Source organism: Mycobacterium yunnanensis (assembly GCF_025823185.1).
GTDB classification, from domain to species: Bacteria; Actinomycetota; Actinomycetes; order Mycobacteriales; family Mycobacteriaceae; genus Mycobacterium; species Mycobacterium yunnanensis.
The window spans coordinates 1-114,817 of sequence record NZ_JACKVK010000020.1 but is presented as its reverse complement, the minus strand read 5'-3'; the positions used below and the strand labels follow the sequence as shown (position 1 = coordinate 114,817).

At 69.4% G+C, this 114,817-nt stretch carries 102 protein-coding genes and 1 pseudogene (1 of these 103 cut by a window edge); 52 read left to right on the top strand and 51 right to left on the bottom strand.

Annotation, left to right across the window (positions count from 1 at the left end; translation table 11 throughout):
- A protein-coding gene (locus H7K45_RS29470) for a TIGR03564 family F420-dependent LLM class oxidoreductase (RefSeq protein ID WP_263999722.1) crosses the window boundary here: on the bottom strand, nt 1-675 show its 5' portion. It extends 276 nt beyond the left edge of the window; 675 of the gene's 951 nt are visible here — the first part of the coding sequence; it begins with the start codon at nt 673-675; the stop codon falls past the left edge of the window.
- Nucleotides 676-773: 98 nt separating this feature from the next.
- Entirely contained in the window at nt 774-2,087 is a 1,314-nt protein-coding gene (locus H7K45_RS29465) for an acetyl-CoA C-acetyltransferase (protein WP_263999721.1), read from the bottom strand.
- A 151-nt stretch (nt 2,088-2,238) separates the two neighbouring features.
- On the opposite strand from H7K45_RS29465, the gene H7K45_RS29460 reads away from it, so the two are divergent.
- Entirely contained in the window at nt 2,239-3,591 is a 1,353-nt protein-coding gene (locus H7K45_RS29460; protein WP_263999720.1) for a 3-oxoacyl-ACP reductase, read from the top strand.
- Between the two features lies 1 nt (nt 3,592).
- Nucleotides 3,593-4,438, top strand: a complete 846-nt coding sequence (locus H7K45_RS29455; protein ID WP_263999719.1) for a MaoC/PaaZ C-terminal domain-containing protein — start codon at nt 3,593-3,595, stop codon at nt 4,436-4,438.
- Here H7K45_RS29455 and H7K45_RS29450 read toward each other — a convergent pair.
- The 3 genes from H7K45_RS29450 to H7K45_RS29440 all read right to left on the bottom strand — a co-directional run bounded on the left by H7K45_RS29450 (nt 4,435) and on the right by H7K45_RS29440 (nt 8,267).
- Nucleotides 4,435-6,270 carry an ABC transporter ATP-binding protein gene (locus H7K45_RS29450; protein WP_263999718.1) on the bottom strand — a complete coding sequence of 612 codons (1,836 nt, stop codon included), beginning with the start codon at nt 6,268-6,270 and terminating at the stop codon, nt 4,435-4,437. The genes H7K45_RS29455 and H7K45_RS29450 overlap by 4 nt on opposite strands.
- A gap of 127 nt (nt 6,271-6,397) precedes the next feature.
- Complete coding sequence (locus H7K45_RS29445; RefSeq protein ID WP_263999717.1) at nt 6,398-7,018, bottom strand: TetR/AcrR family transcriptional regulator; 621 nt, start codon at nt 7,016-7,018, stop codon at nt 6,398-6,400.
- A 28-nt stretch (nt 7,019-7,046) separates the two neighbouring features.
- Complete coding sequence (locus H7K45_RS29440) at nt 7,047-8,267, bottom strand: glycoside hydrolase family 3 N-terminal domain-containing protein (protein ID WP_263999716.1); 1,221 nt, start codon at nt 8,265-8,267, stop codon at nt 7,047-7,049.
- 35 nt (nt 8,268-8,302) lie between these two features.
- Here H7K45_RS29440 and H7K45_RS29435 point away from each other — a divergent pair, with 35 nt between their 5' ends.
- From H7K45_RS29435 to H7K45_RS29415, 5 genes are read left to right on the top strand one after another with little or no spacing between them, the layout of a single operon-like run.
- A complete protein-coding gene (locus H7K45_RS29435) occupies nt 8,303-9,772 on the top strand; it encodes a protein kinase (RefSeq protein WP_263999715.1) in 1,470 nt (489 codons plus the stop codon).
- 39 nt (nt 9,773-9,811) lie between these two features.
- Complete coding sequence (locus H7K45_RS29430) at nt 9,812-9,985, top strand: DUF2613 domain-containing protein (protein WP_140698126.1); 174 nt, start codon at nt 9,812-9,814, stop codon at nt 9,983-9,985.
- 3 nt (nt 9,986-9,988) lie between these two features.
- Entirely contained in the window at nt 9,989-14,218 is a 4,230-nt protein-coding gene (locus tag H7K45_RS29425; protein WP_263999773.1) for a DUF3367 domain-containing protein, read from the top strand.
- Nucleotides 14,219-15,196: a phosphotriesterase family protein gene (locus tag H7K45_RS29420; protein ID WP_263999714.1), complete on the top strand. Its 978-nt coding sequence runs from the start codon at nt 14,219-14,221 to the stop codon at nt 15,194-15,196.
- A 1-nt stretch (nt 15,197) separates the two neighbouring features.
- Nucleotides 15,198-16,670 carry an AMP-binding protein gene (locus H7K45_RS29415; protein ID WP_263999713.1) on the top strand — a complete coding sequence of 491 codons (1,473 nt, stop codon included), beginning with the start codon at nt 15,198-15,200 and terminating at the stop codon, nt 16,668-16,670.
- 73 nt (nt 16,671-16,743) lie between these two features.
- Here H7K45_RS29415 and H7K45_RS29410 read toward each other — a convergent pair whose 3' ends face one another.
- Nucleotides 16,744-17,853 (bottom strand): acyltransferase family protein, encoded by a 1,110-nt coding sequence (locus tag H7K45_RS29410; protein ID WP_263999772.1) that lies wholly within the window; start codon nt 17,851-17,853, stop codon nt 16,744-16,746.
- 240 nt (nt 17,854-18,093) lie between these two features.
- Here H7K45_RS29410 and pgfA point away from each other — a divergent pair, with 240 nt between their 5' ends.
- From pgfA to H7K45_RS29395, 3 genes are read left to right on the top strand one after another with little or no spacing between them, the layout of a single operon-like run.
- Nucleotides 18,094-19,299: a cell envelope lipid trafficking protein PgfA gene (gene pgfA / locus H7K45_RS29405; protein ID WP_263999712.1), complete on the top strand. Its 1,206-nt coding sequence runs from the start codon at nt 18,094-18,096 to the stop codon at nt 19,297-19,299.
- 17 nt (nt 19,300-19,316) lie between these two features.
- Nucleotides 19,317-20,972 carry an MmpA family trehalose lipid delivery protein gene (locus tag H7K45_RS29400; RefSeq protein ID WP_263999711.1) on the top strand — a complete coding sequence of 552 codons (1,656 nt, stop codon included), beginning with the start codon at nt 19,317-19,319 and terminating at the stop codon, nt 20,970-20,972.
- A 5-nt stretch (nt 20,973-20,977) separates the two neighbouring features.
- Complete coding sequence (locus tag H7K45_RS29395; protein ID WP_263999710.1) at nt 20,978-21,760, top strand: hypothetical protein; 783 nt, start codon at nt 20,978-20,980, stop codon at nt 21,758-21,760.
- On the opposite strand, the gene H7K45_RS29390 is transcribed toward H7K45_RS29395, so the two are convergent.
- A complete protein-coding gene (locus tag H7K45_RS29390; RefSeq protein WP_263999709.1) occupies nt 21,722-22,873 on the bottom strand; it encodes a glycosyltransferase family 4 protein in 1,152 nt (383 codons plus the stop codon). The two genes, H7K45_RS29395 and H7K45_RS29390, sit on opposite strands and share 39 nt — an antisense overlap.
- Before the next feature lie 98 nt (nt 22,874-22,971).
- Between H7K45_RS29390 and H7K45_RS29385 the strand changes: the two genes are divergently transcribed.
- Complete coding sequence (locus H7K45_RS29385) at nt 22,972-23,727, top strand: class I SAM-dependent methyltransferase (RefSeq protein ID WP_263999708.1); 756 nt, start codon at nt 22,972-22,974, stop codon at nt 23,725-23,727.
- Between the two features lie 84 nt (nt 23,728-23,811).
- The gene (locus tag H7K45_RS29380; RefSeq protein ID WP_263999707.1) at nt 23,812-25,281 is read left to right on the top strand and encodes an aldehyde dehydrogenase; all 1,470 of its coding nucleotides are present in this window, start codon (nt 23,812-23,814) and stop codon (nt 25,279-25,281) included.
- 85 nt (nt 25,282-25,366) lie between these two features.
- Here H7K45_RS29380 and H7K45_RS29375 read toward each other — a convergent pair whose 3' ends face one another.
- Entirely contained in the window at nt 25,367-27,202 is a 1,836-nt protein-coding gene (locus H7K45_RS29375; RefSeq protein ID WP_263999706.1) for an acyl-CoA dehydrogenase, read from the bottom strand.
- Between the two features lie 176 nt (nt 27,203-27,378).
- On the opposite strand from H7K45_RS29375, the gene H7K45_RS29370 reads away from it, so the two are divergent.
- Both H7K45_RS29370 and H7K45_RS29365 read left to right on the top strand, forming a co-directional pair.
- Nucleotides 27,379-27,516, top strand: coding sequence for a hypothetical protein (locus H7K45_RS29370; protein ID WP_263999705.1), 138 nt, complete (start codon nt 27,379-27,381; stop codon nt 27,514-27,516).
- Nucleotides 27,516-28,142, top strand: coding sequence for a TetR/AcrR family transcriptional regulator (locus H7K45_RS29365; RefSeq protein ID WP_263999704.1), 627 nt, complete (start codon nt 27,516-27,518; stop codon nt 28,140-28,142). Before H7K45_RS29370 ends, H7K45_RS29365 begins: the two co-directional genes overlap by 1 nt.
- Here the strand turns inward: H7K45_RS29365 and H7K45_RS29360 are convergent.
- Genes H7K45_RS29360 through H7K45_RS29345 form a run of 4 tightly spaced genes read right to left on the bottom strand, consistent with a single transcriptional unit; the run spans nt 28,139 to nt 30,828 of the window.
- Entirely contained in the window at nt 28,139-28,960 is an 822-nt protein-coding gene (locus tag H7K45_RS29360; RefSeq protein ID WP_263999703.1) for a serine hydrolase, read from the bottom strand. The genes H7K45_RS29365 and H7K45_RS29360 overlap by 4 nt on opposite strands.
- 2 nt (nt 28,961-28,962) lie before the next feature.
- Entirely contained in the window at nt 28,963-29,880 is a 918-nt protein-coding gene (locus tag H7K45_RS29355; protein ID WP_263999702.1) for a M56 family metallopeptidase, read from the bottom strand.
- A complete protein-coding gene (locus H7K45_RS29350; RefSeq protein WP_263999701.1) occupies nt 29,877-30,254 on the bottom strand; it encodes a BlaI/MecI/CopY family transcriptional regulator in 378 nt (125 codons plus the stop codon). The genes H7K45_RS29355 and H7K45_RS29350 overlap by 4 nt, the downstream gene beginning before the upstream one ends.
- A gap of 49 nt (nt 30,255-30,303) precedes the next feature.
- Nucleotides 30,304-30,828, bottom strand: coding sequence for a dihydrofolate reductase family protein (locus H7K45_RS29345; RefSeq protein ID WP_263999700.1), 525 nt, complete (start codon nt 30,826-30,828; stop codon nt 30,304-30,306).
- A gap of 71 nt (nt 30,829-30,899) precedes the next feature.
- On the opposite strand from H7K45_RS29345, the gene H7K45_RS29340 reads away from it, so the two are divergent.
- The 6 genes from H7K45_RS29340 (at nt 30,900) to H7K45_RS29315 (ending at nt 37,374) form a co-directional block, all read left to right on the top strand.
- Entirely contained in the window at nt 30,900-32,066 is a 1,167-nt protein-coding gene (locus H7K45_RS29340) for an acyl-CoA dehydrogenase family protein (protein WP_263999699.1), read from the top strand.
- Complete coding sequence (locus H7K45_RS29335; RefSeq protein WP_263999698.1) at nt 32,063-33,070, top strand: acyl-CoA dehydrogenase family protein; 1,008 nt, start codon at nt 32,063-32,065, stop codon at nt 33,068-33,070. The genes H7K45_RS29340 and H7K45_RS29335 overlap by 4 nt, the downstream gene beginning before the upstream one ends.
- Before the next feature lie 41 nt (nt 33,071-33,111).
- Nucleotides 33,112-33,609: a hypothetical protein gene (locus tag H7K45_RS29330; RefSeq protein WP_263999697.1), complete on the top strand. Its 498-nt coding sequence runs from the start codon at nt 33,112-33,114 to the stop codon at nt 33,607-33,609.
- 167 nt (nt 33,610-33,776) lie between these two features.
- Nucleotides 33,777-34,517, top strand: coding sequence for a 1-acyl-sn-glycerol-3-phosphate acyltransferase (locus H7K45_RS29325; protein WP_263999771.1), 741 nt, complete (start codon nt 33,777-33,779; stop codon nt 34,515-34,517).
- Between the two features lie 54 nt (nt 34,518-34,571).
- Nucleotides 34,572-36,167 carry an acyl-CoA ligase FadD12 gene (fadD12, locus tag H7K45_RS29320; protein ID WP_372512687.1) on the top strand — a complete coding sequence of 532 codons (1,596 nt, stop codon included), beginning with the start codon at nt 34,572-34,574 and terminating at the stop codon, nt 36,165-36,167.
- Entirely contained in the window at nt 36,157-37,374 is a 1,218-nt protein-coding gene (locus tag H7K45_RS29315; protein WP_263999695.1) for an alpha/beta hydrolase, read from the top strand. The genes fadD12 and H7K45_RS29315 overlap by 11 nt, the downstream gene beginning before the upstream one ends.
- A 19-nt stretch (nt 37,375-37,393) precedes the next feature.
- Here the strand turns inward: H7K45_RS29315 and H7K45_RS29310 are convergent, their stop codons facing one another.
- Both H7K45_RS29310 and H7K45_RS29305 read right to left on the bottom strand, forming a co-directional pair.
- A complete protein-coding gene (locus tag H7K45_RS29310; protein ID WP_263999694.1) occupies nt 37,394-38,815 on the bottom strand; it encodes a glycoside hydrolase family 183 protein in 1,422 nt (473 codons plus the stop codon).
- Between the two features lie 126 nt (nt 38,816-38,941).
- Nucleotides 38,942-39,388 (bottom strand): Rid family hydrolase, encoded by a 447-nt coding sequence (locus H7K45_RS29305; RefSeq protein WP_263999693.1) that lies wholly within the window; start codon nt 39,386-39,388, stop codon nt 38,942-38,944.
- A gap of 63 nt (nt 39,389-39,451) precedes the next feature.
- Between H7K45_RS29305 and H7K45_RS29300 the strand changes: the two genes are divergently transcribed.
- Complete coding sequence (locus H7K45_RS29300; protein WP_263999692.1) at nt 39,452-39,928, top strand: MarR family winged helix-turn-helix transcriptional regulator; 477 nt, start codon at nt 39,452-39,454, stop codon at nt 39,926-39,928.
- An 8-nt stretch (nt 39,929-39,936) separates the two neighbouring features.
- On the opposite strand, the gene H7K45_RS29295 is transcribed toward H7K45_RS29300, so the two are convergent.
- Nucleotides 39,937-41,352, bottom strand: a complete 1,416-nt coding sequence (locus tag H7K45_RS29295; RefSeq protein WP_263999691.1) for a WS/DGAT/MGAT family O-acyltransferase — start codon at nt 41,350-41,352, stop codon at nt 39,937-39,939.
- A 4-nt stretch (nt 41,353-41,356) separates the two neighbouring features.
- Nucleotides 41,357-42,580 carry an alpha/beta hydrolase gene (locus H7K45_RS29290; protein WP_263999690.1) on the bottom strand — a complete coding sequence of 408 codons (1,224 nt, stop codon included), beginning with the start codon at nt 42,578-42,580 and terminating at the stop codon, nt 41,357-41,359.
- 227 nt (nt 42,581-42,807) lie between these two features.
- On the opposite strand from H7K45_RS29290, the gene H7K45_RS29285 reads away from it, so the two are divergent.
- Nucleotides 42,808-44,124, top strand: a complete 1,317-nt coding sequence (locus H7K45_RS29285) for a septum formation family protein (protein ID WP_263999689.1) — start codon at nt 42,808-42,810, stop codon at nt 44,122-44,124.
- On the opposite strand, the gene H7K45_RS29280 is transcribed toward H7K45_RS29285, so the two are convergent.
- From H7K45_RS29280 to H7K45_RS29255, 6 genes are read right to left on the bottom strand one after another with little or no spacing between them, the layout of a single operon-like run.
- Nucleotides 44,125-44,922, bottom strand: coding sequence for an ABC transporter permease (locus H7K45_RS29280; protein WP_263999688.1), 798 nt, complete (start codon nt 44,920-44,922; stop codon nt 44,125-44,127).
- Nucleotides 44,897-45,811 (bottom strand): 2-aminoethylphosphonate ABC transporter permease subunit, encoded by a 915-nt coding sequence (locus tag H7K45_RS29275; RefSeq protein ID WP_263999687.1) that lies wholly within the window; start codon nt 45,809-45,811, stop codon nt 44,897-44,899. The genes H7K45_RS29280 and H7K45_RS29275 overlap by 26 nt, the downstream gene beginning before the upstream one ends.
- Nucleotides 45,808-46,968 (bottom strand): ABC transporter ATP-binding protein, encoded by a 1,161-nt coding sequence (locus H7K45_RS29270; RefSeq protein WP_263999770.1) that lies wholly within the window; start codon nt 46,966-46,968, stop codon nt 45,808-45,810. The genes H7K45_RS29275 and H7K45_RS29270 overlap by 4 nt, the downstream gene beginning before the upstream one ends.
- A gap of 2 nt (nt 46,969-46,970) precedes the next feature.
- Complete coding sequence (locus tag H7K45_RS29265) at nt 46,971-48,017, bottom strand: 2-aminoethylphosphonate ABC transporter substrate-binding protein (protein ID WP_263999686.1); 1,047 nt, start codon at nt 48,015-48,017, stop codon at nt 46,971-46,973.
- A gap of 3 nt (nt 48,018-48,020) precedes the next feature.
- Nucleotides 48,021-48,704 carry a phosphonatase-like hydrolase gene (locus H7K45_RS29260; protein WP_263999685.1) on the bottom strand — a complete coding sequence of 228 codons (684 nt, stop codon included), beginning with the start codon at nt 48,702-48,704 and terminating at the stop codon, nt 48,021-48,023.
- A gap of 11 nt (nt 48,705-48,715) precedes the next feature.
- Nucleotides 48,716-49,831 carry a TIGR03364 family FAD-dependent oxidoreductase gene (locus H7K45_RS29255; protein ID WP_263999684.1) on the bottom strand — a complete coding sequence of 372 codons (1,116 nt, stop codon included), beginning with the start codon at nt 49,829-49,831 and terminating at the stop codon, nt 48,716-48,718.
- Between the two features lie 98 nt (nt 49,832-49,929).
- On the opposite strand from H7K45_RS29255, the gene H7K45_RS29250 reads away from it, so the two are divergent.
- The 5 genes from H7K45_RS29250 to H7K45_RS29230 all read left to right on the top strand — a co-directional run bounded on the left by H7K45_RS29250 (nt 49,930) and on the right by H7K45_RS29230 (nt 54,549).
- Nucleotides 49,930-50,469, top strand: coding sequence for an HD family phosphohydrolase (locus H7K45_RS29250; RefSeq protein ID WP_372512685.1), 540 nt, complete (start codon nt 49,930-49,932; stop codon nt 50,467-50,469).
- Complete coding sequence (locus tag H7K45_RS29245) at nt 50,466-51,164, top strand: GntR family transcriptional regulator (protein ID WP_263999682.1); 699 nt, start codon at nt 50,466-50,468, stop codon at nt 51,162-51,164. Before H7K45_RS29250 ends, H7K45_RS29245 begins: the two co-directional genes overlap by 4 nt.
- Nucleotides 51,165-51,174: 10 nt before the next feature.
- Nucleotides 51,175-52,074: an alpha/beta hydrolase gene (locus H7K45_RS29240; RefSeq protein ID WP_263999681.1), complete on the top strand. Its 900-nt coding sequence runs from the start codon at nt 51,175-51,177 to the stop codon at nt 52,072-52,074.
- 9 nt (nt 52,075-52,083) lie between these two features.
- Complete coding sequence (locus tag H7K45_RS29235) at nt 52,084-53,049, top strand: LysR family transcriptional regulator (RefSeq protein ID WP_263999680.1); 966 nt, start codon at nt 52,084-52,086, stop codon at nt 53,047-53,049.
- An 87-nt stretch (nt 53,050-53,136) separates the two neighbouring features.
- Nucleotides 53,137-54,549, top strand: coding sequence for an MmgE/PrpD family protein (locus H7K45_RS29230; RefSeq protein WP_263999679.1), 1,413 nt, complete (start codon nt 53,137-53,139; stop codon nt 54,547-54,549).
- Nucleotides 54,550-54,562: 13 nt separating this feature from the next.
- Here H7K45_RS29230 and H7K45_RS29225 read toward each other — a convergent pair whose 3' ends face one another.
- A complete protein-coding gene (locus H7K45_RS29225) occupies nt 54,563-55,408 on the bottom strand; it encodes a helix-turn-helix domain-containing protein (protein WP_263999678.1) in 846 nt (281 codons plus the stop codon).
- 105 nt (nt 55,409-55,513) lie between these two features.
- Between H7K45_RS29225 and H7K45_RS29220 the strand changes: the two genes are divergently transcribed.
- Complete coding sequence (locus H7K45_RS29220; protein WP_263999677.1) at nt 55,514-56,800, top strand: amidohydrolase family protein; 1,287 nt, start codon at nt 55,514-55,516, stop codon at nt 56,798-56,800.
- Here the strand turns inward: H7K45_RS29220 and H7K45_RS29215 are convergent.
- The 3 genes from H7K45_RS29215 to H7K45_RS29205 all read right to left on the bottom strand — a co-directional run bounded on the left by H7K45_RS29215 (nt 56,766) and on the right by H7K45_RS29205 (nt 59,782).
- A complete protein-coding gene (locus tag H7K45_RS29215; RefSeq protein WP_263999676.1) occupies nt 56,766-57,605 on the bottom strand; it encodes an alpha/beta fold hydrolase in 840 nt (279 codons plus the stop codon). The two genes, H7K45_RS29220 and H7K45_RS29215, sit on opposite strands and share 35 nt — an antisense overlap.
- A gap of 30 nt (nt 57,606-57,635) precedes the next feature.
- The gene (locus H7K45_RS29210) at nt 57,636-58,703 is read right to left on the bottom strand and encodes a cupin domain-containing protein (RefSeq protein ID WP_263999675.1); all 1,068 of its coding nucleotides are present in this window, start codon (nt 58,701-58,703) and stop codon (nt 57,636-57,638) included.
- Nucleotides 58,704-58,831: 128 nt separating this feature from the next.
- Nucleotides 58,832-59,782 (bottom strand): hotdog family protein, encoded by a 951-nt coding sequence (locus tag H7K45_RS29205; protein ID WP_276070730.1) that lies wholly within the window; start codon nt 59,780-59,782, stop codon nt 58,832-58,834.
- A gap of 132 nt (nt 59,783-59,914) precedes the next feature.
- On the opposite strand from H7K45_RS29205, the gene H7K45_RS29200 reads away from it, so the two are divergent.
- Together H7K45_RS29200 and H7K45_RS29195 are read left to right on the top strand one after the other, a co-directional pair.
- Nucleotides 59,915-61,063, top strand: coding sequence for an acyl-CoA dehydrogenase family protein (locus H7K45_RS29200; protein WP_263999674.1), 1,149 nt, complete (start codon nt 59,915-59,917; stop codon nt 61,061-61,063).
- A gap of 3 nt (nt 61,064-61,066) precedes the next feature.
- The gene (locus H7K45_RS29195; RefSeq protein ID WP_263999673.1) at nt 61,067-61,804 is read left to right on the top strand and encodes a GntR family transcriptional regulator; all 738 of its coding nucleotides are present in this window, start codon (nt 61,067-61,069) and stop codon (nt 61,802-61,804) included.
- On the opposite strand, the gene fadD4 is transcribed toward H7K45_RS29195, so the two are convergent.
- Nucleotides 61,801-63,354, bottom strand: coding sequence for a fatty-acid--CoA ligase FadD4 (fadD4, locus tag H7K45_RS29190; protein ID WP_263999672.1), 1,554 nt, complete (start codon nt 63,352-63,354; stop codon nt 61,801-61,803). The two genes, H7K45_RS29195 and fadD4, sit on opposite strands and share 4 nt — an antisense overlap.
- Nucleotides 63,355-63,595: 241 nt before the next feature.
- Between fadD4 and H7K45_RS29185 the strand changes: the two genes are divergently transcribed.
- Complete coding sequence (locus H7K45_RS29185) at nt 63,596-64,456, top strand: hypothetical protein (protein ID WP_263999671.1); 861 nt, start codon at nt 63,596-63,598, stop codon at nt 64,454-64,456.
- Nucleotides 64,457-64,469: 13 nt separating this feature from the next.
- Here H7K45_RS29185 and H7K45_RS29180 read toward each other — a convergent pair whose 3' ends face one another.
- The 3 genes from H7K45_RS29180 to H7K45_RS29170 all read right to left on the bottom strand — a co-directional run bounded on the left by H7K45_RS29180 (nt 64,470) and on the right by H7K45_RS29170 (nt 68,599).
- Nucleotides 64,470-66,287 (bottom strand): phosphoenolpyruvate carboxykinase (GTP), encoded by a 1,818-nt coding sequence (locus tag H7K45_RS29180; protein ID WP_263999670.1) that lies wholly within the window; start codon nt 66,285-66,287, stop codon nt 64,470-64,472.
- A gap of 147 nt (nt 66,288-66,434) precedes the next feature.
- On the bottom strand, nt 66,435-67,571 hold the full coding sequence (locus H7K45_RS29175; RefSeq protein ID WP_263999668.1) for a hypothetical protein: 1,137 nt from the start codon (nt 67,569-67,571) through the stop codon (nt 66,435-66,437).
- On the bottom strand, nt 67,568-68,599 hold the full coding sequence (locus tag H7K45_RS29170) for a hypothetical protein (RefSeq protein ID WP_263999667.1): 1,032 nt from the start codon (nt 68,597-68,599) through the stop codon (nt 67,568-67,570). Before H7K45_RS29170 ends, H7K45_RS29175 begins: the two co-directional genes overlap by 4 nt.
- A gap of 113 nt (nt 68,600-68,712) precedes the next feature.
- Here H7K45_RS29170 and trmB point away from each other — a divergent pair, with 113 nt between their 5' ends.
- The 3 genes from trmB (at nt 68,713) to H7K45_RS29155 (ending at nt 73,645) form a co-directional block, all read left to right on the top strand.
- The gene (gene trmB / locus H7K45_RS29165) at nt 68,713-69,501 is read left to right on the top strand and encodes a tRNA (guanosine(46)-N7)-methyltransferase TrmB (RefSeq protein WP_263999666.1); all 789 of its coding nucleotides are present in this window, start codon (nt 68,713-68,715) and stop codon (nt 69,499-69,501) included.
- Between the two features lie 125 nt (nt 69,502-69,626).
- The gene (locus H7K45_RS29160) at nt 69,627-70,277 is read left to right on the top strand and encodes an NYN domain-containing protein (protein WP_263999768.1); all 651 of its coding nucleotides are present in this window, start codon (nt 69,627-69,629) and stop codon (nt 70,275-70,277) included.
- A 62-nt stretch (nt 70,278-70,339) separates the two neighbouring features.
- Nucleotides 70,340-73,645, top strand: a complete 3,306-nt coding sequence (locus tag H7K45_RS29155) for an MMPL family transporter (protein WP_263999665.1) — start codon at nt 70,340-70,342, stop codon at nt 73,643-73,645.
- Here H7K45_RS29155 and H7K45_RS29150 read toward each other — a convergent pair.
- A complete protein-coding gene (locus H7K45_RS29150) occupies nt 73,642-74,829 on the bottom strand; it encodes an AI-2E family transporter (protein WP_276070717.1) in 1,188 nt (395 codons plus the stop codon). The genes H7K45_RS29155 and H7K45_RS29150 overlap by 4 nt on opposite strands.
- 74 nt (nt 74,830-74,903) lie before the next feature.
- Between H7K45_RS29150 and H7K45_RS29145 the strand changes: the two genes are divergently transcribed.
- Genes H7K45_RS29145 through H7K45_RS29135 form a run of 3 tightly spaced genes read left to right on the top strand, consistent with a single transcriptional unit; the run spans nt 74,904 to nt 77,643 of the window.
- Complete coding sequence (locus tag H7K45_RS29145) at nt 74,904-76,016, top strand: lysylphosphatidylglycerol synthase transmembrane domain-containing protein (RefSeq protein ID WP_372512683.1); 1,113 nt, start codon at nt 74,904-74,906, stop codon at nt 76,014-76,016.
- A gap of 9 nt (nt 76,017-76,025) precedes the next feature.
- A complete protein-coding gene (locus H7K45_RS29140) occupies nt 76,026-77,288 on the top strand; it encodes a M23 family metallopeptidase (protein ID WP_263999664.1) in 1,263 nt (420 codons plus the stop codon).
- Nucleotides 77,275-77,643: a DUF3054 domain-containing protein gene (locus tag H7K45_RS29135; protein WP_263999662.1), complete on the top strand. Its 369-nt coding sequence runs from the start codon at nt 77,275-77,277 to the stop codon at nt 77,641-77,643. The genes H7K45_RS29140 and H7K45_RS29135 overlap by 14 nt, the downstream gene beginning before the upstream one ends.
- On the opposite strand, the gene H7K45_RS29130 is transcribed toward H7K45_RS29135, so the two are convergent.
- The 4 genes from H7K45_RS29130 to H7K45_RS29115 form a co-directional block, all read right to left on the bottom strand.
- Nucleotides 77,558-78,991, bottom strand: a complete 1,434-nt coding sequence (locus tag H7K45_RS29130) for a sensor histidine kinase (protein WP_263999660.1) — start codon at nt 78,989-78,991, stop codon at nt 77,558-77,560. The genes H7K45_RS29135 and H7K45_RS29130 overlap by 86 nt on opposite strands.
- 1 nt (nt 78,992) lies before the next feature.
- Nucleotides 78,993-79,661 carry a response regulator transcription factor gene (locus H7K45_RS29125; RefSeq protein ID WP_263999765.1) on the bottom strand — a complete coding sequence of 223 codons (669 nt, stop codon included), beginning with the start codon at nt 79,659-79,661 and terminating at the stop codon, nt 78,993-78,995.
- Between the two features lie 57 nt (nt 79,662-79,718).
- Nucleotides 79,719-80,102 (bottom strand): heme-binding protein, encoded by a 384-nt coding sequence (locus tag H7K45_RS29120; protein WP_263999659.1) that lies wholly within the window; start codon nt 80,100-80,102, stop codon nt 79,719-79,721.
- Nucleotides 80,103-80,294: 192 nt separating this feature from the next.
- Nucleotides 80,295-80,891 carry a hemophore gene (locus tag H7K45_RS29115; protein ID WP_276070716.1) on the bottom strand — a complete coding sequence of 199 codons (597 nt, stop codon included), beginning with the start codon at nt 80,889-80,891 and terminating at the stop codon, nt 80,295-80,297.
- A gap of 176 nt (nt 80,892-81,067) precedes the next feature.
- Between H7K45_RS29115 and H7K45_RS29110 the strand changes: the two genes are divergently transcribed.
- On the top strand, nt 81,068-84,085 hold the full coding sequence (locus H7K45_RS29110) for an MMPL family transporter (RefSeq protein WP_263999657.1): 3,018 nt from the start codon (nt 81,068-81,070) through the stop codon (nt 84,083-84,085).
- Entirely contained in the window at nt 84,082-84,594 is a 513-nt protein-coding gene (locus H7K45_RS29105; RefSeq protein WP_263999656.1) for an XRE family transcriptional regulator, read from the top strand. The genes H7K45_RS29110 and H7K45_RS29105 overlap by 4 nt, the downstream gene beginning before the upstream one ends.
- On the opposite strand, the gene H7K45_RS29100 is transcribed toward H7K45_RS29105, so the two are convergent.
- Together H7K45_RS29100 and H7K45_RS29095 are read right to left on the bottom strand one after the other, a co-directional pair.
- Entirely contained in the window at nt 84,595-85,284 is a 690-nt protein-coding gene (locus H7K45_RS29100) for a hypothetical protein (RefSeq protein WP_263999655.1), read from the bottom strand.
- A complete protein-coding gene (locus H7K45_RS29095) occupies nt 85,281-85,871 on the bottom strand; it encodes a hypothetical protein (protein WP_263999654.1) in 591 nt (196 codons plus the stop codon). Before H7K45_RS29095 ends, H7K45_RS29100 begins: the two co-directional genes overlap by 4 nt.
- A gap of 53 nt (nt 85,872-85,924) precedes the next feature.
- Here H7K45_RS29095 and H7K45_RS29090 point away from each other — a divergent pair, with 53 nt between their 5' ends.
- Nucleotides 85,925-87,916 (top strand): M13 family metallopeptidase, encoded by a 1,992-nt coding sequence (locus H7K45_RS29090; RefSeq protein ID WP_263999653.1) that lies wholly within the window; start codon nt 85,925-85,927, stop codon nt 87,914-87,916.
- A 73-nt stretch (nt 87,917-87,989) separates the two neighbouring features.
- Here the strand turns inward: H7K45_RS29090 and H7K45_RS29085 are convergent, their stop codons facing one another.
- The 4 genes from H7K45_RS29085 to H7K45_RS29070 form a co-directional block, all read right to left on the bottom strand.
- Entirely contained in the window at nt 87,990-89,018 is a 1,029-nt protein-coding gene (locus tag H7K45_RS29085; protein WP_263999652.1) for a L,D-transpeptidase, read from the bottom strand.
- Nucleotides 89,019-89,179: 161 nt separating this feature from the next.
- The gene (locus H7K45_RS29080; protein ID WP_263999651.1) at nt 89,180-89,674 is read right to left on the bottom strand and encodes a hypothetical protein; all 495 of its coding nucleotides are present in this window, start codon (nt 89,672-89,674) and stop codon (nt 89,180-89,182) included.
- A gap of 100 nt (nt 89,675-89,774) precedes the next feature.
- Nucleotides 89,775-90,098 carry a copper-sensing transcriptional repressor RicR gene (gene ricR / locus H7K45_RS29075; RefSeq protein WP_263999650.1) on the bottom strand — a complete coding sequence of 108 codons (324 nt, stop codon included), beginning with the start codon at nt 90,096-90,098 and terminating at the stop codon, nt 89,775-89,777.
- Nucleotides 90,095-90,703 carry a DUF305 domain-containing protein gene (locus H7K45_RS29070; protein WP_263999649.1) on the bottom strand — a complete coding sequence of 203 codons (609 nt, stop codon included), beginning with the start codon at nt 90,701-90,703 and terminating at the stop codon, nt 90,095-90,097. Before H7K45_RS29070 ends, ricR begins: the two co-directional genes overlap by 4 nt.
- 79 nt (nt 90,704-90,782) lie before the next feature.
- Here H7K45_RS29070 and ilvD point away from each other — a divergent pair, with 79 nt between their 5' ends.
- Both ilvD and H7K45_RS29060 read left to right on the top strand, forming a co-directional pair.
- Complete coding sequence (gene ilvD, locus H7K45_RS29065; RefSeq protein ID WP_263999648.1) at nt 90,783-92,498, top strand: dihydroxy-acid dehydratase; 1,716 nt, start codon at nt 90,783-90,785, stop codon at nt 92,496-92,498.
- Nucleotides 92,499-92,630: 132 nt separating this feature from the next.
- Nucleotides 92,631-94,808 (top strand): hypothetical protein, encoded by a 2,178-nt coding sequence (locus H7K45_RS29060; RefSeq protein WP_263999647.1) that lies wholly within the window; start codon nt 92,631-92,633, stop codon nt 94,806-94,808.
- A 12-nt stretch (nt 94,809-94,820) separates the two neighbouring features.
- Here H7K45_RS29060 and H7K45_RS29055 read toward each other — a convergent pair whose 3' ends face one another.
- Nucleotides 94,821-97,571, bottom strand: coding sequence for a helix-turn-helix transcriptional regulator (locus H7K45_RS29055; RefSeq protein WP_263999646.1), 2,751 nt, complete (start codon nt 97,569-97,571; stop codon nt 94,821-94,823).
- A gap of 319 nt (nt 97,572-97,890) precedes the next feature.
- On the opposite strand from H7K45_RS29055, the gene H7K45_RS29050 reads away from it, so the two are divergent.
- On the top strand, nt 97,891-99,687 hold the full coding sequence (locus H7K45_RS29050; protein ID WP_263999645.1) for a hypothetical protein: 1,797 nt from the start codon (nt 97,891-97,893) through the stop codon (nt 99,685-99,687).
- A gap of 43 nt (nt 99,688-99,730) precedes the next feature.
- Here the strand turns inward: H7K45_RS29050 and H7K45_RS29045 are convergent.
- Both H7K45_RS29045 and H7K45_RS29040 read right to left on the bottom strand, forming a co-directional pair.
- Nucleotides 99,731-101,067 (bottom strand): annotated as a pseudogene (locus tag H7K45_RS29045) (HNH endonuclease signature motif containing protein).
- 45 nt (nt 101,068-101,112) lie between these two features.
- Nucleotides 101,113-101,691, bottom strand: coding sequence for a TetR/AcrR family transcriptional regulator (locus tag H7K45_RS29040; protein ID WP_263999644.1), 579 nt, complete (start codon nt 101,689-101,691; stop codon nt 101,113-101,115).
- 87 nt (nt 101,692-101,778) lie between these two features.
- Between H7K45_RS29040 and H7K45_RS29035 the strand changes: the two genes are divergently transcribed.
- Nucleotides 101,779-102,660 (top strand): SDR family oxidoreductase, encoded by an 882-nt coding sequence (locus H7K45_RS29035; RefSeq protein ID WP_263999643.1) that lies wholly within the window; start codon nt 101,779-101,781, stop codon nt 102,658-102,660.
- A gap of 11 nt (nt 102,661-102,671) precedes the next feature.
- Here the strand turns inward: H7K45_RS29035 and H7K45_RS29030 are convergent, their stop codons facing one another.
- A complete protein-coding gene (locus H7K45_RS29030; protein ID WP_263999642.1) occupies nt 102,672-103,277 on the bottom strand; it encodes a TetR/AcrR family transcriptional regulator in 606 nt (201 codons plus the stop codon).
- A gap of 63 nt (nt 103,278-103,340) precedes the next feature.
- On the opposite strand from H7K45_RS29030, the gene H7K45_RS29025 reads away from it, so the two are divergent.
- From H7K45_RS29025 to H7K45_RS29010, 4 genes are read left to right on the top strand one after another with little or no spacing between them, the layout of a single operon-like run.
- On the top strand, nt 103,341-104,465 hold the full coding sequence (locus tag H7K45_RS29025; RefSeq protein WP_263999641.1) for an FAD-dependent monooxygenase: 1,125 nt from the start codon (nt 103,341-103,343) through the stop codon (nt 104,463-104,465).
- Nucleotides 104,466-104,498: 33 nt separating this feature from the next.
- Complete coding sequence (locus H7K45_RS29020) at nt 104,499-104,984, top strand: peroxynitrite isomerase (protein ID WP_263999640.1); 486 nt, start codon at nt 104,499-104,501, stop codon at nt 104,982-104,984.
- The gene (gene lipE, locus H7K45_RS29015; RefSeq protein WP_263999639.1) at nt 104,981-106,225 is read left to right on the top strand and encodes a lipase LipE; all 1,245 of its coding nucleotides are present in this window, start codon (nt 104,981-104,983) and stop codon (nt 106,223-106,225) included. Before H7K45_RS29020 ends, lipE begins: the two co-directional genes overlap by 4 nt.
- A gap of 9 nt (nt 106,226-106,234) precedes the next feature.
- On the top strand, nt 106,235-106,666 hold the full coding sequence (locus H7K45_RS29010) for a type II toxin-antitoxin system Rv0910 family toxin (RefSeq protein ID WP_263999638.1): 432 nt from the start codon (nt 106,235-106,237) through the stop codon (nt 106,664-106,666).
- On the opposite strand, the gene H7K45_RS29005 is transcribed toward H7K45_RS29010, so the two are convergent.
- The gene (locus tag H7K45_RS29005) at nt 106,663-107,094 is read right to left on the bottom strand and encodes a PPOX class F420-dependent oxidoreductase (protein WP_263999637.1); all 432 of its coding nucleotides are present in this window, start codon (nt 107,092-107,094) and stop codon (nt 106,663-106,665) included. The two genes, H7K45_RS29010 and H7K45_RS29005, sit on opposite strands and share 4 nt — an antisense overlap.
- A 50-nt stretch (nt 107,095-107,144) precedes the next feature.
- On the opposite strand from H7K45_RS29005, the gene H7K45_RS29000 reads away from it, so the two are divergent.
- The gene (locus H7K45_RS29000) at nt 107,145-108,695 is read left to right on the top strand and encodes an acyl-CoA carboxylase subunit beta (RefSeq protein ID WP_263999636.1); all 1,551 of its coding nucleotides are present in this window, start codon (nt 107,145-107,147) and stop codon (nt 108,693-108,695) included.
- A 1-nt stretch (nt 108,696) separates the two neighbouring features.
- Here the strand turns inward: H7K45_RS29000 and H7K45_RS28995 are convergent, their stop codons facing one another.
- Both H7K45_RS28995 and H7K45_RS28990 read right to left on the bottom strand, forming a co-directional pair.
- Nucleotides 108,697-109,065, bottom strand: a complete 369-nt coding sequence (locus tag H7K45_RS28995; RefSeq protein WP_263999635.1) for a heme-binding protein — start codon at nt 109,063-109,065, stop codon at nt 108,697-108,699.
- Nucleotides 109,066-109,492: 427 nt separating this feature from the next.
- The gene (locus H7K45_RS28990; protein ID WP_263999634.1) at nt 109,493-110,227 is read right to left on the bottom strand and encodes a LysR family transcriptional regulator; all 735 of its coding nucleotides are present in this window, start codon (nt 110,225-110,227) and stop codon (nt 109,493-109,495) included.
- A gap of 92 nt (nt 110,228-110,319) precedes the next feature.
- Here H7K45_RS28990 and H7K45_RS28985 point away from each other — a divergent pair, with 92 nt between their 5' ends.
- A complete protein-coding gene (locus H7K45_RS28985; protein WP_263999633.1) occupies nt 110,320-110,988 on the top strand; it encodes an O-methyltransferase in 669 nt (222 codons plus the stop codon).
- A gap of 7 nt (nt 110,989-110,995) precedes the next feature.
- Here H7K45_RS28985 and H7K45_RS28980 read toward each other — a convergent pair whose 3' ends face one another.
- The 3 genes from H7K45_RS28980 to H7K45_RS28970 form a co-directional block, all read right to left on the bottom strand.
- The gene (locus H7K45_RS28980; protein WP_263999632.1) at nt 110,996-112,105 is read right to left on the bottom strand and encodes an FAD-dependent oxidoreductase; all 1,110 of its coding nucleotides are present in this window, start codon (nt 112,103-112,105) and stop codon (nt 110,996-110,998) included.
- A complete protein-coding gene (locus H7K45_RS28975; protein ID WP_263999631.1) occupies nt 112,102-112,986 on the bottom strand; it encodes a DUF1295 domain-containing protein in 885 nt (294 codons plus the stop codon). Before H7K45_RS28975 ends, H7K45_RS28980 begins: the two co-directional genes overlap by 4 nt.
- 72 nt (nt 112,987-113,058) lie before the next feature.
- Nucleotides 113,059-113,496 carry a lipocalin-like domain-containing protein gene (locus H7K45_RS28970; protein ID WP_263999630.1) on the bottom strand — a complete coding sequence of 146 codons (438 nt, stop codon included), beginning with the start codon at nt 113,494-113,496 and terminating at the stop codon, nt 113,059-113,061.
- 118 nt (nt 113,497-113,614) lie between these two features.
- On the opposite strand from H7K45_RS28970, the gene H7K45_RS28965 reads away from it, so the two are divergent.
- Nucleotides 113,615-113,968, top strand: a complete 354-nt coding sequence (locus tag H7K45_RS28965; protein WP_263999629.1) for a metallopeptidase family protein — start codon at nt 113,615-113,617, stop codon at nt 113,966-113,968.
- A 114-nt stretch (nt 113,969-114,082) separates the two neighbouring features.
- On the top strand, nt 114,083-114,649 hold the full coding sequence (locus H7K45_RS28960) for a hemerythrin domain-containing protein (protein WP_263999628.1): 567 nt from the start codon (nt 114,083-114,085) through the stop codon (nt 114,647-114,649).
- Nucleotides 114,650-114,817: the final 168 nt, after the last annotated feature.

Sequence of the window (114,817 nt, the reverse complement as noted above, 5' to 3'; positions counted from 1 at the left end):
CAGGGCTGCCACCACGCGTACCGCGGTCTCGGAACGGCCGGCGTCGGCGGCTGCCTGCCGCAGCGTCGGGGCGACGTGCCCAGCGAGCGTCTTCGGGCCCGTCATCCAGGTGCAGGTGCCTGCCGTCCGGCGGCCGGCGATCTTGAGCAGCTGCGGGCCCAGAGCCGCGACGTAGACGTCGGGCCGCGGCGCACCGGGAATCATCAAGGCGCCCCTGGTGGTGAGAATCTGGCCCGTCGCGTCGGCGGCCTGACCCGCCAGCAGCGGCAGCAACCCGTCGAGGAACTCGTTGAGCCTGCGCACCGGCTTGTCCCAGGGGATGCCCCACATGCCCTCGGTGACGGCCTGATGCGTCATGCCGAGGCCCAGGATGAGGCGCCCGTGCGACACCAGGCTGACGGTCAGAGCACGCTGCGCCATCTGCATGGGGTGCTGATTCTGGATGGGGACCACGCCGGTGGCCACCTCGATGTCGGGAACCTCGCGCACTGCCACGGCCAGGACGGTGAGAAGGTCCGGCTCGTAGGGCATCTGGCTCATCCACAACCGTCCGAAGCCCTCCTCGCGCAGCATGGCGAGGTTCTGCACGCACGCGTCGACCGGATCGTCGCGACCAGCGTCGCCGAGTTGACCGAACATCGAGATCTGCACGGGTCCATCGAAGCACGAGCGCATGAAGAAGCCCCGTGTTGCCGTCGGGTCGGGGGGTCTGACGGCAGCACGGGGCTACAACGGGTATCGACGGGTGGCGCCGGAGCGTTACACCCCGATTCTCACGCTTCCAGAATGGCCGTGACGCCCTGGCCGCCGGCCGCGCAGATCGAGATCAGCCCGCGCACCGGCTTGCCCGTCTGAGCCTTCTTCTCGGCGAGCTGCTTGGCCAGCTGGGCGACGATGCGGCCGCCGGTGGCCGCGAACGGGTGGCCCGCCGCCAGCGAGGAGCCGTTGACGTTGAGCTTGGACCGGTCGATGCTGCCCAGCGCCGCGTCCAGCCCGAGGCGCTCCTTGCAGTACTCCTCGGACTCCCACGCGCTCAGCGTCGCCAGCACCACCGAGGCAAACGCCTCGTGGATCTCGTAGAGATCGAAGTCCTGCAGCGTCAGACCGTTTCGGGCCAGCAGGCGCGGCACCGCGTAGGTGGGTGCCATCAGCAGCCCGTCGGGGCCGTTGACGTAGTCGACCGCCGCAGTCTCGCCGTCGACGAAGTACGCCTGCACGGGGATCGAGTGCGCCTGCGCCCACTCCTCACTGGCCAGCAGCGCAACCGATGCGCCGTCGGTCAGCGGGGTCGAGTTGCCCGCCGTCATCGTGGCGTCGCCGTTCTTCACGCCGAAGACCGGCTTGAGCTTGGCCAGCTTCTCGGCCGAGGAGTCGGCGCGCAGGTTGTTGTCGCGGTACAGGCCGAGGAACGGCGTCACCAGGTCGTCGAAGAAGCCGCGGTCGTAGGCGGCGGCCATGTTCTGGTGACTGGCCGCGGCCAGGGCGTCCTGGTCGACGCGCTTGACGCCGAAGTCCTTGGCGGTGATGGCGGCGTGCTCGCCCATCGACAGGCCGGTGCGCGGCTCACCGTTGGTGGGGATCTCCACGCCGATGGCGGCGGGCAGCTTGCCGACGAGCTTGAGCCGGTCGACGTTGGACTTGGCGCGGCGCAGCCCGAGCAGGACGCGGCGCAGGTCGTCGCCGAAGGCGATGGGTGCGTCCGAGGTGGTGTCGACGCCGCCGGCGATACCGGAGTCGTATTGCCCGAGTGCGATGCCGTTCGCGACCGCGATGGTCGACTGCAGCCCCGTCCCGCATGCCTGCTGCAGGTCGTAGGCCGGGGTGTAGGGCGACAGCGCACTGCCGAGGACGCACTCGCGCATCAGATTGAAGTCGCGGCTGTGCTTGAGCACCGCGCCGCCGACGACGGCACCGATCCGCTCGCCATCGAGGCCGTACCGGTCGACGAGCCCGCCGAGCGCGGCGGTGAACATGTCCTGGTTCGACGCGTTGGCGTAGGCGCCGTCGGACCGCGCGAAGGGGATTCGGTTTCCGCCGAGGATGGCCACTCGACGGGCTGCCTTGCTGGGCGACTGGGTGTCGGCCACGTTCATCTCCGTTGGTCGAGGTTGCTGGTGTCGAGCGTCATACTACCCACCGTTCTTACTCTGGAGTAAGTTCGTGACCGATACGACAAACTCGCGCGGCATGGGTACCCCACTCCCGCACGCACTACCCGTCTCCTCGAAAGGCAGCTCAGTGGCTTCCGACCTGTTCTCGCAAGTGGTCAACTCCGGACCTGGCTCGTTCCTGGCCAAGCAACTCGGCGTGCCGCAGCCGGAAACCCTGCGCCGCTACAAGGCCGGTGAGCCGCCGCTGGCCGGTCCCCTGCTGATCGGAGGCGATGGCCGCGTCGCCGAACCCCTGCGCGCCGCGCTGGCCGAGGACTACGACCTGGTCGGCAACAACGCAGGCGGCCGCTGGGCCGACACCTTCGGCGGCCTCGTCTTCGACGCCACCGGCATCACCACCCCGGAGGGCCTCAAGGCACTGCGCGACTTCTTCACCCCGGTGATGCGCAACATCGGCTCCAGCGCGCGCATCGTCGTCGTCGGCACCACGCCCGACCAGACGGGCAGCGTCGACGAGCGCATCGCCCAGCGCGCGCTGGAGGGCTTCACCCGCTCGCTGGGCAAGGAGCTTCAGCACGGCGCGACGATCGGCCTGGTCTACCTGGCCGGCGACGCCAAGCCCGCCGCCACCGGCCTGGAGTCCACGCTCCGGTTCCTGCTGTCGGGCAAGTCCGCCTATACCGACGGCCAGGTGTTCTACGTCGACGCCCAGGACTCGGTACCGCCCGCCGACTGGGACAAGCCGCTCGACGGCAAGGTCGCACTGATCACCGGCGCCGCCCGTGGCATCGGCGCCGAGATCGCCAAGGTCTTCGCCCGGGACGGGGCCAAGGTGGTGGCGATCGACGTCGAGCAGGCCGCCGACGCCCTCGCCGAGACCGCCACCAAGATCGGCGGCACCGCACTGACCCTCGACGTGACTGCGGCCGACGCGGTCGACCGGATCGCCGAGCACCTGCGCGAGCACTACTCGGGCAAGGCCGACATCCTGGTCAACAACGCAGGCATCACCCGCGACAAGTTGCTCGCCAACATGGACGAGGGCCGCTGGGACTCCGTGCTCGCCGTCAATCTCCTTGCCCCGCAACGCCTCGCCCAAGGGCTGGTGGACAACGGCACCATCGGCGATGGCGGCCGCATCGTCGGCCTGTCGTCGATGGCGGGCATCGCGGGCAACCGCGGCCAGACGAACTACGCCGCCACCAAGGCCGGGATGATTGGCATGACCCAGGCGCTGGCTCCCGTCTTCGGCGAGAAGGGCATCACCATCAACGCCGTCGCCCCCGGGTTCATCGAAACCAAGATGACCGAGGCCATCCCGCTGGCCACCCGCGAGGTGGGTCGCCGGATGAACTCGTTGTTCCAGGGCGGTCAGCCAGTCGACGTCGCCGAGGCCATCGCCTACTTCGCCAGCCCGGCGAGCAACGCCGTCACCGGCAACACCATTCGGGTGTGCGGCCAGGCACTGCTGGGGGCCTGAGATGGCCCAACCGAGTGGCCTCAAGAACATGGCGTTGGCCGCCGCCGGCGCACTGCCCTTCATCTCGAGGGGCAGTGCGCTGCCCAACCGCACCGTCACCGTCACCGACCTCACCGTCGACCCCGCCAACGTCGCGGCCTATGCCGCGGTGACCGGTCTGCGCTTCGGCGACTCGGTGCCGCTGACCTACCCGTTCGCGCTGACCTTCCCGTCGGTGATGTCGCTGGTGAGCGGGTTCGACTTCCCTTTCGCCGCAATGGGTTCGGTGCACGTCGAGAACCGAATCACCCAGCACCGCCCGATCTCGGTGTCCGACACCGTCGACGTCAAGGTGCACGCGGAGAACCTTCGCGAGCACCGCAAGGGCCTGCTGGTCGACCTCATCACCGAAATCAGCGTCGGCAACGACCTCGCGTGGCACCAGGTGACGACGTTCCTGCACCAGCAGCGGACCAGCCTGTCCGACGAGCCGAAACCCGAGCAACCCCGCAAGCAGCAGAAGTTGCCGCCGCCCAACGCCCTACTCCAGATCACCCCGGGGCAAATTCGGCACTACGCGTCGGTCAGCGGGGACCACAACCCCATCCACACCAGCTCGATCGGCGCCAAGCTGTTCGGATTTCCCACCTCGATCGCGCACGGAATGTTCTCCGCCGCCGCGGTTCTCGCCAACGTCGAGGGCCAGCTGCCCGATGCCGTGACGTACGGAGTGCGCTTCGGCAAGCCGATCCTGCTGCCGGCGCGCGTCGGGCTCTACACCGAACGCGTGACCGACGGCTGGAATCTGACCCTGCGCAACATGTCGAAGGGCTACCCCCACCTGACGGGCACGATCCGGGCGCTCTAGCCGACGGCGACGTTCTGCGCCTCGTAGAGACGCTTGTACAAGCCTCCCTGGGCGATCAGCGAGTGGTGGTCACCCTGCTGGGCGATGCGACCGTGCTCGATCACCAGGATGCGATCGGCGACCGCGGCGATGAAGTCCATGTCGTGGCTGATCACCAGGCAGGTGCGGTCGTGCGCGTACCCGCGGATCACACCGGTCAGGCGGGCCCGCTGATCGGCGTCGAGGTTCTCGGTGGGCTCGTCGAGCAGGAGCACCTCCGGTGTGCGCAACAGGCAGCGCGCCAACGCAATCAAACGCTTTTGCCCACCGGAGGGCACCTGCACGTCGACGACGGTGTCATATCCCGCGTGCATCCTCGCCGGGTCGGTGATGACGGTGTGCACGTTGGCACGTCGACAGGCCTCCTCGATCTCGGCGTCGGTGGCCTCCGGCCGCGCCAGCCGGATGTTCTCCCGAATGGTGTCCTTGACGAAGAAGGGAAACTGGGCCAGCTTGGACACCTGATCGCGCAGCGAGTCGATGGTCACCTCGTCGATCGGACGACCGTCGAGCAGGATCCGCCCGCGGTGCGGGTCCAGGAACCGCAGCATCAGGTTGTAGACCGTCGACTTCCCCGACCCGATGCCGCCGACCAGGGCCACGGTCTCCCCCTTCGAGACCGAGAACGACAACCCGTCGAGCACCATCTGGGTCGGCGTGTAACCAAAGGCGACGTCGGTGAACACCAGGTTGCCGTGGACCTCTCCGAGTGGCGTCGCGTTCGGCGCCTCCCGGACCGTGGGGCGGGTGTCGAGCAGTTCATAGGTCGACGCCGCACTGGGCGCCACACTCTGATAGGTGGTGTAGGCGCCCATGACTCGCTGGGCCGCGCCGAACATCGTCGGCACCATGCCGGCGAAGACCATCAGCCCCGCGAACGTCAAGCCGAAACTCTCGCTGAAGCCGATGCCGACCAGCAACACGACGACCGTACTGAGCGCGACGAACACCTGAGATCCGTTGGCGGTGGCCTGCATCCACATGGTCGTCGACGCGTCGCTCTCGGCGGCACCCTCGGACACCTTCCGAAAGCGCTTGCTGCGCACGGCCTGAGCGTTGAACAGCTGAATCTCGGCGATGCCGCTGATGGTTTGCTCGAGTTCGGCTCCCATCGCGCGGTCGGCATCCATCGTCCGGCGCACCGCGGCTTGCACGTGGGCGCCGGCGTACTTGAGCACCAGCAGCGCCACCGGCGTCAGGACGAGCGCCGCCACCGTCATCTGCCACGACAGCGCCAGCAGGTAGCCGACCGCCACCAGCAACACCAGCGAGTCGATCAGCGGCGGTAGCAGGCAACCCGTGAGAAGTCGTTGCACACCTGAGGATTCCGCGGTCACGCGGTGCATCAGCGCCCCTCCCTGGGAGGCGGTGAAGAAGTCCAGGGACAGCGTCTGAAGGTGGTCGTGCACCCGCTGACGGATGTCGGTGACGAGCACCCGCTCCACCTTCGTACCGACCCAGGCGTTCACCAGATACATGAACTGCGTCAGCACCAACGCGCCGGCCCACACTGCCAACAGCATCGCGAACGGAACCGAGCCAGCCACGTCGCTCAGCGCACCGTCGGAGCGGGCGACCAGCGGGCCGCGCATGCCCCAGACCTCGGTGAGGTCTCCCTTGGCGCCGGCATCGGCGACGACCTGCATCATCGGACCGAAGGCCGCCGCGCTGACGTAGGGCAGCGCCGAGGCCAGCGCACCGACGACGAACAGGGCCGTGATCGGACCGCGGACGGACGACAACATGTGCAGGCTCCGCCGGATCAGACGTCCCCGCGCAACCACGTCGACCATGGGCATACCTCTTCTGCCGGCCCAATTCCCGTGGTGGGACGGTACGTCACCTCAGAGGTGTTCGTCGTAGAACGCGCGCACGCCGCACAGCGCGTGGGGACCCCGGACGCGGCCGCGACGTGCTCGGTCAGCCCGTTGCCGCCGACGCCGGTGCGTCGGCCGGTCGGCCCTTCAGCCCACGCCAGAACAGGTTGATCATCAGTTCGGCGGCCTCGTTCACCTCGGCGTCGCCGGTGCTGACCCGTGCGGCGACTGCCTCGCCGGCACCCACCAGCGCGACCGCCATCATGTCGAAGTCGGTGTCCGGCTCCGGGTTTCGCGTACCGGACTGCAGCAACCTGCCGACGAGGTCGACGATGCGTTCACGGCCCTCGCGCACGGTGTGCGCGAAGGCCTGCGAGCTGGTCGCCTGGGTGTAGAGCACCATCCACGACGCGCGGTTGGTGTCGATGTAGCTCAGGAAGGCCACCACGGCGTTGCGCAGCAAGTCCTTCGGAGTCTGGCTGAAGTCGATCTCCCCGCGGACGGTGTCGACGAACCGCGCGAGCTCACGGTCGAGGCACGCGCCGAAGAGTTCTTCCTTGGATCCGTAGTACAGATAGAGCATCGGCTTGGAGATCTGGGCTTGGCCGGCGATGGCGTCCATCGACGTCTCGTGGTAGCCGTTCACCGAGAACATCTGCACGGCCGCGTCGAGCATCTGCTGCTCACGCACCGCGCGCGGCAATCGCTTGGTTCCACCGGCCATCAGATCAGAGTAGGCAATCGCTGCCCGTTCAGCCTCCGCAGCGTGAACTCTTGCCCTTCAGCGCGGCGATGCGCAGCACCGAGGCGTCGACCTTCTTGGGGTCCAGCCCCCCGTTGGCGACGGCGGCCTCCAGGGAGTCGAGCACGCCGGGGACCTCGTCGGTGGTGATCCACAGCGCGATGTCCGCACCCGATTGCAACGCCTTCAGAGCGGCCTGGGCGACGGTGTAGCGCTGGTTGATGGCACCCATGCTGGAGATGTCGTCGGTGAACACCACCCCGCCGAAGGGCAGCCCGCCGTAGCCGCCGGTGCGCAGCAGCGAGTACGCCGCGGGACTCAGGCTCGCCGGGTCCGAACCGGTGAGTCCCGGCACCTGCATGTGTCCGACCATCACCGCGGTCCCCGGCACCTGAGCCAGCTCACGGTAGGGCACGAGATCGTTGGTCATCAGATCCGACAGCGGCGGGGTGACGACGCCGCCCTCGTGGGAGTCGCCGGACGCGTGGCCGTGGCCGGGGAAGTGCTTGAGCACCGGGGTGACGCCCGCGTCGAGCAGCCCCTTGGCATAGGCGCCGGCGTACTCGGTCACCTTCTGCGGGTCGGCACTGAAGGATCGGTCGCCGATCACCGTGTCGTCGTCCTGATCGGAGACGTCCGCGTCGGGGGCGAAGTCGACGGTGATGCCGAGGTCCTTCATCGCCTTGCCGCGGGCGAATGCGATGTCGTGCACATCCTGCGGCGAGACCGTCCGGCCCAGGACGCGCGCGGACTCCTGCACCCCGATGAGGCTCTTGAGCCTCGAGACCCGGCCGCCCTCCTCGTCGGTGCTGACCGCCAGCGGCAGCGCGCCTGCCGACGCGGCGATCTCCTTGAGCGGGTCGCCCAGCATCGTCAGGTCGGTCCAGCTGCCGATCATGATGCCGCCGACGTGCTCCTTGGCGACCACCGCGCGCGCGTCGTCGGCACCGGTGACGCCGACCATCAGCATCTGGGCCAGCTTGTCGCGCGTGGACATGGCGGCCAGCAGGGCATCACCGTCGCCGCAGACCGGCGGTTCGGCCGCAGGCAGCTCCGACGGGCTGGTGCTGGGCCCCGACGACGGCGCGGCCGCTGTGGTGGTGCGGTGCCTGACGACGTACACCCCTGCCACCACGACGGCTGCTATGACCAGCACCGCGAGGACGATCGAGACGATGGTCTTGCGCTGGCTGGACTTCGAGTCGCCTCCTGCGGCGCGGCCCAACGGCATGGGGCGAATCGTAGCGGCTGGGTAATCTGCGGGGCATGCCGCTGCGACCCGGGGACGTGTTCGCGGGCGTCACCGTCCTACGTGTGCTCGGCGAGGGTGCCAGTGGTGCGGTGTATCTCACCGCGCACCCGCGGACGCTGCGTCAGGACGCCCTGCGGGTGCTGCCTGCGGCCGCGTCGGCCGATCCGGACTTCCGGGCCCGCTTCCACCGACGCGCCGACCTGGCCGCGACGCTGTGGCATCCGCACGTCGTCGGCGTGCACGCGCACGGTGAGTTCCAGGGGCTGCAGTGGGCGTCGACGGACTACGTCGACGGCACCGACGCCGCGGCGTTGGTGCGCGACCGCTACGACACCGGCATGCCTGCCGACCAGGTGCTCGACGTCGTCACCGCGATCGCCGACGCGCTGGACCACGCGCACGCGCGGCACCTCGCCCACGGCGACGTCACCGCCGCCAGCATCCTGCTGACCAACGAGCCGCGCCGACGGGCGTGCCTGACCGACTTCGCCGTGCCCCGGGCCCACGACGACCCCAGGGCCGACCAGTACGGCCTCGCGGCCACCGCCCGGCACCTGCTCAGCGGCGTGCCGCCGGGTCCGGAGGTCCGACCGCTCGGCGAGACCCGCCAAGACCTCGCCGCGTTCGACCCGGCGTTGCTACGGGCCCTTTCGGTCGATCCGCGGCAGCGCTTCGACGCGTGCCTGGACTTCGCGGCCGCCCTGCGCGACGCCGCGTCCGCGGCCACGCAGGCCCAGCCGATCGCCGATCCCGCCGCCTGGGCCCCGACCGAGCACCTGGCCAATCCGAAGACCGGCTCGGGCCTGCCCGAGGTCTTCGTCGCCGCGTGGTCGGCCGAAGAGCCCGACCCCCTGGCCGAGTTCGGCCCCGAGGTCGACCCCGAATTCGCGCCGACGATGGCGGCCGGGCAGCTGACCCCAGAACCCGAACCCGAACCGCCCTACGAGCCGCCGTACGAGGCGCCCGCCGCGAGCCACGGCCGGATCTGGGCGTACGCCGGCGTCGCCGCGCTGCTGGCGCTGGTTCTCGTCCTGGTGGTGGTCGTCGTCAGGGGTGGTGGTGCGGACTCCGGCACCGGTGCCGCCACCTCGACCTCCGCCGTTGCGGCGCCGTCCCCGTCGGTGGACGCCCCGACCACCGGGGTCGGCGGCCGACCGCGCCCCGCCGAGATCCGAGGTGTCGACCCCACCGGCGAGGACTGCGAGGGCGGTTTCCAGATCACCGGGCAGGCCGGGTGGGCCAGTCAGGGCGTCCGGGGCAGCCCCGCCGCGACGTGCGCCTTCGTCGGCAACGTGCTCAAGGCGTACTGGGACGCCGCGGACCCCAGCCGGGACGGGCGGTCCGTCGTCGTCGCCGGGGCCATCCCCTGCGGGGAGGGTGCGGCCTGCGTCGGCGAGAAGTTCCTCGTCACCTGCGCGGCCGAGGGATCGGACCCCTGGATCACCTGCCGTGGTGGCCGCGACGCCGTCGTGATCCTCTACTAGGACGCGGGCCGCCTCGGTGACGAGTGCTACCTTGGCCGGGTGGATCGGTTCGTCTTGCCCGCTGCGGCCAGCATCGTCGTCGGCTTGTTGCTGGGTGCGGCCGCCATCTTCGGGGTGACGCTCATGGTCCAGCAGGACACCAAGCCGCCTCTGCAGGCAGGCGATCCCGGGTCCTCCGTCCTCAACAGGGTCGAGTACGGCGACCGGACCTAGTTTCTGTCCGCCGCACCGCCTCCGTCCGACACCCTCAGCCGCCGTTGGCTGTGGCTCGTCGGCGCACTCTTCCTCGTCCTGACGTTCGCCCAGTCGCCGGGCCGGACGTCGCCGGACACCAAGCTCGACCTGACGGCCAACCCGCTGCGATTCCTCTCCAGGGCCGCGGACCTGTGGAACAGCGACCTCCCGTTCGGCCAAGCCCAGAATCAGGCCTACGGCTACCTCTTTCCGCACGGCGCGTTCTTCCTCGCCGGCGACGCGCTGGGGTTGCCCGGCTGGGTGACGCAGCGGTTGTGGTGGGCGCTGCTTCTGACGGTCGGGTTCTGGGGCGTCCTGCGGCTGGCCGAGACGTTGGGCATCGGCAGCCGTAGTTCGCGGGTCGTCGCGGCGCTGGCATTCGCACTGTCACCACGGGTGTTGACGACGCTCGGCGCGATCTCCTCGGAGACGCTGCCGATGATGCTGGCGCCGTGGGTGCTGCTGCCGGTGGTGATCGCACTGAGGGGCGGCTCGGGTCAGGCGTCGGTGCGCGTCCTGGCGGCCCGCTCGGCGCTGGCGGTGGCGCTGATGGGCGCGGTCAACGCGGTGGCGACGCTGACGGCGTGCCTGGCAGCCCTGATCTGGTGGGCGTCGCACCGACCAAACCGGTTGTGGTGGCGGTTCACCGGGTGGTGGCTGCTCTCGGGTGTGCTGGCGGTGACGTGGTGGGTGGTCGCGCTGCTAATGCTCGGCCGGATCAGCCCGCCGTTCCTCGACTTCATCGAATCCTCCGGCGTGACCACGCAGTGGCTGTCGCTGGTGGAGGTGCTGCGCGGCACCTACAGCTGGACGCCGTTCGTCGCGCCCAACGCGACCGCGGGGGCGTCGCTGGTCACGGGGTCTCTCGCCGTCCTGGCGACGACGCTGGTGGCCGCGGCCGGCGTGGCCGGTCTGGCGCTGCGGTCGATGCCCGCCCGCGGCAGGCTGATCACGATCCTGCTGGTCGGCCTCTCGCTGCTGGCGGTCGGCTACTCCGGCGGTCTCGGCAGCCCGTTCGCGCACTACGTGCAGACCTTCCTCGACGCCGACGGCACGCCACTTCGCAACGTGCACAAGCTGGAACCGCTGATCCGGTTGCCAGTGGTGCTCGGTGTGGCACACCTGCTGGCCAAGGTGCCGCTGCCCGGCAGCGTCCCTCGGCTGGTCTGGCTGCGCGCGCTGGCCCACCCCGAACGCGACAAGCGCGTCGCCGTCGGCGCGGTCGTCATGGTCGCGCTGGCGGTGGCCACCTCACTAGCATGGACGGGGCGCCTCACCCCGCCAGGAACCTTCACCGCCATTCCCCAGTACTGGCACGACGCCGCGGACTGGCTCGACGCACACGACGGACCCATTCCCGGCCGGGTACTGGTGGTCCCCGGCGCTCCCTTCGCCACCCAGACGTGGGGCAACAGCCACGACGAACCGCTGCAGGTGCTCGGTGACAGCCCGTGGGGGGTACGGGATTCGATCCCGCTGACACCGCCGGAGACCATCCGTGCGCTGGACTCGGTGCAGCGGCTCTTCGCCGCAGGACGGCCGTCCCCCGGACTCGCCGACACCCTGGTGCGCCAGGGCATCTCGTATCTGGTGGTGCGCAACGACCTCGACCCGGAGACGTCGCGGTCGGCCCGCCCGCTGCTGGTGCACCGCGTCATCGACGGTTCCCCCGGGCTGACGAAGGTCGCCCAGTTCGGAGACCCCGTCGGCCCGGGCACCTTGACGGGCTTCGTCACCGACAGCGGGCTTCGGCCCGCCTATCCACCGGTCGAGATCTACCGGGTCGACGGCTCGAAGCCGTTGCGCCCGTACGTCACCGACCTCGACGCCATGGCCAGGGTCGACGGCGGCCCCGAAGCCCTGCTGCGCATCGACGAGCGGCGCCGGCTGCTTGGCCAGCCGCCGCTGGGCCCGATGCTGCTGACCTCGGACGCGTTGGCGGCCGGGCTGCCCACGCCGGTCGTCACCGTCACCGACAGCCCCGTGGCCAGGGAGACGGACTACGGCCGAATCGACGACCACTCCTCCGCCGTTCGTGCGCAAGGGGATTCGCGCAACACCTTCAACCGCGTGATGGACTACCCGGCCGGGGGCGCCGGCCTCGTCTACGGCCACTGGCCGGGCGGCCGGATCACCGTGTCGAGTTCGGCGGCGGACTCGACCGCGCTGCCGAACGTCGCCCCCGCGGCGAGTGCGGCCGCCGCAGTCGACGCCGACCCCGCGACCAGCTGGGTGTCGAACTCGTTGCAATCAGCGGTGGGCCAATGGCTTCAGGTCGACTTCGACCACCCCATCACCAACGCGGCCGTCAGCATCACCCCCAGCGCGACCGCCGTCGGCGCCCAGGTGCGCCGCATCGAGGTCTCGACCGCTACGGGCACCAGCACGCTGCGCTTCGACCAGGCCGGAAAGCCGCTGACCACCGCGCTGCCGATCGGCGAGACCCCGTGGGTGCGGTTCACCGCCGCGGCGACCGACGACGGCTCGGCGGGCGTGCAGTTCGGCATCACCGACTTCACCATCACCCAGTACGACGGGTCGGGGTTCGCGCACCCGGTCAGCCTTCGGCACACCGTCGAGGTGCCGGGCCCGCCACCGGGATCCGCTGTCGCACAATGGGATCTGGGCTCCGAACTGCTAGGGCGTCCCGGGTGCGCCGACGGTCCCGACGGGGTGCGGTGCGCGGCGACGATGGCCCTGTCACCCGAGGAGCCGGTCAACCTCAGCCGTACGCTGTCGGTCCCGGCGGCGACCACCGTGTCGCCGACGGTGTGGGTGCGCGCCCGACAGGGGCCCAACCTCGCCGACCTGATCGCGCAGCCCGACACCGCGCGCACCCTCGGCGACGCCGACGTGATCGACGTCCTCGGCTCGGCCTACGCAGCCAGCGACGGCGACCCGAGGACGTCGTGGACCGCCCCGCAGAACATCGTCCAGCCGCGCACCCCGGCCAATCTGACCCTGAAGCTGCCCCGACCGACGGAGGTGGCCGCGCTGCGGCTGACGCCGAGCCCGTCGGAACTACCCGCCCACCCCACCGTGGTGGCCGTCGACCTCGGCAACGGACCGCAGGTGCGCACGCTGAAACACGATGATCCGCAGACGCTTTCACTGAGCCCATTCGTGACCGACACCGTGAAGATCTCGATCCTCGACTGGACGGACGTCATCGACCGCACCGCGCTGGGCTTCGACCAGGTCAAGCCGCCCGGGCTGGCCGAGGTCACCGCACTCGACGGGCGCGGCGCACCGATCGCCGCCCCCGACCCGGGCCGCAACCGTGCCCGCACGATCACCTTGCCCTGCGGCAAGGGCCCGATCATCGGCATCGCCGGACAGTTCGTCCAAACGTCGGTCACCACCACCGTCGGCGAGCTGCTCGACGGCGCGCCCGTCGCCGCCACGACCTGCGGCAGACCGACCATCGACGTACCCGCCGGACAGCAAGAGCTCGTGATCAGCCCAGGACCCGCGTTCGTCGCCGACGGAGTTCGATTGGCCGGACCGTTGGCCGCCGAATTGCCAAGTGCACCAATGACTTCGGTCGACACGACGCAGTGGGCGCCCGACCACCGCCAGGTCGAGGTCGCCCCGTCGGCGGGCCGCCGCATCCTGGTGGTCCCCGAGAGCGTCAACCCCGGCTGGTCGGCGCGCACGGCCGACGGCACCGCCCTGACGGCCGTCACGGTCAACGGCTGGCAGCAGGGCTGGGTGCTCCCCGCAGGCGCCGCGGGTCCCGTGACGCTGGACTTCGCCGCCAACACCCCCTACCGCATCGGCCTGGTCGGCGGCCTGGCGCTGCTACCCGTGCTCCTGCTGCTGGCGTTCCTGCCCGTGCGGCGGGTCCGCGAACCCGACGAGGGTGCGCGCCCCTGGCAGCCCGGTCCGTTCGGCGCGGGCGCCGCGGTAGTCGTGCTCGGCTATCTGGTCTCCGGCGTCGCCGGTGTCGTGGTGCTCGGCGCCGCGATCGGACTGCGCCGCGTGTTGCGGGCGCGGCCGCACCTCTGGGACCGGCTGACCCTCGGCCTCGCCGCCGGCGGCCTGACGCTGGCGGGCGCGGTGCTCAGCAGATACCCGTGGCGCTCGGTCGACGGCTACATCGGGCACACATGGGGCGTCCAACTACTCGCCCTGATCTCGGTGGCCGCGGTGGCAGCATCGGTGGTCCCCGTTTCCCCGACGCGACGCGAGAACGTCCCTAACATCGACTGAGTGCCAGTCCTCAACACCGCCCGCGGAGCCGTCGACGTCTCGGACCTGGGCGTCACGCTCATGCACGAGCACGTCTTCATCATGACCACCGAGATCATGGAGAACTACCCCGAGAGCTGGGGTGACGGTGCCAAACGCGAGGCCGACGCCATCGTCAGGCTCAACGAGCTCAAGTCTCGCGGCGTCGACACGATCGTCGACCTCACCGTCGTCGGGCTGGGCCGCTACATCCCGCGCATCGCCCGCATCGCCGCGGCCACCGAGCTCAACATCGTCGTCGCGACCGGCCTGTACACCTACAACGACGTGCCCATGTACTTCCACTATCTCGGGCCAGGGGCCGTCCTCGGCGGACCCGAGCCCATGGTCGACATGTTCGTCCGCGACATCGAACACGGCATCGCCGACACCGGGATCAAGGCGGCAATCCTGAAGTGCGCCACCGACGAACCGGGCGTCACCCCGGGCGTCGAACGGGTGCTGCGCGCCGTCGCCCAGGCCCACCGGCAGACGGGCGTGCCCATCTCGACGCATACGCACGCGGCCAGCCGGCGGGGTCTGGACCAGCAGCGCATCTTCGCCGAGGAGGGCGTCGACCTCAGCCGCGTCGTCATCGGCCACAGCGGGGACACCACCGACATCGGTTACCTCGAGGAGCTCATCGCCGAGGGGTCCTACATCGGGATGGACCGATTCGGCGTCGATGCGTTCCTCGGCTTCGAGGACAGGGTGAACACCGTCGCCACGATGTGCGAGCGGGGGCACGCCGACCGAATGGTGTTGTCGCACGACGCGTCCTGCTACTTCGACGCACTGCCGGAGGAGACTCTGCCGGTGGCCCTGCCGAATTGGCACTACCTGCACATCCAGAACGACGTGCTGCCCGCCCTGCGGCAGCGCGGCGTGACCGAGGAGCAGCTCACCACGATGCTGGTGGACAATCCGCGCACGATCTTCTCGACCCGGGGTGGGTACTGACGTGGTCCAAGGGTTCGACCCCATCGGCACGCAGGTCACCGCCCTGGCCGCCGCCGACCCCGATGCACCGGCCGTCACCTGTGCGGGACGCACCGTCACCCGCGGCGAACTCGACGCCTCGACCAACCGATTGGCGCGCGCCTACGCCCAACGTGGCGTCGGCACGGGCGACTACGTAACGATCGCGATGCCCAATTCGATCGCGTGGGTCGAGTCGGTCATCGCGTGCTGGAAGCTGGGTGCCGTTCCGCAGCCGCTGTCCGCGCGGCTGCCGGACGCCGAGTTCACCGCGATCCTGGACCTGGTACCGCGGGCGCTGGTGGTGGGGCGGCCCGATCCCCGCGGCGTCGCGCCGAGCGTGGCCGCCGACGTCGTGCCCGACGACGGCCTCTCCGACGAGCCGCTGCCCGAGGCCGTGTCGCCGGTGTGGAAGTCGATGACCTCCGGTGGCAGCACCGGACGGCCCAAGCTGATCGAGGCGGGCGGAGACAGCCGGCTGCCTCCCGCGATCGGCGACGCCCTCGGCATGGCGCCCGGAGACGTCAACCTGCTGTCGGTGCCGCTGCACCACAATACCGGATTCACCACGGCCGCAGCGGGTTTGCTCTTGGGCCACCACCTGGTGGTGATGACGCACTTCGATCCGCACGAATTCCTACGACTGGTCGCCCACCACCGCGTGACCTATTTGGCCACGGTGCCGACGATCATGCAGCGCCTGCTACCCGTCTACCGTGCCGATCCCGACGCCTACGACCTGTCGTCGATCCGCCGCTTCTGGCATCTCGCCGCCCCATGCCCCCCGGTGGTCAAGCAGGCGTGGATCGACATCCTCGGACCGGACGTCGTGTGGGAACTCTACGGCGGCACCGAACTTCAGGCCCTGACGTTCGTGTCGGGGTCACAGTGGCTGCGTCACCCCGGGACGGTCGGCACCGTCGTGGCAGGTGAGATGAAGGTGCTCGACGACGACGGCAACGAGTGTCCACCGGAAGTCGTCGGCGAGCTCTACATGCGGCCCACACCCGGCAGTTCACCGACCTATCGCTACGTCGGGTCCACGGCGACGAGCCGCGACGGCTGGGAGTCCCTCGGCGATCTTGGCTACTACGTCGACGACGGTGACGAACGGTTCTTCTTCCTCTCCGACCGGCGCGTCGACATGTTCACCGTTGGCGGGCGCAACGTGTATCCGGCCGAGATCGAATCTGCATTGGCCGAACATCCGGACGTGTTGTCCTGCTTGGCCGTCGGCGTCCCCGACGACGACCTGGGGCAGGTGCCGTACGCGCTGGTGCAGTCCGCCACCGAGCTGACCGAGGACGGGGTGCGGGCGTTCCTGGCCGCGCGGCTGGCGTCCTACAAGGTGCCGCGCACCGTCGAATTCGTCGACCGGCCGCTGCGCGACGACGCGGGCAAGGCGCGCCGCTCCGCGGTCCGCGCCGCGGTGATCGCGCGGCGAGTCGTGGCCTAGGCCCCGCCGAGACGGCATCCATGGTCGTCGACCGGGTCGGCCGGCGACCACCATTGCTGTCTCGGCGATACGGCTAACGCGCGACGGCAGGCTCTGCCGCGTCGGTGACCGAGCTGTCCAGCGGCGGTACGTCACGACGCGCCATCTCCCATCGACGCAGCGCATTTCGGCACGGCGACTCCACCAGCGCGTAACTCACCGCGGCCAGCGCGAAGCCGATCACCAGCGTCAACGTCAGCACCACCGGCATGTGGCCGTTGAACGGGAACTCCCCAATCATGGGGAACACCATGGCCAACGCCGCCAGGTGCCACACGAACAGCCCATAGGACCACCGGCCGAGCGTCACCATCACCGTGCTGCCGAGGATGCGGTGCCGTGTCCCGGTACCGAGTACCAGCGGCGCCAGCAGCGCGCCCGCGACCACCGCACCCATCGAGACCTTGATGAGGAACTGACCGAGCGTGCCCGGCGCCAGACCGGCGGGCCCAGCCAGCGGCGAGGCCGCCAGACCGAAGGCAGTCAACGCCACGACCGCCATCAGCACGCGCCGACGCGCCAGGCGGTGCGCCCACCCGACCGGTGTGACGGTGAGCTCGGCGATCACCATGCCCGCGGCGAACCACGAGAAGAACGCCGGCGGCCACGTCAGCGGGTTGACGCCGAACGGCACGGAGAACGGGATCAGCCCCCACGCGAAGCTGGCCAGCGCGACGGCGACGATCGCCGGAATGCGCGCCCGCACCGGCAAGCGCCGCGCCAGCAGCGCTAGGAACGGCAGGGCCAGGTAGAAGCTGACCTCGACCGACAGGCTCCACATCTGCGTCAACCCGGAGGTCAACGTCAGCGGCACGTAGATCTGGGTCAGCGTCAGATTGGCCAGCCACACCGTCAGATCGGGATCGGACTCCGGGAACAGCAGCAGGATCAGCACCACCGCGACGAGGTAGCCAGGCATGATCCGCACCAGCCGCGACCGCAGGTAGTGCGCCGTCGGCGGGGTGTGCCGCAGGCCGCGGGCCGCCGCGGCGTGACCCCGCCACAGCAGGAAGCCCGACAGCGCGAAGAACACCGCGACCGCCAGGTCGAAGCGACCGAGCAGACGACCCGTGCTCCACGTGGTGTGCCCGGTCTGGAAGCCGACGTGGGTGATCACGACCCCGATGGCCGCGCACGCCCGCATCCCCTCGACGGCGGGCAGGAAGCTGCGCGTGCCGGCCACCGCGTCGGGGTCACCCGACTCCGTCGCCCGGGGGGAAACCTCGTCTGCCACGCCACTCACGCCGCCCAGTGTGCCCGATGACCTTGCACTCGACACCGGCCTCATCATGGGCTGTTAGGGTCGAGCAGGTTTGCCTCAACTGCCGTCGGGGCAGGTGACGGCGTTGGATGGAGTCGTCTCACGACGAGAAGGAGGCACGGTTTGAACCGCGCTGTAGCGCTGCGCATCGCAGCGTGCGGGCTCATGGGTCTCGGTGCCGCCCTGTTGATCGCAGCTCTGCTGCTGACGACGTACACCAAGGGCAAGATCGCCAAGATTCCGCTCGACATCGACACCACGCTGGTCAGCGACGGCACCGGAACCGTCTTCGATCCTGCCTCCCTGAACGCGCCGAAGTTCGTCGTCGACAAGAACGCCCCCGTGTCCTTCCAACAGCAGGTCAGCGTGGAGTCACCGTCCAATGCCGACGTCGTGACACTGCAGGTCGGCAACACCGTGCGCCGCACGGACAAGCAGCAGGACAATGGCCTGCTGCTGGCGCTGGTCGACACCGTCACGCTGGACCGCAAGACGGCCCTGGCCGTGTCGAGTGACACCAATCCCGGCGGTGCGGTCCAGAAGCCGCGCAGCATCGACGACACCCAGCCGCCCACGAACGTCGCCCTGCCGCACGACGGCCTGGCCTACCGCTTCCCGTTCGACACCGAGAAGAAGACCTACCCGTACTTCGACCCGATCGCGCAGAAGGCGTACGACGCCAACTACGACGGTGAAGAGGACGTCAACGGTCTGAACACCTTCCGCTTCACCCAGAACGTCGGCTACGACGGCGAGGGCAAGCTGGTCGACCCCGTCAAGTACGCCTCGTTGTACGGCGACGACGCCGACGCCGTCGTCTCCGCCCGCGCCGAGCTGTGGGGTCTGCCTGGCGATCCCGAAGAGCAGATCACGATGACGCGCTATTACGCGGCGCAGCGCACCTTCTGGGTCGACCCGGTCTCGGGCACCATCGTCAAGGCCCAGGAACACGGCTTTCACTACTACGCCCGCGACGCCCTCAAGCCCGAGGTGACGTTCGCCGACTACAAGGTGACCTCCACCGAGGACACCGTCGAGTCGCAGGTGGCCAGCGCCAGGGACGAGGGTGACGTCGTCGCGTTGTGGGGCCGGATCCTGCCGATCACGTTCACCGCGCTGGGGATCTTGACCCTGCTGGGTGGCGCGCTGCTCGGCTGGTTCACGCTGCGTGCGCAGTCCGCGCTGATCGATCCCGGCCTGGACGACACCGGCCACGGCTTCTTCGGCCGGCGCCCGACCGACACCGGGCCGATGCCCGCGGCCGAGGCGGCGACCGAGAAGATCCCCACCCAGCGGCCGTCGGATCTGCCTCCGGACCGACCGGTCTGATAGCTCGCATCCGGTGGTTGGTGCCGGCGTACTCGCTGGCATTGACCGTCGCCGTCACGGCGCCGCTGCTGGCGCCGGGCTACCTGCTCCTGCGTGACGCGGTCTCCACACCGCGGTCGTACCTGACCGATGCCGCCCTCGGGCTCACCGAGGCGGCGCCGCGGGCGCTGCCACAGGACTTCTTCGTCGCGGTGGCCTCGCACGTCGTCGACGGCGGCCTCGTCGTCAAGGTCCTGCTCGTCGCCGGACTGTGGCTGGCGGGCTGGGGCGCGGCAACGCTGGCCGACGCGGTCGTGCCCGCCGCTGGGATGGCCGGGCAGTTCGTCGCCGCGACGCTCGCGGTGTGGAATCCCTATGTCGCCGAACGGCTCCTGCAGGGCCACTGGAGTCTCCTGGTTGGCTACGGGTGCCTGCCGTGGGTGGCGGCGGCGGTGCTGCGGCTGCGCGCGTCCGGCGAGCGGCGCAGCGGCTGGCCGGTGCTGTTCTGGGTCGCGCTCGCCGGGCTGACCCCCACCGGTCTGATGCTGGCGGCGACGGTGGCCCTGGCGTGCTGCCTGACCACCGGCGAGGGGCGCTCACGGCGCTGGTGTGCAGCCGTGTCGCTGGGTTCGGCGGTCCTCGGCGCACTGCCGTGGCTGGTCGCCCCTGCGGTGTCGGGTTCGCTGGCGTCGAGTCAGGCCGCCGGGGTGACGGAGTTCGCCGCACGGGCCGAACCGGGTCTCGGCACGCTGGGCAGCCTCGCGGGTCTCGGCGGCATCTGGAACGGCCAGGCGGTTCCTCCCACCAGGACGACGCTCTTCGCGCTGGTCGCCACCGCCGTGCTGCTCGCCGTGGTCGCGCTGGGTGTGGCGACGGTGGCGCGACGGCCGGGCGGGCGCCCGCTGCTGGTGCTGGCCGCGGTCGCGGTGGTGGCCCCCGCCCTGATGGCGGCGGGTCCCGGGCTGGCTGCGGTGGACGCCGTCGTGCGGACGGTCCCCGGATTGGGGGTGCTGCGCGACGCCCAGAAGTGGGTCGCGCTCGCCATGCCGGGCTACGCGGTGGCCGGCGCCGCAGCGGTGGTGACACTCGCGCGCCGGGTGCCACGGGGCGCCACGGCCACGGTGTGCTGCCTGGCGCTGATCGCCGTCCTGCCCGATCTGGCCTGGGGCGTCAGCGGGCGGATGACCCCGGTGCGCTACCCGGCGGGGTGGTCGACGGCGGCCGCGCTGATCAACGCCGATCCGCGGCCGGTGGCGGTGCTTCCGCAGATGAGCATGCGGCAGTTCTCGTGGGCCGGTCGCGCACCCGTGCTGGACCCGCTGCCGCGCTGGCTGTCGGCGGAGGTGCTGACCACCGGCGACCTGAACATCGGTGGGCGGACGGTGCCCGGCGAGGGCGCCCGGGCGCGCGACGTGGAGCGGTTGGTGCTGTCCGGGGCGGGTCGCGAGGAGCTGGCCGACGCCGGCGTCGGCTGGGTGGTGGTCGAAGGCGGCGGGCCACGATTGTCGCTGCCCGTGGCCTACGCCGACGACGACGTCGCGGTCTACCGGATCGGCGGCGACCGGCCGTCGGCGCCGTACCGCGGCGTCGCCGTCGCCGCGCACCTGGTCTGGTTGATCGCCCTGCTGGTCGGTGCGACCGGGACCGTCGCGGCCGCGATGACCGCCGGTCGGCGCAGGAGTGCGGTTCACTAGGCGCCATGCATTGGCTCAGCGCGTGGTGGCAGGCCGAGGTCGTCGACGGCTACAAGGGACCGCTGCTGCTGAGCTTCACCGCGTTCGTGGTGACGTTCCTGACCACCCGCACCATCACGCGACTCATTCGGGCGGGCAAGGGGCCCTTTCACAATGTGAGCAGCGGGGGCGTGCACATGCACCACTCCACACCGGGGGTGGTGCTGCTGATCGTCGGCGGCTTCACCGGCGTGGGGGCGCCCCCGCTGTCGGTGTGGACCTACCTCGCGGGGTTGTTCGTCGGCGTGGGCGCCTCCCTCGTGCTCGACGAGTTCGCCATGATCTTCCGGCTGCAGGACGTCTACTGGACGCAGGAGGGTCAGCTGTCGGTCAACGTGGTGACGTTGGCCGCGGCGTGCGTGGGCCTGGCCACGGTCGGGGTGTCCCCGGTCGACGACCTGCCCGCCGACGTCATGGCGCTGCGGTACGGCGCCGTCGCGGTCCTGCTGGTGAACTTTGCCCTTGTCGCCGTGACGGCACTCAAGGGCAAGTATCCGACCGCGCTGCTGGGAGTGTTCATCGGTCCCGTCGCCTGGGTGGCCGCCGCCCGACTGGCCCGGCCGACGTCGCCGTGGGCCCGCTGGCGCTACGGCCCCAAGAAGCGCGCGCGGGCCGCACGACGGGCGACGGCCTTCGACGACCGTTGGTCACCCGTTCGGCGGCACTGGGACGACCTCATCGGCGGGACGCCGACACTTGCCAACCCGCCGTCAGACCAGCCCGCCGACCAACCGGCCCTCGACCACTGACTCCAGGACGACGCGCATGGCGTCGGCGCTCTGAGTCCAGGAGAACTCGCCGCTGCGCAGCTGGGCCTTGACCCCGAGTTGTTCGCGCAGCACGTGGTCCGACAGCAGCCGGTCCAGCCGCGACACCAGCTCGGCGTGGTCGTCGACCAGAAGGCCGGTGACGCCGTCGACGACGGAATCGGTCAACCCGCCGGAGGACCGGTAGCCGATGGTCGGCACCGCATGCTGGGCGGCCTCGGTCACCGCGAGGCCCCACCCTTCCTTGCGGGACGGCAGCACGTGCACCCAGGACCGTTGCAGCACTTCGTGTTTGGCGCGGTCGTCGACGTGGCCGTGAAACGTGACCGCCTCGGTGATGCCGAGCCTCTCGGCGTGGGCCACCAGCCGGTCGTGCCACCAACCGCCTCCGACGACGTCGAGGTGCAGGTCCGGCGTCCGGGGCCGCAGTTCGGCGACGGCGTCGAGCACGTCCTCGATCTGCTTGTGCGGCACCAGCCGCGACAGAACGGCCACCCGCGGCGTGATCGAGCGGGGCAGCGTCAACGTGTCGGCGGGTGCCTCGTCCAGCCCGTTGCGCACCACGGCCACGCGGTGTGCGTCGACGCCGAGGTCGACGAGGTCGCGCGCCGACGGCAGCGAGACGGTCACGTATTGGTTGTCGCGGTGCAGGCGCGGGGACAGCCGGGATTCGACGAACCAGCCGAACCGGCTCATCACGCGCCCCGCCACCGGCCACTGCTCGCGGTGGCAGTGGTGCACCAGCACCACCGACCGCCGCCCGAACGCCAGGCGGGCGAGGAACGGGATGCCGTTTTGGCTGTCGACGACGACGTCGGGCCGGACGTGCCGCAGCGGGCCGAGGCCGACGCGCGCGGCGACCATCGCCAACCCGGCCCGGACGTACACGCCGTAACGCCCGCCGGCGCGGCTCACGCGCACGCCGTCGAGCACCTCGCGGCGGGCGGCGCCGGGGTAACGGGCGGTGCGCAGGGTGACCTCGACGCCGTCGGCCGCCAACTGACTGCCGATGCGCTGCAGGTAGGTCTCGCTGCCGCCGCCCTGCGGGTGTCCGGTGTCGCGCCAGCACAGCAGCAACACGGAACGGACGGGCACCCGGCCAGCTTAAACCCTGCGTCAGTGGCCACTCATCCCGCGCATCTCGCCCGCAAGCGCGGGACAACTGGCCGTTCGGCGCTGGCTAGAGTCGACGCGTGCCCGCTGTCACCGACGCCGTCGCCCGCCGGGCCACCCTGGCGCGGTCGGTGCGGCTGCTCGGCGAGTTCCGCTTCGAGCAACGCGACCCGGCCCGGTTCTACGGCGCCCTGGCGCAGGACACCGTCGCCATGGTGACGGCGCTCCTGGACGGGGACCCGGCGGGACGAACCCTGCTCGACGTCGGGGGCGGGCCAGGGTACTTCGCCGACGCGTTCGAGGCCGCAGGCCTGAGCTACGTCGGCGTCGAACCCGACCCCCGCGAGATGCACGCCGGCCCTGCCGGGGACAGGGGCGCGGCCAGGTTCGTCCGCGCCTCGGGAATGGCGCTGCCGTTCGCCGACGACGCCGTCGACGTGTGCTTGTCCTCCAACGTCGCCGAACACGTCCGCGACCCGTGGCGGATGGGCCGGGAGATGCTGCGGGTCACCAAGCCCGGCGGCCTGGTGGTGCTGTCGTACACGGTGTGGTTGGGCCCCTTCGGCGGTCATGAGATGGGGCTGACGCACTATCTTGGCGGGGCGCGCGCCGCCGAGCGGTACACCCGCAGGCACGGTCGGCGACCTAAGAACGACTACGGCTCGTCGTTGTTCGCCGTGTCTGCCGCCGACGGCTTGGCGTGGGCGCAGAGCACCGGGATGCTGGTGGCCGCATTTCCCCGCTACCACCCGCGATGGGCGTGGTGGACGACGCGGGTGCCCGTCCTCAGGGAGTTTCTGGTCAGCAACCTGGTGCTGGTGCTGCGGCCGTCGTGACGGGCCGAATTGCAACAGGTTCCAGTTCGCGGCTTCGATGGGTAATGTGACGTCCATGACACCGCGGACGCGAGGAGCACGACGATGACCCAGAGCACTGCCTTCAAGACCGAATGGGATCAGCTCTTCATCGGCGGCAAGTGGGTCGAGCCGTCGAGCTCCGAGGTCATCGACGTGCACTCCCCGGCCACCGGGGAACTGGTCGGCCGCGTGCCCATGGCGTCGGCGGCCGACGTCGACGCGGCCTGCGCCGCGGCTCGCAAGGCCTTCGACGAGGGTCCGTGGCCGCACACCTCGCCCGAGGAGCGCGCCGCCGTGCTCGGCGCCGCGGTGAAGATCATGGAGGAGCGCGCCGACGAGCTGAAGTTCCTGCTGGCCGCCGAGACGGGCCAGCCGCCGACCATCGTCGACATGATGCAGTACGGCGCCGCGATGTCGTCGTTCAACTACTTCGTGGGTGCGGCCGACAAGTTCACCTGGCAGGACGTCCGCGACGGCATCTACGGCCAGACGCTGGTGCTCAAGGAGCCGATCGGCGTCGTCGGCGCGGTCACCGCGTGGAACGTGCCGTTCTTCCTCGCGGCCAACAAGCTGGGCCCGGCCCTGCTCGCCGGCTGTACGGTCGTGCTCAAGCCCGCCTCCGAGACGCCGCTGTCGGTGTTCGCGATGGCCGAGATGTTCGCCGAGGCGGGCCTGCCCGAAGGCGTGCTGTCGATCGTGCCCGGCGGCGCGGAGACCGGGCGCGCCCTGACCGCCAACCCCGAGCTGGACAAGTACACGTTCACCGGCAGCTCCGCCGTCGGCAAGGAGGTCGCCAAGATCGCGGCCGAGAACCTGAAGGCCTGCACGCTGGAGCTCGGCGGCAAGTCCGCCGCCATCATCCTCGAAGACGCCGACCTGGATTCGACGTTGCCGATGCTGGTGTTCTCCGGCTTGATGAACTGCGGGCAAGCGTGCGTCGGCCAGACGCGCATCCTGGCGCCGCGGTCGCGTTATGACGAAGTGGTGGAAAAGCTTTCGGCCGCCGTGGCCGCCATGCCGATCGGACTGCCCGACAACGCCGGTGCCATGATCGGCCCGCTCATCTCCGAGCGTCAGCGTGAGCGCGTCGAGGGCTACATCAAGAAGGGCGTCGAGGAAGGCGCCCGCATCGTCACCGGCGGTGGCAGGCCCGAGGGCCTGGACAGCGGCTGGTTCGTCGAGCCGACGGTGTTCGCCGACGTCGACAACTCGATGACCATCGCGCAGGAGGAGATCTTCGGACCGGTGCTCGCGGTGATCCCGTTCGACGACGAGGACGACGCCGTCCGCATCGCCAACGATTCGGCGTACGGGTTGGCAGGCAGCGTCTACACGACGGACTTTCCGAAGGCCGTCGAGATTGCCAAGAAGATCCGCACCGGCACCTATGCGGTCAACATGTACGCCTTCGACCCCGGTGCGCCGTTCGGCGGCTACAAGAACTCGGGCATCGGGCGCGAGAACGGCCCCGAGGGCATCGAGGCCTACTGCGAGGCCAAGAGCGTGCTGCTGCCGTTCGGCTATACGCCGTAACGACGATCCTGGGTCGTCGAGTGTGCAGTGAGATCGTCGTTCGCGGCGATGTGGCGATCTCACAGCACACTCGATGGCGTTGGGCCTAGAACGCGTCCTCGTCGAGGTCCATGATCGCCAGGTCGGCCGACTCGAGAATCGTGCGTTCGGCGGTGAGCCGAGGAAGCACGTTGTCGGCGAAGAACTTCGCGGCGGTCACCTTGCCGAGATAGAACGCCCGGTCGCGTTCGGTGGGCTCACCGTCGAGCGCGTCCAGGGCGATCTCGGCACCGCGCAGCAGAAGCCATCCGATGAACAGGTCGCCGACGGCCATCAGGAACGACACCGACCCGAGGCCGAACCGGTAGAGCTCGCGCGAATCCCGTTGCGAGGAAATGAGATGCCCGGTCATGGTGGCGACCATCGACTGCACGTCGGCCAGGGCGGTGGCCAACCGCCCGCGGCAGTCGGCGAGTTCGGCACGCGCCGACTCCGCGTCGAGGAACGCCTGAATCTCACCGGCGACGTGCGCCAGCGCCCCACCCTGGTCACGGGCGATCTTGCGAAAGAAGAAGTCCTGCGCCTGAATTGCCGTCGTGCCCTCGTAGAGCGAGTCGATCTTCGCGTCGCGGATGTACTGCTCGATCGGATAGTCCTGCAGGAAGCCCGAACCGCCGAAGGTCTGCAGCGCCTCGGTCAGCGTCTGGTAGGCGCGTTCGGATCCGACGCCCTTGACGATCGGTAGCAGCAGGTCGTTGACCCGGCCCGCCATGGCCTCGTCCGCGCCGGAGACGACGGCGGCCGCCGCCTCGTCCTGATGGGCGGCGGTGTAGAGGTACAGCGCACGCAACCCTTCGGCGTACGCCTTCTGCATCAGCAAGGCCCGCCGCACGTCCGGGTGGTGCAGGATGCTCACCCGCGGCGCGGTCTTGTCCGTCATCTGAGTGAGGTCCGCACCCTGAATACGGGTCTTGGCGTACTCGAGCGCGTTGAGGTATCCGGTGGACAACGTACTGATTGCCTTGGTGCCGACCATCATTCGCGCGTACTCGATGATCTTGAACATCTGCGCGATGCCGTTGTGGGTGTCGCCGACCAGGTAGCCGATCGCCGGGGTGCCGTGTGCACCGAACGTCAGCTCGCACGTCGCCGAGACCTTGAGGCCCATCTTGTGCTCGACCCCGGTGACGAACACACCGTTGCGGTCCCCGGGCGCCCCCGTCTCCGGGTCGGGCAGGAACTTGGGCACCATGAACAGCGAAAGCCCCTTGGTGCCGGGCCCCGCACCCTCGGGTCTGGCCAGCACCATGTGCACGATGTTCTCGAACAGGTCGTCGGAGTCGCCGCTGGTGATGAAGCGCTTGACGCCGTCGAGATGCCAGGTGCCGTCGGGCTGTTCGACGGACTTGGTGCGCCCGGCGCCGACGTCGGAGCCCGCGTCCGGCTCGGTGAGCACCATCGTCGCACCCCAATTGCGCTCGACGGCCATGGCCGCCCAGTGCCGTTGCTGGGCGTTGCCCTCCGCGTGCAGGATGCCGGCCAGCACGGGCCCGGCGAGGTACATGAAGGCCGCAGGCTGCGCGCCGAGGGGAAACTCGTTGATGGCCCACGCCAGCATCGAGGGAGCGGGGACGCCGCCGACGTCCTCCGACAGTCCGATCCGGAACCACTCGCCCTGCTGCCACGCCCGCAACGACTGCTTGAACGCCGCGGGCAGGGTCACCGCGTGGGTGTCGGGGTCGAAGGTCGGCGGGTGCCTGTCGGAGTCGGCGAAGGACTCGGCCAACGGACCCTCGGCCAGGCGCGCCGCCTCGCTCAGCATGTCGCGAATCGAATCCGCGTCCAGGTCGCCGAACTCCCCGCTGGCGAGCACCTTCTCCAGGTGAAGGACCTCGAAGAGGTTGAATTCGAGGTCCCGCACATTGCTCTTGTAGTGACCCACGCCCAAAGCCTTTCACGATCGGAGTGCGCCCGAGCGTAGCCCGGTAGGACCCAGCCGGCCATCGTCGTCGCTATGGACGACGACATAGCGGACACGGGCTCAAAGTGATCCGGAATACATTTTCGACCAGGTGACGTTGAGCCCACTATGCTCGTTACCATAATGAGGGAGGCGCCATGTGGCTGCTCGAAGTAAACGTCCTGGGCCGCCGCATGAGCTGCACCGTGGAGAATCGGCGTCGACCCCTGCCGGGTTCGGCCCGCGTGGCCCAGTGGCGCCACCTTCTGCAGCGCCACTCGGGTGCCGCCGCCTGATGCCCTCGTCCGTCGACGTCAGCCGTCCTGCACGCGGCACGACGCGGTACCGGATGCTGTTCGCCGCCGCCGAGGTGCTGCGGGAGAAGGGCGCCGCCGGCGTCACGATCGACGAGGTACTGACTCGCAGTGGCGCACCCCGCGGGTCGGTCTATCACCACTTTCCCGGCGGCCGTAGTCAGCTGCTGACCGAGGCCCTCCAGTTCGCCGGAGACGCGATCACCCGACTCGTCGACGACGCCGCCACCCAGGGCTGCATACCGCTGATCGGTCAGTTCGTCGCGTTCTGGGAGCGCACCCTCGCCGAGAGTGACTTCGCCGCAGGCTGTCCGGTGGTCGCGGCCGCGATCGGTTCGGCCGACGCCGATCCGGCGCTGACGCCCATCGCCGGCGACATCTTCGACCGTTGGCGCGCCGCACTGGCCCGCGCCTTCGTCGCCGACGGGTTCGACGAGTCCGATGCGGGGTCGCTGGCGGTGACGTGCATCTCGGCGCTGGAGGGGGCAGTGGTGCTGTGCCGCGCGACCCGGACCGCCGAACCGTTGCGGGACGTGGCGCGACAGGTCGAATTCTTGATCCGCTCACGGGAATTCGTGCGCCAATTCGGCGTGCCGTCTCACTCCTAGGGCGCCAGCAGCAAGCGACTGAGCTGAGTCGTCGTCTCCACGCCGTCGTCGTAGCCGCCCTCGCCGCCGAGGGCGTTCATGATCGCCAGCGTGTAGCGCTGCCGGGGTCCGGCGAAACCGACGGAGTTGACCACCCACCCGCCCTGTTCCTGCGACCACCCGTCCTTATTGCCGGGCGCCATCGCGGGTCCGGCACCCCACACCCCCCACTGCTGGTCGGCGTCGACGCGTTGCATCTCCGCCACCACGGCGGCGGCGTCGGCCGGGGCGAGGCCGGTCAGCACGTAGTTCATCAGTCCGTCGAGGTCGTCGGCGGTGGCCTTCTGAAAGCCCCAGTACGGGAACACGTCGCCAAAACCAGGCTGTGGCACCACATTCGGCATGCCGTATCGAGGGAAGTTCGCGTTGAACACCTGCTGCGGACCTCCGTGGCGCGACCACAGCGCATCGGCGGCGTCGTTGTCGGAGTTCCTCAGCATGGCGACCATCAGGGTGCGGTCGGCGTCGGTGAGGTTCACCGTCCCGGCCCGTGCCCTGGTGAGCAGATCGGCGACCATCGCCAGCTTGATGGTCGACGCCGTCCAGATCGGCGTGGCCGCGTTGGCGTTGCGGTACTTCGCCCCGGTCGCGCGGTCGCGCAGGACGAAACCCACCGTTCCTGGGCGGTCGAGGAGGTACTGCTCGGCGGCGGCGATGCGCTGGGCCAGGTCGCAGTCCGACGCCGCGGAGCTGCCGCACGGTGCTGCGCCCGATGGCGGGGCGCCGGCCACCGAGAGCAGGGCCAGCAGGACGAGTAGGACGGTCGCGCCTCTCCGCATCGTCAGTGGTGGCACAGCAGGTTGACGACGACGGGCAGTGCGATCGTCACCGCGATGACCGCCGAGGTGGCGGCCCGGTGGCACCACCGCGTCGAACGGTGTGCGGGCTCCAGCAGTCGGTGGGCGCGCACCGCGGTGGCCGTCGACGCGACCGCCAACCCGCCGGCCGGTGGCGCCGGTGAGGCGAGCGCGAGCATCCCCGCCACCAGCGGCCGCGGACCGTGGCGCCGGGCCGCGTGGTCGTCGGCGCACATCTCCAACAGCTCGGCCACCGCGGCCGCACCGCGGGTGAAGACCGGGAGGTGGGCCAGCCGAGCGGCCAAGGCCCGCAACACCATCAGCAGGTGATGGTGGCGTCCCACGAGATGCGCCCGCTCGTGCGCGAGCACCGCCTCGAGTTGGGGTCCGTCGAGCGCAGCGACCGCCGCGGTGGTCAGGACGATTGCGTGGGGGCGACCGACGACGCAGTACGCGGCACGCTGCGCACCGCTGACGACGACCACGCCTGCTTCGGCAGTCGGCGTCCCGACCATCCTCGCGGCGTCGGCGTGCTCGGCGCTGCGGATGCGCAGTGCGTGCATCGTCCGCGTGACGCCCAGTGCCACCACCGTCGAGACGCCGAGACCGACGGCCAAGAGTCCGACGGTGCCGACCGGCCCGAGCGTCGCCACGCGCTCCGGCACGCCGAGCAGTTCGAGGCACAGCACCACCATCGAGGAGCTGGGCCCGTCGCCCACGAGGGGCACGACGACGACGATCATCGCCGCGATCCAGCTGACCACCACCGCGGCCATCGCGGTCAGCCACGCGGCAACGCACAGACGCGGATTCGTGCCGCGGCGGGTCAGCCAGCTCAGCGGCGCAGGCGCCAGCCAGCTCACCGCGGCGCCATGGATCAGCAGGTAGACGGTGCCCGTCACGGACGGTGCCTGCCCGCGCCGCCGTGCCGCAACGCAGCCCGCAATTGCGCCGACTCCTCGGCCGTCATCTGCTCGACGAACAGGGCGAGCACCGCCTCGGTGTCGCCACCGGCGTCGAACGCCGCGCGCATCAGGTTGGCCGAGCGCTCCTCGCGCGTCATCGTCGGCCAGTACCGATAGGCCTTGCCCTCGCGTTCACGCCGCACCCAGCCCTTGCGGTGCAAATGGTCCATCGTGGAAAGCACTGTCGTGTATGCGATCTGGCGGATGCCGGCGAGCTCGTCGAACACCTCGCGCACGGTGCCACCGCCGGAGCGGGCCCAGACGCGATCCATCACCGTCGCCTCCAACTCGCCGAGACCTCGCTGCTGCATCGTCACCTCCCGCGGAACGCAACTGCGAATCTAGCCGCCGTGCGCCCGGTCACGCAGTCTTCACCCACCGCGCGCAGACGAAGTCGCCGTTGCGGCCGACCTCTTGGAGCGCCCACTCGGTGTGCAACGGCAGCACCCGCGCACCAGAGCCCAGGGAGCACGGCGCGTACGACACGATCATCTCGTCGATCAACCCGGCCGCCGCGAACTGCCCGGCGACGTCCCCGCCGCCGACCACCCACACGTCGAGACCCGCGGCGGCCGCCACCATCTCGGGGTACAGCTCGGCGACGTCCCCGGTGAACACCGTCACTGGATGGCCGGGGACGACGACGTCGGGCCGGTGGGTCAGCACCCAGCTGGGTTGGCCGTACGGCCAGTCGCCGGGCTGGTTTTCGACGATCCACCGATAGGTGGTCGACCCCATCGCCAGTGCGCCGACGCCGTCGGCGAACGCCTCGTAGCCGAAGGCGCCGCGCGGGTCGACGTCCCGAGTGAGCAACCAGTCCAGACCATTCGACTCGTCGGCGACGAAACCGTCCAGGCTCGAGGCGGTGTAGTACACGCAGGCCATCTCGTCTCCCGTGCTCGTCGAGTGTGGCCTCGAGTATGGCCCCGTGATGCCGCACTACACTCGGAACCCTAGTGAGCGAATTCGACGATCTGCGTGCCGACGGCACCGACCTCAACGGGCTACGCGCGGCGGTTCGGGCGTTCTTGGCCGCCGATCGAGAGACCTTCGGGTGGACCCCGGCCGTCGACTGCTGGCTCTCGAGCTGGGACACCGACTTCAGCATCCGGCTGGCCGACGCCGGGTTCATCGGGCTGACCATCCCCGTCGAATACGGCGGCCGGGCACCCGCCGACGGCACCGGCTACCTGCACCGCTACGTGGTGACCGAGGAACTGCTGGCACACGGTGCGCCGGTGGGGGCGCATTGGATCGCCGACCGCCAGGTGGCGCCCGGGCTGCTCGCGTATGGCACCGAGGACCAGCGGCGTCGCCTGCTCCCCCAGATCGCGGCCGGGCGGCTGTACTCGGCGATCGGCATGAGCGAACACGGTGCGGGTTCGGATCTCGCGGCCGTCCAGACCCGCGCGACGCGCGACGGTGACGGATGGTTGCTCAACGGCACCAAGGTGTGGACCAGCGGCGCCCACCTCGCGCATCAGATCGTCGTGCTGGCCCGCACCAGCCCGCTGGACACCGCCCATCGGCACGCCGGGTTCAGCCAATTCATCGTTCCCACCGACCGGCCGGGAATCACGATGAGCCCCATCGTCCTCATGAACGGCGAGCACCACTTCAACGAGGTGCAATTCGACGACGTGCGGCTCACCGACGGCGACCTGCTCGGCGAGCTCGGCTCGGGATGGCACCAGGTCACCTCCGAGCTGGGCTTCGAACGCAGTGGGCCCGAACGGTTCCTGTCGACGGCCACGCTGCTGATGGACGTCGTCTCGACACTGGGCCGCGCCGACGTCGACGACCGGACCGCGGCGGCGGTCGGGGACCTGATGGGGCGGATGGTCTCGCTGCGGCAGCTGTCGATCGCGGTGGCCCGTGCCCTGACGTCGGGCGAGGACGCCAACACGCGCGCGGCGATGGTCAAGGATCTGGGCACCCGGTTCGAGCAGGACTCGGTGGAACTCGCCGCCGACCTCGTCGACGGTGTCGGCGGGGCCGACGGGGAGCGACTTCGCGCGCTCCTGGCCGTCGCCCGGGTGCATTCGCCCCTGTTCACACTGCGCGGCGGAACGAACGAGGTGCTGCGCGGCATCGTGGCGCGGGGAACCAAGGCGGCGACGTGAACGACGAACTCAAGGCGCTCGTCGACGAGATCGGCCGGAAGTCCTACGACGCTCGCGTGGGACACCACGGGCTGCCCGAGCCCTTCGACGCCAACCTGTGGCAGGCGTTGGAGACCTCGGGCCTGACGAGGCTGACCACCGATCAGGGCGCCGGTCCGGCCGAGGCGGCCGTCGTCATCGGCGAGCTGGCTCGCTGGGCCGCCGCCGTGCCCGTCGCCGAAACCGACCTGTTGGCAACGTGGTTGGCGGCACGAGCAGACCTGACGGTACCCGCCGATGGACCCCTGACGGTCGCGATCGCCGACGTCGACGGAGACGGCCGAATCACGGGCACCGCACGAGGTGTGCCCTGGCCGGCCGTCGGGCCCGTGCTACTCGCAGCGCGCTCCGCCGACGCCACCTTCGTCGCGGTGCTGCCGCCGGGCTCCGCCGACGGCGCACCGAACGTGGGTGGCGAGCCGCGTGGCGAGGTGACCTTCGACCTCGCCGCCGACGACGTCGTCCGACTGCCTCGGGCGGTGGCCGAGGAACTGGTGCGCCGCGGAGCCTGGGCGCGATGCGTGCAGATCGTCGGCGCATTCGACGCCGCCGCGCGACTCACCGTCTCGCACACCGGTGAACGCAAGCAGTTCGGTCGGAGCCTTGACACGTTCCAAGCCGTGTCGCATTCCTTGGCCGCGCTACACGGTGAGATCGAAAGGAGCCGTGCGGCAATGACGTTGGCGACCTTCGCGGCCGTCGAGCACGGCTTCGGCAGCGCCGAAGCCGATTACGCGGTCACCGTGGCCAAGGTCGCGGTGGGCCGCGCCGTGGGCCCGGTCACGACGATCGCCCACCAGCTGCACGGCGCCATCGGCGTGACGATCGAACATCAGCTGTGGCTGGCGACGATGCGCGCGCGAAGTTGGGCCGACGAATTCGGCACCACGGGCTGGTGGGCCACGCGGCTCGGCCGGATGGCGCTGGCGGCCGGGGACCCGTGGAACCTGGTCGTCGGCCCGTGATCCTGGTGACCATCGCACACCCCGCAACTAAGGTTGTCCCCATGACGAAATTGACGACCACGACGTTCGCGGCCGCGGCGGCCGGTCTCGTGGCCTTGGCCGCGACGACGGCACCTCTCGCCGCGGCCGCCCCGGGAACGGCGAGCTCCCCCATGCCGATGTCGAGCCAGTGGCGGGCGTGCGACTTCACCAAGCTGCCGTGGGTGGACGCGAAGGGCGACGCCCGAGCCGTCGCGCACGTGCGCACCGACGGCTCGGGAATGCTGGTGGCGACGGTCGACGTGGCGACCGCGACGCCGAACACGCGCTACGACGTCCGGGTGATCCAGACGCCGCGGCCGTCGCAGTCGTGCGGTGCCGGTGCGCCAGGCGTCGTCTCGGGCTCGCTGCAAACCGACGGCATCGGAGGCGGCTCCACGACCTTCGCCGGCCCCGTCGCCACGGGCGCCACCGGGGCCTGGGTGGTCCTCGACGTGCCGGCGCCGTATGCGCAGACGCCGGTGGAGTTCTACACCACGGAGTACGTCACCTCCGTCTGAGGCGCGGATCTCGTGATTACGGCTTCGGCGGCCCCCCGGGTAACCTAGAACTAGAACACGTTCCACTTTCGAGCCGGGGAGCAGCCGTGAACGCCAACGACACCGATTCGGTAGACGTCGAACCGAGCGCCGTCACGAAGTGGGATCCGGGCCTCACGGAACGGGTGATGGGCTTCTTGCGGCCCCTCATCAAGGGCTATCACCGCGCCGAGGTGCACGGCCTCGAAGACTTCCCCCAGGGCGGCGCACTGGTGGTGGGCAACCACTCCGGCGGTCTCTTCGCGATGGACGTCCCGGTGTTCGCGACGGGCTTCTACGAGAAGTTCGGCTTCGACCGTCCCGTCTACACCTTGAGCCACGACATCATCTTCACCGGCCCGACGGGTGACTTCTTCCGCAAGACCGGTTTCATCCCCGCCAATCACGAGAACGCCGACGAGGCCCTGCGTGCCGGCGGGGTGGTCGTGGTCTTCCCCGGCGGTGACTACGACGTCTACCGTCCGACGCTGTCGGAGAGCGTGATCGACTTCGGTGGGCGCACCGGCTACGTCCGGGCCGCCCTCAACGCCGGGGTGCCCATCGTGCCGTCGGTGTCGATCGGCGGCCAGGAAGCCCAGCTGTTCCTGACCCGCGGCGAGGGCATGGCCAAGGCGCTACGCCTCGACAAGCTCTTGCGGGTTAAGATCCTGCCCGTCTCGTTCGGCTTCCCGTTCGGGCTCTCGGCGGTGTTGCCGCTGAACGTGCCGCTGCCGACGAAGATCGTCACCCAGGTGCTCCCGCCGATCGACGTCGTCACCGAATTTGGCGAGGATCCTGACGTCGACGAGGTCGACGCCCACGTGCGTCACGTGATGCAGAAGGCGCTGAGTCAGCTCGCCAAGCAACGACGACTCCCCGTGCTGGGCTGATCGGCCGTGGCGCTCATCGATCCGCTGACCAACACCGTGGGCCTGCTGACGACGATGGCCCGCGCGGGCGTCATCGCCCCGTTGCGGCCGGACAAGTACCTGCGCATCGTCGCCGCGATGGCGCGCGAGAACATGGGCATCACCTCCGGTTTCGCAAGCGCTGCGCAGCGGTGCCCCGACCGGCCCGCCCTCGTCGACGAGATCGGTACTTTGACGTGGCGGGACGTCGACCAGCGGGCCGACGCGTTCGCCGCCGCACTGCAGGGCCTGCCCGGCGGTACCCCGCAGGTCGTCGCGATCATGGCCCGCAACCACCGTGGCTTCGTCGAGTCGCTGATCGCAGCCAACCGCATCGGTGCCGAGGTGCTGTTGCTCAACACGTCCTTCGCGGGACCTGCTCTGGCGGAGGTCGTTTCGCGCGAGGGCGCCGGCAAGTCGGTCGTAGTGGTCTACGACGGGGAGTTCGGGCCGACGGTCGACGTGGCGCTCGCAAAGCTCCCCGACACCGTCCGGATCCTGGCCTGGCGGGACACCCCCGAGGACCACCGCGGCGTCGAGACCATGATCGGCGAGTACTACGGCCGTCGACCGGAACGGCCGAGCACCAAGGCCAAGGTGATCCTGCTGACCTCGGGCACCACGGGAACTCCCAAGGGCGCCAGCCACTCCGGCGGCAGCCCGCAGACTCTCAAGGGCATCCTCGACCGCACGCCGTGGCGGGCCGAGGAGACCACCGTGATCGTGGCCCCCATGTTCCACGCCTGGGGGTTCGCGCAACTGGCGTTCGCCGCGTCGATGGCGTGCACCATCGTCACCCGGCGCAAGTTCGACCCCGAGGCGACGCTGAGATTGGTCGACCAGCACCAGGCGACCGGATTGTGCGTCGTCCCAGTCATGTTCGACCGCATCATGGCCCTGCCCGAGGACGTGCTGTCGAAGTACAGCGGTCGTTCGTTGCGGTTCGCGGCCGCCTCCGGCTCACGGATGAACCCGGCCGTGGTGACCGCCTTCATGGACCGCTTCGGCGACGTCATCTACAACAACTACAACGCCACCGAGGCGGGCATGATCGCCACCGCCACGCCCGCCGACCTTCGGTTCGCACCCGACACGGCGGGTAGACCCGCCGAGGGCACCGACATTCGGATCCTCGACGCGGAGCGCAACGAGGTGCCCACCGGTGAGGTCGGCACCATCTTCGTCCGCAATTCCACCCAGTTCGACGGGTACACCTCCGGCGCCACGAAGGACTTCGAGGGTGACTACATGTCCAGCGGTGACGTCGGCTACCTCGACGCCGACGGTCGGCTGTTCGTCGTGGGCCGCGACGACGAGATGATCGTCTCGGGCGGCGAGAACGTGTACCCCATCGAGGTCGAGAAGGTGCTGTCGGCCCATGCGGCGGTGGCGGAGGCCTCGGTGCTCGGCGTCGACGACGACGAGTACGGGCAGCGGTTGGCGGCCTTCGTGGTGCTGGCCGACGAGTCGACGACGCCCGAGGACCTCAAGGCCCACGTGCGGGCCAACCTGGCCAATTACAAGGTGCCACGCAGCATCACGGTGCTGGAGAGTTTGCCGCGAGGCAGTACGGGCAAGATCGTTCGTCGTGACCTTCACGCGCTATTGCCGACCGACGACCGTGCGACGTAGACACCCGCTGCTGCGTGGGGTCGCCGAACTCCTGCTGTCGGCCAACGCCGTCCAACCGCTCGGCCGCGAGGGCTACGTCACCATTCCGGTGTTCTTCCTTGGCTGGCCCACCAGCGAGGCGGCGCCGGTGGTGGCCGGCGCCTCGATGCTCGACGCCGTCCGGCGCGGGGTACGCGGCGATTTCGCGGGCCGGGCGGGGCGCGTCGGCCTGGGGCTGACCGCGTTGTCCTGGGCCACATTGGGTTTCGTCTACTACCGCAACGCCAGGTCGCAGGAGTCCTTCGAGGCTCCGCTGCGGGAGACACTGGGCGATGACTACGCCGACATCGCCGCCGAGGAGCGGCGCCGCCGTCGCGGTGGGGTGTTGCGGACGTCGTGGGCCAGACGGCAGTACGTCAAGCGCGACGACGTGGTGCGTTACGGGCCGCACCGCGCCAACGTCGCCGACGTCTGGCACCGCGGCGACCTGCCCCGCGACGGCAAGGCGCCCGTTCTGCTGCAGGTGCCCGGCGGGGCGTGGGCGATCGGGATGCGCCGCCCGCAGGCCTACCCGTTGATGACGCACATGGCCGAACGCGGGTGGATCTGCGTGTCGATGGCCTACCGGGTCAGCCCGCGCAACACCTGGCCGGCTCACATCGTGGACGTGAAGCGGGCCCTGGCGTGGATCAAGGAGAACATCGCCGACCACGGCGGCGACCCCGACTTCGTGTGCATCACGGGTGGGTCGGCGGGCGGGCACCTCACCGCGCTGGCGGCGCTGACGCCCAACGACCCGAAGTGGCAACCGGGTTTCGAGGACGCCGACACCTCCGTGGCGGCCGCGGTGCCGATCTACGGCCGTTACGACTGGTTCACCTCGGAGGGCTCGGGCCGACCGGAGTTCATCGCGATCCTGCAGCGCTACATCGTCAAGAAGCGGTTCCGCGAGCACCGGCAGACCTACCTCGACGCGTCGCCGATCACCAAGGTGCACGCCGACGCACCGCCGTTCTTCGTGCTGCACGGCACCGACGACTCGATCATCCCGGTGCAGGAGGGACGCGCGTTCGCCGAGGCGCTGGAGAAGGCGTCGGACAATCCGGTGGCCTACGCCGAGATCCCGCATGCCCAGCACGCCTTCGACTTCTTCGGCTCACCGCACGGTGACTACACCGCGACCGCAGTCGCGCACTTCCTGGACTGGGTGAAGGCCAAGCGCGGCTGAGGGCTTCAGCTGCAACGGGTTACGGTAAGACGGTGTGCATCAGCATCACGTTGTAGGCCGACCACAGGGACAGGTTGTAATACAGCTCCTTGCCCGTCGACCACGGGTGCAGGTAGGGCGCATAGATGCCGCCGGGGAACTCCATGTGGCTGACCAACATCGCCTCCGGACTCCACGGCCCCTGCGGGGTTGGCGAGGTCCGCATCACGACGTCGTTGGCACCGTTGCAGTACAGCGCGAGGTACTGCTTGAGATAGGTGTTGTATTGCGCCGACATCTCGCCCACCGGGCCGGGGATGACCGGCGTCGCGGCGGCCGGGTTGGCGGGCACCCAGGATTGACTGTCGCCGTTCCAATATTCGTACTTGGTCAGATCGGGAATGAGGCCCGGCGCGACGCGGGCCACGTAGGCGGATCCGCCGCGGCCGTTGGGCGTGCCGTAGGAGTACAGGTACTGGTCGCCGGGGCCGGGCTTGAGGAACGCACCCATTTGGAAGTTCTCGTTGCCCGCCCCCGGTGTGCGGACGGTGCCGGGATACACGCCCCACGTCTCGCCGTTGTCCGGTGACATCGCGATCGCCGAATAGTTGGTGCTCCAGGCGCCGTTGGCGTCCCAGCTCCGAATGGACATGAAGTTGAGGTACTGCTTGCCGCCGGCCGAGACACCGGCGGTGGGGATGATGCCCGTTTCCTGCGGCGCTTGCCCGATGGTGTTGATGATCTGCTTGGCGATGCCGGGCCGCCAGACCGGTGCCCCGGAGTACTTGTTCCCGACGACCCCGTTGGGCACCGCCACGGTGTTGGACAGCGAACGGTCTTGGCTGCGGAACAGCGCGTTGTAGCGCCACTGCTTGCCGGGAATGGCGCAGAAGCCGTTGGTGTCGCCGAAGGCCATCAGCACCTGATTGTTGGCGGAATCGCCGTTGTCCCACATGATTCCGAGATCGGTGCCGGTGATGGCGAACTTCTTGACGGTGTCGTTGGGGCTGTCGGGGCCGGTGACCCATCCGACCAGCGAGGTGCCGGGCGGGGCCGTCGACACCGGCGCCGGGGCGGCCACCGGAGCCGGCGCCGGGGCCGCGGCCGTCGGCTGGGTCGCCGCACCGCCGGGTCGGGGTGAGGGCACCACCCCGGCCTGCTGCTGCACCGGCGCCACCGGAGGCGGGGTCAGCGCCTTGATCAGAGCGGGCAGCAACCCGAGTTTGGGCAGCGGAGCCGCGTCGTTCGCGCCAGCGGGCTTGTGGCCGATCGGCCGATTGAACGGCGAGATGCCCGACGGGCTCGGGATCTGGAAGGCCTGCCCGGCGGTGGGTTGGGCCGCGGCCGCGGCGCCCTCGCAGGGTTCGGCGCCGGCGGGCGGCGCGACGCCGAGGACGGTGCAGAGTCCGAGGGCGGCCGCGGTCGCCACCGATGCGGATGCGATGCGACGACGCGGCGACATGGGACACCTTCCACGGAGGACGTCACGATGACGCCAGCAACTTCTGCTGTGACAGTAGTGACCCCTGGGACCGAAGTGTCCGGTGAGTCATGGCTTGATACCCACCCGTGACCGTGTCGCAATCTTCTACCGCGGCCCCACGATTGCCGTCACGCGAATCTCCACCCGCATCTTGGGCGCGCCGAGCGCGGTGACGCCGAGCTGCGTCCAGATGGGCGCGCGGTCGCCCATCCGCGCGCGGAATTGCTGGACCATCACCCTGTTGTGCGCGTCACCGATGGAGTCGGGCGCACTTGGCACGTGGAAGGACTCCACCGCGACGACGTCGCGCCACGTCGCGCCCGCCTCCGCGAGGGTGCGCTCGACGTTGTCGAAGGCGGTGACGATCTCCTCCTCGAGGCTCTCCGGGAACGTCACGTCGTCGTCCCAGCCGCCCTGCCCGGAGATCTCGATCCGATTCCCGATCCGAAGTGCCTGGTGATAGTGCAAATTGGCCAAAGCCCAGTCGCCGTAGCCCGGGGTGACGTGAAAGGTGATCGAGGACGACGAACCGTCGTCTGTTACTTCATGCATGAAGTGAACCCTACGCGTCTTTACTTCATGCGTAAAGTGATCAACGGTCGGTAGGGTGCCGTCATGACCACTCCCGATCCCGATCAGACGCAGTGGTTGACGCCCGAGGAGAAGGAGGCGTGGACCGGACTGGTGTCGCTGATGCTGTTGCTGCCGGGGCGTCTGGAGACACCACTGCAGCACGCGGCCGGGCTGACCCTCTTCGAATACCTCGTGCTCAGTCACGTCTCGGAGGCGCCCGGACGCCGCCTGCGGATGAGCGAGCTCGCCTACCTGGTCAACGGCTCGCTGTCGCGACTCTCCAACGTCGTCAAGCGATTCGAGCAACGCGGTTGGGTGCAGCGCTCGCCCGACCCCGACGACGGTCGCTACACCATCGCCGCCCTCACCGACGCCGGCTACGACTTGGTCGTCGCGGCCGCTCCAACCCACCTGCGCACGGTGCGTGAATTCGTCCTGGACCCGTTGAACGCCACCGACCGTCAGGCACTGGCCCGCATCGCCGCCAAACTAAGGATTCGCCCGGCCGACCTACCTTGACCGCCCGCCTAGGGCGCCATCGCCCCCTCGACGACGGTCAACTCATCCGAAAGCCCAGCGGCGCGCCGTATTTCGACGAAAGCCTCGACCATGGCATCGGTCAGCTCGTGCGCGTCGGCGAGCGTGGCACCGTCGGAGAGCACCGAGACGTTGAGCTGGTCGACGTAGCTCCACACCGTGATGTTGAGCCCGCTGCCCGTGGTCAGCGGACCCACCGAGTAGATCTCGGTCACCAAGGCGCCGCCGACCCGGCCGTGCTCGCGCGGGCCTGGCACGTTGGAGATCGGCAGGTTGAGCACCTTGTTCTGACCGTCCTTGTTGGCCAGCCAGCGAAACATCGCCTCGGCGGGCGCTGGCGGGAAGTACGCCGACCACCGGCTCACCAGCTCCGGGCCCATCAGGTCGTGGGTCTCCTTCGCCGAGACCGCGGCGTCGTGCACGGCACTGACCCGCTCCAGGGGATCGGCCAGTTCGACAGGCAGGACCATCATCACACCGGTGAAGTAGTTGCCCGAGATGCGATCACGGGAGAAGTCGAAACTGACTGGGACTGAAGCCAACAGCGGATGATCGGCCTTGCCGTCGTACTTCTGCAACAGCCCGCGCAGTGCCCCGGCCGAGATGGCAAGCACCATGTCGTTGATCGTCACGCCCAGTGACTTGCCGGTCTCCTTGACGTCGGCCAGCGACAGCGTCGCCGTCGCGAACCGGCGCGTGGCGTCCACCATGTGGTTCATGAAGCTCGGCGGCGGGGTGAAGGGTCGGGTCAGCTCAGGACCCAACTTTCGCGAGCTGCGTCGCACCCGCCGCAAACCCCTTGCGGTGTAACGCATCACGCCCGGCAACCGCCCGATTTGGCGCAGGTGGTCGTTGAAGGCCGTCCGCACCAACTCGGTGGTGCTCGGCGCGGGATCGGTGGCGTAGGAGTCGCGGTCGTCCGGGGCGTCCAAGAGGTCCATGCCGCGGGCCATCAGGTTCGCCGAGGCCACCCCGTCGGCGAGCGCATGGTGGATCTTGCCCAGCACGGCGATTCGGCCGTCGGCCAGACCCTCGATGAAGTACATCTCCCACAGCGGTCGGCTGCGGTCCAGCGGTGTGCTGGCGATCTTGCCGACCGCCTCGTCGAGCTCACGGCGCCCGCCCGGGCTCTCCACCCGGTAGGGCCGGATGTGGTAGTCGAGGTCGACCTCGCAATTCTCCCGCCACATCGGGTGGTGGAACTTCAGCGGGATGTCGACCAACTCGTAGCGGAACGGGTCGAGCTTGTGCAGTCGGCTGTGGATGACCTTGCGGAACTCCTCGACACCGAACGTGCGGCCTCCGAGGTCCTCCAGCGCGATGACCGCCAGCTTCAGCGTGTGCATGTGCACGGTCGGCGTTTCGCTGTACAGCAGGACCGCGTCCCACCCGCTGAGCCTCTTCACCCGGCTATACAACCGCCTGTGCGCCAGCCAGCGTCTGGTTTCGGTGAACCTCGTTGAGGAACAAGCCAATTGCCGTCGCCGCCGAACCGGTCCTGGCGCCGTCGATCATGTCGAAACCGTGGCCGGCACCGGGCAACTCCACGTAGCCGACCACCGACCGCGACTGGTCACGCAGCCGTTGGACGAAGTCCCGTGCCTGCTGCACGGGGATGACGGTGTCGCCACTGCCGTGGATCACCAGGAACGGCGGCGCGTCGGCGTGCGTGCGGGCGATCGGAGACGCCTTGCGGAAGATCTCCGGATGCCGGGCGATCTTGCGCTTGACCACGACGCGCTCGAGGAAGTCGACGAAACGGGCGCGCTCGACGGTGGACTTGTCCTCCCAGTCGTAGCGTCCGTAGATGCCGACGACCGCGTCGACCGAGGTGTCCGATCCCGCGGGCAGGTCACGCTGCATCTCCGGGTCACCTGCGGTCAGCCCCGCCAACGCGGCGAGGTGCCCGCCCGCCGACGTGCCGGCCACGGCGACGAAGTTGCGGTCGCCACCGAACTTGTCGACGTTGGCCCGAGCCCACGCGATCGCGGTCTTGACGTCGGTGATGTGCTGGGGCCACGGATGATGCGGGGCCACGCGGTAGTCGATCGACAGACACACCCAACCCATCTCGGCCAGATGCGACATCAACGCGTAGCCCTGCAGGATGCGACCGCCGTGCACCCAGGCGCCTCCCGGCAGGAAGATCATCACCGGCGCCGGCTGGACGGGAAGCTCCTTGGAACGCCACACGTCGAGCAGCTGAGTTGGGCTGTCTCCGTACCGAACCGAGGAACGGTAGACGTTGCGTCGATGCTCGAGGGCCTTCCACACCGGCGGTGTCCGCTCGGGCGCGGGCCAGGTAACCTCCAGTGCCTTGGGCGGCACCACGCCGTGCAACGCGGCCTGCGTGATGGACGCGGTCGCGTCACGCTGTTGCTTCTTGACCGCTCCGATGCCGGGGGTGAACCAGGATTTCACCGCCGCACCCATGAAGTCTGGGGTGTGGCGCACGCCCCAGATGCATCCCGCGGTGGCCCCGCCGAGCGGTTCGAGGTATCTGCCGACCACGGGTAGCGAGGTGGCGGCGACACTGGCTGCCAACATGTAGTCGGCTGGCCCCGCCTTCATCAGCCAGCGCACCCGCGTCGTCAGGGTGGGGCCCGGGTACCGGGTGTCCGGTGCAGCCGTCATTTGCCGAGGGTACCCCGCTTTGAGTGAGGTAGACGACACTCTGGCGAGTTTGTCTAGTGACACGGTATGACGTCGAAGCTGGTCACGGTACGGCCGCAGACGTGGCGTCCCCTGTGCGGCTGTGCCACGCTTGACGACGTGGCTCGAGCACCCGGCCAGTCCATCGTCACGGAGAGTGGGATCGTGAAAGGCGGGTACGGGCCGGCACCTCGACGGAGTCGGGCACGGTGAGACCCCAGACCAGCGGCGGTGGCCCGGACCTGGCGTCGGTGCTCGCGGCCCTCGACCACGACGGCGACGGGCCCGCGGACGACGCCAAGCGTCTGCAGAAGCGCGCACATCGCCGCGGCATCCTCACCCTGGTGATGATCGTGCTGCTCGTCGGCGGGGTCATCCAGCTGCTCACCTCCACTCCGGAGGCGCCGAGGACCGCCGACGGGGGCAGCCGCGCGAGCATCGTCTTCAGCAACGCCGGCACGGGCACGTGCCTGAGCTGGCCTCCCGACGCTCCCGACAAGCCCTCCTTCGTGCAGTGCCGCTCGGATCACATGTTCGAGGTGGCCAAACCGGTCGACATGAACGGGTTCGGCGAACCGTGCCAGCTGGCGGTGCGGGAGTACCTGGGCCCCCACTACGACCCGAACAGCCGTTTCACCATCAGCGTCCTGTGGGCTGGTGACGCCGGCGGCACCAGTGCCGGCGGCCGCAACCTGCTGTGCGGCCTGCAGCTGCTCGGCAAGGACGGCAAGCCGGTGCCCTTCAAGGGGCGCATCGTCGACCTCGATCAGTCCAAGATCTGGCCCCCCGGCACCTGCCTCGGCCTGGACGGATCCAACCGCTCCACCGACATCCCGGTCGACTGTTCGGTGCCGCACGGCCTGGAGGTCACCGGTTCGGCCAACCTCGCCGAGCGCTTCACCGGCAGCCTGCCGTCGGATTCCGAGCAGCGCGCGTTCATCACCGAGGCCTGCACACGGGCCTCCGACGCCTACCTGACCCCCGCGCGGCTGAGCACGTCGGGCCTGTCGCTCGGCTTCGAGCCGGTGTCGGCCGTGAGCTGGGCCGCAGGCAGCAAGCAGGTGTCGTGCGGTATCGGCAAGCCCGCCGAGCAGGGCTGGACGCCGCGGACGGGCAGCGTGCGGACGTCGTCACCGGCGGATCTGCCGCCACCCCAGGCGCCACCACCGTCCCCTCCCCCACCACCGCCGAGTCCCTCGGCCCCCGCGCCGCCACCGGTCTACGAGGAACCGCTGGTCCCCATCGGACCATTGCCGTCCGAGACCCTGCCCGCCCCACCGACGACCACGGCGGCTCCCACGGAGTCGCCCGTCACCACGGCCCCGCCGCCGGAGACCACCACCGAGGCGTCGCCCACGCCCACCACGACGACCGCGGCTCCGCTCGGGCCGCCACCGGGGCCGGCGACGCCGCCGAGTGAGACCAGCACCGCCTCGCCCCCTGGCATCCTCGAGATCCCCGGCCTCCCACCGATCACGCTGCCCGGCTACGTACCACCGGAACCGGCTCCGCCCGCCGCGGGGTGATCAGCGCACCGCAGCGGCGGACCGGATGCGCCCCACAGCCGTCAGTGCCGCCAGCGTGACGAACAGCAAGATGGTGGTGCTTGCGGCCGCCTGCAGCGCCTGGCCGCGATCGGTGAGCGAAAAGATCGTGACGGGCAACGTCTTCCACGTCGCCGGGTAGACCATCACCGTCGCGCCGAGCTCGCCCATCGACAGTGCCACCGCGAGCCCGGCGGCTGCCCCGAGCGCTGGCATCAGCAGCGGCAGCGTCACACGCGTCAGCACCCGAAACGGTCCCGCGCCAAGGGATTCCGCGGCCTGGCCGAAGGCCGGGTCGAGGCGGCTCAGCGCGGCCGAGACGGCGCTGAATGCGAAGGCCAGCACCAGCACCGCATGGGCCAGGATCACGATCCACCGGGTACCGCCGAGCAGTAACGGTCGGGAGTTGAAGGCGATCAGGAGGCCGAGCCCGAGTGCCACCGACGGTACGGCGATGGGCAGGTGAAACACCGCGTCGACGATTCGACTCAGCCAGCGCGGGGCCGCCCGAGAGGCCAACGCCGCCCAGGTCCCCAGCAGGAGCGCCAGCCCGCCCGCGACGACGGCGGTCTGCAGACTGACCGACAAGCTGGCCAAATCCTCCCCCGACAGGGCGTTTCCCATGTGCGCGAAGCCCAGGTTCGACGGCAGTGGACCGGTCCAGGACCCGGCCAGTCCCGCGAGCACCACCGTGGCCAGGGGTGCGACGAAGACGATCGTGACGACCACCGCGAAGAGGCCGAGCACCACCGCCCTACCGCGACGGTTCCACGCCAACATCGCCGTACCTTCCTCGTCGGGCGGTCATCCGGGCGAAGACCACGCGGTACGCGCCGTAGAGGGCCAGCGACAGCGCGATCTGAACGGTCGCGATGACCGCGGCGCCCGGCAGGTCGAAGGTCACGATGCCACGGGTGTAGATGAGCACCGGCAGCGTGGTGACGCCCTTGGCTCCGGTGAACAGCACGATGCCGAATTCGTTGAGCGTCAACAGCAGGACCAGGCTGCCGCCTGCGGTCAACGCGGGCCACGCCTCCGGCAACACCACCGACCCGAACACGCGCAGCGGCGACGCGCCGAGGCTGGCCGCCACGTTGAGCTGCGCCTTCGGCAGCACCGAGAACGACGCCAACAGCGGCCGGACGACGAATGGCGTGAAGAAGGTGATCTCGGCGGCGATCACGCCGGCCGGGGTGCTGAGGAAGTTCAGTACGGGCTCGCGATCACCGGTCAGGCCGGCGACCGTGGCGTTGACCGCGCCCGCGGTGCCGTACAGGAAGGTGAAGGCCAGGGTGACGAGGAACGACGGCAGCGCCAAGACGCTGTCGATCAACCGGCCCACCAGACGGCTGCCCGGGAACGGCACGAAGGCCAGGACGACGGCGAGGAACGTGCCGAGGACCAGACAGCCCAGCGTGGCGGTGGCGGCGATGGCGACGGTGCGCCACAGCGCGTCGCGAAACGCCGCCGAGGTCAGCACACTCGACCAACTGCTGGGCGTGCCGGCGCCGTCGAGTGACTCCAGGCATACCCGGGCCAGCGGGTAGACCGCGACGAGCAGAACGATCAGCAGCGGCGGGAGAGTCCACCACACCGCCGCCGACCGCGGCGCCGACGGTGTCGGCGGTGTCGGCGGGGCCTCCGGCGCCGCGCCGAGCAGTGTGCTCACGTGGTCGCCACCAGCACGCCGGCGGGCTCGGGAAAGCGGAGTCCGATCTCGGTTCCCACGGCGTAGGTCGCCGCGCCCGGTACGTCGACGTCGAGCAGCTGGTCGGGTAGACCGTGCACGGACACCACCAGCCGGGTGCTGGCACCGCGCCACACCGACGCGTTCACCCGCGCACGCAGGGCGTCACGATCGCCGAGGCCCACGACCTTGATGGTGTGCGGTCGAATGCACAGCAGCGCAGCTGATCCCGGTGCCCAGTCGACCTTGCCGACCGCCGGCTGCGGGGCCTCGGCACCGAGCGTCTGATGTGCGACGGACACCAGTGCGCTCGTTCCGATGACGCGGCCGACCGTGCACGGAACCAGGTTGGCCCCGCCGAGGAAGGCGGCGGTGAAACTCGTCGGCGGGCGGGCCCACAGGTCCTTCGCGGTGCCGACGTCCATTAGCCGGGCATCGTTCATCACCACGATCCGGTCGGCCAGTGCCAGCGCCTCGCCCTGGTCGTGGGTGACGTAGAGCATCGCGGTGTCGGGCAAGGATTCCTTGAGCCGCTGCAGCTCGGTCAGCATCGACTGCCGCAGCTGCGCGTCCAGCGCCGCCAACGGCTCGTCGAGCAGCAGCACGCGCGGCCGGATCGCGAGGGCCCTTGCGATGGCGACGCGCTGCTGCTGGCCGCCGGACAGCTCACGGGGCAAACGCGTTCCAAAATGGGACATTCCGACCATGTCCAGCGCCTCGGTCACCCGGGACGCGATCTCGCCGCGAGGCACCCGGTGCGATGTGAGGCCGAAGGCGACGTTGTCGGCGACCCGCATGTGCGGGAACAGCGCGTAGGACTGCAACACCACCCCGATGCCGCGCCGGGCCGGCGACAGATCGGTCACGTCGCGCCCGGCGAGCCGGACCGCGCCGGTGCTGGGGCGGACGAAACCGGCCAGCGCGTTGAGGGCGGTTGACTTGCCGGAGCCGCTGGGACCCAGCAGTGCCACCGTCTCGCCGGCCGCGACACGGAGGTTGAAGTCGACGAGCGCCCACGCCGCCTTCCTGCCGCGGCCGTAGACGACGCCGACGCGGTCGAAGACGATTGCCGGCGGTGCGTCGGCGACGGTGGTGTCGAGGCCCGTGCGCGCGGTGGACGACGCCCTGATGTTCGCCATCATCAACTGCCGGTGGCCTTTTGGTACGCGGCGACGTCGGCGTCGAGATCCTCGAGCACGGCGTTCCAGTCCGGCACCCACACGGTGACGCCCTCGAGCACCGCGGCCGGGGTGTTTGGAGCCGGCGCCTGGCCGGGTGAAGCGGCCAGCGACGTCAGCACCGGCATGCCGAGCGCCGTGGGGGCGACGGTCTTCTGCACGTCCTCCGAGACCAGGAAGGCCATCAGCTTCTTGGCGGCCTCGGCGTGCGGCGCGCCCTTGGTCACCCCCGCGACGTAGGGCAGCGAGACGGTCGTCTTGGTGCCGTCGGCGGCGGCCGGAAAGAAGAGGGAGAATGCCGAGCCGTCGTCCTTGATCGAGCCGAGGTTCATCTGCACGTCGCCGTTGGCGACCAGCAGTTCCCCGTTGCTGACCTTGGGCTGGAGTTTGCCGGTGGACGACGAGGGGCCGACGTTGTTGGTCTGCAGCTTGCCCAGATAGTCCAGCGCCGCAGGCTTTCCCATGAGGTGCTGTAGGAGGACCAGCACCGCGGTGCCGTCCCCGGCCTGCCCCGGCGTCGAGTACTGCAGCTTGCCCTTGAACCGCGGTGCCAGCAGGTCCGACCAGGTGGCCGGCGGCGGTGTGGCCGCGGGGTTGGCGATGAAGCTCAGCGCGTTGTCCACGATCGGCAGGTAGTTCCCGCCGGCGCCCACCTGGGTTGCGGCGATACCGCTGGCGTCGACGCCGCTGGGTTGCAGCAGCCCAATTCGGTCGGCCTTCTGAATGAACGGAGGCAGCGTCACCAACAGGTCGGCCTGCGGGTTGGACTGTTCCTTCTCCACGCGGGAGACCACCTCGCCCGAACCGGCTTCGACGAGGTTGACGTTGACGCCCGTGCTCTTGGTGAAGGCCTGGAATTGCGTTTCGTACCAGGTGGCCAGGCCGTCGGCGCTGTACACGGTGAGGGTCTCGCCACCACCCGACCCCGATGAGCCGGTGCCGCCGCACGCCGTCAGCGTGACGGCGAGGGTGGCGGCGGTCAGGGCGGCCAACATCGTGCGGATCGTCATGAGTCAGTCCTTGCGTCGGTTGTCGAGGATGAGGTCGGCGAACTCGGTGACGGTCGGCACCACATGGGTGGCGCCGGCGTCGTACAACTGCTTCTCGCCGTGCGCACCCGTGAGGGTGCCCGCGGCGACGGAACATCCGGCGCGCAGGGCGCTTTCGACGTCGCTGGTGGTGTCGCCGAGCGCGGCGACCTCGTCGACGCCGTCGACTCCCAGGCGCATCAGGGCGGTCAGGATCAGGTCCGGGTATGGCCGACCCCGCACCCCGACGCCCGGCGCGAGCACCAGATCGGCGATCGACTGCCAGCCCAGCGCGGCAAGTAGCTTCTCCTGCGTCACGCCGCTGAAACCCGTCGTCAACGCCACCTTGACCCCGGCGTCGCGCAGGCGGCCGATGGCCTGGGCCGCTCCGTCGATTGCCCTGGCGTGACCCTCGTCGACCGCGGCCGCGTAGGCGCGCTCGAAGGCCGCATTCGCCTTTTGCGCGAGTTCTTCCGTGTCGCAGAGGTTCCGGAACACCACGATCTTGGACTGGCCCATGGTGTCGAGCACGTACTGGCGCGCGCGCTCGCGTTCGGGACCGTCGGCGGGGATGCCCACGTCCGTCGCGGCGGCCTCGAAGGCCCCGATCACCAGACCGTCGTCGGCCACGGTGGTTCCGGCCATGTCGAGCACGGCGAGTCGAATCATGTTCTGCTCCCTCACAGTTCGATCAGATCCGCGGTCTGTTCGGCGATGGCCGGCCCAAGGGTCATGCCGCGCCCGCCCGGGCCGGTGACCAGCCACACCCCGTCGGCGGCCTTGGTGCGGCACACCAGCTGGCCGGGGTCGACGCACTGGCTGTACACGCCCGCCCACCGGCGCCGGATCGCGGGAAGCGGCCGGCCGAGGAACTGCTCGACGCGGGCGGCGAGATAGTCGTACGGCGCGTCGTCGACGTCGAAGGCGAAGGGTTCGTCGTATTCGTGGGTGTCGCCGATGGTCAGCCCGCCGTGCAGGCGCTGCACGCATAGCAGTTGCATGCGCCCCTCGGCCGCAACCGGCTCTTGAGATTCGGCCGCGCGCAGCGCATCCAGGGCGGTGCCCGCGAAACCGGGGTAGTAGCGGAAGCTGTCGCCGTCGGCGACGGCCGTGGTGAGCGGTTCCCCAAGGGGATCGGTCTGCATCATCTGCAGCCGAACGCGCCGCACCGGCAGGTCACCGCCGATCTCGCGGGTCAGACCGCCGTGCGCGGCACCGGGGCACACCAGGACGAGATCGCCGTCGTGGCGTTGGCCGCGGTCGTCGCGGACGCTGGTGCCGTCGACCGATCGCGCCTCGGTGCCGGGGTGGAAGTCGTATTCGCCTGAGGACGAGAGGAATTGGCGGATGGCCGGCATGGCCTGACGAGATTCGACCGCGGCGTCCCGCGCGCAATGCAGGCCGGCCAGGAACGTACCGCGCAGGGCGGGGTTGAGCGCCCGGACGGCGTCCGGGTCGAGCACGTCGAACCCACGGTCGCCGGCGTCGGATCGTCCCGCGGCCTGCTCGGCGACCGCGACTTCGAGGGGGGTGCGCAGCAGCGTCAGCGAGCCGGTGGGCCGGAACCCGACGCCGGGGATCTGCTCGCCGATGCGCTCCCACAACTCGCGCGAGCGCAGCGTGGCGGCGAGTTCGTGCTCGGCGCGGCCCGAGACCCACACCAGGCCGAAGTTGCGCACGGTGGCGCCGCGGGCCTCGGCTTCGCGCTCGAGGTGGGTGACGTGGTGTCCACGCCGAACCGCCTCCAGGGCGTGGGCGGTTCCGAGGATTCCGCCGCCGATGATCGTGACGCGCATGGTGGGTGACCTTTCAGACTCGGGGATACGACCTGCGGAAGCTCCGGTGATGGGGGCCGGAACGGCAGATGAACAATTGGTATAGACCAATTGCCGGTATGCTGGCAACCGTGGACGCGATCACCGACACCGCCCGCCTGCTCTCCTCGCTGCGCGACGTATGGGACGAGGAGGCCGTCGACGAGCTGGACCACGCCCTGCAGTCGGCGGCCCGAGCGACGGACGACGGCGCCGACGACGAGCTCGTGCTCGCCGCCGCGCTACACGACCTGGCGCGCAGTCCGCTGTTCGACGCGTCGGCCGGTCACCGCCACGACGAGGTCGCCCGGCAGTGGCTGACCCCGAGGTTCGGCGAGCGGGTCGGCTGGCTGGCCGGGCAGCACGTCGCCGCCAAGCGGTACTTGGCGGCGACCGATCCCGCCTACCGCGCCACGCTCAGCCCCACCTCGGTGGCCTCGCTGCAGGCCCAGGGCGGCGCCTCGATCGATCCCACCCTGCTCGAACACCCCTGGTGGCCAGATGCGCTGCGGCTGCGGCGATTCGACGACGCCGCCAAGGATCCGCTGGCCCGGGCGGCGACGATCGAGGACGTGCTCGACGTCGCCGAGCGCGTCGTGCGCCACCGGGCGCCGCGATGAGCAAGCCCTACGCAATTCGCACCGCCCTCACCGAGGTCCTCGACGGTCTCGTCGAGGGCGACCCCTTCCCACCCGAACGGGAACTGGCCGCCCGGTTCGGCGTCGCCAGGGAGACCGTGCGCCAGGCCGTCCACGAACTCCTCGTCGAGGGCCTGGTCGAGCGCCGTGGCCGCGGCACCGTGGTATCCAAACCCAAGCTGGTGCAACCGCTTTCGCTGCGGTCCTACACCGAGGGCGCCGTGAAGATGGGCCGCAAGCCGGGACGGCTCCTGGTCACCTGGGAGGACGTCGAACCTTCCCCGGAGCTCACCGCGGCCCTCGACGTCGCCCCCGGTGAGCTCGTCATGCACCTCGAACGCGTCCTGCTCGCCGACGGTCAGCGCATCGGCCTGGAGAGCACCTACCTGCCCCGCCACCGGTTCGGCGCGTTCACCGAGACGTTCGATCCGACGACGTCGCTGTACGCGGCGATCCGGGCCACGGGCGTGACGTTCGACCGGGCGGTGGAACGGGTCGAGACGGTGCTCGCGAGCCCGCGCGAGGCCGGGTTGCTCGAGTCGACGACCGCCATGCCGATGCTGCGACTGCACCGACGGTCGGTGGACACCGAGGGCCGCCCCATCGAGGTGGTGCGCTCGCTCTATCGCGGCGACCGTGTGGCCTTCGAGGCCCTGCTCGACGACCGCGATCAGTAGTGTCGGCGTCGTGGCCGACTTCCATCCCGACCTGACGCGCTCCGCCCGGTTGCTGCCCCGCAGCTCCATCTCCCCGGTCTCGCTGCCGGTGTACCGCCTGATCGGCCGCCTGATGGACCGGCGCGCGCCGTCCGACGTCGAGGTGCTCCGACTGACCTCGGGGGTTCGCGTGCGCCTGCACCGCGCGGCGGGCGACACGGCGAACGGCCCCGCGCTGCTGTGGATTCACGGCGGCGGGTACGTCATCGGAAGCGCGGCACAGGACGACGCCATCTGCCGCCGTTTCGCCCGCGAACTGGGCGCCACGGTGGCCGCGGTCGACTATCGCCTGGCCCCGGAGTACCCGTATCCCATCCCGCTCGAAGACTGCTACGCGGCGCTCGCGTGGCTGTCCCAGCTACCGGCCGTCGACGGCGCGCGCGTCGCGATCGGCGGCGCCAGCGCCGGCGGGGGTCTGGCTGCCGCACTGGCGTTGCTGGCCCGCGACCGCGGCGAGGTGAGCGTCGCGGCGCAGCTGTTGGTCTACCCCATGCTCGACGACCGCGCCGCCAGCCACGAGGGAATCGACGGCCGCCATCACCGGCTGTGGTCGCAGACGTCGAACGTCTACGGATGGTCCAGTTATCTCGGCGACGCCGACCCGAACGTCGCCGTGCCCGCCCGCAACCCCGACCTCGGCGGCCTGCCGCCGGCGTGGATCGGGGTGGGCACCAACGATCTCTTCCACCGCGAGGACCTCGCCTACGCCGAGCGCCTCACCGCGGCAGGCGTGCCGTGCGAGGTCGACGTCGTCGAGGGGGCCTATCACGGCTTCGACGGCGTGGCCCCGAAAGCCCCCGTGTCCCGGGCCTTCTTCGCCGGTCAGGTGGACTGGCTGCGACGGCACCTCGCGCGACCGGGGACGATCTAAGCTCGATCGATGGAGCTGCGACAGCTGCGCTACTTCGTGGCCGTCGCCGAGGAATTGCACTTCGGCCGGGCCGCGGAGCGGCTGCACATGTCGGGACCCGGGCTCTCCCAACAGATCATCGCGTTGGAGCGCGACGTCGGAGTCGAGCTGCTCATACGAGATCGACGCGGCGTCGCGTTGACGGCCGCCGGCCGCTCCCTGCTCGACGATGCGCGCCAGATCCTCGGACTGGCCGAGACGGCGCGTGACAGGATCCGGGAAGCGGCGACCTTGGGCTCTCCCCTTCGCCTGGGTTACGTCAGCTGGCTGCCCGACGACGTCGCGGGTGTCGTCGGGCGATCGGTCGCCGTGCGCGTCGACGAATGGGTCCTGCCCTCGCATACGCAGGCCGACCGCGTGGCCGAGGGCACCCTGGATCTCGCCGTGGCGTGGATTCGCGCCGCCGATGCCAGCCGCCTCGACCTGCGAGCCGAGTTGCTGTACGCCGAACCCCTCCAGGCCACCGTGCCGGGGTCGAGCTCAGAGGAGCCGGTGGCGGCGTCGCGCGCGGTCGTGCTCGTCGACGACGACGAATCGGCCTGGTCGTCGTGGAACCGCTATGCCCGGGAATTCGCCGCCGACACCGGTGCGCGGGTCGTGACGACCGACGACGGTGGCATCACCGGTGCGGCGTTTCACGGCCACGTCCGGCGTCTGAGGGCGGCCCTCCTCGCGTCACCGAAGCGGCACACCGCGACGACGCCGCCGACACTCGGCGTGCGGCCCGTCGACCCGACTCCGCTGTGGACCTGGTCGCTGCTGTCTCGCGCCGCCGACGACCGGCCCGCCGTCCGACACGCCGCCGACGCCCTGCTTCGCCATGCCGGGAGTTCTCGCTGGACCGTTCCGCCGGAACGTCCGTGGTGGCTGCCCTCGGACGATCCGCACCGCTCGATCCTCGACCGGAGCGGCCCCAGCGCGCCTGAACTGCGGTGAGAAGGTGGACGGAGGTCACGTAGCAAACGGGACCTGGACGCGTCACCGGCTGGGCGATTGACTCGTCGGTGACGACAGGAGCACACCATGACCGCGACGACGAACTCCACGGTGGATCGACTGGCCGAGTTCACCGTCTCGGCGACGAGCGCCGATATCTCCGCGAGCGCGGGCGCCACCCTGAAGCGGAACGTCCTCGACAGCATCGCGTGCGCCGTCGGAGCCCTCGACGGCGAGCCCATCGGCGAGATCCGCGCTCATGCAACGCAATTCAGCAGCACACCGACGGCGACCATCGTGGGCGGCGGTCGGCTGTCGGTGGACCAGGCCACCTTCTTCAACACGGTGCTCGTACGTTACCCGGACTTGCTCGACACGTTCCTCACCGAGGGCGGTCTGTGCCACCCGGCCGACAACTTCGGCGGTGTCCTCGCCGTTGCCGAGCACGCCGGTGCCCGTGGATCGGAGTTCCTGCTGGCGCTCGCCGTGGCCTACGAGATCCAATGCCGCTTCAGCGCCCAGGTGCCGGTCATGGCCCGCGGGCTCAATCATGCTCTGCAGCTTGCCATGTCGACGAGCGCCGCGTCGTCGAAGCTGCTCGGCCTCGGCGCCGGTGCCACGGCGGACGCGATCGCCGCAGCCACGGTGGACAACGTGTCGCTGGCGGCGGTGCACGCCGAACCGGTGGCCATGTGGAAGGGCATCTCACCGGCCGTCACCGCAATGCGGGCGGTGTACGTCACCTTCCTCGCCGCCCGAGGCGTCACCGGCCCACGGGCCGTCTTCGACGGCTCAGGCGGCCTCGACCAACTGCTCGACCGGCACGTCGACTTCGACACCGCCGACCGTGACCTGGACGCCGTCGAACAGACCTACCTCAAGCAATATTGCTCCCTCATCCACGGCCAGGCCGTGATCGACGCGGCACTTCAGATCCGCACCGAGCGTGGCCTGTCCGGCCGCGACGTCGACCACGTCGTGGTCGAGGTCTTCCAAGGTGCCTACGACTTCGCCGGCGGCGGCTCCTACGGCGACAAATCGCGCCCCTGGACCAAGGAGCAAGCCGATTACAACCTGAAGTACCTCGTCGCCGTCGCACTCCTCGACGGCGCGGTCGGCCCGGCACAGCTCGAAACCGAGCGCGTCCGCCGCGCCGACGTCCAGGACCTCCTGACCCGGGTCCGGGTCGTGGCGGCCGACGACCTCACCGCCGCCTACCCACGGCGAACGTCTGTCCGGGTCGGGGTGACGACCCGCGAGGGTGCCGAATACCACCGCCATCAAGCCGATTTCGAAGGCGCACCCACCCGGCCGATGTCGTGGGAGCGGGTGGTCGAGAAGTTCGAGTGGCTGGCCGAGCCCTTCTGCGACGCCACACTGCGGCGGGAGATCGTCACGGCGGTCGACACCCTCGACACCATCGAGGTCTCCGAACTGACGGGATTGCTGGGCGCAGTCCGGGCGACTGCGCGCGGCCCCCGAACCCGCCACCGGCTCTGACTGGTGACGACGGCTACGCCGCGGTGAGGCACCCGAACGAGCGTTCCGCCGCGGCGTCGGCAGGAGTGAAGGTCACCAACGACTGCCCGTCCGCTCCTGGCGCGGTCAGGGTCTGCTGATGCACCGCGCATCGGCCCACGACGGGATGGTCGATGACGTAGCTGCCACCGGTGCACGTCCCGACGGCGTGATCGGCCCATAGTGCCGCGAATGCCGCGCTGCAGGTTCGTAATTCGTCGATCACCGCCGTCACTCGCGGTGACGCCGACGACGTCGCCGCGACCATCCGCAGGTGCCCGACCACCGCGCGGGACTTGCGGGGCCAATCGGCGTACAGCGCCGCCGTGCGCGGGTCCAGGAAGACGTTCACCGCGACGTTGGGGCGTCGTCCGACGTCCCCGACGCACTCGAACTCGAGATGCTGGGCGGTGAGCGCGTGACCGGCGCGGTTCCACGCGAGAACGTCCATCGCCTGGCCCAGGATCACCGCCGGGGCGTCGCCGAGCGCGGTCAGCACCTGCGCCAGTGCCGGCGCCAGCCGCTCGTCGTCCGCGTGCACCGGCCTGCGTCCGCGGGACAGCGCGGCGAGGTCGAGCAAGTGGCGGCGTTCGTCGTCGGCCAGCCCCAACGCGCGACTCAACGATTCGAGCACCTCTGGAGAGGCGTTGCGGGAGGTGCCCTGCTCCAGCCTGGCGTAGTACACCGCGCTGATACCCGCCAGATCGGCCAACTCCTCGCGGCGCAGCCCCGGCACGCGACGGCGACCCGCCGCCGCGACGCCAGCCTGGGCGAGCTTCACCCGTGATCGTCGAGCGGCGAGGAACTCACCGAGCGGACCGACACCAACCGAGGCAGACACGACGTCCATCCTCCTCGCCTGCCGCCGTCGGTTCCAGCCGTCGTCGACGACGCCACATACCCGCAGGGTGTGGTTGCGGCCGCGGGGCCGTGCTGGGGTGGAGGCATGCTGATTCGCCACGCCACGGTGCTGTCCCTCGACCCGGCCATCGGTGAGGTCTACGACGCCGACGTGCTCGTCGACGGCGCTCGCGTCACCGCGGTGGGCCGCGGGCTGCAGGCACCGGGTCACGACGTTCTGGACGCCACCGGCTGCGTCGTCATCCCAGGTTTCGTCGACACCCACCGCCACATGTGGGAGGGCGGCCTGCGGGGGCTGCTCTCCGCGGAAACGCTGGACTGGTACTTCCAACGGGTTCTGATGGGGATCGCGCCGGCGCTGACCCCCGACGACCTCGCGGTGGCCGTCACGCTGAGCGCCCGCGCCGCATTGGGCTCCGGCATCACCACGGTGCTCGACTTCGCCGACGTCTTGGGCGACCCCGCGCGGACCGATGCCGTCGTGGCCGCCTTGCAGGACACCGGTCTTCGGGTGCGGTTCAGCTACGGCGTCGCCCGGGCGTGGTCGGCGGAGCACGGCGGCGCGTTGCCCGCCGCCGACGTCCGCCGGGTGCGGTCGACGCTGCTGGCCGACGACGACGCTCTGGTCACGATGGGGTTGGCACCGGTCGTCGCCGACGACGCCGCCGAACGACACAACGCCGCGCTGGCCGACGAGCTCGGGCTGGGCATCGCCTATCACGTGCGGGACGAGATCACCCCGAGCCGACTGCTTCGGTTGGGCGCGCTGCGGCCGGGGACGACGTTCATCCACGGCAACGGATTGTCGCGTGCCGAGCTGACCACGATCGCCGACCACGGCGGTTCCCTGTCGATGGCACCGGTCGTGGAAATGGTCTTGGGCCTTGGCAATCCGATGATCGTCGAGGGCCTGACGGTACCCGGACTGCCGCTCAACCTCAGCTGCGACGTCGACGCCGCCGGGCCGACGGACATGTTCAGCCAGATGCGGACCCTCTACCTGGTGGCGCGGGCGGCCTCGACGGATACGCCGTTGACGCCGCGCGACGTCCTCGAGTTCGCCACACTCGGCGGCGCCCGGGCGCTGGGCATGGACGCCACGACGGGATCGATCACCCCCGGCAAGCAGGCCGACCTGGTGGTCCTGCGCGCCGACGAGGCGAGCGCCGGCCCGCTCGTCGACCCCTACGGCGCCATCGTGCTGCAGATGGACCGCTCGCACGTCGACGCCGTCATGGTGGCGGGCGTGCTGCACCGACGGGTGCCGGGCGCCGACCACGCCTTGCTGTCGGCCGCGGCTGCCACGATCGACCGGTTGCGCGGCGCCGGCGTCGTCGCTAGCCCTTCAGGAACGCCAGCAGGTCGGCGTTGATCACGTCGGCGTGGGTGGTCGGCATGCCGTGCGGGAAGCCGTCACCGTAGGTCTTGAGCGTCCCGTTCTGCAGCAGCTCGGCCGACTTCGGTCCCGACGCCACGTAGGGCACGATCTGATCGTCGGTGCTGTGCATCACCAGGGTCGGCACCGTGACCTTCTTCAGATCCTCGGTGAAGTCGGTCTGGGAGAACGCCACGATGCCGTCGTAATGCGACAGCGCGTCACCCATCATTCCTTGACGCCACCAGTTCTCCACGACGGCCTCGCGGTAGTCCGCCGAGAAGTCCTTTCCACGGGAATCGAAGTTGTAGAACGGTCCCGACGGCAACGCCCGGTAGAACGCCGAGCGGTTGGCCGCCAGTTGTGCTTGCAGATCGTCGAAGACGCTCTTGGGCAGGCCTTCCGGATTGGCTTCGGTCTGAACCATCAGCGGCGGCACCGCGCTGATCAGCACGGCCTTCGCCGCCCGACCCTCGCCGTGGCGGGCCAGGAAGCGCACCACCTCACCACCACCGGTGGAATGCCCCACGTGGATGGCGTCGTGCAGGTCGAGGTGCTCGACGAGGGCGTGCAGGTCGTCGGCGTAGTGGTCGAGGTCGTGCCCGCCCGGGGTCTGCGTCGACCGGCCGTGCCCACGACGGTCGGCGGCGACCACGCGGTAACCCTGCGACAGGAAGAACAGCATCTGGTTGTCCCAGTCGTCCGACGACAACGGCCAGCCGTGACTGAAGACGATGGGCTGCCCCTGACCCCAGTCCTTGTAGAAGATGTCCGTGCCATCGGGCGTGGTGATGAAAGCCATTGCAGTATCCAATCCTTGGTGATGGGGAGGTCAGTCGAGCGGGTTCACGCGGCCGACGATCAGCGGGTCGGCCGGGGTGAAGGGGAACGCGGGCAAATCGTCGAGATGGGTGTCGAACGCGGCGGCCAAGACTTCACGGGAGTAGGCACTGGCGGAGGCCTTGTAACCGATGTCCGCGGGGACGGGCTGGTCGAAGAAGATCAGGAAGTGCCAGTCGTCCCGGCCGATGTTCTCGATGTGGTGCGGGTAGGCCCTCGGGATGAAGTACATGTCGCCGGTGGTCATGTTCCACGTGTCCAGTGTGCCATCGGGATTCATCACCGTCATGCGGGCGTCGCCGTGCTGCACGTAGCCCATCTCGGCGGTCACCGGATGCCAATGCGGTTCCCGCATGCCGTCCTCGGTGACCCGCAGCGAGTACATCGAGATGTTCTTCAGCGCGGGCCAGAATTGGTCGCGGGCGAAGCGGGCGTTGCCGCTGACGTAGTTCAGGCCCGGCTGCTGAGCCTCGATGTCGAACTTGTGCGGATCGTTGAAGTGCGCAGCAGCGGGCACGACCGGGTCGCCGATGCGGGCGGCCAACTTCCGGTCTGTGGGGCGGGCGGGCGGGAGAGGCCCAGTGGATCGTCGCATTCTGGCGAAGTCCGAGGACGGCAGACCGTAGGTGTTGCCGAGCACGGCGTCGGAGAACGCACCGAGGGTGGCGCCGAACCCGAAGTCCTCGGGGCGCTCGTTGCGGAAGGCGATGATGAACTCGGCGGGGTCGTCGCCGATGTTCTCGATGTGGTGCAGTGACCCTGACGCCGCGTGGAACATCTGGCCCGCCGTGACGGTGAACGTCGAAAACTTGCTGCCGTCGTCGAGGATCGACACCAGGGCGGTGCCCGACACGCAGTAGGTGAGCTCGTCGGCGTTGGCATGCCAGTGCGGGGTGCGCATCGCACCCGGGTTGAGCACGACCCGCTTGATGGACAGGCCCTTGAGGATTGGGAGGTTGTCAGCGGTGACGCGCCGCATCGAGCCCAGCTCGGACTCCTCGACGATCTCGCCGTCGAGCAGTGACAGGGTGTGATTGCTGCGGGTGATCGACGTGGTCATGACTGCGCCTCCTCGGTATGTGCGGGCCCGTTCGGGCTCTGTCACTTACCTTGGTGCACCCGGGGTGACGCGTCGACGCCGCTGGCCGCAATCTCGACTACCGGTTAGCCCCCACTGGTGGCATCGCCTTAGAAGTGCAGCGCCCGGAAGCGCCAGTCCAACACCTGCCGGTCGGGCTCACCGGCCACCGCCCCCCGGGTCGCTGCGCTCCTGCCCCCAGCCGCGTACACCAGCGAGCGCAACGTCAGCACCCCACCTCGCCCAGCCGGCAGCGATTCGGCCGCGTCGACGCGAAGCTCGCTGTAGAGGGTGTCGTCCTCGCGCACCGGCCCGGTGTGGTCGCAGTACTCCCAGTCCAGGACGGTGACGAGATTGGGCATCAGCCGGGTGGCCTGAGCCAGAGCCAGTCCGATGGTGTGCCCGCCGTACACCAGGCGGTGACCGTTGACCCGCCAATCATGATGCGTGGCAGCGATGTTGAGACTCAACCGCGCGAGCTCGGGTGCACTGCTGACGACGTCGCCGGTGCTCGTCAGCACCGCACCCGCGATGTCTGGGTCGAAGTGGGGGCCGGGCACACGGGCGCGGAACGCCTCGGCATCCCAGTCCGCGGTCGGGTCCGTCGGAAATTCGGTGTCGGACCCGACGCTCGAGAGGTCGTCGCAGTGGCCGGTGTCGGGCGCGTCGGGACTCAGCGGCAGCATCGCACAGCGGTAGAAGTCCAGCACCCGTCGGCCGTCCTGGTCGACGGTGGTCATCCGAAGCGCGGCCAGACCCGTCCGGGCCCGCCCCGGCTTGGTCGAATTCTGCTTCAAGCCAACGACTTCGGTCGTGGTGTAGAGGGTGTCGCCGATGACCGGATAGCGGTGGTAGGCCAGACCCCGGTAGAACAGATTCGCCGTGACCCGCTGGGTGGCCAGGGTGCTTTGGCCGATCGCCACGTCGCTGACCAACGCCGGGTGCGCGAGCGGGGCCGCGGCCCCTGTGACGGCGCGGGTGAGTCCGAGGTCCAGCGGCATCCGCATCGGGTCGCCAAGGATCGACTGATGCACCGCGGCGGTGCCCGGCGTGAGCGTCATCGACGGCGCCCGGTCGAACACCTGCCCGACCGACAGGTCGTCGAAGAAGGGGGCAGGCGATATTTGGCCGGACAAACTCACAGCGTCACATGCTGGCAGCGACGTCCGCGACGTGTCAATATGGCCGTACAAATGGAACTCACCGACGAAGAACAGATGTTGGTCGCCACGGTCCGCGCGTTCGTCGACCGTGACGTCAAGCCGACCGTGCGCGACGTCGAGCACGCCAACTCCTACCCGGAGGCGTGGATCGACCAGATGAAGCGCATCGGCATCTTCGGGCTGGCGGTGCCCGAGGACTACGGCGGCACACCGGTCTCGACACGGTGCTACGTGCTGGTCACCCAGGAGTTGGCACGCGGCTGGATGAGCCTGGCCGGCGCGATGGGCGGGCACACCGTCGTCGCCAAGCTCCTCGACCTGTTCGGCACCGACGAGCAGAAGCAGCGATACCTGCCCGCGATGGCGACCGGCGAACTGCGCGCGACGATGGCGCTCACCGAGCCCGGCGGCGGGTCCGACCTACAGGCGATGACCACCGTCGCCCATGCCGACGGCGATCATCTGGTGGTCAACGGCGCCAAGACGTGGATCACCAACGCACGGCGGTCCGGGCTGATCGCGCTGCTCTGCAAGACCGATCCGCACGCCGAACCGAAGCACCGCGGCATGTCGATCGTGCTGGCCGAACATGCTGCGGGCCTTGCAGTCTCCCGTGACCTGCCCAAGCTCGGCTACAAGGGCGTCGAATCGTGCGAGCTCGCGTTCGTCGACTACCGCGTGCCCAAGGCGGCCATCCTGGGCGGTGCGCCGGGCAAGGGCTTCGGCCAGATGATGAAGGGATTGGAGACCGGCCGCATCCAGGTCGCCTCCCGCGCGCTCGGGGTCGCTACTGCCGCCCTGGAGGATTCGCTGGCCTACGCCCAGGAGCGCGAGAGCTTCGGTCAGCCCATCTGGCGGCACCAATCCGTCGGCAACTACCTCGCCGACATGGCCACCAAGCTCACCGCCGCCCGGCAACTGACGCTGCACGCCGCCGACCGCTACGACGGCGGTCAGCGAGCCGACATGGAGGCGGGCATGGCCAAGCTGTTCGCCTCCGAGGTCGCCATGGAGATCGCGCTGAACGCAGTGCGCATTCACGGCGGCTACGGCTACTCCACCGAATACGACGTCGAACGCTACTTCCGCGACGCGCCTCTGATGATCGTCGGCGAGGGCACCAACGAGATCCAGCGCAACGTCATCGCGGCCCAGCTGGTGGCCCGCGGCGGGCTCTAGATCGTGCGTGCCCCACCGGCGTACCAGGCGTTGCAACGCGAACTTCGGGACGACATCGCCTCGGGTGCCTACCCCGACGGGGTTCGCTTGCCCACCGAATCCGAACTCGTCGCCCGCCACGGCCTGTCCCGACAGACCGTGCGGCGGGCGTTCCAGGACCTCGTCGCCGAGGGTCTGGTCTACCGCGTGCCGGGCCGCGGCACCTATGCCCGTGAGGACGGGCACCGCTACCTGCGTCAGCTGGGCTCCATCGAGGACCTCATGAGCCTGTCCGACGACACCACCATGGAGGTGCTCAGCGGGCTGCGCCGCCGCGTCGATGTCGAGGCGGCGAGCAGGTTGCAACTCGACGACGACGTCGTCCACACCGTGGTGTTCCGTCGGTTGCACGGCAGCGATCCGGGCGTGCCCTTCGTGCTGACCCGCGTGCACCTGCCTCGGTTCGTCGCCGCCGTGGTGCACTCCGCACCGGAGCTGACCGACGGCGCCGTCAGCACCAGCACCGTCATCGGATTGACCGAACCCCATCTGAGCGCGGCGATAACCGAAGCGGCACAGTCGATCACGGTGTCGAATGCCGACGACGAGGTCGCCACGGCGTTGGGCTGCGACCGGGGTCACCCGATGCTGCGGGTCGACCGGTTGTACACCGACGCGTCGGGAACGCCGGTGGAACTGGCCACCAGCCTTTTCCTCCCCGAGCAGTACACCTATCGGGTGACGCTGCGGCGCTCCAGCTAGCGGGAGTACCGCTCGATCAGCCCCTGCTTGTACAGCTTGCCGGTGTCGGTGCGGGGCAGCTGCGCCTCGAAGGAGATCGACCGCGGACACTTGTAGTGCGACAACCGATCTCGCAACCAGCCCAGCAGCTCCTCGGCGAAGGCGTCGGTGGCGTCGGCGGCGTCCACGGTCTGCACGACGCCCTTGACCCGCTCGCCCATGTCGTCGTCGGGGATGCCGAAGACGGCGGCGTCCATCACCTTGGGGTGGGTCACCAGCATGTTCTCGGCCTCCTGCGGGTAGATGTTCACCCCGCCACTGATGATCATGTGGTGCCGCCGGTCGGTCAGGTACAGGTAACCCTCGTCGTCCAGATAGCCGATGTCGCCGACCGTCTTCCACCCGTGGGAGTCGCGGGAGGACGCCGTCTTCTCCGGGTCGTCGAGATACTCGAAGTCGGCGTCGCTCTCGAAGTAGATCTCGCCCGCCTGGCCCGCGGGAAGCTCGTCGCCGTCCTCGTCGAGGATGTGCAGCGCCCCGGCCATGGGCCTGCCGACCGATCCGGGGTGGGTCAGCCACTCCTCCGCGCTGATGAGGGTCGACCCGATGGCCTCGGAGGAGGCGTAGTACTCGTCGACGATTGGGCCCCACCAGTCGATCATCTGTTGCTTGATCTCCACCGGGCACGGTGCGGCGGCGTGCATGACGCGTTCCAGACTGGAGACGTCATATGAGTTACGCACGGCTGCAGGCAGTTTGAGCATGCGGGTGAACATCACCGGCACGAACTGGCCGTGGGTGACCCGGTACTTCTCGATCGCCTCCAGAGCGCCCTCGGGGGTGAACTTGTCCAGGATGACCGTGGTGATACCGCCGGCCAGGGTCTGCATCGACCAGACCGACGGTGCCGTGTGATACAACGGCGCCGGGCTGAGGTACACCGCGTCGGGACGCATCCAGAACGCGATGAGCATCGCCATCAAGCCGGGCACTTCAGCCGGCGGCAGGTGCGTCAGCGCGCGCTTGATGCCCTTTGGCCGGCCCGTCGTCCCGGAGGAGTACTGCAGCAGGTCACCCTCGATCTCGTCGTCGATGGGTGTCACGGGTTGTCCGGCAACGCATTCCGGGTAGCTTTGCCAGCCGTCGAGATCAGCGGCGCCGTCGGTCGCAGACGGTTCTGCTCCGTCGACGATCAGCCGGACCGCCGGAAGACCGCCGGCCAGTTCGGCCTCCAAGCCGGCCAGCAGGTCGCGCAAGCCACCGGACCCCACGATGGCCTTCGCCTGGGAATTCTCGACGATGTAGGCGACCTCCGCGGCGGTGAGGTGGGTGTTGATCGGTACGTAGTACAACCCGGCCCGACGCCCCGCCCACATCACCGCGTGAAAGTGCTCGCTGTTCTCCATCAGCATCGCAACGGCGTCACCCTCCACCAGACCGGCCGACCGGAACAAGTGGGCAAGCTGATTGGCCCTGGCCTCGAGCTCGCCGAAGGTCACCACCGTCCAGGAAGGATGCATGATGACGGCAGGCTTGTCGGGGGTCGCTACGGCGGTGTCGCGGATCTGCATTCAGTGATGCTACGACGACCCGATTTGACGCGTGTCAACTAGGGTTACGCTAGGACGCGATGCGCGAAAGCGTGCAGTTTTGGCAATCTTTTTGATGATCGCCGCTACCCCCAATAAGTTGTGAAACTCCAGTTCATCGATATTTGTCGGCGGCTATTTCGTCGCTAGAAGCGACGTGGGCTAAAAAATAACAAAGGTATGGTTTATCCTTGTCGAGGTTGCAGTCTGATGAGGAGGACGGATGAACACTGTCTGCACGCCCCTGGCCGCCGTCCCGCCGATCGCACCAGCGGAACGTGTCCTGACGGACGGCTTCGACGCGTCAGCGGCCACCGTCGCCGCAGCCGTCGATTCACACGGCCTGGCCTGCCTCCGCGATGTCGTCCCCCACGATTGGCTGACCGCGGCTCGTGACTTCGTGACGCACTCAGTCGAATTGAACGGAGCCCAGGAGCTCCTCGTCGAGGACTTTGCGGCAAGGCCGGGCACGTTCGCCCACCAGCTAGTCAGCGATGAGCGCGTCGAGCCCTTCATGAGACAGGTGGCGACCGCCTGTCGAGCGGGGGTGGGTTTCGGCGACGGCGCCATCGAGAGTGAACTTCGGCTCGTGAACGGTCCACCCCGGTCGGCGAAACCACTGTGGTTCCACTACGACAGCACAGCCATCACGCTCGTCATCCCGATCCTCATTCCGACGTCGACGCCCGGCCGATCGGGTGAACTCGTTCTCTACCCGAATCGGCGGCCCTTCAGAAGGCGAGTGGTCACGAACATTCTGGAGAAGTGCCTGTCGCAGAACGACTTCTATCGGCGGTGGTTCGTCCGGTATCCAGGCAGGCGTTCAGATGTTCGGACGGAGGCTCTCGAGCCTGGCAACGCGTACGTGTTCAGCGGGTACCGCTCGTATCACGCCACTCTCCCGAGTCCGCCCGGGTCTCTGCGGGCCACCCTGATCCTGCATTTCGGAGACGTGCACGACAACAGCCGCCTGCTCAACTCGATCCGCGGGGTGGAACGCACGATTCGCCGGTCGATCCGAACCCGACGATCATCCCCGACAGTGGCCGTCCAGTCCTCGAAGTGCGCCTGGCTGGCCGACTGACGGGTTGGCCGATCTAGGCCAATCGTGTCTTGAGGGCGTCGAACTCGTCCTTGATGCCGGTCGGCAACTTCTCGCCGACGAAGGAGAACCACTCCTCGATCAACGGCAGTTCCTTGCGCCATTCCTCGGGGTTGACGGCTAGAGCCTCGTCGACGTCGGTCGCGTCCACGTCGAGGCCGTCCAGATCGAGATCGGCGGCAGTCGGAACGATGCCGATTGGGGTGCTCTTGCCCTCGGCCCGATGCTCGATGCGCTCGATCGCCCACTTCAGCACCCGGCTGTTCTCACCGAAACCGGGCCACAGGAAGCGGCCGTCGTCACCCCGGCGGAACCAGTTCACGAAGAACACCGCGGGCATCTTGGACTCGTCGGCGTTCTTGCCGAGGTCGATCCAGTGCTGGAAGTAGTCGCCGACGTTGTAGCCGAGGAACGGCAGCATTGCCATCGGGTCGCGGCGCACCGTGCCGACCTTGCCTTCGGCGGCGGCGGTGGTCTCCGAGCCGAGTGTCGCACCGATGAACACGCCGTGCTGCCAGTCGCGGGCCTGGGTGATCAACGGAACCGTCGTCTTGCGGCGGCCGCCGAACAGGATCGCCGAGATCGGCACGCCCTGGGGATCGTCCCACTCCGGCGCCAGCGTCGGGCACTGCGAGATCGGCGTGCAGTAGCGCGAGTTGGGATGCGCAGCCTTCGTGTCGGACTCGCGATCCCAGTCGTGACCCTTCCAGTCGATCAGGTGGTCGGGGTCGCCTTCGAGACCCTCCCACCACACGTCGCCGTCGTCGGTCTTGGCCACGTTGGTGAAGACGGTGTTGCCCCCGGCGATGGTCTTCATCGCGTTGGGGTTGCTGCTCCAGTTGGTGCCCGGGGCGACGCCGAAGAATCCGAACTCGGGGTTGACGGCGTAGAGCCGGCCGTCCTTCCCGAACCGCATCCAGGCGATGTCGTCTCCGACGGTCTCCGCACGCCAGCCGGGGATGGTGGGCTGCAGCATCGCGAGGTTGGTCTTGCCGCAGGCCGACGGGAACGCCGCCGCGATGAAGTACGACTTGTTCTCGGGGCTGATCAACTTGAGGATCAGCATGTGCTCGGCGAGCCAGCCCTCGTCGTGCGCCATCGCCGAGGCGATCCGCAGCGAGTAGCACTTCTTGCCAAGAAGCGCGTTTCCGCCGTAACCCGAGCCGTAGCTCCAGATTTCACGGGACTCCGGGAAGTGGCTGATGTATTTGGTGTCGTTGCACGGCCATGGCACGTCGGCCGCGCCGGGCTCCAGGGGTGCGCCGATCGAATGCAGCGCCTTGACGAAGAAGCCGTCGTCGCCGATCTTGTCCAGCGCCGCCTGCCCCATCCGGGTCATGGTCCGCATCGAGACGACCACGTATTCGGAGTCGGTGATCTCCACGCCCAGCTTCGGGTCCTCGGCACCGAGCGGACCCATGCAGAACGGCACGACCCACAGGGTGCGTCCTCGCATCGAGCCGCGGTAGAGATCAGTCATCAGGTCCCGCATCTCGGCGGGGTCCATCCAGTTGTTGGTCGGGCCCGCGTCGATCTCGCGCTCCGAGCAGATGAAGGTCCGCGATTCGACGCGCGCCACGTCGGACGGATCCGACAGCGCCAGGAACGAGTTGGGCTGCTTCTCGTCGTTGAGCTTCTGGAAGGTGCCGACCTCGACGAGGTGAGCGGTCAGCCGTTCATATTCCTCGTCGGAACCGTCGGCGAAGACGACCCGATCCGGTTCGGTGAGCTCGGCGACCTCGCGAACCCAGGCGAGCAGCCCCTCGTGTTTCGTCGGTGCGCTGTCCAGTCCGGGAATGGTCGCTGAGGTCATCTACATCTCCTGCTGGCGGTCTCGGTGAATGCCTGGCTCGAGGTTAACGTGGGTGACATACCCGCGGTTAATCGGTGGTATGTCCGTTGTCTCACAGGAACGATTCAGATGAGCGTTTCCGGCGAAATTGGCGGAGATTTCCTCCCGTCAACACCATTCATACTGGTCAGTAACCCCGTTGCGCGTCAATCGTCGGTCCGCCGAGACCCCGTTTCGCGGCGCTGCCCGAGCCTGCGCCGCCCACCGCGACTCGGCGGCCAGCAATCGTTCGGCGACCGTCGCCTCGCCGTGCCACCGCAGGGTTGCGGCCACCTCCACCACCCACCTGTCGAGTGCGGCCCGCTCGTGGAGCAGCCCGCGCGCCCGCACCACCCAGACCACCAGCGCCAGGCCCGCCGCGGTGCCAGCTGCCCACCCGCCTGCCGACCATCCGGGCAGCATGCCGGCCAGCAGCCGACTCGACGCCAGCGCGACCCCGAGCCCAAAACCGACGCCGAGCACCGCCGCGAGCCGACCTTCCAGTCGTCGTGACGACGTCGCCGTCCGGCTCGTGTCGGGCGGCCCGGCCGTCGGAACCCCTGGCTGCGGCGCGGCGGCACCCACCTCGATGGCCGCAGCGGTGATCTCCCGGTCGACCTCCTCGAGCACCCACGTGTGAAACTCCAAGGCCGCAGTCGCGACCATCGCCTCGAAGTCGGCCACCGCCCCCGACCCGAGCTCGGCGGCCGTCGCCCTGGCGTCCGCCCGCCACGCCGCGCTGCGGTCCCTGACGACGCGCAGCAGGCGCAACCGGCGGCGCTGCAGCACCCGCCTGACCTCGGCCGGGTCCGGCCGGACCGTGGCGCGCCGAGTTGCGTTTGCCGGCAAGGAAGTTCGGCCGAGTCGCTCGACCAGCAGCTCGACCAGGTCGTCGACGAGGACCGCGCCAAGCCCGGGCGCCGCCGCGACGCCCACCCACGGCGTCGACCGGTACCGCGCGTCCCACGACGCGAGCGATGCCCGGTTGGCGGCCATCACCTCCCGCCACCGTCGGTGGGCGTCGACCTTCGACACCACCCCGATGACCAGCTCGGTACGCCCGACCACCACCTCGACCGACGCCCAGTCCGACCGCGTCATCGGTGCCGCCGCCGAGACGACGGCGAGAACGGCGTCGGGAGCCCGGCGTCCCAGTTCGGTGCGGTCCGCGGTCACGACCGCGGCGGGTAGCCGCTGCCTGAGCGCCGCCACCACACCGTCCACCCCGCTCAGCCGCGGCCCCGTCACCAGGACCACCGGCGTCACGCTCGCGCTCCGTCCCACAGTCGCAACGAACCGCGGACGATGTCCGCGCTGCACTGTCGGTGTAGCGCGGTGACCGGCCCGCGGCCGTAACCGCGCCACCTCCTCGCCCGCGCGAGATGAGCCGACGCGGAGTCACCGTGGTCCACCGCCAGACCGGCCGCGGTCACCACGTCGACGGCGGCCGACATCGCGGCCATCGCCGTGACGTCGGCGACCAACAATTCTTGCAGGGCGGCGTCGTCGAAACGGTGTGCCAAGTAACGCAATTCGACTATCGCCCCGCGCAGGCGGCGATACCGGGCCGGCGCCGCCGCCGCGTCGAGCGCGGTCATCACCTCCGCGACGTTGCCGGCCTGCGCCAGCCGGGCCACGATCTGGGCGGCGTCGCAGCCCGCCCGCAACGCCAGCACGGCGTGGGCGATGCCGAACCGGTCCAACCGCGCCAGCAGCCGTCGACGCACGTCCACGTCGACCGAATGCGGTTGGGCGACGACGGCGTCCACTCCGGTGAGGTCGGGCGGCTCGGTCACGAACCGGCGCAGGGCCGCGACGAGGTCGTCGGCGAGGTCGACGGGGCTCAACGCGGCCAACAGTCCCACCACGGGGACGACGGGCACCCCGATCCGGCGGGACTGCGCCTCGGCGCGCCGCCGGGCCACCGCGATGGGGCCCTGCGGCCCCGCCCCGGCCAGATCGGCCTTGGTGAGCAACACGAGCACCTGACCCGCGGCGGCGTCGATCACCGCGAGGTCCTCGGCCTTGACCGCCTCGGCCACCACGACCACGGTGACGTCGGGGGCGTCGACCCCCTCGGCGACGGTGCCGACGGCGCCGACGGTGACCCCGCGGCGCCTCAGCGCTGTCGTCACACACCCCCGGCCGACGCCGTCTCGCCCCGTCACCTCCACCCGGGTGGGCCGTCCGAGACGTTCGAGGATCCCCGCGATGGGCGCACCACCGCCTGCCAGAGCCAACTTCTCCAGTTCACCGATGAACGCCGTCGTCACCATTCCTCCCCCGGATGTCATCGTGACACCGCCGCGCACCCCCACCGAGCGGCAAATTCGGTAGTTTGCGCACTAGCGGCTCCAGGCAACTGTTGGGTATCGAAATGCACCACGATGCGGGCACGAGGGCCTCGATGAGCGACCATGGACTGATGCACGTGCAGCGCGACGAGGCCGACTCGTCGGTCACCGACGACGGCTCCGGCACGTCGCACGCCCCGCGCCGCGTCAGCAGCTTCCGTTCCCGGCGCTCCGCACTGTCCGGATTGCAGCGCGAAACGTGGGATCGGCGCTGGCCAGAGCTCGGAATGGTGGTCCGTGACGCGGACGGCGCACTCGCCGACCCGATCGACGCTCGGGCCTGGTTCGGCAGATCCGCGCCGCTGATCTTGGAGATCGGCTGCGGCACCGGAGTCTCGACCTTGGCCATGGCGGCGGCCGAACCGGACCTCGACGTCGTCGCCGTCGAGGTCTACAAGCGTGGCCTGGCCCAGCTGCTCAACGGCCTGGACCGCGACGGGCTCGACAACGTGCGACTCGTTCGCGGTGACGGCGTGGACGTCCTGGAGCACCTCCTGGGTCCGGGGTCGTTGACCGGCGTGCGGGTGTACTTCCCCGATCCGTGGCCGAAGGTGCGCCACCACAAGCGCCGGCTGTTGCAGCCGGAGACCATGGCCTTGATCGCCGACCGGTTGCGACCCGGCGGCATTCTGCACGCCGCCACCGACCACCCGGGGTACGCCGAGCAGATCGGCGAGGTGGGTGACGCCGAGCCGAGGCTGCGCAGGCTGGATTTCTCGACGCTCGACGAGACCGACCCGAAGCTGCCGATCTCCGTGCGTCGACCCGTCACCAAGTACGAGGACAAGGCGCAGCGCGCCGGCAGCGCCGTCTCGGAATTCGTCTGGGAGAAGCGCCCGTGAGCCTCACCGAAGACTTCGGGGTGGTGGCGGACGACCACGACCCCGGCCGCAACCACACCGACGACGGCCGCGACGCCGAACGTGACGAAGACCTCGACGCCGGGACCGATGCCGACGCCGTTACCGTGACGCCGCAGCCCCGCAGCCCCCAGCGGGTGCTCCTCGTCTGGGACGCACCCAATCTGGACATGGGCCTCGGCTCCATCCTCGGGGGCCGTCCGACCGCGGCACACCGGCCGCGATTCGACGCTCTCGGGCGCTGGCTGCTGGCCCGGACGGCCGACCTGTCTCGCGAACGTGCCGCCGAGGAACCGCAGGTCATCTTCGAGCCCGAAGCCACGGTGTTCACCAACATCGCCCCGGGGAGCGCCGACGTCGTCCGGCCGTGGGTGGAGGCGCTGCGCAACGTCGGTTTCGCGGTGTTCGCCAAGCCGAAGATCGACGACGACAGCGACGTGGACAGCGACATGCTCGAGCACATCGCCCTGCGCCGTCGCGAAGGCCTGGCCAGCGTGTTCGTCGCATCGGCTGACGGTCAGGCGTTCCGGCTCCCGCTGGAGGACATCGCCCGTGACGGCATCGGCGTCAGCATTCTCGGATTTCGCGAACATGCGAGTTGGGCGCTAGCGTCGGATACCTTGGAGTTCGTCGACCTCGAGGACATCGCTGGTGTCTTCCGGGAGCCTCTACCGCGGATCGGCCTCGATTCGCTGCCCCAGGAGGGGGCGTGGTTGCAGCCATTCCGGCCGCTGTCCTCGTTGCTCAACTCACGCTAGTGACCGACTGAGATCGACGCGGCGGAGGCAGAGAACTTGAAGAAGATCAGTTAGGAGCTCACGTGTTCGCCTGGTGGGGTCGAAGGGTGTACCAATTCCGGTACTTGGTCATCGGGATCATGGTGGCCCTCAGCGTTGGCGGCGGCATCTACGGCGCCAGCCTGGGTCAGCACGTCACCCAGAGCGGGTTCTACGACGACACGAGCCAGTCGGTCGCCGCGTCGGAACTCGCCGACGACGTCTACGGCCGTGACCGGCTGAGCCACATCGTCGGCGTCCTCGACGCACCCGAGGGCAAGAAGGCCAATGACCCGCAGTGGTCCAAGCAGATCAAGGCCGAGCTCGACAAGGTCGTCGCCGACCACCCGGATCAGATCCTCTCCTGGCAGGGCTACCTGACCAACCCGACCGGTGACCCCACCACCAACAAGGCCCTCGCCAACGACGGCACGCGCACGTTCATCGTCATGCCGCTCAAGGGCAACGACGACGACACCATCCTCAAGAACTACAAGGTCATCCAGCCGGACCTGCAGACAGTCGACGACGGCAAGATCCAGCTCGCAGGTCTGCAGCCCATCGCCAGCGAGTTGACCGGCACCATCGGCGACGACCAGAAGCGCGCCGAGGTCGCCGCCATTCCCCTGGTCGCCGTCGTGTTGTTCTTCGTCTTCGGCACCGTGATCGCCGCCAGCCTGCCCGCGATCATCGGTGGGCTGACCATCTTGGGCGCGCTGGGCATCATGCGCCTTGTCGCGGAGTTCATTCCGGTGCACTTCTTCGCCCAACCGGTGGTGACGCTGATCGGACTGGGCATCGCGATCGACTACGGCCTGTTCATCGTGAGCCGGTTCCGAGAGGAGTTGGCCGAGGGATACGACACCCAGGCGGCCGTGCGGCGCACCATGATGACCTCGGGTCGCACCGTCATGTTCTCGGCGGTGATCATCGTCGCGTCGTCGGTGCCACTGCTGCTGTTCCCCCAGGGCTTCCTCAAGTCGATCACCTACGCCATCATCGCCTCGGTCATGCTGGCCGCGGTCATGTCGAACACCGTGCTGATCGCCGCGCTGGCCGTGCTCGGCCACCGGGTGGACTCGATCGGCGTCGGATCGCTGGTGAAGTTCGCGATGCCGAACACCATCCACTCGGATCCGTCGAACCCCAAGAAGAACACCCTGGCGCTGGCCGCCATCCCGACAGGCATCCTGCTTCCGCCGATCGGCATCGCCGTGGGCCACGTCGCCCGCCAGCAGATCAAGAAGACCGGCGAGCAGGGCGACACCCTGGCCTACATCGGTCTGGTGTTCGCCTACCTTGGCCTCTACGGCGGGCTCGCCTACGGGTGCTACGCCCTGCGCGACGCCGGCGTCATCGAAGGCGCCCTGTTCTGGATCCTGTTGGGCATCGTGATCTTCTGCGCGACCGTCACCGCGATCCTCGTGCTGGCGCGCTTCGTCCCCCTGATCCGCAGGATCACGCTGTGGTGGCTGAACTTCCTTGCCGAGAAGACCCAGAAGACGAAGACCCGCGAAGAAGTCGAGAAGGGCTTCTGGGGCGTCCTGGTCAACAAGGTCATGAAGCGCCCAGGCGCGTTCGCCCTGCCCATCGTCATCGTGATGATCCTGCTGGTGATCCCGCTCGGTCAGCTCGCGCTCGGCGGCATCAGCGAGAAGTACCTCCCCCCGGACAACGCCGTGCGCCAGGCGCAGAACGCGTTCGACACCAGCTTCCCCGGCTACCGCACCGAGAAGCTGACGCTGGTCGTGCAGGGCGCGACCCCCGAACAGCTCGCCCAGGTGAAGAACGAGGCCGCGCAGATCACCGGGTTCACGGGCACCTGGGACGAACGCCCGGTGGCACCCGACGTCAAGGACCCCAAGATCCCGATCGGCACCGACGGGCAACCGCACCCGTGTCTGTCGAAGGACCTGCCCTGCGTCCTGCAGAACGGTCTGGAGGTCCGCAACGACGCCTCCAAGAAGATCGACGAGCTGCGAAGCATGTCCGCCCCCAAGGGCGTGACCATCTGGGTTGGCGGCACGCCCGCCCTCGAGCAGGACAGCATTCACAGCCTGTTCTCGAAGTTGCCGACGATGGTCGTCGTGTTGATCCTCACCACCACGGTCCTGATGTTCCTGGCCTTCGGATCGCTGGTGCTACCCATCAAGGCGGCGCTGATGAGCGCGCTCACCCTTGGCTCGACGATGGGCATCCTGACGTGGATGTTCGTCGACGGGCACGGCTCGGGACTGATGAACTACACGCCGCAGCCGCTGATGGCCCCGATGATCGGCTTGATCATCGCCGTCATCTGGGGTCTGTCGACGGACTACGAGGTGTTCCTGGTCTCTCGCATGGTCGAGGCCAGGGCGCGCGGCCTATCCACCGCCGAGGCCATCCGCGTCGGCACGGCGACTACCGGCCGGTTGATCACCGGCGCCGCGCTCATCCTGGCGGTCGTGGCGGGTGCCTTCGTCTTCTCCGACCTGGTGATGATGAAGTACCTCGCGTTCGGCCTGCTGCTCGCGCTGCTGCTCGACGCCACGATCATCCGGATGTTCCTGGTCCCGGCGATCATGAAGATGCTCGGCGACGACTGCTGGTGGGCACCGCAGTGGATGAAGCGCATCCAGGAGCGCCTTGGCCTTGGCGAGGTCGAGCTGCCCGACGAGCGCAAGCGGCCGACCGCCCGCGAGGCAGAGGTCGACTCGGAGGCCCTCGTCGGCGCCGGGGCCCCGATGCGGGCACTGCCGCCGCACGACCCCACCCACCCGCAGCCAGGGCCGCGCTCGGCGACCACCGGCAAGGTCGCGCCGCAGCGCGTCAGCCCTCCGTCGGCGGCGGGTACGACCCGTCTCCCGACGGCTCCTGTCGCCGAGCCGCCGACCACCGCAATCCCCACCCAGCGGCCCGCCGCTCCCGACCAGACCACCCGCATCCCGGCTCAGGCCGAGGCACCCACCACGCGCACGCCGCGCGTGGATCCGAACCGCCCCGCCGCACCGCGGACCGCGGCTCCGGCTCGGGGCTCGGCGTCCCGTGGGTCGAGTGGGACGGGCAGCCGGGAGATCGAATCGTGGCTGGGGGATCTCCGCGGCGGTGCCGCGCAAAATGACCGCGGCGGTGCCGCGCAAAATGACCGCGGCGGTGCCGCGCAGGGTGACCGCGGCGGCCAGCCCGCCGGTCGACGGCCGTCCGCGCCGCCCGCCACCGAGCCGCCGACGACCGCGATTCCGACGTCGCGCCCGGCGGAGGCCGACCAGACTGAGAAGATCGACACCCGTGGGACGGCCGAGGACGCGCCCAAGCGTCGCGGTGGCGGCATGAGCGCCGCGGATCTGCTGCGTCGGGAGGGCCGGCTCTAACTCCTCGGCGCGGGCTCGTCCGTCGACCCCTCGACGGGCGGACCGTCCTCGGCGGCGAGAGCGGCCGCCTCCGTTTCCGGGTCGTCGGCCAGCAGGACGCGTGCCGCGCTGTTCAGTACCGCCACGAGGGGCACGGCGAGCAGCGCTCCGACGATGCCGGCGGTCACGCCACCCGCGGTGATCGCCAGCACCACGGCCAGTGGATGAAGTGACACCGCGCGGCCCATCACCAGGGGCTGCAGCACGTGCGCCTCGAGCTGTTGGACGGCGATGATCAACCCGAGCGTGATCAACGCGTACACCCAGCCCTTGGCGATGAGCGCGACGATGACGGCCAGCCCGCCGGTGAGCACCGCGCCGACGAGCGGGATGAACGCACCGAGGAACACCAGCGACGCCAACGGCAGCGCGAGAGGGATCCCCATGATCGCCAGGCCGGTCCCGATGCCCACCGCGTCGACGAACGCCACCAGGAACGTGGCGCGGACGTAGCCGATCAGCGAGTGGAAGCCGGCCCGGCTGGCGTCGCGCACCCGCCCGCGGACGGTCGTGGGAAAGATCTTGGTGACGAAGGCGAAGATGTTCCGGCCGCCCTGCAGCAGGAAGATCAGCGTGAAGAGCATCAGCAGTGCGCCGGTGACGATCTCGGTGACGGTGCCTGCCGTGGAGAGCGCGCCGCTGGTCAGCTTCGCCTGGTTGTTCTTCAACGCGTCGATCGCGGTGTCGGTCGCGTTCTTGACCTGGTCGTTGCTGAAGTGCGCCAGCAACCCCGTGTTGAGCGAGTTGCGCGCGTTGGCGATGCTCAGGGTCACCTGGTCGATCAGTGCCGGTGCACCCTGGATGAACTGGCTGACGACGAAGGTCAGGAGGCCGCCGACCACCACGATGCTGCCGACGACGACCGTGGCCACGGCGGCGCCCCTCGGCAGGCCGCGGTGGTCAAGGTGGTCGACGAGCGGCAGCAGCATTGCGGTCACCATCGTGGCGAGCAACACCGGGACCACGATGACCTCGAGTTGCGACACCACCCAGATGAGGGCGACCAGCGCGCCGAGAATGATCAGCAACCGCCAGGACCACGCGGCGGTCTTGCGGACGATCGGGTGCACCGACGCGTCGGCCCCCGGATCCAGTGAGATCGAGTTGGGCGGCGACGCCGGAGTCTCGGCCGACCGGGATGGCATCCCGGTAGCGTAACGACTCGCGGCACCGCGTTCTGGCACTCGCCGGGCGGCGGGGCGCCGTTACCCTGTACCCCGTGTCGCAGGATGCCGTGCCTGGCGAGAGCGAAGCGACTCCGAAAGACCGTCCACGCGGACGGTACTGGTGGGTGCGCTGGGTACTCGTGGGCGTCGCCGTCAGCGTGCTCAGCGTCGAGGTCGTGCTGGTCTGGGATCAGCTCGCGAAGGCATGGCGCAGTCTGCTGTCGGCCAATTGGTGGTGGGTGCTCGCCGCAGCGGTCGCCGCGCTGGCGTCCATGCACAGCTTCGCCCAGATTCAGCGCACGCTGCTGAAGTCGGCCGGCGTGGTGGTGCGGCAGTGGCGTTCGGAGGCCGCGTTCTACGCAGGCAACGCGTTGTCGACGACGATGCCGGGAGGCCCGGTGCTCTCCGCGACGTTCGTCTACCGGCAACAACGACTCTGGGGCGCCTCCCCGATGGTCGCGTCATGGCAGCTGGTGATGTCGGGGGTCCTGCAGGTGGTCGGGCTGGCGCTGATCGGGCTGGGCGGCGCCTTCTTGCTCGGGGCCAGCAAGAATCCGCTGTCGCTGATCTTCACCCTCGGCGGGTTCCTGGCCCTGCTGGTGCTCGCGCAGTCCGTCGCGGCGAACCCCCAGCAGATCGACGGCATCGGCGTGCGGGTCTTGTCGTGGGTCAACTCGCTGCTCGGCAAGCCCGCCGACACCGGTCTTGGCAAGTGGCGCGAGATGCTCTGCCAGCTCGAGTCGGTCAGCTTGAGCCGGCGCACCCTCGGTACGGCCTTCAGTTGGTCGGTGTTCAACTGGGTGGCCGACGTCGCGTGCCTGGCATTCGCCGCCTACGCCGCCGGTGGCAAACCGTCGCTGGCGGGTTTGACCGTCGCATACGCCGCGGCCCGTGCGGTCGGCTCCATCCCGTTGATGCCCGGCGGATTGCTCGTCGTCGAGGCCGTTCTGGTGCCGGGTCTGGTGTCGAGCGGGATGACGCTGGCGTCGGCGATCTCGGCGATGCTGATCTACCGGTTGGTGAGCTGGATCTTCATCTCGGCCATCGGCTGGGTGGTGTTCTTCGTCCTCTTCCGTACCGAGAGCGCCATCGACCCCGACGCGAACCCACCCGAGGACGTGACGGGCGGCTCCGAACCGAGCCGCGGTTCCGGGGACCGGCCCTAGGATCGGCGGATGCATCGCATCGGCTCCAGAACCGCCGGCTTCCTCGGCGCGGCGATCCTGCTCGCCGGCTGCGGCACCCCGACGCAGGGCCCCCCGACGTCCAGCAGTGCAGCTCGTCCATCGGCTGCGTCGCCCGGCGCGCCACCCTCGGGGCCGCCGGCCCAGGTCACGCCCGTCCTCGCCAGCGTGATCGCCGCACCCGTCCCGGTGCCGACCACCGACGGCAAGCGCCATCTCGCCTACGAGGTCCAACTGACCAACGTCCTCGACGGTGACGTGACGGTGAAGTCGTTGTCCGTCAAGGCCGGTGACGACGACCTGCTGACCTTGGCCGGGGATCAGCTGGCCTACTGGATGCGAGCACTGGGGGCCAGTCAAACCCCCACCACGACGCTTGGGCCCGGTCGGGCGGGTGTCGTGTGGCTCGACGTCGTGCTCGACGAGTCGGCGCCCGTCCCCACCGAATTGAGCCACACCATCGTCGCCGATCTGGCCAAGCCGTTGCCGCCGCTGTTGCCGCCCACCGTCACCGAGAACGCCGTCGCCCCGGTCACCGTTTCCACGCACGAGCCCGCGAAGATCTCGCCGCCGCTGGACGGACCGCGCTGGCTGGACGGAAACAGCTGTTGCGACATGACGGCGCATCGGATGGCGCTGAACCCGCTCGACGGAAACCTCTGGGCCGCAGAGCGATTCGCGGTGGATTACCTGCAGCTCAGCGCCGACGGAACGATCTTCACCGGTGACCGGGGCGCACCGCAGAGCTACCCCTACTTCGGGGTGGACGTCCACGCGGTGGCCGACGGACCGGTCGTGGCGGTGCTCGACGGGCTGCCCGAGCAGGTCGCGGGCCAGAGTCCGACCGGGCTGCCGCTGGACCAGTACGCCGGCAACCACGTCGTGCAGGACATCTCCGGCGACGGTACCGAGAAGAGATATGCGTTGTATGCACACCTGCAAACCGGCAGCGTGAAGGTCAGGCCCGGCGATCAGCTCAGCACGGGACAGGTGCTCGGACACCTCGGCAACACCGGCAACAGCGATGCTCCACATCTACACTTTCACGTGATGAGTTCACCGGACCCGTTGCGGTCCAACGGATTACCGTTCGTCATCAAGGACTTCACCCTCGACGGAAGACTGGCCTCCATGAACGCCCTCTATCCCCTTCTGGCGGGCCAACCCGCCCCCATGGCGCCGGGGAGCACTCCCCGCCAGGAGAAGGACCTCGGCCCGTTGGTACTCGACGTGATGACCTATGCCGCCCGTTGACCGCAGGGCGGTCGCCGTCGCCGCGGCCGCCGACGCGGTGTGCGTGCTGGTGTTCTGCGCGATCGGACGACGCAGTCACGCAGAGGGGATCACCGTGGCGGGCGTCGCCGAGACGGCGTGGCCGTTCCTGGCCGGAACGGCGATCGGATGGACCGCGGCCAGGGCGTGGCGCCGACCGACGACGTTGGCGCCCACGGGAATCGTGATCTGGCTGAGCACCGTGATCGTCGGAATGGCGTTGCGCAAGGCCACGTCTGCCGGCACGGCGTTCAGCTTCGTGGTGGTCGCTTCGCTTTCGACCGCCATTCTGCTACTCGGTTGGCGCCTCGGCGCAAGGGCCCTAGCTCATCGCTGAGCGCGTCGTCGGTGTCCGGATCCGACTCCGGCTCGGGCGAGGTCGACACCGTCAGCGTCGCGCGCAGCCCGCCGAGCGGACCCTCCGACAGCGCGATGTCACCGCCGTGCAGTTGCGCCTGCTGGGCTACGAGGGCCAGCCCAAGGCCGGATCCGCCGGGGGTGGCCGTACTGCCACGTGCAAACCTGCCCATGACGAACTGGTGCTCCTCGGCGGGTAGCCCGCACCCGTCGTCGTCCACGACGATGGTCAGTGCGTCTCCCCGGCCGTCTCGTCCGGCGTGCCGATGCGCCGCGAGCACGATCGTGGTGGCGCCGCCATGGGCGATGGCGTTGCGCACCAGGTTGTCCACCGCCAATCGCAAACCGCCGGGCCATCCCCAGATCGCCCCGATGTCGTCGTCGCTCTGCACGACGATCTCCACGTCACCCGCCCTGGCGTTCTCCCGGGCCACCCGGTCGAGCATGTCGGTGACGTCGATGAGCTCACGGTCCTCGATCTGCGCGAGCTGACCCGACGCGAGCTGGCCGAGGGCGGTGATGATGGCCTCGACCCGGCGCTGGGCGCGAGCAAGGTCCCCGACGACCTCGTCGCGTTCGTCGGCGGGCAGATCGTGGATTCGCAGCGTGTCCAGGTCGGCGCGCATCGCCGTCAGCGGTGTCCGCAACTCGTGCGCCGCGTTCGCGGCGAAGTCCTGGGCCGCCTGCAAGCTGTTGGTGGTGGCCAGCTGCGCCGCGGCGAGACGTTCGAGCATGCCTGCCATCGCGTCGGAGAGCTCCTCGGCCTCGCGCGCACCCTTGACCGCCGCCATCCGGTCGCTGCCCTTGCCGAGCCGCATCGTCTGCTCGGTGAGCCTGCGCAGCGGTCGGATCGCAGGGCCGGCCAGCATCCAGCCGAGCCCGCCTGCGATGAGGACGGTGACCACACCCACGGCGGTGTAGAGCGGGATGCGCGCCCGGTTCAGCAGGATGCTGTCGGCGCGGATGCCCACCGACATCAGCACGCCGCCCTGCTGGTCGACCGGAATGGTGCGCACCCGGTACTCGATGCCGTTGACCTCGACGGTCTCGGTGCCGGGCGGGAGTTGGGGTAGCTGGAAACCGCGCTGGAACACCACTTGGCCCGACGACCGCTCACGACCGGTCTGCAGCACGCCGTTGGTCTGGTCGTAGACGCTGGCGTCGACGATGGAGTCGAGCCGCCGGTCGAGCTGGGCGGCGTCGTTGTTGGCCAGCACGAGCGAGGTCAGCACGGTGAAGACCGCGACCACCGCGGCGGCCGCGGCCGCAGACGCCAGGGCGACGCGGGTGCGCAGCGACGCCGACCTGCCCAGCCGCGGCAGCCGCACCTCAGGGCTCGTCGCGCAGGACGTAGCCGATTCCGCGGACGGTGTGGATCACCCGGGGATGGCCTTCACGCTCCAGTTTTCGCCGCAGATAGCTGATGAAGACGTCGGCGACGTTGGTGTCGACGTCGAAGTCGTAACCCCACACCAGTTCGAGCAGCCGCTGGCGCGTCAACACCACGCCCGCGTTCTCCGCGAGCACGGCGAGCAGGTCGAACTCCCGCTTGGTCAGCTCGGCGCGCTCGCCCTCCACGAACACCAGCCGCCTCGCGGTGTCGATGGTCAGGTGACCGACGGTCATGGTGTCCGGCGAGCGCTCCGAGAGGCTGGACCTGCGCAGCAAGGCATGCAGCCGGGCGACCAGTTCACCGAGGTCGAACGGTTTGGTGAGGTAGTCGTCGGCACCGGCCTCCAACCCAGCGATCCGGTCGTTGACCGTGTCACGCGCCGACAGCACGCAGATCGGGATGTCGTTGCCGAGAGCCCGCAGGGCCGTCACGACGGCGACACCGTCGAGTTCGGGCATCTGCACGTCGAGCACCAAGGCGTCGTGTGACTCGTTGGACAGCAGCCGCAGCGCTTCCTTGCCCGTCGCCGCGACTCGCACGTCGAAACCCGAATGTCGCAGTCCGCGCGACACCGACGTGCGGACGTCGGGGTCGTCGTCGACCATCAACACCGTGCGACCCGCGCCATCGAGCGCGGTTGGTTCTGCCACCCGCACCCTGGATTACGGAATTGCAGGCGCGGGCGCGGCGCCGCAGCGATTCTTCAGGTCGACGAGAGGCTGACGGATACCCGTCAGATCGGCCTTGGGCCCCGGGTTGGCGTCCATGTACTCGGCCACCTTGGTGCGGACCTCGTCACGGGGCAGGCCTTCGAGGCTGGTGAAGAAATAGTTCACGTCGGGGTGAGTGAACAGATACGCCGACGTCGACGCCGCCACGCCCGAGGACACGCCGGAGAGGTCCGCGGCGCTGCAGTTCGGGGGGTTCTGGGCCGGATCGTCGGCGAGGGCCGACGGAAGGGCTGCGAACAGCATCGCGCCTGCGATCGCACCGGCACCCATGGCGCCAGCAACCGCACGTCGCCCAGCTCGGGCCGAGATCGACATGATCAAGCTCCTTCTTCGAATGTGCACGACAGTCCACGACGCGGCGGCGATCGCGTGTCACCGCGGATGCCGACATCGAAAAGCTAAGCAGAATCGGTCGCGAGTTTCTCGCCTTGGGGTCAATCCGCGGCCAAAATCGCCGAACCCGCTGTTCACACGGACCTCGTGAACACGCCGACGACTCGCTGCGGGCTACCTGGGAGTGGCGGTGGCGGGCCCGGGCAGCGGACCCGTGCCGGGCGTGACGACGGCCGTAGGCGCGGACTGCGCCGACGGCGTCAGCCCGGGCACGGCCGCGTTTTGGGCGTTCGACAACGCACTGGGCAAACTTCCCGGCAACGCGCCGCCCTGTGCCTGCGCACCCTGCAGCAGACCCATCACCTGCGGCAGGGTCAACGGCAACCGGCAGCGCGCCGAAAGACCCTGAAGCGGGGCCTGCAACGCCTGCATGTCCTTGGCTGCCTGCGGGTTGGCGTCGAAGTAGGTCTTGAGCGCCCCGAGCGACTGCGGTCCGGGTTGTTGCTGCGAGATCGTCGTCAACGCCGCGTTGGTCTGGGGATGGGCGTCGAGGTAGTTGCCGGTGGAGGTGGCCACCGACCCGATCGTGCGGGCCACCTCGCTGGCCGCGCAGGGGTCCGCGGCCGCGGTGGCCGACGGAGCCGACGGGGTCACTACCGTCACGATCGCACCGCCGAGGATGGCGGCAGCGAACACGCCGCCGAGGCAGCGACGGGTGGTGGAAGTGCTCTTCACAGGTGGTCTCCTCAGGATCGTGGCCCATGATGCCATCCGCGTAGCCCGGCTACCAACCGGCACAGCAAAGACCCAGGTCGGTCGCGACGCGGTCGGAGACGCCGAAGAACGGCTGCGAGGGGCGGCAACCCTACCTCGTGCTGCGGTAGGCTCTCGTCTCGAAACGCAGGAGCAACCCGGGGAGTAAGGCAGGGCCAGCCATCCAGCAGTTCATGTTGCGGTTGAGCAGCAAGCTGCGTAGATACCGCTGGGCAGTGTTCATCGCGTGGCTGCTCCTCCTGGTTCCGTCGGTGTACCTCGCCCTCAACCAGTCGGGCAACCTCACCGGCGGCGGGTTCGAAGTCGCCGGCTCGCAGTCGCTGAGCGTCGAGCACGCCATCCAGGATCACTATCCGGATCAGGGTGCCTCACCTCTGGCCTTGGTGGCGGCCCCGCGCGCCGACGCCACGTTCGACGACATGAACGCCGCGGTCACCCAGCTCGAACGCATCGCCGCCGAGGTTCCCAGCGTCAAGGTGATGCCCAATCCGCAGCAGCCGCCGCCGCAGCCCGACCGGCCCTTCGTGGTCTCGTTGCAGACCGACTTCAACAGCGGTAGCTCCGACTTGGCCAAACAGCTGCGCAAGAAGGTCGGTATCGACGGCGACCAGCCCGGCCAGATCGAGAACGGCCACGTCAAGCTGTACGTCATCGGCCAGGGCGCGCTCGGCGCCGCGGCCAGCGAGGCCACCAAGCACGACATCGCCCAGGCCGAGAAGTGGAACCTGCCGATCGTGCTGATCGTGCTGCTCGCGGTGTTCGGATCGCTTGCGGCCGCGGCGGTGCCGCTGGTGCTCGGTATCTGCACCGTGGTCGTCACGATGGGGCTGGTCTATCTGCTGTCCATGGTGACGCAGATGTCGGTGTTCGTGACGTCGACGGTGTCGATGTTCGGCATCGCCCTTGCCGTCGACTACTCCTTGTTCATCCTGATGCGGTTCCGGGAGGAACTGCGCTCAGGTCGCGAACCGGCCCAGGCCGCCGACGCCGCGATGGCCACCTCGGGCCTTGCCGTTCTGCTCTCGGGCCTGACGGTGATCGCCTCGGTGACCGGGATCTACCTCATCCACACCCCGGTGCTGACGTCGATGGCCACCGGCGCGATCCTGGCCGTGGCGCTCGCCGTCTTGACCTCGACCACGCTGATCCCCGCAGTGCTGGCGACGTTCGGGAAGGCAGCCTCCAAACGGTCGTCCTATCTACACGTGTCGCGTCGGCCCGAGACCACGCAGTCGAGATTCTGGACGCGCTGGGTGGGCCTGGTGATGCGGCGACAGTGGATCTCCGCCCTCGGGGCCACGGTGGTGCTGATTGCGTTGGCGACCCCGGCGTTCGCCATGACGCTGGGCAACAGTCTGCAACGCCAGTTCGCCCCCACCCACGAGATTCGCGGCGGCATCAACGCGGCGGCTCAGGCCCTGGGCCCCGGCGCACTGGGCCCCATCAAGGTGCTGGTCACGTTCCCCGACGGCAACGCCAACGGATCGCAGAACACCGGTGCGCTGGACGCCATGCAGCAGAAGATGACCCAGGGTCCCGACGTGGCGACCGTGTCACCCCCGGTGTTCGCCAACGACAACCGCAGCGCCCTGCTGTCGGCGGTGCTGTCCATCGATCCCGAGGATCCCGCGGCCCGTGACACGGTCGACTGGCTGCGCGCCGAACTTCCTGGTGCGGCGGCGGGCTCTCCCGCGACGGTCGACGTCGGCGGTCCGACCGCGCTGCTGCAGGACTTCGACCGACGCGTGGCCACCACGCAGCCCATGGTGTTCGTCTTCGTCGCGCTGATCGCGTTCGTCATGCTGCTGATCTCCATCCGGTCGGTGTTCCTGGCGCTCAAGGGCGTCCTGATGACGTGTCTGTCGGTGGCGGCGGCCTACGGCAGCCTCGTCGTGGTCTTCAAGTGGGGCTGGTTGGAGGCACTGGGTCTCGAGCCACTCGGGTCCCTGGACAGCACCATCCCGCCGCTGGTGCTAGCGATGACCTTCGGCTTGTCGATGGACTACGAGATCTTCCTGCTGACCCGCATCCGCGAGCGCTTCCTGCAGACCAACAACACGCGCGACGCCGTGGCCTACGGCGTCAGCACCAGCGCAAGGACCATCACCAGCGCAGCGCTGATCATGATCGCGGTATTCATCGGCTTCGCCTTTGCCGGCATGCCGCTGGTGGCTCAGCTCGGCGTCGCGTGCGCGGTGGCCATCGCCGTGGACGCGACCATCGTGCGCCTCGTCCTGGTGCCCGCACTGATGGCGATGTTCGCGCAGTGGAACTGGTGGCTGCCGGGCTGGCTGGATCGGATCCTGCCGTCGGTGGACTTCGAGAAGCCGCTGCCCAAGGCCGACATCGGCGACCTCGTCGTCATTCCGGAGGACATCTCGACGATGGGACCGTCGGGCGCCGACATCCGCAACGTCGTGAAATCGGCGGCGAAGCTCAAGACTCTGGCGCCTCAGACGATCACGGTGGCCGACCCGCTGGCGTTCAGCGGGTGCCTCCCGCCCGGCGGGTCCATCGCCGCGCACGTCAAGGGCGGCGACGAGCCACTGGTCAGCCTGTCGACCATCGGGGGGCAGGAAGGACGCGGTGGCGGCTCGCCGCTCAAGGCGGGTGACACGCTGCGGCTGAACACCGCCTACCACGGTGGCGGCAGGTCTGGTCGGCTCGCCGCGGCCCGCAACGCCAAGAGCGGCAGCCGATTCTTCCCGCGCCAGCCCGTGCATCCGGTGACGATGTGGCGCGGCCGGCTCGCGGTGGCGCTCGACGCCCTGGCAACCGAATCGGGCGCCGAACGACCGGCAGTGCGACGTCGCGGCCCGATGGAGACCACCAACGTTCTGCTGCCGACCGGCGACCGGCTGGAGATTCCGACCGGTGCCGAGACCCTGCGACTCAAGTGCTACCTGATCATGTGCCGCAACAACGCCAGGGACTACGCCGAGTTTGCCGATCTGGTGGAGTCCATGGAGACTCAAACCGCGGCGGTGGTGCTGGCCGAAATGGACCGGTACTACTCTGGTGAGCGGTTGAGAAGCCAATGGGTGGCGACGCAACTCGTACGGCGTTTGGCCGACCCGCATCCGTCGGACGACGACGAGGACTGGATGGGCGCCGAGGCGGTGTCCGACTGGGCACACGTGCGGCAGCGTTGCTTGGCAGTGGCGGTGGCGATGTTGGAGGAGGCGAGGTGACGTTGACTTCAGATACGCGCGGCGATGCCGCCGGTCGCCCCAGGCCCGCGGCAACCGGGCCTCGGCAACGCCCCACCGTCGACCAGCGACCCGTCGAGTTCTGGCCCACGTCGGCCATCCGCGAGGCACTCGAGACCGACGATCTGACCGTCTGGCAGCGCATCGTCGCGGCCATCAGGCGTGACCCCTACGGTCGGACGGCCCGCCAGGTCGAGGAGGTGCTCGACACCGCTCCGCCCTACGGGGTGTCCAAGGCGCTCGTCGAGGTGCTGACCCGCACCCGGGCGCAACTGGAGGCCAACGAATGTGCCGAGGTGGGCCGCCACGTCCACATGCTGCTGCAGCGCTCGGGCCTCGGTCAGGACGAGTTCGCCTCGCGCATCGGGATTCCGGCCGACGAGTTCGCGGCCTACCTGCAGGGCACCCATAGCCCGGCGGCCTCGCTGATGATCAGGATGCGCCGGTTGTCGGACCGATTCGCCAAGATGCGCAACGGTCGCGACGACTGATCAGCGCGAGTTGATCGGCGACAAGTCGTCGACCAGCCACCGGCCGTCCTGCTTGACCAACGAAACACGTAGCGGCAGAGGCACAGTCGCCGGCTGCTTGCCCGGAGCGTTCTGCGTGCCCCGCATGACGACCGCGACGACGGCCGCCTCCGGCCCGATCGCCTCGACGCCCGCCGAGACCGTGCTGGCCGACACGGTCAGACCCTTGCTCGTCAAATCCTTTGCCATGGAGTCGAATTCGCCGCGGAAAACGTCGGCCCCCCGGGATGTCATCATCGCCGTCAGCCGGTCGACGTTGGCGCTCGGATTCTGCGGTGTGAACGTCGCCGATGCCTCGGCCGCGCTACTGGCGATGCCGACCACCTCGGTCATGTCCCGGTTCAGCTGCGACTGGGGTGCCGTCCAACTCGTGTAGCCGACCGCGACCGCGGCGGCCAATGCGACGGTGGTCAGCCCCACGGCGGCCAGCCGCAATCGTGGTGCGTCGTCGTCGGTGCCGAGGGTGACCCCGTCGCGGCGCCACAGCACGACGTCGACCACGACGGCCTGAACGATCAGCAGGCACAGCACCGAACAGACCGACACCCACCACAGCGGCCACGCCAATGCGACCCCGATGTACACCAGGGCCAGCACCGCGCCGAGCGGGGCGAGCACGTCGAACGCCACCACCCTGACCAGGTTCCTCATCGAATGGTCTCCAGCCGCGACACCAACAACTTCCCGTCGACGTCGGAGATGGCCAGTCGCAGCGCCCAGTGCACCGTCAACGGCTTGGACCCCACGTTCTGACTGACCGACGTGGCGACCACCAGCACGTTGTCGGTGCGCGACGACACCGTGGCCAGCTCGGGTTGCGGCACCGGGGGCAGACCCGGATCGCCGGGGGCGGCATGGAACAGGGATTCGATGGCGACGGATTCGACCTGACCCACGGTCTGGGACTGCAGCTTCTGCACCACCTGGCTGAACGGTTCGACCGCGGTCTCGAAGTTCGCGTTGAGCTGACCGACCGTGCCGTCGTGCAAGGTGCGCATGCTCTGGACGACCGAACTCGAGTTCATGTTGATCAGGACGCCGGTCCAGTCCACGGCGGCCTGCAGCACACGGGTCTGATACGCGCGTTCGTCGACGTCGTGGCGGTGACCGTTCCACAGCAGCACCGCCAGGACCACCGCGGCGACTGACACGAGGCCGAGCACCGCGGAGCCGATCCCGAACCCGCTCGGGCCGCCACTGGCAACCGGGGTGGGCTCGTCGTCGAGCTGCTCGGGCATGGCCGTGAGGGTACCCGGCCCCCGTCGCCGGCCGCGGCTGGCAGGATGGTCGAGTGACGTTAGAAGCTGCCCACTCCGGTATCGACCTGTCCTTCGTCGACGACGACACCCGCCCTCAAGACGATCTGTTCGGCCACGTCAACGGCCGTTGGCTGACCGACTACGACATCCCCGCCGACCGCGCCACCGACGGCGCCTTCCGGTTGCTCGCCGACCGTGCCGAGGAGCAGGTGCGCGACCTGATCGTCGAGGCCAGCGAACGTGGGGCCGCCCCGGGCACCGACGAGCAACGCGTCGGCGACCTGTACGGCAGCTTCATGGACGTCGACGCCGTCGCCCGGATCGGCGTGACACCGCTGCGCGAGGAGCTCGCGACGATCGACGGTGCAGCCGACCGAGCCGCGTTGGCCGCCGTGTTGGGCGGTTTCCAGCGCACCGGTGTCGGCGGAGGCACCGGCCTCTACGTCGACACCGACTCCAAGGACTCGACGCGCTACCTGCTGCACCTGTCGCAGTCCGGTCTCGGCCTGCCCGACGAGTCGTACTACCGCGACGCCCAGCATTCGGAGATCCTGGCGGCCTATCCCAGACACATCACGCGCATGCTGGCGCTGGCCCTCGGCGAGGAGCCTCAGCCCAACGAATGGGAGGCCACGGCCGCCCGCATCGTGGCCCTCGAGACGAAGATCGCCGCTGCCCACTGGGACGTGGTGAAGCGCCGCGACGCCGACCTGACCTACAACCTGCGTACCTTCGCCGACCTCGAGGCCGAGGCGCCGGGCTTCGATTGGGCAGGGTGGATCACCGCGATCGGCACCACGACCGACGCCGCTGCGGAGGTCGTGGTGCGCCAGCCCGACGCCCTGACCGCGTTCGCCGCGCTGTGGGCCGAGGGAGACCTCGAGGACTGGAAGTGGTGGCTGCGCTGGCGGTTGATCAGTTCGCGGTCGGCGATGCTGACCGACGACCTGATCGAGGAGAACTTCGACTTCTACGGCCGCACACTCAGCGGCACTCAGGAGATCCGCGACCGCTGGAAGCGCGGCGTCGCACTCGTCGAGAACCTGATGGGCGACGCGGTGGGCAAGCTGTACGTGGAGCGGCACTTCCCGCCCGACGCGAAGGCACGGATGGACGAGTTGGTCGCCAATCTCCGTGAGGCGTACCGCGTCAGCATCGACGACCTGGAATGGATGACGCCGGAGACGCGGGAGCGGGCGTTGGCCAAGCTGGACAAGTTCACCCCCAAGATCGGCTACCCGGCGCGGTGGCGCGACTACCCGAATCTGGTGATCGACCGGGCCGATCTGTACGGAAACTACAAGCGCGGCAACGCCGTCGGCTACGACCGTGAACTGGCCAAGCTCGGCGGTCCGGTCGACCGTGACGAGTGGTTCATGACGCCGCAGACGGTCAACGCGTACTACAACCCTGGCATGAACGAGATCGTCTTCCCCGCGGCTATCCTGCAGCCGCCGTTCTTCGACGCCGAGGCCGACGACGCCGCCAACTACGGCGGCATCGGCGCGGTGATCGGCCACGAGATCGGCCACGGGTTCGACGACCAGGGCGCCAAGTACGACGGCGACGGCAACCTCGTCGACTGGTGGACTGACGCGGACCGGTCCGAATTCGGTTCGCGCACCGAGGCGTTGATCGCGCAATACGAGAAGTACGTGCCCCGCCAACTCAGCGGCGACCAGCACGTGAACGGCGCCTTCACCGTCGGGGAGAACATCGGCGACCTTGGTGGGTTGTCGATCGCCCTGCTGGCCTACGAGCTGTCACTGGGCGGCAAGCCTGCCCCGGTCATCGACGGTCTCACCGGTGTGCAGCGCGTCTTCTACGGCTGGGCGCAGGTGTGGCGCACCAAGTCCCGTGACGCCGAGGCGATTCGGCGGCTGGCGATCGATCCGCACTCGCCACCGGAGTTCCGGTGCAACGGCATCGTCCGCAACCTCGACGCGTTCTACGAGGCGTTCGACGTGGCCGAGTCCGACGAGCTGTACCTCGATCCCGCGCAGCGCGTGCACATCTGGAACTAGATCCTCTGCTGCCCAACAGTCACAAAGGGCCCTGAAACACGAGGTTTCAGGGCCCTTTGCGACTGCTCGCGAGCTACATCTGCCAATCCTGCGCGCCGTCGTTCTGGCTGTAGGTGCCAACCGAGTTCTTCACGACGATCGGGTCGCCGCTGCCGAAGTTGTCGAAGAACCACTGCGCATTGGCGGCACTGAGGTTGATGCAGCCGTGGCTGACGTTGCGCTTGCCCTGGTCGGCGACAGACCACGGTGCGCTGTGGACGAAGTTGCCGCTGTTGTCGATGCGGACCGCGTTCTGCACCGTCAGCTTGTAGCCCTGCGCCGAGGTGTTGTCGACGCCGTACGTCGCCGAATCCATCACGATGCTCGGAAACTTCTCCAGCACGTAGTACGTGCCGTTCGGGGTGTCGTGTCCCGTCTTGCCCATCGAGACCGGGAACGTCTTCTCCAACGTGCCGTTGCGGACGACCTGCATCTGATGGGTGTTGTTGTCGACGGTGGCCACCAGTGATTCACCGGTGCGGAAGGTCGACTTGGCGCCACCGGCGTCGATGTTGACGGTGGTGTTCGCGGGCCAGAAGTCGATGGGGCGCCAGCGCAGCTGCGTGTCGCTGAGCCAGTAGAACTTGCCGGGCACCGCCGGGACCGACGACACGTGCACCGCGGCCTGCGCCATCTGGCGGTCGGCGATGGGCCGGGCGAAGTTGATCGCGATCGGCTTGGCGACGCCCACCATCGAGCCGTTGCTCGGGTTGAACGACGGCGGCGCGAACACCGGAGGCCCGGTGTAGGGGGTCGGGTCCTGGCCAGCGGGCGTGCCTTCGGGGATGACCGTCGGCTGGGCCGCGGGGGCGGCCAGCGGGTTGAACGGCGCGGGAGCGTTCGGATCGGCGGGCGGCGGGAACCCGAACGGCATGGGCGCCGGCGGTGGCGCCTCACCGAACGGGGGCGGCGCAGGCTGCTCGACGGGTTGCGAGTCGATTGCCGCCGGATCGGGGTTGACCTCGGGGTCTGCCCAGGCAGATGGGCTGCCGATGACGAATCCGCCGATCATTCCGGCGGCGACGGCCGCCGTGGCAAACCGCTTGATTGTTTCCCGGCGCATGCGCCACCTCCAATTTACGAGTGACTCCAGTGTCGCACAGCGCGGCGACCAGGTATTTCCCGTGACGCCGGCGCACCCCTGGTTCGCGCGCCATCCGCACGGCACTGACCTGCTGATTCAATCGGAGCGGCCCCGGAATTCGTTACCTTCGCCGCATCTCCTCATCGCGACCGCAGCGCTCGCCTGGCGTGCGGCCAGAACGGCAGTCCCGCTGCGAACAGACCGCCACCGGCGATGAGCGTCACCGCCGCGTCGACGCTCTTGCGACCGTCCTTGGCCCAGTACACGTCCTGTAGATCCAGCAGCAGCGCCAGCTCGTCGACGACGAGGGCGGCCGCCGATCCGTAGGCCACTGCAGTGGCGGGGTGGTGGCGGTGCCGCTCCTCGCCGCGCAGACCGATTCCACCCACCACGGCGAACAGCGCGATGCCGATGTTGTAGTGGTGAAAGTGCTTGCCGCCGAAGCTTATTCCACCGCCCGACGGCCCGTGGCCATCTCGGATCCAGTGCGTGAGTGCCCGCACGCTCAGAAACATGGCCGTGAACGAAGCCCATGACACCACTACCGACTGCTGGGCGGCGTCGAGGCGCTCGTCCCACTGCTCGCGTACCCGGGCCCACCGATCCCGTGTCGAGGACTCCGTCGTCTGGGTCATCACGGCCTTTCCCGGACGCAGCGGCGCGTCTCCCGGGCCCGACGCTAACCGTCGTGACTGGCCACGACCTGTGAGTGCTCTGCGGATTCGCGTCCCACGGTCACGACTTCACCAGGCGCGCGATGGCCGCCGACGCCTCGGCGAGCTTCCTCTGCGCCTCGTCCCCGCCCTCGGTGACCGCATGGCTGACGCAGTGGCCCAGGTGTTCGTCCAACAACCCAAGGGCGACGGACTGCAGGGCGCTGTTGACGGCGCTGATCTGCGTGAGGATGTCGATGCAGTACTTGTCGTCCTCGATCATCTTGGCGACGCCGCGCACCTGGCCCTCGATGCGCCGCAACCGCTTGGCGTAGTTCTCCTTGTGCGACGAATACCCGTGCGGCACTTCGCCTTCAGCGTCCGGTTCTGGTCCGACCTCGGTCATGACTCCCCCACCATCGTCTTCATCTGGTCGATCTCGGCCTGCTGAGTCGCGACGATCTGACTCGCGAGCTTCTTCGCGTCGGCGCTGGCACCGTCGGCGATCTCGGCGTTGGCCATCTTGATGGCGCCCTCGTGGTGACCGATCATGGAGCGCAGCCAGAGGGTGTCGAAGTCGGCACCCTTCAACGTCCCGAGCGTGGTCATCGTCGCGTCGTCGACCATGCCGTCCATCGCACCCATGTCGTGCCCCTCGTGCGCGTCAGCCGAGGTCGAGCCGCCGGTCCACGTGGCCAGCCACGTCTTCATGGTCGCGATCTCGGGACCCTGCGCGGCGGAGATGTCGGCGGCCAGCTTGATCACCGCCGGATTGGTCGACCGCTCGGGCACCATGGCCGACATCTGAACGGCCTGCTCGTGGTGCGGAATCATGCCGGTCACGAAGGTGACGTCGGCGGCGTCGTGGTCGGCGGGGGCGTCCGCGGCCGCCGCGGAGCTGGACTCGCTTCCGTGCTGGTGATCGGTGTGACCGTCGGAGGCCGGGCTCGTACACGCGGAGAGGAACAGGGCGGTGGCGGCTGCGGCCACCAAGGCGAGGGTCGACTTCATGCGACCCACCGTACCGGGTACCCCGCGGGGGTATGTGAAATGGTTTGGTCGGCGAACGACCCGAAGGCATACTTGATCAATGCCCTCAGACGCGTCGTCCAGCCCTGACATCGACATCAAGCCCCGCAGCCGCGACGTCACCGACGGCCTCGAGAAGACCGCCGCCCGCGGGATGCTCCGGGCGGTCGGCATGGGCGACGACGACTGGGCCAAGCCGCAGATCGGCGTCGGCTCGTCCTGGAACGAGATCACGCCGTGCAACATGTCGCTGCAGCGACTGGCGCAGTCGGTCAAGGGCGGCGTGCACACCGCGGGCGGTTACCCGTTGGAGTTCGGCACCATCTCCGTCTCCGACGGCATCTCGATGGGTCACGAGGGCATGCACTTCTCGCTCGTGTCCCGGGAAGTCATCGCCGACAGCGTCGAGACCGTCATGCAGGCCGAGCGGCTCGACGGATCGGTGTTGCTCGCCGGCTGCGACAAGTCGATCCCCGGCATGCTGATGGCCGCCGCGCGACTGAACCTGGCGAGCGTCTTCCTCTACAACGGCTCGATCATGCCCGGCGTGGCCAAGATGTCCGACGGCACCGAACGGGAAGTCACGATCATCGACGCCTTCGAGGCGGTCGGCGCGTGCGCCCGCGGGCTGATGTCTCGCGCCGACGTGGACGTCATCGAACGCGCCATCTGTCCGGGTGAGGGCGCCTGCGGTGGCATGTACACCGCGAACACCATGGCCAGCGCCGCCGAGGCACTGGGAATGTCGTTGCCCGGCAGTGCATCACCGGTCGCCATCGACAAGCGCCGCGACGAGTACGCCCGCCAGTCCGGCGAGGCCGTCGTCGAGATGCTGCGCCGCGGCATTACCACCAGCGACATCCTCACGCTGGAGGCGTTCGAGAACGCCATCGCCGTGGTGATGGCGTTCGGCGGATCCACCAACGCCGTGCTCCACCTTCTGGCGATCGCGTGGGAGGCCGGCGTCAAGCTCACGCTGGCGGACTTCACCCGCATCGGGCAGAAGGTGCCGCACCTCGCCGACGTGAAGCCCTTCGGCAGGCACGTGATGAAGCACGTCGACGAGATCGGCGGCGTGCCCGTGGTCATGAAGGCCTTGCTGGACAACGGTCTGCTGCACGGGGATTGCCTCACCGTCACCGGCAAGACGATGGCCGAGAACCTCGCTCACATCGAGCCGCCGGATCCCGACGGCAAGGTGCTTCGCGCGATGAGCAACCCCATCCACCCCACGGGCGGCATCACGATCCTGCACGGGTCACTGGCTCCCGAGGGCGCCGTGGTGAAGTCGGCGGGGTTCGACTCCGACGTGTTCGAGGGCACCGCACGGGTCTTCGAGCGCGAGCGGGCGGCGCTCGACGCCCTCGAGGACGGCACCATCACCCACGGCGACGTGGTCGTCATCCGGTACGAGGGACCCAAGGGTGGTCCCGGCATGCGGGAGATGCTCGCCATCACCGGCGCGATCAAGGGCGCGGGGCTCGGCAAGGACGTGCTGTTGATGACCGACGGCCGCTTCTCCGGCGGGACGACGGGGCTGTGCGTCGGGCACATCGCGCCCGAAGCGGTCGACGGCGGTCCAATCGCCTTCGTCAGGGACGGTGACAAGATCCGCCTCGACGTCGGCAAGGGCACCCTGGACCTGTTGGTCGACGACGACGAACTCGCTTCGCGCAAGACCGATTTCGAGCCGCTGCCCCCCGTCTACACCAGCGGCGTGCTGGCCAAGTACACCAAGCTGGTCGGCTCCGCGGCCGTCGGCGCGGTCTGCAGCTAGACGAGTCGGCACGGCGTCGCTGATTCCGTAGTGAAACACCGTATTTCGCCCACCGGAAGCCGCTCCTAGCCTCGTGATCAGTGCGCCCGCACGCTCGGTGCGGCGCGATCTGAGCCGGAATGAGGCGACCTGGTGGCCCAACATCGCACACCCGCTTGGCATGCGGTGTCCAGATCCCTCGGCGTGCTGGCGGCGGGAGCGGCCGGTGCCGTTGCAGGCACCGGATTGCTGCTGACGCTCGGCTCCGGCCAGGCCAGCGCCGCCCCTGCCGCGGCCCCGCAACCCAGCACCCGAGCGTCTGCCGCGCCGGACCCTCAGCTCGATCCGCTGTGGTGGTGGTCCGTGTACGGTTCGTCGACGCCGAGCGGTTCCGTCGGGTCGGCGGCCGGGCTCAAGCCCACTCCCCACGCATTGCTCGCGGTGGTGGCCGACGATCCCCTCAGCCGCGCCTGCGGGTTCATCTGCAACGGGGCCGCGGGTACCGCCGCACATCCCGACGGCCAGGCCGGTGGTCTGCTATTCGGCACCGGCGGTGCGGGTTTCGGCGGAGGCACCGGCGGTGCGGCAGGCCTGATTGGGTTCGGCGGCCGAGGTGGTGACGGTCTTGCCGCCGGCGTCGCAGGCGGTAAGGGTGGCACGGGTGGTCTCCTCATTGGGCCGGGCGGCGCGGGTGGCAACGGTGGTTTGGGTGCCCGCGGCGGCGACGGCGGTGACGTCGGCGCCTACTCGCTCATTGGTGACGGTGGTGCCGGCGGTCGCGGTGGCGACGGTCAGGCCGGAGTGATCGGCGCCGTTGGAGCCGACGGAGCGGACGGTCAGACCGGCACGACGGGGACAGCCGGAAAGAGTGGCGCGACAGGCGCGACGGGAACCGTCGGCGCGGCCGGGGCGACCGGGGCCGCGGGCACCACCGGCTCGGCTGGCGCGAACGGTGTGGACGACGGGCAGGACGGCGGGTTCGGGTCCGAGGGAACCGGCGACGGCTTCTTCGACGACCCCGCCGTCGGCCACGCCGGAGGCACCGGCGGCAGCGGTATCGGCTCCGGCGGCGACGGCGGCCAGGGCGGTTTGGGCGAGAACGCCCTCGCCCTGCATTCCGCGACCGGGGGTGACGGTGGCGCCGGCGGCGCGGGCAGCCAAGGTGCGTCCGGCGGACCGGGCGGCCAGGGCGGCGCTGGGTCGACCGGCGGAACAGGCGGCCAGGGCGGCACCGGTGAAGTCGGCGGCGTCGGTGGTGACGGGATCGCAGGTGGCAAGGGTGGGGCCGGCGACTCCGGTCAGGTTGGCTCCGCGGGCACGGCAGGTCTGGCGGCGGGCGCCGGTGGCGACGGCGGACGGGGTAGCGGGCTGTTCGGGCGGGGCGGTGCCGCGGGCTCGGGTGGCACCGGCGGCATGGGTGGCGACGGCGGCACGGGTGGCGACGGCGGCAGCGGCGGAACGGGCGGCACTGGCGGTGACGCCGGCGATGGCGGCCACGGCGGGACGGGTGGGCGGGGCGGCACTGGAGGCACGGGAGGGCAGGGCGGCGCCGGCGGTCACGGTGGCGTCGGCGCACTCGGCGGAACCGGCGGGTACGGCGGCCAGGCGGGCGACGCGATCGCCGGCGGCACCCCGCTGGCCACCGGCATCCCGGTGACGGGAAATGCGACCGGCGGCACCGGCGGCCAGGGCGGTGTCGGCGGGCAGGGCGGCAACGGCGGGTCGGGCGGCACCGGCGGCCAGGGCGGTGCAGGCGGTCTGGGCGGGGTCGGCGGTCTGGGTGGATCTGGCGGCCAACCCGGATCGGCCGGCGCGGGCGGTGTCGGCGGCGACGGCGGTGCGGCGGGCGCGGGTGGCGCCGGTGGCGCGGGCGGAGCGGGCGGAGCCGCGGGCAACAGCGGGTCCGGCGGCCTCATCGGCGGCGCCGGCGCCAGCGGCATGGCGGGAAGCGCTGGCACGCCCGGACACACTGGCAGCTACGGAAACACCGGTTTGGCGGGTCAGACCGGAGCCGTCGGCAACGCTGGACACCAGGGCACCTCGGGTAGCGCGGGTGCGGTGGGCACCGGCGGGACGGGCGGCGCCGTCGGCGCGCCCGGCCGGGGTGGCTTCGGCGGCACCGGCGGGACGGGCGGGCACGGTGGAGCCGGCGGGGCTGCCACCGCCGCCCAACCACCTGACTACACCGAGATAATCGACCACGGCCGTCCCGGCGGTGCCGGTGGATCGGCCAGCATCGGAACTCCCGGAAACGTCAACGGCAGCGGCGGGATTGGTGGAGCGGGTGGTCAAGGTGGAGCGGGCGGCTCAGGTGGTCACGAAGCGCCCTGAGCACCAGAGCCGTCACGCCCGGGCATTCATCGCGCGGTATAGCTCGATGCGGGAGTGCACGCCCAGCTTCTGGTAGATGCGCGACACGTAGACCTCGACGGTCTTCCTTGCCACGCACAACGTCGTGGCGACCTCCTGATTGGTCATGCCGGTGACGATGAGTTCGGCGACGCGCGCCTCGGACGGCGTCAGTCCTCCGGAGCGGACACGGCCTGCGCTACCGCGCGCCAGCTCGCGCCGAGCCATGTCGGCCCACAACGGGGTACCCAGCTTCTCGAATACGGCGAGGGCCTCGGTGAAGGCCTCGGTGGCGGCCCGCCAGTGTCGGAGTCGGCGTTCGATTCGTCCGCCGACCAGCACGGTGCGCGCTCTCTCGAACGGCATCTCAATCCGGTCGTGCTGGGCGAGGGCGAGCCCGAGCTGGACCGCGGCCGCCTCGACCTCGCCGCGTGCAGCCGACAACAGCGCCCGGCACCGCCCGCCCACGGCGAGCATCCACGCGCGGTCCAGGCGCCGGCCGTTGTCCTCCAACAGCTCGACGATGCGCTCCGCGTCGTCGAACCGGCCGATCGTGATCATGGCCTCAGCCAGATCCGGAAGATGGCCACCACCAACCATTTCAGTGAATCTGGGCGAGAGGTGCAGGGAGTCCAGAAGTCCCTCCATGGTGGCGACTGCGGCTTCGTGGTCGCCCTGAGAAAGACGCAAGAAGCCCAGCTGTGCGACCGTCCACGTCGACATCAGGGTGTACCCGCTCTCGGCAGCAGCAGAGATCGCCAGGCCGAGTTCCCCTGCGGCTTCCTCGGCCCGGCCTTGATGGGCGGCCACCGCGCCGCGGGCAGACAAAGCCACGAATCGTGCTGCGCTACCGCCCAATCGGTCAGCCTGACGCCGGGCGCGGGCTGTCGTCGCTGCCGCGTTCGCGAGGTCTCCCAGCCACAGATCGAACATGACGATCTGGAATGCGAAGAACATCGTCTCGCCGTCTTGGCCGAGGGTCTCGCACTGTCGTGCCATGTCCTTTAGCCGGGCCCGGCACACCTCCAGCTCACCCGCCCAGCCGGCGAGCAACGTGGCCTGCAGCGTTGGCTGAAATGCCGGCGGCACCAAAGCCGTCGGATCCTCCAACGCCACGGCCCGGGAAAGCTCGGGCGGCGACACGCCTTCGCCGTTCATGAACAGCACGATGGACCTCAGACTCAGCGCGCGGCCCAGCGGCCCGGCCAGCCCCAGTCGCTCGGCAGCCCCAACGCAACGTTGGACCGTGGTCTTGGCCAATTGCAGATGACCACAATTCAGCTCGGCCAGGGCCAAGACCAGCAGAACGTCGACCAGGACCGCGGAATCCTCTCGACATTCGGCGAGGGCCCTCCTGCCTAGCTCGACCGCCTCGGGGAAGCTGTCGTCGTAGACACGCACCAAGGCTAGGCGCTGCAGCGCCTCCGCGCGCTCGACACCAGGATCTAGTTGGTCGACGGCTGCTTCCAGTGTCGAGCGCGCGCGGCCAAGGTCTCCGGCATCGACGAGGCACTGCGCCAGCTCGATTTGCCGCTGGGCAGTGGCACCTCCACGGCCCAACGCCATCTCCAGTAGCTCGGCCGCAGCGGCGGGTGCTGATCGTCGTCGGGCGACGACGGCGGCGGTGTCTAGTGCGGCCAAGGTGGCAGGTTCACCGATCGGATCGGCGAGGGCCAGGTGCCGGGCCCGCGATTCGGGGTCGGCCACCGCCTCGGCTAGTCGCCGGTGGATCGCGCGGCGCGCCGACGACGTGGCGTCGGAGTGCACCGCGCGCGCAAGCAGAGGATGGGAGAACCCCAGGAGGTCACCGTCGACCACGACCACGCCTTCGGCCTCCGCTCGGGCCAACTGGTCGATCAGGCGGGCGGGGGTCACTCCGGTCACGTCGGCCACCACGGTAACTGTGGCCGCGGGTAGGCACGCGATCGCCAGCAACGCTTCCCGGACATCCTTGCCCGTTCGATTCAATCGTCGGCGCATGAGTGACGCCAAACTGTCGGGCAGGACGAGGTCGTCGCTCGATCGCCTCTCCATGTCGCGCGCAATCTCCAGCGCGTAAAAGGGATTGCCCGCCGAGGCATCGTGAATGCGTTCGAGGGCGGCGGCGTCGACCGGAGCGGTCGAATGAGCGACGAGCACGTCACCCAACGCAGTAACGGTCAACGGCTGCAGATGAATTCGATCTAGCGAGTCGGGACGGTCTAGCTGCAACGGTTCGACCTCCGTCGGCTCGTCGCTGCGTAGGGTGCACAGCCAGTGCACCCCGCTGCCAGCGCGCCGGGCGGCGAAGGCCACGGCCCGTATCGTCGAGACGTCGAGCCACTGGAGATCGTCGACGGCCACCACGACCGTCGAGTCCACGGCCAGTCGGACCAGCACCGTCAGGAAGGCAGCGCCCACCGCCCGGGGGTCCACGGGTTCGCCCTCGCCGTCGTCCTCTTCGAGCAGGGCCCCGGCTAGCGCCCGGCGTTGAGGGTTCGGCAAGTCGGCCCACAGCGCACGGTCGACGTCGGCCAACAGATCGGCCAACCCGGCGTAGGCCAACCCCGATTCCGCCGCACTGGCCCGTGCGGTCAGCACTCTGCAGCCATCCGCGCGGGCCCGCTCCACGGCGGCTAACCACAACGTCGTCTTGCCGACGCCTGCGGCCCCCTCGACGGTCAGCCCCCCACCGCCGTCGGCGGCTGACGTGATCGACGCGACGACCGTTGCCAGCTCGGCGTTGCGCGCTACCAATTCAGCCACTGCCGCTCCACCCCTCCGGCATTTGCTGTCTTGGCTCGTCGACGAGAGTCGCTCGAGAATCACCGGTTATGTCGTTCTCAGATTGTGCGCCTGTGGGACGCATTCACGGTAGCGCCCGTCAGCCCACCCGCGCGTTGCCAAGAATCCTTCTGATTTGCTGTCGACATCCCGTGATGAGCCTGGGAGATTCTGCCGAGTCCTCGCCCGATGGCGCTGAAACCGTCAAGAAACGCCTGATTCCTCGAAGCCTCGCGCTCCGTAGCGTCCACCACACGAGGACGCAGATCTGCCGGCCTCCATTTACCCCAGGGGGTCAGCCATGTCCGCACACCGCAAGCACGACACCGGGAGGCGACGGGCGGCGGCGGTGATCGGCGGGGCGGGAATCGCGCTGGGCGCCCCCGCCGCGGCATTCTTTGCCATGCCGGGCGTCGCACAGGCCGCACCGCTGCCGACGGGCGACCCGCTGTGCGCTCCTTACGAAGCCTGTCCCGCAGCAACCGTCGCCGGCCTCAGCAGGAACGCCGTCGCACCTTACGTAAGCGCGGCGACGCCTCCAATTGCTCTGGATCCCTTCGGCTTCTATGACTCCGTCCTGGGTCTGTCCACCCAAATCCCAATTCTGAACGCGTTCGTGGGCAATGGTGCGGCAGGCACCGCTACGCACCCCGACGGTTTCAACGCCGGCATCTTCGCGGGCAATGGCGGAAACGGTGTCAACGGCGGTAGGGGCGGCAGCGCCGGTCTGTTCATCGGCAACGGCGGAAACGGCGGAAACGGCCTCATCGGTCAGGCCGGTGGCGCCGGTGGTGCGGCCGGCCTCTTGATTGGCAACGGTGGAAACGGCGGAAACGGTGGAAACGGCATCGCCGGCACCGCTGGTCGAGACGGCACCGCGGGCGCAAGCGGTGCGTCGGGCACCAGGGGAGACGACGGACAGAGCGGTACCAACGCTGCTCTCGGCGGCTTCAACGGCACCAACGGAGCCGGCGGCGTGAATCCGGGCGGGCCAGCGGGCACTTCGGGCCAAAGCGGCTTCGACGTGGTCCCCGGCTGCAACTGCGGCAACAGTGGAGGCAACGGAGGCAGTGGAAACCCCGGCGGTGACGGCGGTATCGGTGAGGATGACGACGAGCTCGACATTTCTGCCCGCGGCGGAGACGGTGGACGCGGCGGCGACGGTACCACCGGCGCCAACGGCGGCAACGGTGGCTTTGGCGGCTTCGCCGACACTGGGGCCGGGGTCGCCCGCGGCGGCACCGGCGGTGCGGGCGGCAACGGGGGGCAAGGCGCCGCAGGCCAGTCCGGAACCGCTGGCGGCAAGGGCAACACGGGCGGCTCGGGAACTGCCGGTGGCTCGGGAACTGCTGGCGGAGACGGCACCAACGGCACCGCAGGCACGGCGGGCACCGGGGGTACGGCGGCAGGTGCTGGTGGCAAGGGTGGCAGCGGCAGCCTGCTGTTCGGCGCCGGCGGCACCGGGGGTTCTGGTGGCACCGGGGGCAACGGCGCCGATGGCGGCAGCGGCGGGGCGGGCGGCAATGGCGGTACCGGCGGGGCGGGCGGCAACGGCGGCAAGGGCGGCACTGGTTCCGGGGGCGGAGATGGCGGTAACGGCGGAAACGGCGCGGCGGGCGGAAACGGCGGCAATGGCGGCAAGGGCGGCGACGCCAGCACCGATGTCGGCCCGACCCACGGTGGCGCGGGCGGAGCCGCCGGCGCGGCTGGTGCGGGCGGCCCCGGCGGCGCGGCAGGGGCCGCAGGCGCAGGTGGCGCTGGTGGCGCAGGTGGACAGGCAGGTGCCGGCGGGCAAGGTGGTGCGGCCGGCAAGGGCGGCGCGGCCGGTGCAGGTGGCGCAGGAGGCACGGGGGGCGCCGCGGGACAAGCGGGCGCCAGCGGATTCCTCGGTCGACCGGCCGCCAACGGATCCGCGGGCAGCGCCGGAGTGGCCGGTGCGTCCGGGCACGTCGGCGCGAATGGCAATTCCGGCTCGACGGGCGCATCCGGCACGACGGGGGCGACCGGTGACGTGGGTGCGGCCGGCCACGCCGGGACTGCCGGTCACACCGGTCCTGCCGGCCAACCCGGTACGGCCGGCCAGAAGGGCAGCGACTAAGTCGGCCGCGTGCGAGCACCAGCACCGAACGGCCGCAACGTCTTTAGTTGCTCGACGGCTGCCTGTTGGGGTCGTAGGGGTCGTACCACCACCAGTCAGCGCGTTCCCCGAGCGGCCCGGTGCACGGTGGCACCGCGGGCGGCGGTTGCGTGGGTGGTCGGGCCAGGGACGCCCCGGTCAGCACTCCGCCGTCGGCGTCGGTGACCACCAACTGGGTAGCGGTGCCGCTGATGGTGATGCCGCCGGTGTGGTGCAACCGGTGGTGGAACGGGCACAGCAGGACGACGTCGGCGTCGGTGACCACCAACTGGGTAGCGGTGCCGCTGATGGTGATGCCGCCGGTGTGGTGCAACCGGTGGTGGAACGGGCACAGCAGGACGAGGTTGTCGGGGTCGGTGGGTCCGCCGTCCTCCCAGTGCCGAATGTGGTGGGCATGCAACCCTCGGGTGGCCCCGCAGCCAGGCACCGCACAGCAGCGGTCCCGGTGCTGCAACACGCGACGGAGTCGTCGGCTGATGGTGCGGGTGGCCCGCCCCGCCCCGATCGGTTGTCCGTGCCGTTCCACCCACACTTCGCACGTCGCGTCGCACAGCAGGTACTGGCGGTCGGCATCGGAGAGAATCGGCCCCAGATGCAGCTCCGCTGAACGGTTCTCGGGGTCGAGGTGCACCACCACGGTGGTGTGCTGCCCGTGCGGGCGGCGCGCCACGTCGGCGTCCCACCCCGCCTCCACCAAGCTGATGAACGCATCCACGTTGGTGGGAAACGGCGGGGCCTGCTCCGAGGGTTGGTCCTCGTCGTGGGCGGTCTTCCAGTCGTTGACCAGCGCGTCGCGATGCGAGGCCAACCCGGCCACGACCTTCGCCGCCTCCACCTTCGGCAACCGAATCCGCCACGTCGTGTGGGTGGCGGTCTCCGTCTTACTGATCGACCGATCCGGCTCCCAGGACGGCTTGGCGTCGGGGCGGGGTTCGAGCTTGATGGCGGTCCGCAACTGGGTCACCGTGGCCGCCGACGCCAGCGCGGCATAGTGCTCATCGGATCCGTCGCCGGCGCGTTCGGCGATGACCCCGACCTGATCGAGGGACAACCGGCCCTCCCGCAACGCAGCGGTGCACGACGGGAAGTCAGCGCGTCGTTCGGCAATGGTGGTGATGGTCTCCGCGTTGTGGGGTGAGATGAGATCCCGGTGCGCCAGGCCACCAGTGCGGAAATCGACCGGCACCCGGTGTTGCCCCACAGCCCGTCGCCGTCGATGTCAGCGACGATGTCCACGATGCGTCCGTCGATGGCGTTGCGCTGCCCGGTCAGCTCGGCCAGCTCGTCGAACAACACCTCCAGACGCTCCTTGGAGCTCAGAGTGGTTGTCGCCGAAGGCATGCCACCATTCTAGAGGCGGGGTCTGACAAGTAAGCCGGGCTGAAATCAGTCCAACGACCTTGATGCCACCCGCAATTCGTCGAGCGCCTCCAGCGATAGCTCTGCCAAGTCCCGGCCGTCACGGCGGTCGCCGTCGGACCACCGCGCGAACCCCTGCTTGAACGCGAGTACCCCCAACTCCGCGGCGAGGTGCGCCGTCATCTCCGGGACGCCGCGGGCGACCAGGGCGGTCGTCATCGCCGCCGCCAGGCTGACCGACTTGAGTGCGTCGCGCTCTTGTAGTTCGGCACTCGTCGAGACGGCCGCCTTGATCCGCGGGGCAAGATCGCGATTGTCGGGCCCCATCATGGTGGAGGCGTTCTCGAGCGCTGCGGCGACCGCAGTCATGGCGCCCGCGCCGGCGGGCGCCGACTCGATGCCGTCGGACAGCAGTCGGCACATGTCCTCCTGTCCGGCGACGAGCAACTCCCGCTTGTCCGGAAAGTGCCGAAAGAACGTGCTCTTGGTGACACCGGCCCGCTCGGCGATCTGCGCGACGGTGGTCGCGTCGTACCCCTGCTCGGTGAACAGGTCGACGGCCGCGAACACCAATCGCTGACGCGCACCCGGCGCCCATCGCCCCATGCCGCCATCCTAGGCGACGGGACTTTTGTCCCATCACGACGTACGGTGATGGGACAAAGGTCTCATCACACGGCTAGGAGCATCGTCATGCACGTCTTCGTCACCGGCGGAACCGGCACCATCGGGTCACCCGTCGTCTCAGAGCTTCTGACCCACGGCCACACCGTGCTCGCGCTGGCCCGCTCGGACGCCTCGGCGAAGGCGCTGGCCGACGCCGGTGTCGAGGTGATGCGGGGCGACATCGACGCCGTCGACGTCTTGCGCGACGGTGTCCGACGGACTGACGGCGTCATCCACCTCGCCTTCGACCATCGAGCCGACACCCCGGCCGCGCTGACCGAGGCCATCGGCGTCGAGACCGAGGCCTTGGCGGCAATGGGCACGGAGCTGGTGGGTTCGGATCGACCGATCGTCGTCGCCTCGGGAACCCCATGGGTCGACGGACGCGCGTCCACCGAGGCCGATCCCCCACCGACCGACGGGCCCGTCGGCGGACGTGGCCGCGCGGTGATGTCGCTGCTGGAGCTTGCGCAGCAGGGCGTGCGCAGCGCCGCGGTGCGCATCCCGCGAACCGCGCACGACGACGGAAACGGCGGCTTCGCCGGGCTTCTCACGACGTTGGCGAGGCAACGCGGCGTCGCCGGGTATCCGGGCGACGGGTTGCAGCGGTGGCCTGCCGTGCACGCGCGGGACGCGGCCGTGCTGTTCCGGCTGGCCCTGGAGTCGGCGGCGCCAGGCACGTCGTGGCATGCCGTCGACGAGGAAGGGGTCGCGGTCCGTGCCATCGCCGAGGTCATCGGACGGCGCCTGGGCCTGCCCGTGCGTGCGATACCCACCACCGACTTCGGACCCTACGGTGAGATCTTCGCGATGGACCAGCCGGCCACTAGCCAGCACACCCGCGAGGTCTTCGGCTGGGCGCCAACGCATCCCGGTCTACTCGAGGACCTCGAGAACATCCTGCCGTGAGGGACACCGCGTCAACCGGTCAAACGCCGCAGGGCGTCGAAACCTCGGGCATACACCTCGAAGTACGCCTTGGTGACGTCCTGAGTGGCGGCACCTTCGTCGAAGAGTCGCACCGACTCCTGCCGAGCGGTGTGGACGACGAGGACGATCAGCCCGGCCGCAAGCCGCGCCCGACCGTCGGGGTTCGGGCCGCCCAACTCGAGCGCCAGTCCGTCGGCGGCTTCGTCGTGAAGCTCGTGCAGCCGGGCCTGCAGCGACGGGCTGGCCGCGACGAATCGCCACCACCCCGCGGTGGCCGAGTCGACTCGCGTGAACGGATGTCCTTGCCGCCGAAGCTCGGCGATCGACGTGTCCAGCGCGTCGGCGGGTGATCGACCTTCGGGCCGGGATCGGATGGCGTCGCGGAGGAGCGTCAACCGCAGGTCGTCCTGCCGGTCGAGCATCAAGTCTTCTTTGCGCGCAAAGTAATTGAAGACCGTCATCCTCGAGACGTGGGCCGCCTCGGCCACCTCGTCGAGCGTGACCGCGTCGAAGCCGCGCTCGAAGAACATGGCCGTCGCGACGTCGGAGATTCGCTGCCGCGTCTCGCGCTTCTTCTCCGCGCGACGATCTGCCATGGCGTCTTTTCTACCCAGCCTGGAGCTCTTGACCGAATTTTATACTGAGTATAACTTTGACCGGTGCAGTCTGCCAGAGGTTCCGCGCTCGTGTCCGGCGCCAGCTTGTCCGGTTTGGCCACCGGGTTCTGGCTGCACCGACTCGGCTATGCCGTGACGATCGTGGAGGCCGCCCCGGACCTGCGGCGAGGTGGGACGGCGGTCAACATCCAGGACGAGTGCGTCGACGTCGTTCGACGGATGGGACTGCTCGACGACGTCCGTCGTCACCAATTGTCGTTGCGGCGCTGGGAATTCAAGAACGCCGACGACGTCACCGAGCGCACCATCGTGGTCCGAGGCGACGACGATTCGCCGCCCGAGCGCGACGTCGAAATCGAGCGCGACGTGCTGCTCGATCTCCTGTTCGGCGCCGTCGAGGAGGACGTCGACGTCGTGTTCGGCGACTCGGTGGCAGCGCTGAACGTGGTCGACGGCCGGGCCCAGGTAACCTTCGCGAGAGGAGGCACCGCCACCTATGACGTCGTCATCGGTTGCGACGGAATGCATTCCGGAATACGGAGACTGTGCTTTGGCCCCGAGGCACGGTACTCGCACTTCATGGGTCGGTACTACTCGGTCTCGATCGTCGACGAGTTGCTCATCGAGCGCGGCACCATGCACATGTTCAACGTGCCCGGCAGGGCCGTGATGCTGAACGCCTACCAGGACAAGACGGACGTCATCTTCGTATTCGCCACCGACGACAAGATTGCGTACGACCGACGAGACCAGCGGCAGCAGCAACGGGTCATCGCAGAACGTTTCGCCGACGCGGGCTGGCGGACTGCCGAGCTGCTTGCCGCGGTGGACGCTGCGCCAAACTTCTACTTCGACGAACTGGCTCAGATTCGCATGCCCTCCTGGAGCACGGGCCCCGTCGCCCTCGTCGGCGACGCCGGCTACTGCGCGTCACCAGCCGCTGGCCAAGGCGGGTCGCTGGCCTTGGGCGGGGCTGCCGCCCTCGCCACTGCCCTCGAGGAGCACGACGGCCAGCTCGAACCCGCCTTTCGTGCGTACGAGGGGCGGCTCCGCCCGTTGATCGAACGGGTGCAGGAGGAGGCCACACGGTTCGGCCTGGACATGCTCGTCCCGATGACCGAGGAAGCGATTCGCGCCCGCAACGACGGGGTGGGCTCGCCGTTCTGATCGGCCACGCCGCCGGCCTCTAGACTCGCAGCGGTGACCGACCTCCATCCCGCGCTCTCCGACCTGGCGACCCTCCTGGGCACCTGGGCGGGTGCCGGTGCGGGCGAGTACCCGACGATTCCGTCCTTCGAGTACCTGGAGGAGGTCTCGTTTGGTCACGTCGGCAAGCCGTTCCTCGCCTACTCCCAGCGCACCAAGGCTGCCGACGACGGTCGGCCGCTGCACGCCGAGGCCGGCTACCTGCGGGCCCCGTCCCGCGGGCGCGTCGAGTTGGTGCTCGCGCACCCCACGGGGGTCACCGAAATTCAGGAGGGCACCCTGACCGTCACCGACGAAGCCGTCGAACTGGAGCTCGTGGCGACGTCGATCGGGCTGACCTCGACGGCGAAGGACGTTACCGCGCTGAGCCGTTCATTCCGCGTCGTCGGTGACGAACTGACCTACACCCTTCGCCTTGGCGCGGTGGGTCAGCCACTTCAGCACCACCTCGCCGCGACCTTGCGCAGGACGACCTCGTGACCGCCGACGGCCGGATCCGCGTACCCGGTGATCTCGACGCGGTCACCGACATCGCCGAGGAAGACCGCAGCGGCGTCGACTCGGCAGCCGTCGACCGCATCTGGCAGGCCACCCGGCACTGGTACTCCGCTGGCATGCACCCCGCCATCCAGGTGTGCGTGCGTCACCGCGGCCGAGTGGTCCTCGACCGGGCGATCGGCCATGGCTGGGGTAACGGCCCCCAGGACCCGGTGGACGCCGAGAAGGTCCCGGTGCGGACGACGACGCCGTTCTGCGTCTACTCCGCGGCGAAGGCCATGACCACCACGGTGTTTCACCTGCTCGCCGAGCGTGGGGTGTTCTCCCTCGACGATCGGGTCTGCCAGTACCTGCCGACCTACACCAGCCATCGGAAGGATCGCACCACCATCCGCCACGTGCTGACTCACAGCGCGGGCGTGCCCTTCGCGACCGGCCCCAAACCCGACCTGCGACGGATGAACGACAGCGAGTACGCCCGGGAGATGCTGGGCAACCTGCGCACCATCTACCCGCCGGGCATGGTTCACGTCTACCACGCCCTCACCTTCGGGCCGCTCACCCGCGAGATCATCTCCGCCGCCACGGGCAAGGACATCCGACACGTGCTGGCCGACGAGATCCTGACCCCGCTGGACTTCCGGTGGACCAATTACGGCGTTGCGCCAGAAGACGTTCCGCTGGTGGCACCGAGTCACGCCACCGGAAAGCCGCTGCCCCCGCCCATCGCGGCGGCGTTCAAGCTGGCGGTCGGCGGGACGACGCACCAGATCATCCCGTTCACCAACACACCGAAGTTCCTCACCAGCGTCGTGCCGTCGTCGAGCACCGTGTCGACGGCACACGAGTTGTCCCGCTTCGCCGAGCTACTGCGCCGCGGCGGTGAACTCGACGGGGTGCGCGTGATGGCACCCGAGACGCTGCGCGCGGCCACCGCTCAAGCCCGCAGGCTGCGCCCGGACATCGCCATGGGCCTGATGCCGATGCGCTGGGGTACCGGATACATGCTGGGATCCAAGCGTTTTGGCCCCTTCGGTCTCGACGCTCCCGCGGCCTTCGGGCACACGGGCCTGGTCGACATCGCGGTGTGGGCGGACCCCGAGCGCGATCTCGCCGTCGGGGTGGTCAGCAGCGGCAAGCCGGGAGGTCACCGCGAGGCCAAGCGATACCCCGCCGTGCTCGACGCCATTGCCGCCGCCGTCCCCCGGGTACCCGCGCGTTAGCCTGTGCCCATGGCGAAGGTCGAGCTGTCCCGCAAACTGACCATCAGCCCCGAGCAGGCGTGGTCGCACGTCGAGGACCTGTCCTCGCTCGGGGACTGGCTGACGATGCACCAGGGCTGGCGCTGCGACCTGCCCGACGAGCTGACCGTGGGGACCACCCTCGTCGGCGTGGCGGGCGCGAAGGGACTGCGCAACCGCGTCACCTGGACGGTTCAGGAATACGACCCGCCCCGGCTGATCGACATCACCGGCGACGGCGTCGGCGGCACCAAGTACGCGCTGCGCATGTCGGTCAAGCCGCACTCCGCGGGCTGCGAGCTCAAACTGAAGATCGACCTGGGCGGTGCGCCGCTGTTCGGGCCCATCGGGATGGCCGCGGCGCGTTCGGTCAAGGGCGACATCGACAAGTCGATCAAGAAGTTCGAGGAACTCTACGGTTAGCGAATGGCTTCGCCGTAGACCTTCCCGACGGCCAGTGTCATCAGGACCCGGCGATCCGACACCATCACCGACCGGTATTCGTCCCAGTCGGGGTGTTCTCCCGCCGCTCGCCGGTAGTAGTCGACCAGCGCCTCCACCTCCGGCCCGTGGGGATCGGTGCCGGGCCCGGTCAGCGTGACCGTGCCCTCCGCGGTGGCCCACGCCCAGCCGTCCGAGCTGGTCACCTCGATCGCCGCGCGTGGGTCGCGCCTGAGGTTGGCGGTCTTCGCCCGTCCCTCGGTCATCGACACGTACACGACGTCGGCGGCCTCGTCGAAGTACGGGGTCACCGGCGACAGTTGCGGCAGGCCGTTGGCCTTGATGGTCGCCAGCACGCCGAGTCGCGCCTCGGCCAGCAGGGTTCGCGGGTTGAATGAAGAGCTGGTCATGTCCCACCCAACCCGTGATCGGGCACACACTATTCCTCGGGAGAGAATCCATGGCGACCGACGAGCCGATGCGTGACGACCTGGTGGAGTTGCTCCGCCGCCGGGGACTGACCGAGGACGCCGCCCGGCCCGACGCCGTGCAGCGCCGACGTGCCGCCGGTGGGCGCACCGCTCGGGAGAACGTCGCGGATCTCGTCGACCCAGGATCCTTCGTCGAATATGGCCGTTATGCGATTGCCGCCCAACGCCTTCGGCGCGACGTCGACGATTTGATTGCCCACACGCCGGCCGACGGCATGGTCGCGGGTACGGCGACGGTCGACGGCGCGGCCTGCGCGGTGCTGGCGTATGACTACACGGTGCTGGCGGGTACGCAGGGCGCGCTGGGACATCGCAAGAAGGACCGCTTGTTCGACGTTATCGAGCGGTTGCGCCTGCCGACGGTGTTCTTCGCCGAGGGTGGCGGCGGCCGTCCCGGCGACACCGACTACCCGGTCGTGTCCTCGCTCGACGTGCGGGCGTTCAAGCTGTGGGCGGCCCTGTCCGGCCTGGTGCCGCGGATCGCCGTGGTCAAGAGCCGCTGCTTCGCAGGCAACGCCGTGATCGCGGGCTGCGCCGATCTCATCGTGGCGACCGAGGACGCGTCGATCGGCATGGGCGGCCCCGCCATGATCGCCGGCGGAGGCCTGGGCACCGTCGCGCCCGACGACGTCGGCCCGATCTCCGTGCAAGCCCCCAACGGGGTGGTCGACGTGGTGGTCGCCGACGAGGCGGCCGCGGTGGCGACGGCGAAGGAGCTGCTCGGCTACTTCCGCGGTCCCACCACCCCCGGCCGCGTCCCGGACCAAACCGCCTTGCGCACGATGGTTCCCGAGCGGGCCCGTCGGGCGTACCCGGTCGGTCCCGTCATCGAGACCCTGGCAGACGAGGGCTCCGTGACGTTCCTGCGGCAACGGTTTGCACCCGAGATGGTCACGGCGTTGGCCCGCATCGACGGTCGACCGGTGGGCGTGCTGGCCAACGACACCCGGTTCACGGCCGGGGCGATCACCTCGGGCGCGGCCGACAAGGCGGCCCGCTTCCTCCAGTTGTGCGACGCGTTCGGGTTACCCGTGGTGTCCCTCGTCGACTGCCCCGGATACATGGTGGGGCCCGCCGCCGAGGCAGAGGCGTTGGTACGGCACGGTTCTCGACTCCTGGTGGCCGGCGCGTCGATCCGCGTGCCGCTGGTGGCGGTGGTGCTGCGGCGCGGGTACGGCCTTGGCGCACAGGCGATGTGCGGCGGCAGCCTGCACGAGCCGTTGCTGACGGTGGCGTGGCCGGGCGCTCACCTCGGGCCGATGGGCCTGGAGGGGGCGGTCCGGCTGGGGATGCGCAAGGAGTTGGAGGCCATCGTCGACGACGAGGAGCGCGAGCAGCGCGTCCGCGAGGCGACCGCCGCGGCTCAGGAGAACGCCCGAGCGCTCAACGCCGCGACGCTCTTCGAGATCGACGATGTCGTCGACCCGGCCGACACCCGGCGGTTGATCAGCGCGACGCTGGCCGCGGCCGCCGAACACCCACGGGATGCCCGGCGACCGCGGTTCGTCGACACCTGGTAGGTCAGCCTGCCATGAACTCGGCGTAGGCCGACTGCAGGTCCGCCGGCAGCACCGAGACGTTGCACTCTCGCTGCGTGTCGCCGATCGGGGCGATGATGCCGCGCAGTTCGTAGTACTCCTGCGGGTTGGCCGTGAAGTAGTTCCGGATGTTGGCCGCCGCCTCGCCGCGCGGTTGGTTGCGCGCCGCGTTGACCACCTGATCGGCGCCGGGGTGCGCGCGCAGGTAGTCGCGCGCCGAGCCGGTCACGGAGCTGACGGTGTTGGCCACGCCCGGTCCGCTGCAGTCGGGCGCAGCCGAGGCGGCCGGCGCCGCGATGGTCGCGGCGGCGGCGATTCCGGTGAAGAGCATGGCGATGCCACTGAATTTCATGATCGATTTCCTCTGGAAAGACTTTGCGGAATTCGGGCCTGTCCCTGGACCCGAATTCCACGGTACGCATCCCACAGGGGACTGCCAGGACGCGAAACGAAGGCGATCGCGGCGGTTCAACCAGGCGTTACGTGAAATGACGTGAGAAACCCGACAATTCGGTACGAATTTCGCGGCGTCATCGGCAATGTCCTCAGGATTTCGCCCCGACTCTTAAGTGATCGTGATTCACGCCGTGATTTGTGTGATCGAATCGTTATTCGGACATGTCCGCCACGGCGTCGCGCACGCACTGCCGCAACCACCGGTGGGCGCCGTCGGCGTCATGCCTGGGATGCCACGACACGCCGATGTCCAGCGTCGGCAGGTCGAGCGGGATCTCGAAGGAGCGCAGCCCGAAGTCGGCCAGCGTGTCGCGGGTGATCGCCTACGGTGCCATGCCGACGAGGTCGCTCCCGGCGATCAGGTGGAACGCCGCGAGCGCGGTCGGCGTGCACACCGCCACCCGGCGCCGGAGCCCTCGTTCGACGAGCAGGGGGTCGACCGGCCCCGTGAGCAGCCCGCGTCGCGAGGACACCACGTGTTCGGCAGCGGCGAACCGCGCCAGCGTGACCCGTTTGCCGTCGAGCGGGTGCCCTGCCCGCAGCACGCCCACCATCCGGTCGGACAGGAGCTCCTCGACGTGGGTCTCCGGGTGGGTACGACGCATCTGCCCGAGTTCGAGGTCGACGCTGCCGTCGCGGAGACCGTCGGTGTCCTCGTGGCTGTCGCCAACGAACCGGAGCGTCACCCCGGGGGCCTCGTCACGGACGCGCGAGACCAACCGAGCGCCGATGCCGTTGGACAGCAGGTCGCCGATTTGCACCGAGAAGGTGCGCCGCAGGCTGGCCGGGTCGGCGCGGTCCTCCGCGCTCATCAGCCGGCGGCCCTGCTCGACGAGCTCGTGCACGCGGCCCTTCATCGCCAGGGCCCGCGGCGTCGGCACCATCCCCCGACCGGCACGCACCAGGATCGGATCGTCGAGCATGCGCCGCAGCCTGGCGAGCGTCCGGCTCATCGCCGGTGCCGAGGTGTGCAGCCGCTGTGCCGCACCGCCGACGCTGCCCTCGTCGAGCAGCGCGTCGAGGGCGACGAACAGGTTGAGGTCCAGGTTGGATTCCACTTTTGGCAATCACTTCCTATCAAACATGCACTGGACGGTAATCCGACTCGATCCTACGTTGGAGTTCGTCACCACGAGAAGGGATTCACGCCATGGCCTCCACCCTGCACACCGAGCCGGTATCCGTTGTCCTGCAACGCATGTTGACCGCCGAAGAGGAACACGACCCGCAGGCTTTCGCCGCCACCGGGATCGAGGGCTTCCCGGCCCATCTGAGCGCCGAACGTCGCGCCGAGCTGTTCAAGGACGTGTACATGTCGGTGTCGTCTGACGGTGGCCAGCTGCTGTACCTGCTGGCCAGGGCGACCGGCGCCCGCACCGTCGTCGAATACGGCACGTCGTTCGGCGTCTCCACCATCCACTTGGCCGCAGCGGTCCGCGACAACGGCGGCGGCATCGTCATCGGCACCGAGCTGCAGCACGACAAAGCCCTTGCCGCGCAACGCAATTTCGAGGAGGCCGGTGTGTCGGACCTCGTCGACCTCCGCGTCGGCGACGCCCTCACCACGCTCACCGAGGTACCCGGCGAGGTCGACCTGGTGCTGCTTGACGGCTGGCCAGATCTCGCGTTGCCGGTGCTGCGCCTGCTGGAGCCCTCCCTGCATCCGGGGTCGCTGATCCTGGTCGACGACGTCGAGATGGACTGGGGCAGTGACGTTCACGGTCCACTGATGGCCCATCTGAGCGACCCGTCCAACGGCTACCTGTCGGTCACGATCCCCACCGGGGACGGCATCGCGCTGTGCGTCAAACTCGGCTGAGGCCCCCTCAGGGCCGCACGCCGCGGTAGATGCCCCTCCGCACGATCACCGGTTGCAGAATGCGGTCGACCGACCACGCCGGGAACCGGAAGGCACGGCCGTCGGGGGCGAAGACCTCCAGGCCGTCGGGCTGGGCACCCAGCACCGAGCCCCATCGCCTCGTCGGCGGCCGGTAGTTGCGCAACGGGCGGCCGTCGAAGTCCGCCCGCACGTTGTGGGCCAGCATCCCGTCGGCCCGGTTCCTGGCCGAACTGCGCAACGGATCGGTGGCCGCGACGTCACCGATGGCGAAGAACCCAGGCCGCCCGGGCACCCGCAGATCGGGCGTCACGCGCACGAAACCGTCGTCGTCGACCATGTCCGACGGCAACCATCCGGTGTTGGGGGTCACCCGCCCGATCGTCCAGAGCACCGCGTCGGCCGTCACCGGCTCCTGCCCCGTGCTCCAGTGCACGGCGCCGGTGGTGATCTCGTCGCACGCGAATCCGTCTGGCACGACGGCGCGATGGCCGTCGTGCACACCCACCCCGAGGTCGGCCAGGCGCCGACGGATGCGACTCCAGACTCTGGGGTGGTGCGCGGGTAGCGGGCGTTCGCCGGGGTGGTACAGGTCCACCCTGGTGCGGGGCCAGGTGCGGGCGACGTTGGCGGCGCTGCTGACCGCGGCCGCACCGCCGCCGATCACGACGACGGACTCCGCCTGGGCGACGCGATCGTGCGCGGCGCGCAGGTCGGCGGCGACGTCCGCCGCGGACTGCAGCGCCGGCCGACGCCAGAAACCGTTCGCCACCCCGGTGGCGATGACCAGCGCGTCGTAGTCCTCGTGATTGCGCGTGCCGTCGTGGCGCGTCAGCTCGACGCGGCGCGCGACGGGGTCGAGGCCGGTGAGCCGGCCGTGCACGGTGCGCACGCGGTCCAGCCCGCGGAACCGGTCGAACGCGATCCAGTAGTCACGCGACCAGTCATCGGGCCTGCTGAGCCGCAGTCCCAGTTCCTGGCCGCTGACCAGGGCCGGCTTGGCCGAGATGCCCACGACGTCGGCGTGCCTGGCCAGCCGCATGGCGGTCAGGATCCCGCTGTCGCCGAGACCGGCGACGACGACGCGCTTCCTGGTCACGGCAGCCCCCGAGCCGTCGGTGGCCTGGGGACGAAGCGGGACACGCGGTCGACGACGTCGGCGTAGGCCGGCCGTCGCTGCAGGCTGCGTTCCTCCATCATGGGGATGCTGGCGCCCAGGAACATCGCCAGGATGGCGGCGGCACCGACGATCAGCCACCACCAGTCGGCGGGCGCCGCCGCGATGCCGAACAGGGCGACGGCGAACCAGAAACCGAACTCGCCGAAGTAATTCGGGTGCCGCGACCAGCTCCACAGTCCGCGGTCCATTACGTCTCCCGGTCGACGGTCGCGCACGAACCGGTGCATCTGGACGTCGGCCACCAACTCGAGGGCGACGGCTGCGAGGCCGATCACGGCGGCCAGCCAGGCCAGCCACCCGATGCCCGCGCCGGGCCGGGTGACGGCGACATAGGCAGGCACCATGGCCAGGAACACCTGGCACGTCGGGATCAGGTGAATGGCGACGAGGTCCGCCACGGCCTCGAAGCGCCCCGCCCGCTGCTTGAACATCGGGTAACGCCAGTCCTCGTGGTGCAGACCGGGGAAGGCGTAGACCCAGTTGGCCGTCAGGCGAATGGCCCACAGCGACACCACGATCGCAATCAGCCAGCAGCGCAGCGGGTCCACCCCGGGCTCGGCCTGACTCCACCAACAGAACAGCAGAAGCGGCGGGATGACGCTCCAGTACGCGTCGTAGAAGCTGGAGTTTCGGTAGGCCCGGCTGAACGCGAAGATGACCAGCGTCCCCAGCACGTCGGCGATGAGGGTGTTCAACCAGAGCCGGCCGGTGTCGGGGCCCCACCACAGCCAGGCGGCGGCCACCCCGATGGCGACGACGTAGGCGGCGGTGACGATCACCAGTGACCGGGTCTTACTCATTGGCTCCTCGGGTTCCGGACGCCAAAAATGTAACACGTTCTAGTTGAGGCGGAGCCCGATCTGCCGGCGCCGCTAGTGAGACGGGGCGCGGCGCCAGGTCAGCACGTGCGTCGTCGTCGCTCCCCTGCGCGACACCAGCTCGGCCCGCAGTTCAAGCACCCCATTTTCCAGCCGGCCCTGCCGGACCTGGGTGCCGCCCACCCAATTGGGCAACAGCGACACCTCGACGTGATGGGAGACCACGCCGGCCGCCTCGTCTAGTGTGAACGGCCCGCTGTAGCAGAGGTAACCCCTTGCCGCCGAGGCGGTTTGCTCCGGGGTGCCGCCGTCGGTGACCGCCTTGTCGTAGTCGGGCCGGTCGCGGCGCATCAGCTGTGCCGACATGTACCCGTCCGCGGTGTACATGATGATGCCGAGCGGGTCAGAACCCAACGGCTCGTCGACCGCACCGTCGGATTCGGCGGTGTAGGACTTCAGGTGCCACGCCCCGAGCAGATCGTCGCGGCGCATCAGCGATGCCGTGTCATGGCGTCGCCCGTCGGCGGTGTCGTCGTCGTCACCCCATCAGCGTAGAGGCGTCGCGGGTGTGAACCGGGTGCACGAGTTCGCGTTCTGGCACTCTCGAAGGGTGGAGACGTCAGAAGGCGACGACGCGTTCGACGCGGCGATCGACGAGGCGGTGGACTCGCTGCCCGCCGAACTGCTCGCCGCCATGGGCAACGTCGAGATCGTCGTGGAGGACGAGCCGCCCGCCGGACAACGACTGCTCGGGCTGTACCAGGGCGTGCCGCTGACCAAGCGGACCACCGCCTACAGCGCGGTACTCCCCGACAAGATCAGCATCTTCCGTGGTCCCCTGACCCGTCTGTTCGGCGCTGATCCGAGCCGGCTGCACCGCGAGATCAAGCACGTCGTGCTCCACGAGATCGCCCACCACTTCGGCATTAGCGACGAGCGGCTGGTCGAACTGGACCGCTACTGACGCGACACCGATCGCCGTCGCCGTCGTTTCGCCGGTACGGCCGTCGGGTACGGGGTCGACGACGGCGCCCAGCCCAGCGCGCCACCATCCGTAGGCTCACCAGGAGGTATCTCCATGTCCGACAGGACCATCAGCACCGGCCAGGACGTCGTCACGTTCCTGACCGATCAGCACGACGCCATCAAGCGGTTGTTCGTCGAGACGCTCGACGCGGCCGACGCTGCAACGCAACAGAAGTCGTTCGACGCCTTGCGCGCCATGCTCGCCGTGCACGAAACGGCCGAGGAGATGATGGTGCACCCCCGCGTGCGCCGCAAGGTCGACGGCGGCGACGAGATCGTCGACGCCCGTCTCGCCGAGGAGCACGAGTCCAAGGTCGCGCTGGCCGAGATCGAGAAGCTCGAATGCGGCACCGCCGAGTTCAGCAAGGCGCTCATCCACCTGCAGGCCGCGGTCCTCGCCCATGCCGAGAAGGAGGAGACCGAGGAGTTCCCCCGCCTGGAGGAGGAGCTCGACGCCGCGGAGCTCAAGAAGCTCACCGACGCCGTCGTCTTCGCCGAGCGCATCGCCCCGACGCATCCGCATCCCGGTGTCGAATCGGCTGCCGTCAACTTCGCCGTTGGCCCCTTCGCCTCGCTGCTCGACCGTGCGCGTGACGCACTCAAGGGTTCGGCTGCCTGACGCCCACCCCCGCATCGAGTGTGCTGGGAGATCGCGATTCGAGACGGCGGACTCAAGTGGTCGCTGCAACACCTGATTGGTTGAGGGGTGTTGTTCGATGGGGTTTCGCAAGCACGGCAGCAAAACGGTTCCCGCGGCGGCGCGCGGGGTGTTTCTGGAGGCGTTGAG

What these genes read in the sequence shown, in the direction of transcription:
- H7K45_RS29455 (WP_263999719.1), top strand. Translation starts at nt 3,593, where the DNA reads ATGGCCCAACCGAGTGGCCTCAAGAACATGGCGTTGGCCGCCGCCGGC.
- H7K45_RS29450 (WP_263999718.1), bottom strand. Translation starts at nt 6,270, where the DNA reads ATGGTCGACGTGGTTGCGCGGGGACGTCTGATCCGGCGGAGCCTGCAC.
- H7K45_RS29445 (WP_263999717.1), bottom strand. Translation starts at nt 7,018, where the DNA reads ATGGCCGGTGGAACCAAGCGATTGCCGCGCGCGGTGCGTGAGCAGCAG.
- H7K45_RS29440 (WP_263999716.1), bottom strand. Translation starts at nt 8,267, where the DNA reads ATGCCGTTGGGCCGCGCCGCAGGAGGCGACTCGAAGTCCAGCCAGCGC.
- H7K45_RS29435 (WP_263999715.1), top strand. Translation starts at nt 8,303, where the DNA reads ATGCCGCTGCGACCCGGGGACGTGTTCGCGGGCGTCACCGTCCTACGT.
- H7K45_RS29410 (WP_263999772.1), bottom strand. Translation starts at nt 17,853, where the DNA reads ATGCGGGCGTGCGCGGCCATCGGGGTCGTGATCACCCACGTCGGCTTC.
- H7K45_RS29395 (WP_263999710.1), top strand. Translation starts at nt 20,978, where the DNA reads ATGCATTGGCTCAGCGCGTGGTGGCAGGCCGAGGTCGTCGACGGCTAC.
- H7K45_RS29380 (WP_263999707.1), top strand. Translation starts at nt 23,812, where the DNA reads ATGACCCAGAGCACTGCCTTCAAGACCGAATGGGATCAGCTCTTCATC.
- H7K45_RS29370 (WP_263999705.1), top strand. Translation starts at nt 27,379, where the DNA reads ATGTGGCTGCTCGAAGTAAACGTCCTGGGCCGCCGCATGAGCTGCACC.
- H7K45_RS29365 (WP_263999704.1), top strand. Translation starts at nt 27,516, where the DNA reads ATGCCCTCGTCCGTCGACGTCAGCCGTCCTGCACGCGGCACGACGCGG.
- H7K45_RS29360 (WP_263999703.1), bottom strand. Translation starts at nt 28,960, where the DNA reads ATGCGGAGAGGCGCGACCGTCCTACTCGTCCTGCTGGCCCTGCTCTCG.
- H7K45_RS29350 (WP_263999701.1), bottom strand. Translation starts at nt 30,254, where the DNA reads ATGCAGCAGCGAGGTCTCGGCGAGTTGGAGGCGACGGTGATGGATCGC.
- H7K45_RS29345 (WP_263999700.1), bottom strand. Translation starts at nt 30,828, where the DNA reads ATGGCCTGCGTGTACTACACCGCCTCGAGCCTGGACGGTTTCGTCGCC.
- H7K45_RS29330 (WP_263999697.1), top strand. Translation starts at nt 33,112, where the DNA reads ATGACGAAATTGACGACCACGACGTTCGCGGCCGCGGCGGCCGGTCTC.
- H7K45_RS29325 (WP_263999771.1), top strand. Translation starts at nt 33,777, where the DNA reads ATGGGCTTCTTGCGGCCCCTCATCAAGGGCTATCACCGCGCCGAGGTG.
- fadD12 (WP_372512687.1), top strand. Translation starts at nt 34,572, where the DNA reads ATGGCCCGCGCGGGCGTCATCGCCCCGTTGCGGCCGGACAAGTACCTG.
- H7K45_RS29310 (WP_263999694.1), bottom strand. Translation starts at nt 38,815, where the DNA reads ATGTCGCCGCGTCGTCGCATCGCATCCGCATCGGTGGCGACCGCGGCC.
- H7K45_RS29305 (WP_263999693.1), bottom strand. Translation starts at nt 39,388, where the DNA reads ATGCATGAAGTAACAGACGACGGTTCGTCGTCCTCGATCACCTTTCAC.
- H7K45_RS29300 (WP_263999692.1), top strand. Translation starts at nt 39,452, where the DNA reads ATGACCACTCCCGATCCCGATCAGACGCAGTGGTTGACGCCCGAGGAG.
- H7K45_RS29290 (WP_263999690.1), bottom strand. Translation starts at nt 42,580, where the DNA reads ATGACGGCTGCACCGGACACCCGGTACCCGGGCCCCACCCTGACGACG.
- H7K45_RS29280 (WP_263999688.1), bottom strand. Translation starts at nt 44,922, where the DNA reads ATGTTGGCGTGGAACCGTCGCGGTAGGGCGGTGGTGCTCGGCCTCTTC.
- H7K45_RS29270 (WP_263999770.1), bottom strand. Translation starts at nt 46,968, where the DNA reads ATGGCGAACATCAGGGCGTCGTCCACCGCGCGCACGGGCCTCGACACC.
- H7K45_RS29265 (WP_263999686.1), bottom strand. Translation starts at nt 48,017, where the DNA reads ATGACGATCCGCACGATGTTGGCCGCCCTGACCGCCGCCACCCTCGCC.
- H7K45_RS29260 (WP_263999685.1), bottom strand. Translation starts at nt 48,704, where the DNA reads ATGATTCGACTCGCCGTGCTCGACATGGCCGGAACCACCGTGGCCGAC.
- H7K45_RS29255 (WP_263999684.1), bottom strand. Translation starts at nt 49,831, where the DNA reads ATGCGCGTCACGATCATCGGCGGCGGAATCCTCGGAACCGCCCACGCC.
- H7K45_RS29250 (WP_372512685.1), top strand. Translation starts at nt 49,930, where the DNA reads ATGCTGGCAACCGTGGACGCGATCACCGACACCGCCCGCCTGCTCTCC.
- H7K45_RS29245 (WP_263999682.1), top strand. Translation starts at nt 50,466, where the DNA reads ATGAGCAAGCCCTACGCAATTCGCACCGCCCTCACCGAGGTCCTCGAC.
- H7K45_RS29235 (WP_263999680.1), top strand. Translation starts at nt 52,084, where the DNA reads ATGGAGCTGCGACAGCTGCGCTACTTCGTGGCCGTCGCCGAGGAATTG.
- H7K45_RS29230 (WP_263999679.1), top strand. Translation starts at nt 53,137, where the DNA reads ATGACCGCGACGACGAACTCCACGGTGGATCGACTGGCCGAGTTCACC.
- H7K45_RS29220 (WP_263999677.1), top strand. Translation starts at nt 55,514, where the DNA reads ATGCTGATTCGCCACGCCACGGTGCTGTCCCTCGACCCGGCCATCGGT.
- H7K45_RS29215 (WP_263999676.1), bottom strand. Translation starts at nt 57,605, where the DNA reads ATGGCTTTCATCACCACGCCCGATGGCACGGACATCTTCTACAAGGAC.
- H7K45_RS29210 (WP_263999675.1), bottom strand. Translation starts at nt 58,703, where the DNA reads ATGACCACGTCGATCACCCGCAGCAATCACACCCTGTCACTGCTCGAC.
- H7K45_RS29205 (WP_276070730.1), bottom strand. Translation starts at nt 59,782, where the DNA reads ATGACGCTCACGCCGGGCACCGCCGCGGTGCATCAGTCGATCCTTGGC.
- H7K45_RS29200 (WP_263999674.1), top strand. Translation starts at nt 59,915, where the DNA reads ATGGAACTCACCGACGAAGAACAGATGTTGGTCGCCACGGTCCGCGCG.
- fadD4 (WP_263999672.1), bottom strand. Translation starts at nt 63,354, where the DNA reads ATGCAGATCCGCGACACCGCCGTAGCGACCCCCGACAAGCCTGCCGTC.
- H7K45_RS29185 (WP_263999671.1), top strand. Translation starts at nt 63,596, where the DNA reads ATGAACACTGTCTGCACGCCCCTGGCCGCCGTCCCGCCGATCGCACCA.
- H7K45_RS29180 (WP_263999670.1), bottom strand. Translation starts at nt 66,287, where the DNA reads ATGACCTCAGCGACCATTCCCGGACTGGACAGCGCACCGACGAAACAC.
- H7K45_RS29170 (WP_263999667.1), bottom strand. Translation starts at nt 68,599, where the DNA reads ATGACATCCGGGGGAGGAATGGTGACGACGGCGTTCATCGGTGAACTG.
- trmB (WP_263999666.1), top strand. Translation starts at nt 68,713, where the DNA reads ATGAGCGACCATGGACTGATGCACGTGCAGCGCGACGAGGCCGACTCG.
- H7K45_RS29150 (WP_276070717.1), bottom strand. Translation starts at nt 74,829, where the DNA reads ATGCCATCCCGGTCGGCCGAGACTCCGGCGTCGCCGCCCAACTCGATC.
- H7K45_RS29140 (WP_263999664.1), top strand. Translation starts at nt 76,026, where the DNA reads ATGCATCGCATCGGCTCCAGAACCGCCGGCTTCCTCGGCGCGGCGATC.
- H7K45_RS29135 (WP_263999662.1), top strand. Translation starts at nt 77,275, where the DNA reads ATGCCGCCCGTTGACCGCAGGGCGGTCGCCGTCGCCGCGGCCGCCGAC.
- H7K45_RS29125 (WP_263999765.1), bottom strand. Translation starts at nt 79,661, where the DNA reads ATGGTCGACGACGACCCCGACGTCCGCACGTCGGTGTCGCGCGGACTG.
- H7K45_RS29120 (WP_263999659.1), bottom strand. Translation starts at nt 80,102, where the DNA reads ATGTCGATCTCGGCCCGAGCTGGGCGACGTGCGGTTGCTGGCGCCATG.
- H7K45_RS29115 (WP_276070716.1), bottom strand. Translation starts at nt 80,891, where the DNA reads ATGGCATCATGGGCCACGATCCTGAGGAGACCACCTGTGAAGAGCACT.
- H7K45_RS29110 (WP_263999657.1), top strand. Translation starts at nt 81,068, where the DNA reads ATGTTGCGGTTGAGCAGCAAGCTGCGTAGATACCGCTGGGCAGTGTTC.
- H7K45_RS29100 (WP_263999655.1), bottom strand. Translation starts at nt 85,284, where the DNA reads ATGAGGAACCTGGTCAGGGTGGTGGCGTTCGACGTGCTCGCCCCGCTC.
- H7K45_RS29095 (WP_263999654.1), bottom strand. Translation starts at nt 85,871, where the DNA reads ATGCCCGAGCAGCTCGACGACGAGCCCACCCCGGTTGCCAGTGGCGGC.
- H7K45_RS29085 (WP_263999652.1), bottom strand. Translation starts at nt 89,018, where the DNA reads ATGCGCCGGGAAACAATCAAGCGGTTTGCCACGGCGGCCGTCGCCGCC.
- H7K45_RS29080 (WP_263999651.1), bottom strand. Translation starts at nt 89,674, where the DNA reads ATGACCCAGACGACGGAGTCCTCGACACGGGATCGGTGGGCCCGGGTA.
- ricR (WP_263999650.1), bottom strand. Translation starts at nt 90,098, where the DNA reads ATGACCGAGGTCGGACCAGAACCGGACGCTGAAGGCGAAGTGCCGCAC.
- H7K45_RS29070 (WP_263999649.1), bottom strand. Translation starts at nt 90,703, where the DNA reads ATGAAGTCGACCCTCGCCTTGGTGGCCGCAGCCGCCACCGCCCTGTTC.
- ilvD (WP_263999648.1), top strand. Translation starts at nt 90,783, where the DNA reads ATGCCCTCAGACGCGTCGTCCAGCCCTGACATCGACATCAAGCCCCGC.
- H7K45_RS29050 (WP_263999645.1), top strand. Translation starts at nt 97,891, where the DNA reads ATGTCCGCACACCGCAAGCACGACACCGGGAGGCGACGGGCGGCGGCG.
- H7K45_RS29040 (WP_263999644.1), bottom strand. Translation starts at nt 101,691, where the DNA reads ATGGGGCGATGGGCGCCGGGTGCGCGTCAGCGATTGGTGTTCGCGGCC.
- H7K45_RS29035 (WP_263999643.1), top strand. Translation starts at nt 101,779, where the DNA reads ATGCACGTCTTCGTCACCGGCGGAACCGGCACCATCGGGTCACCCGTC.
- H7K45_RS29030 (WP_263999642.1), bottom strand. Translation starts at nt 103,277, where the DNA reads ATGGCAGATCGTCGCGCGGAGAAGAAGCGCGAGACGCGGCAGCGAATC.
- H7K45_RS29010 (WP_263999638.1), top strand. Translation starts at nt 106,235, where the DNA reads ATGGCGAAGGTCGAGCTGTCCCGCAAACTGACCATCAGCCCCGAGCAG.
- H7K45_RS29005 (WP_263999637.1), bottom strand. Translation starts at nt 107,094, where the DNA reads ATGACCAGCTCTTCATTCAACCCGCGAACCCTGCTGGCCGAGGCGCGA.
- H7K45_RS29000 (WP_263999636.1), top strand. Translation starts at nt 107,145, where the DNA reads ATGGCGACCGACGAGCCGATGCGTGACGACCTGGTGGAGTTGCTCCGC.
- H7K45_RS28995 (WP_263999635.1), bottom strand. Translation starts at nt 109,065, where the DNA reads ATGAAATTCAGTGGCATCGCCATGCTCTTCACCGGAATCGCCGCCGCC.
- H7K45_RS28985 (WP_263999633.1), top strand. Translation starts at nt 110,320, where the DNA reads ATGGCCTCCACCCTGCACACCGAGCCGGTATCCGTTGTCCTGCAACGC.
- H7K45_RS28975 (WP_263999631.1), bottom strand. Translation starts at nt 112,986, where the DNA reads ATGAGTAAGACCCGGTCACTGGTGATCGTCACCGCCGCCTACGTCGTC.
- H7K45_RS28970 (WP_263999630.1), bottom strand. Translation starts at nt 113,496, where the DNA reads ATGCGCCGCGACGATCTGCTCGGGGCGTGGCACCTGAAGTCCTACACC.
- H7K45_RS28960 (WP_263999628.1), top strand. Translation starts at nt 114,083, where the DNA reads ATGTCCGACAGGACCATCAGCACCGGCCAGGACGTCGTCACGTTCCTG.